At 68.7% G+C, this 114,122-nt stretch carries 113 protein-coding genes and 2 tRNA genes (2 of these 115 running past the window's edge); 75 read left to right on the forward strand and 40 right to left on the reverse strand.

Annotation, left to right across the window (positions count from 1 at the left end):
* The 3 genes from ACFM35_RS04585 to ACFM35_RS04595 all read left to right on the forward strand — a co-directional run.
* A protein-coding gene (locus ACFM35_RS04585; protein WP_378838960.1) for a branched-chain amino acid aminotransferase crosses the window boundary here: on the forward strand, window positions 1–526 show its 3' portion. Its footprint begins 581 nt before the window's first position; only the last 526 of its 1,107 coding nucleotides appear in the window; its start codon lies beyond the left edge, outside the window; the stop codon is at window positions 524–526.
* Window positions 527–627: 101 nt separating this feature from the next.
* Entirely contained in the window at window positions 628–1,392 is a 765-nt protein-coding gene (locus ACFM35_RS04590) for a fumarylacetoacetate hydrolase family protein (protein WP_378838963.1), read from the forward strand.
* The gene (locus ACFM35_RS04595) at window positions 1,389–2,672 is read left to right on the forward strand and encodes an MFS transporter (RefSeq protein ID WP_378838965.1); all 1,284 of its coding nucleotides are present in this window, start codon (window positions 1,389–1,391) and stop codon (window positions 2,670–2,672) included. The genes ACFM35_RS04590 and ACFM35_RS04595 overlap by 4 nt, the downstream gene beginning before the upstream one ends.
* On the opposite strand, the gene ACFM35_RS04600 is transcribed toward ACFM35_RS04595, so the two are convergent.
* Complete coding sequence (locus ACFM35_RS04600; protein ID WP_378838968.1) at window positions 2,673–3,740, reverse strand: aminotransferase class V-fold PLP-dependent enzyme; 1,068 nt, start codon at window positions 3,738–3,740, stop codon at window positions 2,673–2,675.
* 83 nt (window positions 3,741–3,823) lie between these two features.
* Between ACFM35_RS04600 and ACFM35_RS04605 the strand changes: the two genes are divergently transcribed.
* The 4 genes from ACFM35_RS04605 to ACFM35_RS04620 all read left to right on the forward strand — a co-directional run bounded on the left by ACFM35_RS04605 (window position 3,824) and on the right by ACFM35_RS04620 (window position 7,500).
* Window positions 3,824–4,822, forward strand: coding sequence for a LysR family transcriptional regulator (locus tag ACFM35_RS04605; protein ID WP_378838970.1), 999 nt, complete (start codon window positions 3,824–3,826; stop codon window positions 4,820–4,822).
* An 11-nt stretch (window positions 4,823–4,833) separates the two neighbouring features.
* Entirely contained in the window at window positions 4,834–6,348 is a 1,515-nt protein-coding gene (gene gltX, locus ACFM35_RS04610) for a glutamate--tRNA ligase (RefSeq protein WP_378838973.1), read from the forward strand.
* A gap of 130 nt (window positions 6,349–6,478) precedes the next feature.
* A tRNA-Gln gene (locus ACFM35_RS04615) sits at window positions 6,479–6,550 on the forward strand.
* Between the two features lie 89 nt (window positions 6,551–6,639).
* Window positions 6,640–7,500 carry a hypothetical protein gene (locus ACFM35_RS04620; RefSeq protein ID WP_378838976.1) on the forward strand — a complete coding sequence of 287 codons (861 nt, stop codon included), beginning with the start codon at window positions 6,640–6,642 and terminating at the stop codon, window positions 7,498–7,500.
* 16 nt (window positions 7,501–7,516) lie between these two features.
* Here the strand turns inward: ACFM35_RS04620 and ACFM35_RS04625 are convergent, their stop codons facing one another.
* The gene (locus tag ACFM35_RS04625; protein ID WP_378838978.1) at window positions 7,517–8,428 is read right to left on the reverse strand and encodes an aminoglycoside phosphotransferase family protein; all 912 of its coding nucleotides are present in this window, start codon (window positions 8,426–8,428) and stop codon (window positions 7,517–7,519) included.
* Window positions 8,429–8,461: 33 nt separating this feature from the next.
* Here ACFM35_RS04625 and ACFM35_RS04630 point away from each other — a divergent pair, with 33 nt between their 5' ends.
* From ACFM35_RS04630 to ACFM35_RS04650, 5 genes are all read left to right on the forward strand, one after another.
* A complete protein-coding gene (locus ACFM35_RS04630; protein ID WP_378838980.1) occupies window positions 8,462–9,199 on the forward strand; it encodes a hypothetical protein in 738 nt (245 codons plus the stop codon).
* 93 nt (window positions 9,200–9,292) lie between these two features.
* The gene (locus ACFM35_RS04635) at window positions 9,293–10,078 is read left to right on the forward strand and encodes a DeoR/GlpR family DNA-binding transcription regulator (protein WP_378838983.1); all 786 of its coding nucleotides are present in this window, start codon (window positions 9,293–9,295) and stop codon (window positions 10,076–10,078) included.
* Window positions 10,075–11,028 carry a 1-phosphofructokinase gene (gene pfkB, locus ACFM35_RS04640; RefSeq protein WP_378839483.1) on the forward strand — a complete coding sequence of 318 codons (954 nt, stop codon included), beginning with the start codon at window positions 10,075–10,077 and terminating at the stop codon, window positions 11,026–11,028. Before ACFM35_RS04635 ends, pfkB begins: the two co-directional genes overlap by 4 nt.
* A 57-nt stretch (window positions 11,029–11,085) precedes the next feature.
* A complete protein-coding gene (locus ACFM35_RS04645; protein ID WP_378838985.1) occupies window positions 11,086–13,182 on the forward strand; it encodes a PTS fructose transporter subunit IIABC in 2,097 nt (698 codons plus the stop codon).
* 68 nt (window positions 13,183–13,250) lie between these two features.
* Window positions 13,251–13,520 (forward strand): HPr family phosphocarrier protein, encoded by a 270-nt coding sequence (locus ACFM35_RS04650; protein ID WP_378838987.1) that lies wholly within the window; start codon window positions 13,251–13,253, stop codon window positions 13,518–13,520.
* A gap of 85 nt (window positions 13,521–13,605) precedes the next feature.
* On the opposite strand, the gene arfB is transcribed toward ACFM35_RS04650, so the two are convergent.
* Entirely contained in the window at window positions 13,606–14,043 is a 438-nt protein-coding gene (gene arfB, locus ACFM35_RS04655) for an alternative ribosome rescue aminoacyl-tRNA hydrolase ArfB (RefSeq protein ID WP_378838989.1), read from the reverse strand.
* A gap of 114 nt (window positions 14,044–14,157) precedes the next feature.
* Entirely contained in the window at window positions 14,158–14,796 is a 639-nt protein-coding gene (locus tag ACFM35_RS04660; RefSeq protein ID WP_378838991.1) for an MBL fold metallo-hydrolase, read from the reverse strand.
* Window positions 14,797–14,904: 108 nt separating this feature from the next.
* Between ACFM35_RS04660 and ACFM35_RS04665 the strand changes: the two genes are divergently transcribed.
* Window positions 14,905–14,980 (forward strand) — tRNA-Glu (locus ACFM35_RS04665).
* A 90-nt stretch (window positions 14,981–15,070) separates the two neighbouring features.
* Here the strand turns inward: ACFM35_RS04665 and ACFM35_RS04670 are convergent.
* Together ACFM35_RS04670 and ACFM35_RS04675 are read right to left on the reverse strand one after the other, a co-directional pair.
* Window positions 15,071–15,532 (reverse strand): GNAT family N-acetyltransferase, encoded by a 462-nt coding sequence (locus ACFM35_RS04670; protein WP_378838994.1) that lies wholly within the window; start codon window positions 15,530–15,532, stop codon window positions 15,071–15,073.
* Between the two features lie 4 nt (window positions 15,533–15,536).
* Window positions 15,537–15,731, reverse strand: a complete 195-nt coding sequence (locus tag ACFM35_RS04675; RefSeq protein WP_378838996.1) for a hypothetical protein — start codon at window positions 15,729–15,731, stop codon at window positions 15,537–15,539.
* An 89-nt stretch (window positions 15,732–15,820) separates the two neighbouring features.
* Between ACFM35_RS04675 and ACFM35_RS04680 the strand changes: the two genes are divergently transcribed.
* From ACFM35_RS04680 to ACFM35_RS04695, 4 genes are all read left to right on the forward strand, one after another.
* Window positions 15,821–16,219 carry a hypothetical protein gene (locus ACFM35_RS04680; protein ID WP_378838999.1) on the forward strand — a complete coding sequence of 133 codons (399 nt, stop codon included), beginning with the start codon at window positions 15,821–15,823 and terminating at the stop codon, window positions 16,217–16,219.
* A gap of 82 nt (window positions 16,220–16,301) precedes the next feature.
* Window positions 16,302–18,104 carry a glycoside hydrolase family 15 protein gene (locus ACFM35_RS04685; RefSeq protein ID WP_378839002.1) on the forward strand — a complete coding sequence of 601 codons (1,803 nt, stop codon included), beginning with the start codon at window positions 16,302–16,304 and terminating at the stop codon, window positions 18,102–18,104.
* 113 nt (window positions 18,105–18,217) lie between these two features.
* The gene (locus tag ACFM35_RS04690; protein WP_378839004.1) at window positions 18,218–19,426 is read left to right on the forward strand and encodes an NAD(P)/FAD-dependent oxidoreductase; all 1,209 of its coding nucleotides are present in this window, start codon (window positions 18,218–18,220) and stop codon (window positions 19,424–19,426) included.
* Window positions 19,427–19,460: 34 nt separating this feature from the next.
* On the forward strand, window positions 19,461–19,955 hold the full coding sequence (locus ACFM35_RS04695) for a metallophosphoesterase family protein (protein ID WP_378839006.1): 495 nt from the start codon (window positions 19,461–19,463) through the stop codon (window positions 19,953–19,955).
* A 3-nt stretch (window positions 19,956–19,958) separates the two neighbouring features.
* Here the strand turns inward: ACFM35_RS04695 and ACFM35_RS04700 are convergent, their stop codons facing one another.
* From ACFM35_RS04700 to ACFM35_RS04715, 4 genes are all read right to left on the reverse strand, one after another.
* On the reverse strand, window positions 19,959–20,534 hold the full coding sequence (locus ACFM35_RS04700; protein ID WP_378839009.1) for a DUF2238 domain-containing protein: 576 nt from the start codon (window positions 20,532–20,534) through the stop codon (window positions 19,959–19,961).
* Complete coding sequence (locus ACFM35_RS04705) at window positions 20,531–21,370, reverse strand: endonuclease/exonuclease/phosphatase family protein (RefSeq protein WP_378839012.1); 840 nt, start codon at window positions 21,368–21,370, stop codon at window positions 20,531–20,533. Before ACFM35_RS04705 ends, ACFM35_RS04700 begins: the two co-directional genes overlap by 4 nt.
* Window positions 21,367–22,122 (reverse strand): glycosyltransferase family A protein, encoded by a 756-nt coding sequence (locus tag ACFM35_RS04710; protein ID WP_378839014.1) that lies wholly within the window; start codon window positions 22,120–22,122, stop codon window positions 21,367–21,369. Before ACFM35_RS04710 ends, ACFM35_RS04705 begins: the two co-directional genes overlap by 4 nt.
* Window positions 22,123–22,270: 148 nt before the next feature.
* Window positions 22,271–22,774, reverse strand: a complete 504-nt coding sequence (locus ACFM35_RS04715; RefSeq protein ID WP_378839016.1) for a DUF4188 domain-containing protein — start codon at window positions 22,772–22,774, stop codon at window positions 22,271–22,273.
* A 75-nt stretch (window positions 22,775–22,849) separates the two neighbouring features.
* On the opposite strand from ACFM35_RS04715, the gene ACFM35_RS04720 reads away from it, so the two are divergent.
* The gene (locus tag ACFM35_RS04720; protein ID WP_378839019.1) at window positions 22,850–23,491 is read left to right on the forward strand and encodes a MerR family transcriptional regulator; all 642 of its coding nucleotides are present in this window, start codon (window positions 22,850–22,852) and stop codon (window positions 23,489–23,491) included.
* 62 nt (window positions 23,492–23,553) lie between these two features.
* On the opposite strand, the gene ACFM35_RS04725 is transcribed toward ACFM35_RS04720, so the two are convergent.
* Window positions 23,554–27,333, reverse strand: a complete 3,780-nt coding sequence (locus tag ACFM35_RS04725; RefSeq protein ID WP_378839021.1) for a rhamnogalacturonan lyase family protein — start codon at window positions 27,331–27,333, stop codon at window positions 23,554–23,556.
* Between the two features lie 286 nt (window positions 27,334–27,619).
* Here ACFM35_RS04725 and ACFM35_RS04730 point away from each other — a divergent pair, with 286 nt between their 5' ends.
* The 3 genes from ACFM35_RS04730 (at window position 27,620) to ACFM35_RS04740 (ending at window position 30,400) form a co-directional block, all read left to right on the forward strand.
* Entirely contained in the window at window positions 27,620–27,964 is a 345-nt protein-coding gene (locus ACFM35_RS04730; protein WP_378839024.1) for a DUF2200 domain-containing protein, read from the forward strand.
* A gap of 122 nt (window positions 27,965–28,086) precedes the next feature.
* The gene (locus ACFM35_RS04735; protein ID WP_378839026.1) at window positions 28,087–28,656 is read left to right on the forward strand and encodes a PadR family transcriptional regulator; all 570 of its coding nucleotides are present in this window, start codon (window positions 28,087–28,089) and stop codon (window positions 28,654–28,656) included.
* A 37-nt stretch (window positions 28,657–28,693) separates the two neighbouring features.
* Window positions 28,694–30,400, forward strand: coding sequence for an ABC1 kinase family protein (locus ACFM35_RS04740; RefSeq protein WP_378839029.1), 1,707 nt, complete (start codon window positions 28,694–28,696; stop codon window positions 30,398–30,400).
* 81 nt (window positions 30,401–30,481) lie between these two features.
* On the opposite strand, the gene ACFM35_RS04745 is transcribed toward ACFM35_RS04740, so the two are convergent.
* Window positions 30,482–31,474: an aggregation-promoting factor C-terminal-like domain-containing protein gene (locus ACFM35_RS04745; protein WP_378839031.1), complete on the reverse strand. Its 993-nt coding sequence runs from the start codon at window positions 31,472–31,474 to the stop codon at window positions 30,482–30,484.
* A 236-nt stretch (window positions 31,475–31,710) separates the two neighbouring features.
* Between ACFM35_RS04745 and ACFM35_RS04750 the strand changes: the two genes are divergently transcribed.
* Complete coding sequence (locus tag ACFM35_RS04750; RefSeq protein ID WP_378839034.1) at window positions 31,711–32,265, forward strand: NYN domain-containing protein; 555 nt, start codon at window positions 31,711–31,713, stop codon at window positions 32,263–32,265.
* 2 nt (window positions 32,266–32,267) lie between these two features.
* Here the strand turns inward: ACFM35_RS04750 and ACFM35_RS04755 are convergent, their stop codons facing one another.
* On the reverse strand, window positions 32,268–32,633 hold the full coding sequence (locus ACFM35_RS04755; RefSeq protein ID WP_378839036.1) for a DUF2834 domain-containing protein: 366 nt from the start codon (window positions 32,631–32,633) through the stop codon (window positions 32,268–32,270).
* Window positions 32,634–32,736: 103 nt separating this feature from the next.
* Between ACFM35_RS04755 and ACFM35_RS04760 the strand changes: the two genes are divergently transcribed.
* From ACFM35_RS04760 to ACFM35_RS04770, 3 genes are all read left to right on the forward strand, one after another.
* Entirely contained in the window at window positions 32,737–33,189 is a 453-nt protein-coding gene (locus ACFM35_RS04760) for an NUDIX hydrolase (protein WP_378839039.1), read from the forward strand.
* Window positions 33,186–34,604: an amidase gene (locus tag ACFM35_RS04765; RefSeq protein ID WP_378839041.1), complete on the forward strand. Its 1,419-nt coding sequence runs from the start codon at window positions 33,186–33,188 to the stop codon at window positions 34,602–34,604. Before ACFM35_RS04760 ends, ACFM35_RS04765 begins: the two co-directional genes overlap by 4 nt.
* Window positions 34,605–34,678: 74 nt before the next feature.
* The gene (locus ACFM35_RS04770; RefSeq protein WP_378839043.1) at window positions 34,679–35,632 is read left to right on the forward strand and encodes an aldo/keto reductase; all 954 of its coding nucleotides are present in this window, start codon (window positions 34,679–34,681) and stop codon (window positions 35,630–35,632) included.
* Between the two features lie 84 nt (window positions 35,633–35,716).
* Here the strand turns inward: ACFM35_RS04770 and ACFM35_RS04775 are convergent, their stop codons facing one another.
* Together ACFM35_RS04775 and ACFM35_RS04780 are read right to left on the reverse strand one after the other, a co-directional pair.
* Window positions 35,717–36,898 (reverse strand): DUF4349 domain-containing protein, encoded by a 1,182-nt coding sequence (locus ACFM35_RS04775; protein ID WP_378839045.1) that lies wholly within the window; start codon window positions 36,896–36,898, stop codon window positions 35,717–35,719.
* Window positions 36,895–37,458: an RNA polymerase sigma factor gene (locus ACFM35_RS04780; protein WP_378839047.1), complete on the reverse strand. Its 564-nt coding sequence runs from the start codon at window positions 37,456–37,458 to the stop codon at window positions 36,895–36,897. Before ACFM35_RS04780 ends, ACFM35_RS04775 begins: the two co-directional genes overlap by 4 nt.
* A 467-nt stretch (window positions 37,459–37,925) precedes the next feature.
* On the opposite strand from ACFM35_RS04780, the gene ACFM35_RS04785 reads away from it, so the two are divergent.
* A complete protein-coding gene (locus ACFM35_RS04785) occupies window positions 37,926–39,077 on the forward strand; it encodes a hypothetical protein (protein ID WP_378839050.1) in 1,152 nt (383 codons plus the stop codon).
* A 263-nt stretch (window positions 39,078–39,340) separates the two neighbouring features.
* A complete protein-coding gene (locus tag ACFM35_RS04790) occupies window positions 39,341–40,447 on the forward strand; it encodes a TerC family protein (RefSeq protein WP_378839053.1) in 1,107 nt (368 codons plus the stop codon).
* 268 nt (window positions 40,448–40,715) lie between these two features.
* Here the strand turns inward: ACFM35_RS04790 and ACFM35_RS04795 are convergent, their stop codons facing one another.
* A complete protein-coding gene (locus ACFM35_RS04795) occupies window positions 40,716–41,420 on the reverse strand; it encodes a hypothetical protein (protein ID WP_378839055.1) in 705 nt (234 codons plus the stop codon).
* Window positions 41,421–42,061: 641 nt separating this feature from the next.
* On the opposite strand from ACFM35_RS04795, the gene leuC reads away from it, so the two are divergent.
* The 6 genes from leuC (at window position 42,062) to ACFM35_RS04825 (ending at window position 48,507) form a co-directional block, all read left to right on the forward strand.
* Window positions 42,062–43,549 (forward strand): 3-isopropylmalate dehydratase large subunit, encoded by a 1,488-nt coding sequence (gene leuC, locus ACFM35_RS04800; RefSeq protein WP_378839058.1) that lies wholly within the window; start codon window positions 42,062–42,064, stop codon window positions 43,547–43,549.
* Between the two features lie 2 nt (window positions 43,550–43,551).
* Window positions 43,552–44,148 carry a 3-isopropylmalate dehydratase small subunit gene (leuD, locus tag ACFM35_RS04805; protein ID WP_378839061.1) on the forward strand — a complete coding sequence of 199 codons (597 nt, stop codon included), beginning with the start codon at window positions 43,552–43,554 and terminating at the stop codon, window positions 44,146–44,148.
* 72 nt (window positions 44,149–44,220) lie between these two features.
* Window positions 44,221–45,591 (forward strand): UDP-N-acetylglucosamine 1-carboxyvinyltransferase, encoded by a 1,371-nt coding sequence (gene murA / locus ACFM35_RS04810; RefSeq protein ID WP_378839064.1) that lies wholly within the window; start codon window positions 44,221–44,223, stop codon window positions 45,589–45,591.
* Window positions 45,592–45,682: 91 nt separating this feature from the next.
* Window positions 45,683–46,378 (forward strand): lysophospholipid acyltransferase family protein, encoded by a 696-nt coding sequence (locus tag ACFM35_RS04815; RefSeq protein WP_378839067.1) that lies wholly within the window; start codon window positions 45,683–45,685, stop codon window positions 46,376–46,378.
* On the forward strand, window positions 46,368–47,498 hold the full coding sequence (locus tag ACFM35_RS04820) for an NAD(P)H-dependent glycerol-3-phosphate dehydrogenase (RefSeq protein ID WP_378839070.1): 1,131 nt from the start codon (window positions 46,368–46,370) through the stop codon (window positions 47,496–47,498). Before ACFM35_RS04815 ends, ACFM35_RS04820 begins: the two co-directional genes overlap by 11 nt.
* Window positions 47,404–48,507, forward strand: coding sequence for a D-alanine--D-alanine ligase family protein (locus tag ACFM35_RS04825; RefSeq protein ID WP_378839072.1), 1,104 nt, complete (start codon window positions 47,404–47,406; stop codon window positions 48,505–48,507). The genes ACFM35_RS04820 and ACFM35_RS04825 overlap by 95 nt, the downstream gene beginning before the upstream one ends.
* A gap of 17 nt (window positions 48,508–48,524) precedes the next feature.
* Here the strand turns inward: ACFM35_RS04825 and ACFM35_RS04830 are convergent, their stop codons facing one another.
* Complete coding sequence (locus ACFM35_RS04830) at window positions 48,525–48,995, reverse strand: DUF3515 family protein (RefSeq protein WP_378839074.1); 471 nt, start codon at window positions 48,993–48,995, stop codon at window positions 48,525–48,527.
* 22 nt (window positions 48,996–49,017) lie between these two features.
* On the opposite strand from ACFM35_RS04830, the gene thiL reads away from it, so the two are divergent.
* Window positions 49,018–50,022 (forward strand): thiamine-phosphate kinase, encoded by a 1,005-nt coding sequence (gene thiL / locus ACFM35_RS04835; protein WP_378839077.1) that lies wholly within the window; start codon window positions 49,018–49,020, stop codon window positions 50,020–50,022.
* Here thiL and rsmD read toward each other — a convergent pair.
* Window positions 49,992–50,624, reverse strand: a complete 633-nt coding sequence (gene rsmD, locus ACFM35_RS04840; protein ID WP_378839079.1) for a 16S rRNA (guanine(966)-N(2))-methyltransferase RsmD — start codon at window positions 50,622–50,624, stop codon at window positions 49,992–49,994. The genes thiL and rsmD overlap by 31 nt on opposite strands.
* A gap of 88 nt (window positions 50,625–50,712) precedes the next feature.
* Here rsmD and ACFM35_RS04845 point away from each other — a divergent pair, with 88 nt between their 5' ends.
* From ACFM35_RS04845 to mutM, 6 genes are all read left to right on the forward strand, one after another.
* Complete coding sequence (locus tag ACFM35_RS04845; protein WP_378839081.1) at window positions 50,713–52,896, forward strand: ATP-dependent DNA helicase RecG; 2,184 nt, start codon at window positions 50,713–50,715, stop codon at window positions 52,894–52,896.
* A gap of 28 nt (window positions 52,897–52,924) precedes the next feature.
* On the forward strand, window positions 52,925–53,422 hold the full coding sequence (gene coaD, locus ACFM35_RS04850) for a pantetheine-phosphate adenylyltransferase (RefSeq protein ID WP_378839083.1): 498 nt from the start codon (window positions 52,925–52,927) through the stop codon (window positions 53,420–53,422).
* A 122-nt stretch (window positions 53,423–53,544) separates the two neighbouring features.
* Window positions 53,545–54,060 (forward strand): YceD family protein, encoded by a 516-nt coding sequence (locus ACFM35_RS04855; protein ID WP_378839486.1) that lies wholly within the window; start codon window positions 53,545–53,547, stop codon window positions 54,058–54,060.
* Between the two features lie 2 nt (window positions 54,061–54,062).
* The gene (gene rpmF, locus ACFM35_RS04860; RefSeq protein ID WP_045276261.1) at window positions 54,063–54,272 is read left to right on the forward strand and encodes a 50S ribosomal protein L32; all 210 of its coding nucleotides are present in this window, start codon (window positions 54,063–54,065) and stop codon (window positions 54,270–54,272) included.
* Window positions 54,273–54,274: 2 nt separating this feature from the next.
* A complete protein-coding gene (rnc, locus tag ACFM35_RS04865; RefSeq protein ID WP_378839086.1) occupies window positions 54,275–54,985 on the forward strand; it encodes a ribonuclease III in 711 nt (236 codons plus the stop codon).
* Between the two features lie 2 nt (window positions 54,986–54,987).
* A complete protein-coding gene (gene mutM / locus ACFM35_RS04870; RefSeq protein ID WP_378839088.1) occupies window positions 54,988–55,914 on the forward strand; it encodes a bifunctional DNA-formamidopyrimidine glycosylase/DNA-(apurinic or apyrimidinic site) lyase in 927 nt (308 codons plus the stop codon).
* Here mutM and ACFM35_RS04875 read toward each other — a convergent pair.
* The 4 genes from ACFM35_RS04875 to ACFM35_RS04890 form a co-directional block, all read right to left on the reverse strand.
* Complete coding sequence (locus tag ACFM35_RS04875) at window positions 55,909–57,000, reverse strand: GNAT family N-acetyltransferase (RefSeq protein ID WP_378839090.1); 1,092 nt, start codon at window positions 56,998–57,000, stop codon at window positions 55,909–55,911. The two genes, mutM and ACFM35_RS04875, sit on opposite strands and share 6 nt — an antisense overlap.
* Complete coding sequence (locus ACFM35_RS04880) at window positions 56,997–58,079, reverse strand: GNAT family N-acetyltransferase (RefSeq protein WP_378839093.1); 1,083 nt, start codon at window positions 58,077–58,079, stop codon at window positions 56,997–56,999. Before ACFM35_RS04880 ends, ACFM35_RS04875 begins: the two co-directional genes overlap by 4 nt.
* Window positions 58,080–58,101: 22 nt before the next feature.
* Window positions 58,102–58,371, reverse strand: coding sequence for a hypothetical protein (locus ACFM35_RS04885; protein WP_378839095.1), 270 nt, complete (start codon window positions 58,369–58,371; stop codon window positions 58,102–58,104).
* 152 nt (window positions 58,372–58,523) lie between these two features.
* Window positions 58,524–58,655 (reverse strand): hypothetical protein, encoded by a 132-nt coding sequence (locus tag ACFM35_RS04890; RefSeq protein WP_378839098.1) that lies wholly within the window; start codon window positions 58,653–58,655, stop codon window positions 58,524–58,526.
* A gap of 211 nt (window positions 58,656–58,866) precedes the next feature.
* Here ACFM35_RS04890 and smc point away from each other — a divergent pair, with 211 nt between their 5' ends.
* The 3 genes from smc to ACFM35_RS04905 all read left to right on the forward strand — a co-directional run bounded on the left by smc (window position 58,867) and on the right by ACFM35_RS04905 (window position 63,870).
* Entirely contained in the window at window positions 58,867–62,367 is a 3,501-nt protein-coding gene (gene smc / locus ACFM35_RS04895) for a chromosome segregation protein SMC (RefSeq protein WP_378839100.1), read from the forward strand.
* 58 nt (window positions 62,368–62,425) lie between these two features.
* Window positions 62,426–63,298 (forward strand): signal recognition particle-docking protein FtsY, encoded by an 873-nt coding sequence (gene ftsY, locus ACFM35_RS04900; protein ID WP_378839103.1) that lies wholly within the window; start codon window positions 62,426–62,428, stop codon window positions 63,296–63,298.
* A gap of 71 nt (window positions 63,299–63,369) precedes the next feature.
* The gene (locus tag ACFM35_RS04905) at window positions 63,370–63,870 is read left to right on the forward strand and encodes a DUF2004 domain-containing protein (protein ID WP_378839105.1); all 501 of its coding nucleotides are present in this window, start codon (window positions 63,370–63,372) and stop codon (window positions 63,868–63,870) included.
* A gap of 21 nt (window positions 63,871–63,891) precedes the next feature.
* Here ACFM35_RS04905 and lipA read toward each other — a convergent pair whose 3' ends face one another.
* Both lipA and lipB read right to left on the reverse strand, forming a co-directional pair.
* Window positions 63,892–64,923 (reverse strand): lipoyl synthase, encoded by a 1,032-nt coding sequence (gene lipA, locus ACFM35_RS04910; RefSeq protein WP_378839108.1) that lies wholly within the window; start codon window positions 64,921–64,923, stop codon window positions 63,892–63,894.
* Entirely contained in the window at window positions 64,920–65,588 is a 669-nt protein-coding gene (lipB, locus tag ACFM35_RS04915) for a lipoyl(octanoyl) transferase LipB (protein WP_378839489.1), read from the reverse strand. Before lipB ends, lipA begins: the two co-directional genes overlap by 4 nt.
* 80 nt (window positions 65,589–65,668) lie before the next feature.
* On the opposite strand from lipB, the gene ACFM35_RS04920 reads away from it, so the two are divergent.
* Together ACFM35_RS04920 and ffh are read left to right on the forward strand one after the other, a co-directional pair.
* Complete coding sequence (locus ACFM35_RS04920; RefSeq protein ID WP_378839110.1) at window positions 65,669–66,250, forward strand: TetR/AcrR family transcriptional regulator; 582 nt, start codon at window positions 65,669–65,671, stop codon at window positions 66,248–66,250.
* Window positions 66,251–66,279: 29 nt separating this feature from the next.
* Window positions 66,280–67,851 (forward strand): signal recognition particle protein, encoded by a 1,572-nt coding sequence (gene ffh / locus ACFM35_RS04925; RefSeq protein ID WP_378839113.1) that lies wholly within the window; start codon window positions 66,280–66,282, stop codon window positions 67,849–67,851.
* 61 nt (window positions 67,852–67,912) lie between these two features.
* On the opposite strand, the gene ACFM35_RS04930 is transcribed toward ffh, so the two are convergent.
* A complete protein-coding gene (locus ACFM35_RS04930) occupies window positions 67,913–69,076 on the reverse strand; it encodes a glutamate--cysteine ligase (protein ID WP_378839117.1) in 1,164 nt (387 codons plus the stop codon).
* 249 nt (window positions 69,077–69,325) lie between these two features.
* Here ACFM35_RS04930 and rpsP point away from each other — a divergent pair, with 249 nt between their 5' ends.
* From rpsP to pyk, 5 genes are all read left to right on the forward strand, one after another.
* Window positions 69,326–69,745 carry a 30S ribosomal protein S16 gene (rpsP, locus tag ACFM35_RS04935; RefSeq protein ID WP_378839119.1) on the forward strand — a complete coding sequence of 140 codons (420 nt, stop codon included), beginning with the start codon at window positions 69,326–69,328 and terminating at the stop codon, window positions 69,743–69,745.
* A 4-nt stretch (window positions 69,746–69,749) separates the two neighbouring features.
* A complete protein-coding gene (locus tag ACFM35_RS04940; RefSeq protein ID WP_378839121.1) occupies window positions 69,750–69,980 on the forward strand; it encodes an RNA-binding protein in 231 nt (76 codons plus the stop codon).
* Window positions 69,973–70,590 (forward strand): ribosome maturation factor RimM, encoded by a 618-nt coding sequence (rimM, locus tag ACFM35_RS04945; RefSeq protein ID WP_378839123.1) that lies wholly within the window; start codon window positions 69,973–69,975, stop codon window positions 70,588–70,590. Before ACFM35_RS04940 ends, rimM begins: the two co-directional genes overlap by 8 nt.
* Before the next feature lies 1 nt (window position 70,591).
* Entirely contained in the window at window positions 70,592–71,293 is a 702-nt protein-coding gene (gene trmD / locus ACFM35_RS04950) for a tRNA (guanosine(37)-N1)-methyltransferase TrmD (RefSeq protein ID WP_378839125.1), read from the forward strand.
* Between the two features lie 78 nt (window positions 71,294–71,371).
* Complete coding sequence (gene pyk, locus ACFM35_RS04955) at window positions 71,372–72,793, forward strand: pyruvate kinase (protein WP_378839127.1); 1,422 nt, start codon at window positions 71,372–71,374, stop codon at window positions 72,791–72,793.
* Between the two features lie 15 nt (window positions 72,794–72,808).
* On the opposite strand, the gene map is transcribed toward pyk, so the two are convergent.
* Window positions 72,809–73,591, reverse strand: coding sequence for a type I methionyl aminopeptidase (gene map, locus ACFM35_RS04960; protein WP_378839130.1), 783 nt, complete (start codon window positions 73,589–73,591; stop codon window positions 72,809–72,811).
* A gap of 132 nt (window positions 73,592–73,723) precedes the next feature.
* On the opposite strand from map, the gene ACFM35_RS04965 reads away from it, so the two are divergent.
* The 7 genes from ACFM35_RS04965 (at window position 73,724) to ACFM35_RS04995 (ending at window position 78,959) form a co-directional block, all read left to right on the forward strand.
* Window positions 73,724–74,257: an MFS transporter permease gene (locus ACFM35_RS04965; RefSeq protein ID WP_378839132.1), complete on the forward strand. Its 534-nt coding sequence runs from the start codon at window positions 73,724–73,726 to the stop codon at window positions 74,255–74,257.
* A 176-nt stretch (window positions 74,258–74,433) separates the two neighbouring features.
* Window positions 74,434–74,781: a 50S ribosomal protein L19 gene (gene rplS / locus ACFM35_RS04970; protein ID WP_378839135.1), complete on the forward strand. Its 348-nt coding sequence runs from the start codon at window positions 74,434–74,436 to the stop codon at window positions 74,779–74,781.
* A gap of 182 nt (window positions 74,782–74,963) precedes the next feature.
* Window positions 74,964–75,767, forward strand: a complete 804-nt coding sequence (gene lepB, locus ACFM35_RS04975; protein ID WP_378839137.1) for a signal peptidase I — start codon at window positions 74,964–74,966, stop codon at window positions 75,765–75,767.
* A complete protein-coding gene (gene rnhB / locus ACFM35_RS04980; RefSeq protein WP_378839139.1) occupies window positions 75,764–76,423 on the forward strand; it encodes a ribonuclease HII in 660 nt (219 codons plus the stop codon). Before lepB ends, rnhB begins: the two co-directional genes overlap by 4 nt.
* A gap of 24 nt (window positions 76,424–76,447) precedes the next feature.
* Entirely contained in the window at window positions 76,448–76,771 is a 324-nt protein-coding gene (locus tag ACFM35_RS04985; protein ID WP_378839142.1) for a DUF2469 family protein, read from the forward strand.
* Window positions 76,772–76,884: 113 nt separating this feature from the next.
* Window positions 76,885–77,247, forward strand: coding sequence for a YraN family protein (locus tag ACFM35_RS04990; RefSeq protein ID WP_378839144.1), 363 nt, complete (start codon window positions 76,885–76,887; stop codon window positions 77,245–77,247).
* Window positions 77,244–78,959 carry a YifB family Mg chelatase-like AAA ATPase gene (locus ACFM35_RS04995; RefSeq protein WP_378839147.1) on the forward strand — a complete coding sequence of 572 codons (1,716 nt, stop codon included), beginning with the start codon at window positions 77,244–77,246 and terminating at the stop codon, window positions 78,957–78,959. The genes ACFM35_RS04990 and ACFM35_RS04995 overlap by 4 nt, the downstream gene beginning before the upstream one ends.
* Before the next feature lie 826 nt (window positions 78,960–79,785).
* Here ACFM35_RS04995 and ACFM35_RS05000 read toward each other — a convergent pair.
* The 8 genes from ACFM35_RS05000 to ACFM35_RS05035 all read right to left on the reverse strand — a co-directional run bounded on the left by ACFM35_RS05000 (window position 79,786) and on the right by ACFM35_RS05035 (window position 86,259).
* The gene (locus ACFM35_RS05000; RefSeq protein WP_378839150.1) at window positions 79,786–80,046 is read right to left on the reverse strand and encodes a hypothetical protein; all 261 of its coding nucleotides are present in this window, start codon (window positions 80,044–80,046) and stop codon (window positions 79,786–79,788) included.
* Window positions 80,047–80,057: 11 nt separating this feature from the next.
* A complete protein-coding gene (locus ACFM35_RS05005) occupies window positions 80,058–80,666 on the reverse strand; it encodes a hypothetical protein (RefSeq protein ID WP_378839152.1) in 609 nt (202 codons plus the stop codon).
* A gap of 7 nt (window positions 80,667–80,673) precedes the next feature.
* Complete coding sequence (locus ACFM35_RS05010) at window positions 80,674–81,051, reverse strand: hypothetical protein (protein ID WP_378839155.1); 378 nt, start codon at window positions 81,049–81,051, stop codon at window positions 80,674–80,676.
* Complete coding sequence (locus tag ACFM35_RS05015; RefSeq protein ID WP_378839158.1) at window positions 81,044–81,673, reverse strand: hypothetical protein; 630 nt, start codon at window positions 81,671–81,673, stop codon at window positions 81,044–81,046. Before ACFM35_RS05015 ends, ACFM35_RS05010 begins: the two co-directional genes overlap by 8 nt.
* A complete protein-coding gene (locus tag ACFM35_RS05020; RefSeq protein ID WP_378839160.1) occupies window positions 81,670–83,703 on the reverse strand; it encodes a bifunctional DNA primase/polymerase in 2,034 nt (677 codons plus the stop codon). Before ACFM35_RS05020 ends, ACFM35_RS05015 begins: the two co-directional genes overlap by 4 nt.
* The gene (locus ACFM35_RS05025; protein ID WP_378839163.1) at window positions 83,700–84,077 is read right to left on the reverse strand and encodes a hypothetical protein; all 378 of its coding nucleotides are present in this window, start codon (window positions 84,075–84,077) and stop codon (window positions 83,700–83,702) included. The genes ACFM35_RS05020 and ACFM35_RS05025 overlap by 4 nt, the downstream gene beginning before the upstream one ends.
* Window positions 84,074–84,208 carry a hypothetical protein gene (locus ACFM35_RS05030; protein WP_378839166.1) on the reverse strand — a complete coding sequence of 45 codons (135 nt, stop codon included), beginning with the start codon at window positions 84,206–84,208 and terminating at the stop codon, window positions 84,074–84,076. Before ACFM35_RS05030 ends, ACFM35_RS05025 begins: the two co-directional genes overlap by 4 nt.
* A 554-nt stretch (window positions 84,209–84,762) precedes the next feature.
* Window positions 84,763–86,259 carry a recombinase family protein gene (locus ACFM35_RS05035; protein ID WP_378839168.1) on the reverse strand — a complete coding sequence of 499 codons (1,497 nt, stop codon included), beginning with the start codon at window positions 86,257–86,259 and terminating at the stop codon, window positions 84,763–84,765.
* Between the two features lie 123 nt (window positions 86,260–86,382).
* On the opposite strand from ACFM35_RS05035, the gene dprA reads away from it, so the two are divergent.
* Together dprA and ACFM35_RS05045 are read left to right on the forward strand one after the other, a co-directional pair.
* A complete protein-coding gene (gene dprA, locus ACFM35_RS05040; protein ID WP_378839171.1) occupies window positions 86,383–87,594 on the forward strand; it encodes a DNA-processing protein DprA in 1,212 nt (403 codons plus the stop codon).
* 116 nt (window positions 87,595–87,710) lie between these two features.
* Window positions 87,711–88,628, forward strand: coding sequence for a tyrosine-type recombinase/integrase (locus tag ACFM35_RS05045; RefSeq protein WP_378839173.1), 918 nt, complete (start codon window positions 87,711–87,713; stop codon window positions 88,626–88,628).
* 106 nt (window positions 88,629–88,734) lie between these two features.
* Here the strand turns inward: ACFM35_RS05045 and ACFM35_RS05050 are convergent, their stop codons facing one another.
* Complete coding sequence (locus ACFM35_RS05050) at window positions 88,735–89,298, reverse strand: murein hydrolase activator EnvC family protein (protein ID WP_378839175.1); 564 nt, start codon at window positions 89,296–89,298, stop codon at window positions 88,735–88,737.
* A 381-nt stretch (window positions 89,299–89,679) separates the two neighbouring features.
* Between ACFM35_RS05050 and rpsB the strand changes: the two genes are divergently transcribed.
* The 9 genes from rpsB to ACFM35_RS05095 all read left to right on the forward strand — a co-directional run bounded on the left by rpsB (window position 89,680) and on the right by ACFM35_RS05095 (window position 96,441).
* The gene (gene rpsB / locus ACFM35_RS05055) at window positions 89,680–90,615 is read left to right on the forward strand and encodes a 30S ribosomal protein S2 (protein WP_378839178.1); all 936 of its coding nucleotides are present in this window, start codon (window positions 89,680–89,682) and stop codon (window positions 90,613–90,615) included.
* A gap of 52 nt (window positions 90,616–90,667) precedes the next feature.
* Window positions 90,668–91,495: a translation elongation factor Ts gene (gene tsf, locus ACFM35_RS05060; protein WP_378839181.1), complete on the forward strand. Its 828-nt coding sequence runs from the start codon at window positions 90,668–90,670 to the stop codon at window positions 91,493–91,495.
* Between the two features lie 100 nt (window positions 91,496–91,595).
* A complete protein-coding gene (pyrH, locus tag ACFM35_RS05065) occupies window positions 91,596–92,315 on the forward strand; it encodes a UMP kinase (protein ID WP_378839183.1) in 720 nt (239 codons plus the stop codon).
* A 53-nt stretch (window positions 92,316–92,368) separates the two neighbouring features.
* On the forward strand, window positions 92,369–92,923 hold the full coding sequence (gene frr, locus ACFM35_RS05070) for a ribosome recycling factor (protein ID WP_378839186.1): 555 nt from the start codon (window positions 92,369–92,371) through the stop codon (window positions 92,921–92,923).
* A gap of 12 nt (window positions 92,924–92,935) precedes the next feature.
* Window positions 92,936–93,961 (forward strand): phosphatidate cytidylyltransferase, encoded by a 1,026-nt coding sequence (locus tag ACFM35_RS05075; RefSeq protein ID WP_378839188.1) that lies wholly within the window; start codon window positions 92,936–92,938, stop codon window positions 93,959–93,961.
* Window positions 93,961–94,632: a DivIVA domain-containing protein gene (locus ACFM35_RS05080; protein WP_378839191.1), complete on the forward strand. Its 672-nt coding sequence runs from the start codon at window positions 93,961–93,963 to the stop codon at window positions 94,630–94,632. The genes ACFM35_RS05075 and ACFM35_RS05080 overlap by 1 nt, the downstream gene beginning before the upstream one ends.
* A gap of 54 nt (window positions 94,633–94,686) precedes the next feature.
* The gene (locus tag ACFM35_RS05085; RefSeq protein ID WP_378839193.1) at window positions 94,687–95,436 is read left to right on the forward strand and encodes an aggregation-promoting factor C-terminal-like domain-containing protein; all 750 of its coding nucleotides are present in this window, start codon (window positions 94,687–94,689) and stop codon (window positions 95,434–95,436) included.
* Between the two features lie 4 nt (window positions 95,437–95,440).
* The gene (locus tag ACFM35_RS05090) at window positions 95,441–95,725 is read left to right on the forward strand and encodes a hypothetical protein (RefSeq protein WP_378839195.1); all 285 of its coding nucleotides are present in this window, start codon (window positions 95,441–95,443) and stop codon (window positions 95,723–95,725) included.
* Entirely contained in the window at window positions 95,725–96,441 is a 717-nt protein-coding gene (locus tag ACFM35_RS05095; protein ID WP_378839198.1) for an alpha/beta hydrolase, read from the forward strand. Before ACFM35_RS05090 ends, ACFM35_RS05095 begins: the two co-directional genes overlap by 1 nt.
* Here the strand turns inward: ACFM35_RS05095 and ACFM35_RS05100 are convergent.
* A complete protein-coding gene (locus ACFM35_RS05100) occupies window positions 96,438–97,484 on the reverse strand; it encodes an AI-2E family transporter (RefSeq protein ID WP_378839200.1) in 1,047 nt (348 codons plus the stop codon). The two genes, ACFM35_RS05095 and ACFM35_RS05100, sit on opposite strands and share 4 nt — an antisense overlap.
* A 174-nt stretch (window positions 97,485–97,658) precedes the next feature.
* On the opposite strand from ACFM35_RS05100, the gene ACFM35_RS05105 reads away from it, so the two are divergent.
* Both ACFM35_RS05105 and ACFM35_RS05110 read left to right on the forward strand, forming a co-directional pair.
* A complete protein-coding gene (locus tag ACFM35_RS05105; protein WP_378839203.1) occupies window positions 97,659–99,491 on the forward strand; it encodes a DUF8094 domain-containing protein in 1,833 nt (610 codons plus the stop codon).
* A complete protein-coding gene (locus tag ACFM35_RS05110; protein WP_378839206.1) occupies window positions 99,488–100,444 on the forward strand; it encodes a tetratricopeptide repeat protein in 957 nt (318 codons plus the stop codon). Before ACFM35_RS05105 ends, ACFM35_RS05110 begins: the two co-directional genes overlap by 4 nt.
* A gap of 48 nt (window positions 100,445–100,492) precedes the next feature.
* Here ACFM35_RS05110 and glgB read toward each other — a convergent pair whose 3' ends face one another.
* From glgB to glgX, 3 genes are read right to left on the reverse strand one after another with little or no spacing between them, the layout of a single operon-like run.
* Entirely contained in the window at window positions 100,493–102,649 is a 2,157-nt protein-coding gene (gene glgB / locus ACFM35_RS05115; RefSeq protein WP_378839209.1) for a 1,4-alpha-glucan branching protein GlgB, read from the reverse strand.
* Window positions 102,646–104,730, reverse strand: coding sequence for an alpha-1,4-glucan--maltose-1-phosphate maltosyltransferase (locus tag ACFM35_RS05120; RefSeq protein ID WP_378839211.1), 2,085 nt, complete (start codon window positions 104,728–104,730; stop codon window positions 102,646–102,648). Before ACFM35_RS05120 ends, glgB begins: the two co-directional genes overlap by 4 nt.
* A 44-nt stretch (window positions 104,731–104,774) precedes the next feature.
* The gene (gene glgX, locus ACFM35_RS05125; protein ID WP_378839214.1) at window positions 104,775–106,862 is read right to left on the reverse strand and encodes a glycogen debranching protein GlgX; all 2,088 of its coding nucleotides are present in this window, start codon (window positions 106,860–106,862) and stop codon (window positions 104,775–104,777) included.
* A 53-nt stretch (window positions 106,863–106,915) separates the two neighbouring features.
* Between glgX and ACFM35_RS05130 the strand changes: the two genes are divergently transcribed.
* The 3 genes from ACFM35_RS05130 to ligA are packed head-to-tail and all read left to right on the forward strand — an operon-like array spanning window position 106,916 to window position 111,637.
* Entirely contained in the window at window positions 106,916–108,103 is a 1,188-nt protein-coding gene (locus ACFM35_RS05130) for a cysteine desulfurase family protein (protein WP_378839217.1), read from the forward strand.
* A 58-nt stretch (window positions 108,104–108,161) separates the two neighbouring features.
* On the forward strand, window positions 108,162–109,265 hold the full coding sequence (gene mnmA / locus ACFM35_RS05135) for a tRNA 2-thiouridine(34) synthase MnmA (protein ID WP_378839219.1): 1,104 nt from the start codon (window positions 108,162–108,164) through the stop codon (window positions 109,263–109,265).
* A 50-nt stretch (window positions 109,266–109,315) separates the two neighbouring features.
* A complete protein-coding gene (ligA, locus tag ACFM35_RS05140) occupies window positions 109,316–111,637 on the forward strand; it encodes an NAD-dependent DNA ligase LigA (protein WP_378839222.1) in 2,322 nt (773 codons plus the stop codon).
* Between the two features lie 31 nt (window positions 111,638–111,668).
* Here ligA and ACFM35_RS05145 read toward each other — a convergent pair whose 3' ends face one another.
* Window positions 111,669–113,372 carry a long-chain-fatty-acid--CoA ligase gene (locus ACFM35_RS05145; protein WP_378839224.1) on the reverse strand — a complete coding sequence of 568 codons (1,704 nt, stop codon included), beginning with the start codon at window positions 113,370–113,372 and terminating at the stop codon, window positions 111,669–111,671.
* A 67-nt stretch (window positions 113,373–113,439) separates the two neighbouring features.
* Between ACFM35_RS05145 and gatC the strand changes: the two genes are divergently transcribed.
* Complete coding sequence (gatC, locus tag ACFM35_RS05150; RefSeq protein ID WP_378839226.1) at window positions 113,440–113,739, forward strand: Asp-tRNA(Asn)/Glu-tRNA(Gln) amidotransferase subunit GatC; 300 nt, start codon at window positions 113,440–113,442, stop codon at window positions 113,737–113,739.
* Window positions 113,736–114,122, forward strand: the 5' portion of a protein-coding gene (gatA, locus tag ACFM35_RS05155) for an Asp-tRNA(Asn)/Glu-tRNA(Gln) amidotransferase subunit GatA (RefSeq protein WP_378839229.1). It continues 1,122 nt past the right edge of the window; 387 of the gene's 1,509 nt are visible here — the first part of the coding sequence; its start codon is at window positions 113,736–113,738; its stop codon lies off the right edge, out of view. Before gatC ends, gatA begins: the two co-directional genes overlap by 4 nt.

The following is a 114,122-nucleotide window of genomic DNA, read 5'->3' on the forward strand; positions in this document are numbered from 1 at the left end:
CTGGCTGAGCGAGGACTATGCACGCGCCGGCAAGGGCGGGACCGGCGCAGCCAAGACCGGCGGCAACTACGCCGCCTCGCTGTTGCCGCAGTCGGAGGCCTACGAGAACGAGTGCGATCAGGTCGTGTTCCTCGACCAGGACGGCAACGTCGAAGAACTGGGCGGCATGAACGTGGTGTTCGTGTACAAGGACGGCACGATCGTCACGCCGCAGTCCGACAGCATCCTCGAGGGCATCACGCGCGACTCGATCCTGCAGCTGGCGGTCGACCGCGGGCACAAGGTGCAGGGCCGGAACGTCTCGCTGACGGAGTGGCGCGAAGGTGTGGCATCCGGCGACATCGTCGAGGTGTTCGCGTGCGGGACGGCAGCGGTCGTGACACCGATCGGGCTGCTGAAGGGCAAGAACTTCTTCGACGAGCAGCCGACCGGCACACTCGCGCTGTCGTTGCGCGAGGAGCTGACCGACATCCAGTACGGCCGCCGCGAAGACCGTCACGGCTGGCTGACGCGACTGGACGCCTGAGCCGTTCTCCGCGGCAGAGTGGGTGGGGCGAAGGCACCGGTGCACGGCCGGGCGGGCGACGCGACCGGGTGCGGATGCTGCGGCCTGGGTAGGCTGAGCGGGTGAAGATCGCCCGATTCAGCCACCAGGACAGCATCCGCTTCGGCATCGTCGACGACCGCGACCTGGTCGTGCTCGACGGCGATCCGATGTTCGCGGGTTTCGAGACCACGGGCGAGCGCGTGCCCCTCGTCGATGCGGTGCTGCTGGCACCGGTGATCCCACGTTCGAAAGTGATCTGCGTCGGTCGCAACTACCGCGAGCACGCGGCGGAATTCGGCAACGAAGCGCCGACCGAGCCGATGCTGTTCCTCAAGCCGAACACCGCGGTGGTGGGACCGGGCGATGCCATCGTGCGGCCGCCGCAGAGCGAGCGCACCGACTTCGAGGGCGAACTGGCCGTCGTGATCGGCTCGATCGCCAAGAACGTGGCCGTCGAGCGGGCTGCCGAGGTCGTCTTCGGATACACGATCGGGAACGATATCACCGCGCGTGACCTCCAGAAGCGCGACGGCCAGTGGGCCCGAGCGAAGGGATTCGACACCTTCTGCCCCCTGGGACCGGTTATCGAGACCGAGTTCGATGTCGCGTCGGCCACCATCGAGTCGCGCCTCAACGGCGAGGTGCGTCAGCACGCCCCGTTGAGCGACATGGTCCACTCCGTCGCGGACATCATCGCCTACGCCTCGGCCGCCTTCACCCTCCTCCCCGGAGACGTCATCCTCACCGGCACACCGGCCGGGGTCGGACCATTCACCGCGGGCGACACGCTCGAAGTCGAGATCAGCGGACTGGGAGTACTGACCAACACCGCACGCAACGCGTGACCGATGTCGAAGACCCGGCGCCCGCCGAGCTGCAGCGTATTCAGCGGCGCACCGTCGGCGTCCTGAGCGCCGGGCAGGTGCTCGGTGGTCTCGCCTTCGGTGCCACCATCTCGCTCGGCGCGGTCCTCGCCCGCGAGCTCTCCGGACAGGACGCGCTCTCGGGACTCGCCACGGCCGCCATCACGCTCGGAACGGCGATCTTCGCCGTGCCGCTCGCGCGTCTCGCGCGCCTTCACGGACGCCGGCGCGCCCTCACGCTCGGCATGCTCGTCGCCCTGGCCGGCGTCGTGGTCGTCCTCGGTGCGGTGAGCATCGACTCCTTCCCCCTGCTCCTGGTCGGATTCGGGCTCATCGGGTCGGGACAGGCCGCGAACCTGCAGTCGCGCTTCGCCGCTGCCGACCTGGCGACGGATGCCACGCGAGGCCGTGATCTGTCCCTGGTGGTGTGGGCCACCACGGTGGGCGCCGTGCTCGGCCCGAACCTCGTCGGTCCGGGCGAGGTGATCGGCGACGCGCTCGGAATGCCGGCGCTCACGGGCCCCTACGTCTTCACGCTGGTGGCGCAGCTTCTCGGAGTGGCCCTCTATCTGAGCGCCCTCCGACCGGATCCTCTCCTGCTGGCCAGGCGCGTGGCGGCGGTCTCGGCGGCCGCCGGTGCATCCGCGATCGCCCGAGTCGACCAGCCGCTCGTCGCCCGGTACGCCATCATCGCGATCGCCGGCGCCCACGGTGTGATGGTGGCTGTCATGGCGATGACCCCGGTGCACCTGCTGCATCTGATGGGCGGGGCAGGAGACGCGGCATCCGTCACGATCATCGGCTTCACGATCAGCCTCCACATCGCCGGCATGTACGCGCTCTCTCCGGTCTTCGGGCTGCTGGCCGACCGGTTCGGTCGGGTGCGCACCATCCTGCTCGGCCAAGGGCTGCTGCTGGCGTCGCTGCTGACGGCGGCTTTCGGCGAGGCCGACACGACCGCCGTGACGATCGCTCTCGTCCTGCTCGGACTCGGGTGGAGCGCCACCACCGTTGCGGGCTCGGCGCTGTTGACCGAGGCGTCCGGCGAACACCTGCGCACCCGTCGGCAGGGACGCAGCGATCTCACGATGAGCCTCGTCGCGGCGATCGGCGCGGTGCTCGCGGGCCTGGTGCTCGGATGGATCGGCTACGGGGGGCTCGCCCTCCTCGCGCTGATCGTGGTGATCGTGGTCGTGGGCTTCGCTCCGCTCACCCGGGCACGGCCGGTGGCATCCGTAGAGCCGCGTCGGCCGGGACGGTGATCAGCCGATCAGCGCCGTCGCGGCGAGACCTACGTCATCATCGTCGTTGAACACGTGGAATGCGACGCGGGCTCTGCCCGCCCGACCCGAGGCGGACACTCCCGCAGCTCCCAGACGAGCGAGGTCGCACCCGCTCGCATCGGACCACGTCACGATGGCGCTGGGACGTGGGGGAGCGGGGATGCCCATCCGGTCCCGGAACGCCGCGGCCAAGCCGGTGGTGTGCGCGTGGGCCGCTGCGCGGTCCATGTCCGCGAAGAGCGCCAGCGCGGGTTCGGCGCCGACGAACGCCTGCCACGCCGGTGAGACGTCGAAGCGCGAGGCGTCCTCCGCCAGCACCACCTCGTGGCCGTAGCACGACGTCCAGGGATCCGCCCCCGCGTACCAGCCGGCGAAGATCGGCGGAACGAGGTACTGCAGCTGCGCGGAGAGGGTGAGGAAGGCGACACCCCGCGGGGCGCAGAGCCATTTGTACGTGTGGCACACGAGGGCGTCGAACGCCCCCGCGTCCACCGGCAGCCAGCCCACGGCCTGGGTCGCGTCGCAGAAGGTGCGCGCGCCCGCGCGGTGTGCGGCGGCGACGATGGCGTCGGCGTCCGCCACCTCGCCCGTCGCCGACTGCACGATCGAGAACGCGACGAGCCACGTCCGCTCGGTGATCGCGTCGGCGAGTCCCGCCACGGGCGCGATCCGTACACGAATCCCTCGACCGGCGTGCACGAAGGGCAGCATGATCGAGGAGAAATCGCCCGCGGCGCACAGCACCTCGGCGTCGTCCGGCACGGACGCGGCGATCAGGGCGGCCAGGACCGAGGTCTGCGAGCCGACCGCGACCCGGTCGGCGCTCACGCCGACGAGGTCGGCGAAATGCCGACGACTGCTTTCCACCAGCGCGGAGTAGGCGACCGGATCGGGTCGACCTCCCGCCGAGGCATGGGCATCGACGATGATCGCGTCGCGTGACGCCCGCGGCGTGAGACCCACCGTGCAGGCTGCGAGGTAACCGCGGCCGCCCGCGAACTCCGCGCGCGCCGACGCGAGTGAGGCGGGCGAGATCGGAACGGTCACCCGTCCAGGGTGCGGGACGCTCCACGCATTCGTCTACGGCACGCGTGAGATGCGACCCATGCGTGCGCATTATGATTCCGATCGTGGCCGATGCGCGGGATGAGTCTCCGGAGTTCGATGTGCAGACGCTCCGGGTGGTGAAGGCGATCGCCGACGGCGGCTCGATCACCGCCGCCGCAGACCTCCTGGGACTCAGCCAACCGGCAATCAGCCAGCAGATGAAGCGCCTCGAGCAGCGCCTCGGCGTGCCTGTCATCGAGCGCGCCGGTCGTCGGGTGCGACTCACCGAGGCCGGGCGCATACTCGCCCGCCACGCGCCTTCCGTCACGACGGCGTTGGATGCGGCCACGGAGGAGCTCGACGAGCTGCGCGGCCTGCGGGTCGGTCGCGTGCGCCTCGTGGGGTTCCCTTCCGCCTCGCCGTCGCTGGTGCCCCGACTGCTCGCCGACCTCGCGGTGCGCCATCCCGGCGTCGTCCTGACCTACGTGGAGGCCGAGCCGCCCGAGGCGGTCGCGGCGATCCGCGACGACCGTGCCGACGTCGCCTTGACGTTCAGCTACGCCGGCGACCGCGAAGATCCGCACCGCTCGAGCGCGCGAGGACTCGCGGTGCGCACCGTCGGCACCGACGACCTGCTCCTCGTGCTGCCCGCGGCACATCCTGCTGCCTCGCGCCCGCGTCGCGGCGACGTCGCGTCACTCGCCGGGCTCGCAGCGGAGAACTGGATCGCAGGCTGTCCGCGCTGCCGGGGACATCTGCTCGAGCTGTGCGGTCGTCATGGCTTCGAACCTCGGATCACCTTCGAGACCGACAACTTCGTCGCTGTGGAGGGCCTCGTCGCGCAGGGCATCGGCGTCGCCACCCTGCCGCGCATGGCCGTCGAATCGTTCCCACAACTGCCGGGCATCGTGACGCGCCCCCTCCCCGCGGCCGAAGGCCGCACGCTGCACGTCGTCACCGCGCTCGGCGCCGAACGCGTTCCCTCCGTACGCGCCACCCTGAGCGCCCTCACGCGTGTGCTGCCGCCGCCCGCGACGTCCTCGGCGGTCGAGGCCACGGTGGCCGGGGGACGGGCGAACTAAGCTGGTGGGTGATGTCCTCCTCACCCGATCCCCGCACCACCACCGCCACCGGCGCCGACGTGCGCGTGCGCTTCTGCCCCTCACCGACCGGACTGCCCCACGTCGGGCTCATCCGGACGGTGCTGTTCAACTGGGCCTACGCCCGCCACAACGGCGGCACGCTGGTCTTCCGGATCGAAGACACGGATTCGGCGCGCGACAGCGAGGAGAGCTACCAGCAACTCCTCGAGGCGTTGCGGTGGCTGCGCATCGATTGGGACGAAGGGGTGGAGGTCGGCGGTCCGCACGCGCCCTATCGTCAGTCGCAGCGCCACGACATCTACCTCGACGTGCTCGACAAGCTTCGCGCGACCGGTCTCGTCTACGAGTCGTACTCGACCGCCGAGGAGATCGACGCGCGCAATACGGCGAACGGCCGTGCGAAGCAGCTCGGTTACGACAATCACGATCGCGATCTGACCGACGAGCAGAAGGCCGCCTACCGTGCGGAAGGACGAGAGCCCGCCTTCCGCCTGCGCGTTCCCGACCACGACCTCACCTACGACGACCTGATCCGCGGCGAGGTGACGTTCCCGGCCGGTTCGTTCCCCGACTTCGTGCTCGTGCGAGCCGGCGGCGTGCCGCTCTATCCCTTCGTCAACCCGGTCGACGATGCGCTGATGGGAATCACGCATGTCATCCGTGGCGAGGACCTGATGCCGTCGACGGCTCGCCAGTTGGCGCTCTATTCCGCTCTCGTCGAGGCCGGTGTGACGACGTTCATCCCGCGTTTCGCGCACATGCCTCTCGTGCTCGGCGACGTCGGCAACAAGAAGCTCTCCAAGCGCGACCCCCAGGCCGACCTGTTCCTGCAGCGCGAGAGGGGTTTCATCCACGAGGGCCTGCTGAACTACCTCGCTCTCCTGGGGTGGTCGATCGGCCCTGATCGGGACGTCTTCTCGCTCGACGAGCTGGTCGCGGCGTTCGACATCGTGGACGTCAACCCGAACCCGGCGCGGTTCGACCAGAAGAAGGCCGAGGCGATCAACGGAGACCACGTCCGGATGCTGCAGCCCGCCGACTTCGCGGCTCGGCTCGTGCCCTACCTGACCGCGGCGGGTGTCGTGGCCGATCCCCCCACGGCCGACCAGCAGGCCATGCTCACAGCATCCGCGCCCCTCGTGCAGGAGCGGATGCAGCTGCTGGGCGACGCCCCCGCGCTGCTGGGCTTCCTCTTCACGAACGCGATCACGTATGCCGATGATGCGCTGGCGACGCTGCCTGCGAATGCGAACGAGGTCATCGTCGCTTCGGTCGCGGCACTCGAACTGGTGCCGGAGGGGGAGTTCACCGCAGCCGCAGCTCAGGAGGCTCTGGCCGCTGCACTCATCGAAGGGCTCGGACTGAAACCTCGCGTCGCGTACGGTCCGCTGCGCGTCGCGCTGAGCGGCCGCCGGATCTCGCCACCGTTGTTCGAGTCGATGGAACTGCTCGGCAAGCGGGAGAGCATCCGTCGGCTGGGCGCACTCGTGGAACGCGCCTCCTGACTCCGCGTGGGTGTCGCGCTCCGATGCCCGCGTTCGCGGACACCTCCGGATGGTCACGTGGTGCCCGGTTTGGCTCACGCGTCCCCGTCGACTAGAGTTGACCCTCGGCACGGACTTCTGTCCAGCGCCTTGGGGTATGGTGTAATTGGCAACACGGAGGTTTCTGGTACCTTTGTTCTTGGTTCGAGTCCAGGTACCCCAGCAAGTGAAAAACCCCCGCTCAGTGGGGGTTTTTGCTTTTTCCCGATGACTCCGAGGCCCGTGGGCCGAGGGCAGTCCGATAATGGACACATGGATGCTCCACCGTCCGTCGCGACCGAAGCCGACTCGTCGATCGATGAGCTGACGGCCCTTCGGAAGCGGGCGTACGGGCCCGACGCCGACATCCTCCGAGATCCCCGTGCTCTGCGCCGTTTGACGGAGCTCGAAAGCGCCGACCGCCGGACGCGCGCGGTGCCACCCGTCCGTCCTGCTCCCGCGGGGCCCCACCAAACGGCCCCGGCGAACGCGGCAGACCCCGAGGGTGCGCGAGACGAATCCACGGCGCCGTCCGGTCAGGGGCGGTCCGCGGCGGTCGCGGATCGCGCCCGACCGTCGGAACGCGTCGACGATCCCGCTTCCCGCGTGGGAGCTGACCCCTCCCCGTCCGGCACACCGGGTACGCCGTGGCGACGCGTGCGAGGCGGCGTGCTCGCGCTCAGCCGGAAGTGGTGGGCCGTCGCCGCGGCGAGTGTCGTCCTCACCGCCCTCGCGATGTGGGGTCTCCAAGCCGCCACCGACCGGCCGGACGCCCTGCTCGCGCCGATCGCGTCGACGCCGGCCGAGCGCGAGGCGGTCGATGTGCCCGGGTCGCTGGCCGGCTACCGTGTCGACGATGCCGAGCTGCAGCGCTACGAGTCCTATGGTCGACTGCGGGTGTGGAGCGGTGAGAGCGCCGACGGCCGGCGCTGCCTGTTGCTCGAGACCGAGAGGTACGGCGTCTTCAATGCGGGCTGTGTTCCGGTCGGTCTCGACCCGGTCGTCGACTTCACGGTCTACGAGGGGATGCCCGCGGCGCTCCGCGGGGATCTGCCGGTCGGCAGCGTCGTGCGGTTCGTCCTCGTCGGAACGCAGGTGGAGGTGTCGGCCGCCACCGCGACCACGACCGCCTGAGGCTGATGCCCGGCTGTCATCCCACGATCTCCCCGAGGGCTTCGATTCCTGCGGCCAGGTGATCCGGCATGTCGTCGCTGTGTGCGACGAGCAGCAGCGCCATCGCCGCCGCCCATCCCTCAGCGCGGATCCACGTGGCATCGTCGTACACGTCGGCCAGCGCGGACCGGAACAGGGCTCTGCCATCGCTGTCGAACGCGAGCCACGCGGCTGCCAGATCGTAAGCGGGGTCGCCCGCCGTCGCGTCGCCGAAGTCGACCACGCCGACGAGCCGACCGGCGAGCACGACGAGGTTCGCCGCGTGCAGGTCGCCGTGGATCCAGACGGGCGGTCCGCCCCACGGCGGCTGCATGAGCGCATCGGCCCAGCGCGCGGCGGCCGAGGCCAGCAACGTGTCCTCGATCGCGCCGGACCGCCGCAGCATCTCCAGCCGCTGGTCCACCGCCGCCTTCCGTTCGACGAGCGGCACCCCTCTCACCGGATTGTGCGGAGCATCCGCGGGCGCCTCGCGGTGCAGTGCACGCATGACGGAGGCGAGAGTCCGAGCCCATCCGGCTCGCATCGCGCGGGGGACCGTGAGGCCGGAGGAGCCCTCGATCCACGGCACGACCGACCACTGCCACGGGAACGCGCCGCCCGGCGAGCCGACGAGGAGCGGCGCAGGTGTCTGTACACCGACGGTGTTCAGACTCGGGGCCAGGACGCGAAGGGCCTTCTGCTCGTGAGCGATGAGCGGCGCGGCGAGAGCGCGACGGGGGAGGCGCACGGCAAGCTCATCACCCCACCGCCAGATCTCGCAGTCCCAGCCCTCTGCGACCTTGCGGAGCGGATCGGTCGCCGGTTCCCCGAAGCTCCTGGCCTGCTCGGCGAGCAGGGAACGGACCACGTGCTCATCGATCAGCACTTCGGATGCGGGCTTATCGGTCACCCGTAAACCTTCACACGGATCGATAATGGGCGAGTGGATGCGTCACCGATGCCGCCCGCGCTCCTTCGCGAGCTGTCCGATCTGCGTCGCCAGGCCTATGGGCCCGACGACGGCGCCGCGATGGAGCGCGATGCCCTCCGCCGACTCGGAGAACTCGAGGCCATGCTGCATCCGCGTGACGCGTCGGGCGAGACGCGAGCGCTTGCCACCATCAAGCTGCCCCCCGCCCTCGTGCCCCCGCGAGTCGAAGACTTCCTGCCTGCCGCGCCCGGCAGCGGCCCCGCGCCACGCCACCTTCGATCGCCTTCGCGGATCCGCGGGCTGCTGCAGAGCGGCGCCGTCGTCTCGACCATCGCCGTCGTCGTCCTGGCCACCGGCATCGCACTCGTTGCGACCGCTCCGCACGGCGAAGCCCTGCTCGTCGCGACTCCCGCGACGGGACTCGAGCGTCAGCAGCTCGTGGACGCGGTCGATCTGGAGTCATTCGGGCTCATCGGCGCACGCCTGCAGCAGTACGAAGACTTCCGCGGACTTTCCGTGTGGTCCGCGGCGACCGCACGTGGTGTGACCTGCCTGCTGGTGGGCTCGGATGCCGGGCGGCCGATGGGAGCCACCTGTGCGCCGTCACCGCTCAGACCCTCCTACGACTACACGATCTCGGACGACACCCCGCGGGGAGTGTCCGCGGGTCTCCCGCGAGGGAGCGTGATCCGCTTCACCTGGGAAGACCAGACCGTGGGCGTCTGGATCGCCGAGGCGGCCGTCTCGTGAAGACGCGCCCGCAATGTGGATGTCCACGAACTGACCCTTGTGATTATGTTGTTCTGTGTTGTAGTCTGTGGGAATCGGCGAAGGAGCAGAAGTATGTACGCAACGGAGCGGCAGGAGCTCATCGAGCGCATCCTGATCGACGACGGACGCGTGGGTGTGCTCGATCTCGCCCGCCGCTTCGACGTCACCACCGAAACCGTGCGCCGCGACCTCCTCACCATGGAGCAGGGCGGCACACTCCGACGTGTGCACGGTGGCGCGGTCGCCTTGGAGCGGCCGAGCACCACCGAGCCGTCGATCGCCGATCGCAGCCACCGCCGCAGCAGTGCGAAGCAGGCCATCGCCCGCCGCGCGATCGAGGCGATCGGCGAAGGGTTCACCGGTTCGGTGTTCTTCGACGCGGGAACGACGACGGCCGCCGTCGCCGACCAACTGCCGTTGCGACTGGCGGCCGTCCGCGGCGCCGCCGAGGTCGTCACTCACTCGCTGAGCATCGCTCACGCGCTCGCCGACGTGGACTCGGTGTCGCTGTCGATCGTCGGCGGCCGCATCCGCGGCGTGACCGCGGCCGCCGTCGGCGCCGACACCGTGCACGCCATCGAGACGCTGCGACCCGACATCGCCTACGTCGGGGTGAACGGCCTGTCGCACGCGTTCGGGGCGAGCACGCCCGATCCCGAGGAGGCTGCCGTCAAACGCGCGGTCGTCCGCTCGGCCCGCCGCGTCATCGTGGTGGCGGACCAGACCAAATTCGGCCGCGAGCTGCTCGTCAGCTTCGCGGCACTGTCCGCCATGGACGTTCTCGTGACGGATGCCGCGCCCACGGCGCCGCTCGCGTCGGCGCTCAACGATGTAGGAGTCGAGGTGTGGTGCGCGTGATCGTCACCGTGACCGTCAATCCGTCCCTCGACCGGGCGGTACGCCTGGCCGCGCCCATCGAGCCGGGTGAGGTGCAGCGCGGCCTGGACGCCCGTGAGGATGCGGGGGGCAAGGGCGTGAATGTCGCACGAGCTCTGCGCGCCGCGGGGGTGGGCGCCCTGGCCGTCGTCCCCTGCGCGCAGGACGATCCCTACCGGCTGCTCCTGGAGCACGACGGCGTTCCCGTCCTGCGGATCGAGGTGCAGGGGCGCACCCGCGCGAACCTCACCATCGCCGACCCGCAGGGCACCACGACGAAGATCAATATGCCAGGGCCCCAGCTGTCGCAGGCCGAGGCATCCGCCCTCGTCGACGGCGTCGTCGCTGCTGCGGAAGGCGCTGACTGGGTCGTGCTCGCAGGGTCGCTGCCCCCCGGCGTCGGGGACGACTTCTACGCTGAGATCACGGCGGCGGTGCGTGCCCGTTGGGGTGCCGAAAGCCCGAAGATCGCCGTCGACACATCGGGTGCAGCCCTGGCGAGCGTCGTCGCGACCGCGCGTCCCGACCTGATCAAGCCGAACGACGAGGAGCTCGCCGAGCTGGTGGGCGCCGGCGCCTCGTCGGGTGATGATGACGTCATCGCCACCGCCATCGCGCACGCCAAGGACCTCGTGCCGGAGCGCGTGGCGGCAGCGCTCGTCACTCTGGGTGCCGCCGGTGCACTTCTGGTGACGGCCGATGGCGTCCTGAGGGCCTCGGCCCCCAAGATCATCGTGTCCAGCACGGTCGGTGCCGGCGACAGCTCGCTCGCGGGGTATCTGATCGCCGCCGCCGAAGGCCAGAACGACACCGGACGTCTGCGCCGCGCGGTGGCGTACGGTGCCGCCGCCGCATCGCTCCCGGGGACGCAGATCCCCGGTCCTGCCGACATCCCGGACTGGGACATCCCCGTCGACTCCCTCTTGCCCTGACGAACAGCCTCGCTCCACCACACTGCAGTGCCCGAAACGACCACGGAGGTCATCGAAATGTCCCAGACCATCACCCCGGAGCTCGTGTCACTCGACACGGACCTCGGCACTGACAAGGCCGCGGTGATCCGTGCCCTCGCGGCACGTGTCGTCGCGCAGGGCCGCGCCACCGACGCCGACGCGCTCTTCGCCGACGCATGGGCGCGCGAGCAGAAGGATGAAACCGGGCTGCCCGGTGGCATCGCGATCCCGCACGCGAAGAGTGCCGCCGTCACGACCCCGTCGCTCGCGTTCGCCCGTCTGACGCCCGGCGTCGATTTCGGCGCTCCGGACGGCCCGGCCGACCTGGTGTTCCTCATCGCTGCGCCCGAAGGAGCCGCCGAGGCACACCTGGCCGTGCTCTCGAAACTCGCGCGAAGCCTCATGCAGTCCGACTTCACGCAGAGCCTTCGCGCTGCGCTCACCCCGACCGAGGTCGTGGGCATCGTGAACAACGCGATCGGCGAGGGCGATGCCTCCGCCGCCCCCGCACCGGCTGGTTCGACGGCGCCGGCCGCAGCCGCACCAGCCGCGGCAGCCGCCGCCGCCGCGGGCTCTGAGCTCTCGGTCGACGGTCATCCGGCGCGCATCGTGGCGGTCACCGCGTGCGCCACCGGAATCGCGCACACCTTCATGGCAGCAGATGCTCTGACGGCAGCGGGCCAGGACGCGGGAATCGATCTGATCGTCGAGCCGCAGGGTTCCAGCGGCTACCAGGCACTGCCGCAGTCGGTGATCGACAACGCGGACGCCGTCATCTTCGCCGTCGATGTCGACGTGCGCGAACAGCAGCGATTCGCCGGCAAGCCCGTCATCCGGTCGGGTGTCAAGCGCGGCATCGAGCAGCCGAAGCAGATGATCGCCGAGGCCGTCGCCGCTGCGAAGAACCCGAACGCCGCGCGCGTGTCAGGTGACGCCGGCGCCGCCGGCGCGACCACGGCCGCTCCCGTGTCGTTCGGTGCACGCATCCAGCGCATCCTGCTCACGGGCGTCAGCTACATGATCCCGTTCGTCGCCGGCGGCGGCCTGCTGATCGCGATCGGATTCCTCCTCGGCGGATACCTCGTGACGCAGGATGCCGCGACCGTCATCGTGAACAACTCGCTGTGGGATCTGCCTACCGAGAACATCACGTCGGACTTCGGACCGCTGGGTCAGTACCTCGGCTCGGTGTTCTTCATGATCGGTGCCACCTCCATGGGCTTCCTGGTCTCAGCCCTGGCCGGGTACATCGCGTTCGCGATCGCCGACCGACCGGGTATCGCTCCTGGCTTCGTGGCGGGTGCGGTCGCGGTGCTGATGCAGGCCGGCTTCATCGGCGGCATCATCGGCGGTCTGCTCGCCGGTGTCGTGGCCTGGTGGATCGGCCGCCTCAACGCTCCGCGCTGGCTGCGTGGCCTCATGCCGGTCGTCATCATCCCGCTCGTGGCGTCGATCGTCGCATCGGGTCTGATGATCCTGTTCCTCGGTCGTCCGATCGCGACGCTCATGCTGTGGCTCACCGACTGGCTGACCAGCCTCACGGAGTCGGGCGGCGCGGCCATCGGTCTGGGCGTCATCCTCGGTCTGATGATGTGCTTCGACCTCGGTGGTCCGATCAACAAGGTGGCGTACTCGTTCGCCGTCGCCGGGCTCGCTGCCGGGTCGGCCGACAACCCCGCGCCGCTGCTGATCATGGGTGCCGTCATGTGCGCCGGCATGGTTCCACCGCTCGCGATGGCTCTCGCCTCGACGGTCCTCGCCCGCCCGCTCTTCACCGCGGTCGAACGTGAGAACGGCAAGGCGGCCTGGCTGCTGGGTGCGTCCTTCATCTCGGAGGGTGCGATCCCGTTCGCCGCCGCCGACCCGCTGCGCGTCATCCCGTCGACGATGGTCGGTGGTGCGGTCACCGGCGCCCTGTGCATGATCTTCCAGGTGCAGTCGTATGCGCCGCACGGGGGCATCTTCGTCCTGTTCGCCATCAACCCGATCTGGGGCTTCCTCATCGCCCTCATCGCCGGCACGGTCGTCTCGGCTCTGCTGGTCGTCATGGCGAAGCGCTTCATCGCGCCGAAGGAGCTGAAGGCGGCCGAGACGTCGTCGACGTCCGTCGCGCCGGTGGCCGTCACCGCCTGATCGCTGGTGCAGGCACCGCGCATGCGGAATGCTGAAGAATAGTTCCACACACTCACGAAGGAGTACTCATGGCAGAGCGCACGGCTACCATCGCAAGCAGCTCGGGGTTGCATGCCCGTCCGGCGAAGCTGTTCGTCACAGCGGTACAGGAGAAGAAGATCCCCGTGACGATCGCGGCCGAGGGTGGTCCCGACCTCAACGCCGGCAGCATCCTGTCGTTGATGGGACTCGGCGCGGCGAAGGGCACCGTCGTCACTCTGAAGGCGGAGGGCGAAGGCGCCGATCAGGCGCTCGATGAGCTCGTCACCCTCCTCGAGACGGATCTCGACGCCGAGTAATCGCGCACGACACGACAGCGGATGCCGCGGACCCCAGGGTCCGCGGCATCCGCTGTCTCATCGTGCGGAGAACGCCGCGCCTTCCTCAGTCGGTGGGAGGTCGACGCAGGCGCTTGACGTCGGTGCGCTGCTGCTTCGCCTGCAAGCGACGCTCCTTCGCGCCGCGGCTGGGCTTCGTCGCACGACGGTTCGGCGAGGGCGGCCGGAGAGCATCTTCGACCACGGCGACGAGCCTCGCGCGCGCCGCATCCCGGTTGCGGAGCTGCGCGCGGTGCTCGGATGCCGCGATCGTGAGCACTCCTCTCACAAGACGACCTTCCAGCCTGTCCAGAAGTCGCTCACGCTGGATCGGCGACAGAACCGTCGAACCCGACGCGTCCCACAGCAGCTCCACGCGCGAATCCGCCGTATTCACGCCCTGCCCACCCGGACCGGACGACCGCGAGAACCGCCACGTGAGCTCGGACTCGGGGATGGTGATCCCCACGGCGGTCCGGAGCCCGGGGCGGTGAGGAGTGGCCATGCACCCATCTTCGCCTCCGCGCGGCGGCGAGAACAGCGCGAGGGCCGGCTCCGCTGACGAACACGGATGCTGCGATCCCCGCGGATCGCCGCATCCGTCCGTACAGTCGCGTCTCTACAGATCGGTCACATCGTTGGGGTCCAGCGGGAGGAACTCGCCGCCGCCCTGCTCGGTGGCCCACTTCAGCCGCGCACGGTGCATGTCACGTCCGATCACCGACAGAGTCATGTCGTGCGTGCCGAATGCCCGCTTCGGTGCCACGGCGAGCACGAAGTCCATCGCTTCGCCGATCTTCAGCCACGGCGCCCCGATGGGCGCGGCGAGAAGCTGCACTTTGGCGCCCTTGGGAACCGTGTAGGAGTCTCCCGGGTAGTAGAACTCATGGTTGATGAGGACCCCCACGTTGTCGACGACGGGCATGGACTCGTGGATGACCGCGTGCTTCCCGCCGAAGAACTCCAGCGTGAACGGGTCGAGATCGACGGTGTCGCCGGGGTTCACAACGATGACGTCGTACCCCGCGGCCGCGTCGGCGAATCCCTGCGGACCGTAGATGGGCGTCCCCGGCACGGCCTTCAGGATGCGGTCGAGATGCTCTGCCGTCCAGTGGTCGGGGTGTTCGTGTGTGATGACGATGCCGATGGTGTTGCCGATGTCGACCAGCGGAAGGGTGAAGGCTCCCGGATCGATGATCAGTGCCTTGCCGGCTTGCTCGATCGTGAGCGCGGCGTGTTCGTGCTTGGTTACTCGCATGACCCGAGTCAACCCGTCGGCGGATGCCGCGGCAAGCGCCACGCCCATCCTCGTCTCGATTTGTCGACTCCGGGCGCGCCGTGGCATAATCGTAGGGTTGTGCTGATCGGCCCCATCGTATAGAGGCCTAGTACGCCGCCCTCTCACGGCGGTAACGCGGGTTCGAATCCCGCTGGGGTCACCATCGAGAAATGCCCGTCCACCGGACGGGCATTTCCTGTTCCGGCGCGTCGAGTGGCTGAGATCTCGATCGCGGTGGACGAGGTTGCAGCGCTCACCGCAGACGTTTGCGCAGATACACCAGCTCCACCTCGGGCAGCACGATCCGTCCGGTCTCGACGTAGCCTTCTCGGCGATACAGGCGCAGATTCGGCTCGCTGAGAGAACCGGTGAACAGCTCGGCCTCCAAGGCATCCGATCGTGCCTCGACCGCCGCGAGAAGGGCTGTTCCGATACCTCGCCCCTGCATATCGGGGGCGACCGCGAGCCGGCTGATCAGCAGCAGATCGCCATCGGTTCTGGCGCGCACGGATCCGACGATCCTGTTCCTGATCAGCGCCACCAGACCACCACTGGCAGCGAGCTCGCTCTCGAGGTCGCCCAGCGACTGCGTCAGCGCCGGGATGTCCACCGTTCGGTAGAGCTCCGCTTCCTGCACGAACGCGGCGCGCTGCAGAGTGAAGATCTCGCCCGCGTCTCCCGCCGCGATGGGGCGGATGAGGAGGTCGCCCTGCACGCCGTCAGGCTTTCGGCCGTCGGATCAACCACACGATCACCGAGACGAAGATACCCACCGCCATGCCCATGCCGACCCCGAAGCCCACCCCGATCGACGGCACGAGGATACCCAGCAGGACACCGACCAGCAGTCCCGCGACCACCCCGCCGACCACATATCGAGCCATGCCGGCGTCGGAGTTCTTCTGAGTACTCATGGACACACCGTAGCGGTGCGCTCGACGCACGCGTCGGTCGGCTCACCGGGGCCGTCCCCGATGTCGGAGACCCGTGTGATCATCGCAGCATGAGCCGCTTCGCCATCGACGCACCGACCGCGCTGAGACTTCTCGAAGACGGTCGCCAGGTCGCTGCAGATCATTCGCTCGTAGCCCCGTCGCTTCTGCGATCGCACGTGCTGTCTCTGCTGTACCGCGCATCGCGAGCGGGTCAGCAGGAGGAGTCCGAGACACGGAAGGCCCTGGAGGGTCTGGCGGAACTCAAGATCCGTCTCCTGGGTGATCGCGTGTCACGGGCCACCGCCTTTCGACTCGCCGCAGATCTCGGCTGGGACGACACGCCCCTCGCGGAATACCTCGCCGTCGCCTCGCTCCAAGCCGATGCGCTGGTGACCGATGACCCCTCACTCCGCGAGGGAGCACGGGGCCTCGTGCCACTGGCCGACTTCGGTGATCTTTTCGCATGACGCCGGTGGCGGCGCCCGTAGCGCGCCGCCCCCTCGCACGCAAGCCTCAGCGGCGCCGGGACTCTCCTCGTAACGTGGGACCGTGACGGCGGAACGCGAGCAACCGGGCGAAGACCTCAGGTCGTACGCACCCATCGGCGACGGTCGAACCGTCGCCCTGATCGGACTGCGTGGACAGGTCGATTGGATGCCGGTGCCCGACCTGGACTCGCTCCCGATCTTCGCTCGCCTCCTGGACGACGCGGATGGGGGATTCATCGAGCTCGAACCCACGGTCGCCTACACCGTCCGGCGGCGGTACCGGGCGAATACGAACGTGCTCGTGACCACGTTCACCACCGAGACCGGTACGGCGAAGGTGACCGACGCGATGGTGACCGGGGTCGCGGGGCGTCTGCCCTGGGCCGAGCTCGCCAGAAGGGTCGAAGGAATCGAAGGCACCGTTCCGTTCGCGTGGCAGGTGCAGCCCGGCACCGGCCTGCAGACCGCCTCGCCGTGGCTCGACGACACCGAGCGCGGCGTCATCATCCGTTGCGGGCGCACAGCGCTCGCCGTCGTCGGATCGGAGCACGGGCCCGACAAGCCCGACTCACGCGGAACCCGTCTGAGCGGCGCGTTCACGACATCGAAAGGGTCGCGGCACATGCTCGTGGTGGCGGCGACCCACGGCGAGCCACTCCATCTGCCGGAAGCCTCCAACGTCGACCGGGGCATCGATCGCACGATCGCAGGCTGGCGGGCGTGGTCCCGGGAGTTCGACTACGAGGGGCCGTGGGCGCCCGACGTGCGACGCAGCGCGCTGGCGCTGAAGCTTCTCATCTTCAGCCCGAGCGGTGCCATCGCGGCCGCGGCGACGACATCCCTGCCGGAGTCTCCGGGTGGCCGCAAGAACTGGGACTATCGGTACGCGTGGGTGCGCGACCTCGCCTACACGGCCCACGCCCTCGTGTGGTTCGGACTGCGCGAGGAGACCCACGCCGCCATCTCCTGGATGCTGCGCACGATCCGCGAGAACGGTCCCGATCTCAAGGTGTTCTACACGCTGGACGGACGCGTCGACCGTGAGACGCAGGAATACGAAGTCCCCGGGTGGCGAGGAGTCGGCCCGGTCGTGACCGGCAATCCTGCGCACGGTCAGCTGCAGCTCGGTGTCTTCGGCGACCTGTTCGCGATCTGTCGGACATACGTCGACGCCGGGAACATCCTCGACATCGACACCGGCCAGATGCTGTCGACCGTGGCGGACCGCGTCTGCGATCTGTGGCGCCGTCGCGACTCCGGCATGTGGGAGCTGCCCGACGAGCAGCATTACACGTCCTCGAAGATGGGATGCTGGCAGGCTCTGAACGATGCGATCATGCTGCATGAGGCCGGGCAGATTCCGGGCGGCATCGATCGGTGGCGGGTGGAACGCGACCGCATCAAGGACTGGGTCGATGCGGAGTGCTGGTCGGACGACCTCGGTGCGTACGTCATGTATCCGGGCACCGACAGGCTCGACGCATCCGTTCTGCTGCATGCGCCGAGCGGCTTCGACCGTGGAGAGCGCATGAGCGCCACGATCGACGCGATCGCGGAAGATCTCGGTGCCGGCCCGCTGCTGTACCGCTACACGGGGGCAGCCCGCGAAGAGCACACCTTCGTGGCGTGCGCGTTCTGGCGAGCGACCGCGCTGGCCTGCGTCGGCCGCCGGGTCGAGTCGATCGCCCTGATGGACGCTCTCGTCGATCTGGGCAACGACGTCGGAATCTACGCGGAGATGATCGCGGCGGACGACAACGCATTCTGGGGGAATCTGCCGCAGGCACTCAGTCATCTCGCGCTCATCAACACCGCCCTCACGCTCCGTCAGCTGGCCGAACCGGAAGAGATCGACGGACACTGAGCTCCGGTGCGGGCGGACGGCCATAACCCGCGATCGCGGCGGTGGCAAGCCCCCGCCGAGTGCGACGGATCGACGTACGTTTGCCCGACGACGTATCGACAGGGAGATCCACGATGGCGTACAAGACGCACCATTCGGTAGTGGTGATCGGTGGGGGCAACGGGGGAGTCTCGATTGCGGCGCGCCTCCGACGCGAGGGTGTCGAGGACATCGCGATCATCGAGCCGCGCTCGCAGCACTACTACAAGCCGTTGTTCTCGCACGTGGGCGGAGGCACCGCGCGGCGCAGCACAACGGTGCGGTCGCAGGCCTCGGTCACACCGAAGGGCGTCGACTGGGTCCGCGACGCCGTCGTGTCGATCCACCCCGGTGAGAACGCCGTGGTCCTCGGCAAGGGCACGCGCCACACGTACGATCACGTCGTCGTCTGCCCCGGCATCCAGCAGAACTGGGAGGCCGTGCCCGGTCTCGTCGACGCCCTCGCCACTGACGCCGTGGCATCCCACTACGACTTCGATCTCGTGCCGAAGACGTCGCAGCTCCTGCACGACCTCACGCACGGCACGGTCGTCTTCGTCCAGCCTCCGGGACCGTCCTCGTGCGCGGGCGCCGCGCAGAAGCCCATGTACCAGGCGTGCGACTACTGGCGGGCCACGGGCGTGCTGGCGGACATCCGGGTCGTGATGGTCGTGCCCGACCCCTCGATCTTCGGACTCGACCACATCGATCGTGAGCTCGAGCGAGTGATCGCGGAGTACGGGATCGAGGTGCGCACATCCACCGCGCTGCGTGAAGTCGACGGCGGATCGCGTGTGATCACGCTCGGTGCCGTCGACGGCACAGGGGAGAGCGAGCAGCTGCGTTACGACGTGCTCAACGTGGTCCCGCCGCAGTCCGCACCGGACTGGCTGAAGGGGTCCGACCTCGCCGCGGCCGACGACGACGGCGGGTTCGTGGAGGTCGACACGCGCACGCTGAGACACCCTCGATACCCGAACGTGTGGGCGATCGGCGATGCCGCGGCCACCACCAACTCCAAGTCGGGTGGCGCCCTGCGGGACCAGGCGTTCGCCCTGGCGAAGAACCTCACGTCGGTGATGCGAGGCGGCCGTCCCACGGAGCTGTACGACGGCTACTCGGTGTGTCCGTTCACCGTCTCGCGGTCCACGGTCGTGTTCGCGGAGTTCGACGACCAGGGCAATGCCGAACCGACGATCCCGTTCTGGAAGTCCATGTACCGGGAGAATCGCGTCTCGTGGATCTTCGACAGGCACATCCTGCCGTGGGTGTATTGGAATCTGATTCTGAAGGGTCGCGCGTGAGGAGACCCGGACGGGCGCGCGTCATGATGAGCGCATGACGACTCGACTGCTGGTCATCTCGGACACGCACATCCCCGGCCGCGCGAAACGGCTGCCCGACGCCGTCGAGCGTGCCGCCGGCGAGGCCGACCTCGTGATCCACGCCGGAGACTGGGTCGCGGCATCCGTCATCGACGCCCTCGAAGCGCACGCACCCTTACTGGGCGTTCACGGCAACAACGACGGACCCGACGTGCGCGCGCGACTGCCCGAGGTCGCGCGGCGGACTCTCGAAGGAGTGCGCTTCGCCGTCGTGCACGAGACCGGCGATGCGAAACGTCGTGAGGTCAGAATGGATGCCGCGTTCCCTCAGGTCGATGTGCTGGTGTTCGGTCACAGCCACATCCCCTGGGACAGCACGACTCCGCGCGGCCTTCGGCTGTTGAATCCGGGGTCGCCGACGGACCGTCGACGTCAGCCCGCCCACACCATGATGACGGTCGTGGTCGACGACGGCGCGCTGGTCGACGTGCGGCTGCACGAGCTCTGAGCTCTACGCGGCTCGATCGAGCCGCACCGAGGCGAGGGCGCATCCGGCAAGCACAGCGCCGAGTCCTCCGACGGCCATGTCACCGATCGTGTCGGTGTAGGTCACGAAGATCTGATCGCTGATGAACGTGAACCCGAACCACTCGACCATCTCCCAGAGTGCGCTGATGGCCAGACCGATCGCCGGGACGATCACCCAGGGCACGCGTCTGCGGAAGCCGCTCTCCTGCGGCGAGGGAACCACCCCCCATCGACTCAGGAGAAGGTAGAGCATGGCTGACAGCACACCGGTGGCGGTGAAATGGACGATGAGATCCCAGCCGGCGAGCGAGGTGTACAGATCGAGGACGTTGCTCCACGCCGCCACGAGCACGGTGATGCCGAAGAAGATGTCGAACCACGGTCGGACGCCGACGAACCGGGGGACCAGCAGCGCGGGGAGCGCGAAGGCGAGGATTCCGGCATCGGTTGCGGTCCAGCCCACCGCCGCCACGATGATGCCGACGACGCCGAGCACGCGCACCGCGTCGGCGATGTACTCGGCGGCGCCGCGAGGGCGGCGGAGGAAGTTCTCGATCACGCCGGTGTGCCATCCGGTGCCAAGAGCACGACGGCCTGAACGGGGAGATGGTCCGACGGCCACCCGCCGCGGTACCTCCGCGCGTTGATGGCGATGCGGTCCACGACCAGTCCGGTCGACACAGCGATGAAATCGATGCGTCGAGTGCCCACTCTCGGACGTCGATAGGCGGCATACGTCTCCCACTCGGGAGTGAGGCGATCGGCTGCCGTGTCCCATGCGTCTCGCATCACACCGCCGTCCCACAGCGCGCGCACCTCTGACGACGCTGCCGGCGCGTTGAGATCGCCCATCGCGATGACAGGGGTCGATGCCGCGGACACCATACCCCGGAGCTGCTCTGCCGCACGAAGCCGAGACGCGCGCGAGAAGGGATCCCAGTGGGTGTTCAGCGCGGTGAACGTCGCGCCCGATGACCGATCTCGCAGGACCGCGCGCACGATCACGCGGGGGACGGGATTGCCCCACGTGCGCGATCCGGCGACGTCGGGGTGATCCGACAAGGCCTGTTGCGCCCAGTCGAGCAGCTCGAAGCGCTGATGGTCGTAGTAGAGCGGACACCCCTCGCCCGAGCGCTGGGCGCTCCGGCCGTACCCGACCGACCGGAAACCCGAGCCGAGGACGTCCTGCAGGAAGGCCGCCTGGTCGGGCATCGCCTCCTGTACGCCGAGCACGCCGGGTCGCTCGGCATGCAGGAGAGCCTGTACACGCGGGGCACGAGCGGACCACCGATCGGCAGCAGGCCACGACAGCCGACCCATGCGTCGGCGGACGTTGAAGGTCATCACGTGCAGTGCCGGGGGCCCGACGTGCCCGACGAGATCATCTCCGGTCACCGCGCGACCGCCCGGAACGTCCGCGGGCCGATGGTTCGCCGCAGAATGAGCTTCGCCCAGCGCACCGGAGGGAAGTCCTGCGGCCAGTGCACCACGACGGTGCGGAAGCCGTTCGCGACCCGGCGAGCGAAGGCCCGCCGATCGGCGAAGGGGCGCATGGACATGCCGACGGCGGCCCGTGGCAGCAGGCGGATCCGGTACCACTCTCCGAGGTGATACGAGAGGTCCAGATCATCGTGCAGCTCTGTATCGCGGCGATGCACCCGGGAGCGGATGCTGCGCCATGCGGTGCGACGGAAACCCATGTTGGAACCGAACAGGGGGAGGTGGCCGAGCGCGGGGAACATCGCGGCGGCGTATGCACCGAGGTAGACCGCGGCAAGAGGCGCCCGCAGGAGCCGCGGACCATCGACGAAGCGGGCGCCGCCGGTGAACGCGGCCACGTGAGGGTTCCGTTGGAACGCCTCGACCATGACCGCCACCCATGTCGTGCTGGGCAGGCAGTCCGCGTCGAGCCGCAGCACGATGTCGCCGTGCGCGAGGTCGTACCCCTGGGCGCTGGCGGCGGAGATCCCGGGGGTGACGCACTGGACGACGGTGGCGCCCGCCTCGCCGGCGACGCGGGCGGAAGCATCCGAGGAACCGTTGTCGACGATGAGGATCTCGTCCGCACGACGAGTCTGCAGCGCGAGCGCGCGCAGGCAGCGGCGCAGCTGGCGGGCGTCGTCCTTCACCGGAATGACAACGGTCACGGTCGGATGCGGGAGTCCGGGTGCACTGATCATCGCATCGCACCGTCCACCCCCTCACGCTAGCCGCGCCGGTGTCCGCTCACGCGCCGGTTGACATCGAACGGCGAGCCGGATAGCCGACCGCGTGAGGTGTGCATCCGACCGGGGATCACTCCGCTTCGGGAACTGTCGCGATCATGCGGCCGTCGGCGATACGCGCCCGTGCCCGATCATGGTTCCGGGTGATCGGGACCGCTTCCGTGGCGGCCGGCAGGCCCATGGGCTTGGTGGAGACGAAGATGCTCTCCGCACGCTCCACCACGAACGTCTCGTGCCAGATGCCCACCGCCCCGGGTGCCTTGCGCGCGGTCTTGTTGAAGCGTGCCCACGCCGGGCGATGCTCCTGGGAAGGATTGGACGCGTATGCGTAGAGCTTCTCCGCCGACGACCAGTACTGCACGACGTACGGACCGCCGGATCCGAGCAGCAGCGTGTAACCGAGAAACCCCGACCCGGGGTCTGCGCTCAACTCGCGGAGCATTTTCGGCATGGCTGCGAAAACCGGCAGCCAGAGGTCCGGCCGCCACGGTTTGTTGATCTGCATGCCGATGTGGAACACCACCAACTCGCCCTCGTAGCGGTGGGTCATTCTCCCTGCGACGACTCTGCTCATGTCCGGCTCCTGTGGATAGCAATGCTATCCAGTCTGGATAGCGTTACTATCGATTGTCAAGGGGGCGCGATGAGAATGTCTGAGCTCGCAGAGTCGACGGGGGTGTCCGTCGCCTCCATCAAGTACTACCTGCGCGAAGGACTGCTCCCCGAGGGCGCCCGACGCTCAGCGACCCAGGCGGAGTACGACGACGCGCACGTGCGCCGGCTGCGCGTCATCCGTGCGCTCATCGATGCGGGCGTCAGCGTCGCCGAGACGAAACGCGTGATCGCCACCCTCGATGATCCGCCCGCGCGCGGGCACGACCTCCTGGGCGCGGCTCACGCCGCCGTCACACCGCTCGTGGGCGACGGCATCGATGTGAGCGCCGCAGAGAAGCTCGTGACGAGGATCGGCTGGCAGCCGGGCATGTGCGACCCTCGCGTGCTCGGCTCGGTGGCCGCCGCACTGCAGGGTCTCGAGCGCGCCGGTTTCACGCCCCCGGGAGAGGTCATGACGGTGTACCTCGAATCGATACAGCGGATCGCCCGTGCTGAGATCGAGGGTGTCCCGACCGAGTCTCCGGAGGCCGCCGTCAACTACGTCGTCCTCGGCTCCGTCCTCGTCGAGCCTCTGCTGCTGGCACTGCGTCGAGTCGCCGAGCAGATCGCCTCGGCCGAGAGGTTCGGCGACGGCCGACCGACGACGCGGACGGACGGCGACGTCAGCGACCGCTGACCGCGGAGGAAGACAGCGGGCCGCCGCAGAGCGACGACCCGCTGCCCGGGCAGTGGCGGTGCTCAGCGGACGATCACCGTGACCGGCTTCGACGCGGTCTCGCCGTTGCCATTCACGAAGACCGCCGTCAGTGTGTGCGCACCCGCCGCGACCCCCGCCAGGGCGAGCGACGCGCGCTGCGCGGAAGGTGAGGACGCGCGGAGCTCACCGGACCCCACGACGACGCCATCGAGCTCGAACCGGTACGACGTCGCGTTCGTTCCCCACCACAGGTCGGCGGTCGCGCGGAACGAGCCATCGCCGTCCCAATTGTCGTGCGAGACCACAGGCACGGCAGGCGCTGCATGGATGACGGTGACGGTCGTCTTCGTCGTGGCGGTCGCGCCCTTCGTGTTGATCAGCTCGGCCGTGTACACGTAGGTGCCGTCGGGCTTGTCTGCGAAGCTGACGCCGGTCGTCTGTGACATCCCGGTAGTCCCATCGAGCACCCGCGTCGTCACCAGGGCTCCGTTCTCGTACAGCCGGAAGATCGTCCCGGGAGTTCCCCACCACAGATTCATCACCACGTCGTAGTCGCCGTCGTGCAGACCATAGGCTCGCCCACTCGTGTTCGACAGGGTCCCACGTCCGGGCGCCGATGCGGCGCCGCTCGCCGGGACGACGAGCACGGAGGTGGTGGCGGTCGTGACGAGCCCCGCGTGATTCGTCGCGGTCGCCACGACGGACACGTCGCCGGCGAGGCCGAGCGCCGCGAGATCGATCTCCGCATCCGCGGCCACCTCGGCCCCGTCGACGCTGACGGTCAGAGAACGGATGCCGCTCTCCGGGTCATCTGCCCTGATCGCGAGCTGCAGCGGCCGGTCGGCGTTCACCGGGCCTTCGGGCAGCCCGGAGATGATCGGTCCCGACTCGTCGACCGCCGGAGCCGCGACGTAGCTGATCGACGCCGGCGGCGGCACCGCCATCCCGGTCCCGATGAAGAACGAGGGGTTCGGCGGTTGGTTGTACGCGGAGTTCTGTCCGGCAACGCCGACCCGGTACTGAGAATCGTGCATGAGCGTCGGCAGACGACTGTCCGTGGCATCCGTCGTCGTATAGATCCGGATGCCGGTGCCGTCCGCGTGTCGAACGGCGACCTCTTCCCGCCAGTCGCCGAACAGGTCGGCCTGCACGACGGGGTTGCCTTTCGTGGTGTTGTTCGTCGACGTTCCGTCCATTCTGAGCAGCTCGGTCTCCGTTTTTGTCGCGGCATCCCATTTCGAGATCGTCGGCACTCCGGTCGACGTCGCCACGTCATAGTCGTGGTCGGTGATCTCCCGCGACAGGTCGCCGTCCCACCACGTGACGAAGTTCGCCGCGGGGATGTCGGTCGACAGCTGGTCACCCGTGGCCGATTTCAGCGAGCCGACGGGCGAGTTCCAGGCAGCGTCTCCGCCGATGTTCCACGCTTCGGCCCCGGGACTCGTCGGGTCGATGTCCGCCGCCACTCCTCGGCCGGTGTCTTTCGCTGCCGTCGTCGTCCACAGCACGCTCCCCGTCTCGGCGTCGCGGAACGATGCTCCGATCCCACCGTTGCCCGAAACGTCCTCGTGCACTCCGAACACCTCCAGGCCGGCGCGCTGCGGGTCGAAGTCGCCCACGTGCAGTGCGTCGCCGTGGAAGAGGCGCGTGTTGTAGAGCGGCGTCCCGTCGTCGTCGATCGTCATCGCCCCGAAGACGATCTCGTCGAGACCGTCTCGATCCACGTCCGCCGGCACGAACTGGTGGTTCCCCTGTCCCTCGTACTGCGTGCCCGCCTCGTCCGAATCGAAGGTCCATCGCTCCACGAGCTCGCCGCCCACCAGGTCCCAGGCCACGATGACCGTGCGCGTGTAGTAACCGCGGCTCGTCACGAGGGAGGGATGCTCCCCGTCCAGGTAGGCGACGCCGGCCAGGAAGCGATCGACGCGGTTGCCGTACGTGTCTCCCCACGAGCCGACGTCGCCTCGACCGGGTGCGTAGTCGACGGTGTCGATCGCGGCCCCGGAGCGCCCGTCGAACACCGTGAGGTATTCCGGACCGCTCAGAATGTAGCCGCCGGAGTTACGGTGGTCCGCCGTCGGGTCTCCGATGACGGCGCCGGTACCGTCGACGGTGCCGTCCGCGGTCTTGAAGGCCACCTCAGCAGCACCGTCGGAGTCGAAGTCGAACACCTCGAGCTGCGTGTAGTGAGCACCCGCTCGGATGTTCACGCCGAGGTCGACGCGCCACAGGCTCGTGCCGTCGAACTCGACCGCCTCCGCGTAGACGTTGCCGGTGTACCCGCTCTGCGAGTTGTCCTTCGAGAGGGAGGGGCTCCACAGGAACACCAGTTCGTACTGACCGTCGCCGTCGACATCACCCACCGTTCCATCACCGGGGGAGTAGGTCACCACCTTCCCGTCCGGGAGCGTCGCATCGGCGGGTTTGCTCAGCGGGATGTCGAGATATTGCTGATCCCAGACGCCGAACTCGTCGGTCACCGAGATCTCGCGGTCACCGTCGGTCGTGGTGACCAGATACCGGGAATCCGTGTCACCGTCCGCGTCGACGAAGTTCGTGGTCTGGGTGATCGGCGCCGTGGTGATCTTCACACCGTCCCGATAGACGTCGAAGGCGAGTGCGCGATCATCCAACCCGAGCAGCCTCCACCCCAGGTAGACACCCTCTGCGGTCTGCACGGCGACGGGAGCGCGGTCGAGGTATTCGACCTGGCGGACGAGAGTCGTCGCCACCTCCGTGGCGTGCGCGGTCGGCTCCGAGGATCCGCCCGCGTTCTGCGCGACGATCTTGTAGAGATAGGGCCGCGTTGTCAGCACATCGGAATCGGTGAAGGTCGGTGCATCGACGGTCGCCACGAGTGCGAAGGGGATGTCCGCACGCGTGGACCGCAGGACCTGCCACTGCGTCGCGTCCTGGGCGTCATCCCAGCGGATGGTCGCACTGTGGCGATCGATCGAGGTCGTCTGCACACCCGTGGGGGCTGCGGGGGGCGCCACGGACGTGTCGACGACGGAGACGGTGACCTGTTCGCCCGCGCGCGAGACCCGTTCGCCCTTCACCGTGGCGACGGAGTAGGTATAGGAGGCGCCGAGTTCCACGCCGTCATCGACGAACGTCGGCGTCCCCGCAGCAGCGACGCGTGCGATCTCGGCAGGCTCGCCGCCGGAGGCGGCTCGGAGGATCGCGTAGGAGGAGGCACCGGCGACGGCCTCCCAGGAGAGATCGACCGTTTCTGCGGCGGCGTCGACGGTCGCGACGAGGGCGGCGGGTGCCGCGAGCGGCGTCTGGACCCTGACCCCGTTGATGCGGCCGTCGCCACCGGTCACCCGGATGTTGAGCTGGCCGTCCGAGACGGACACGGCGGGGAACGCCTGCTCGTGGATCTGGCCGCTCGTCGTGCGCGGCCCGCTGAACGGCGTGCCTTCGATGTCGAAGTTGGTCCCGTTGCCCGCGATCAGGTCTCCGGCCCAGGTCGTCACTTCGTAGGTCCCGTTCGGCACGTCGGCCGCGAACACTTGGCCGTTGCCGATCGTGAAGTCGCGGAGCATGGCGTCATCGCCACCGCGATCACGGAAACCGTTCGCCGCGGGAGCGGTGGTGAACCCGTACCCTCGCTCCACGGAGTACGTGGTGCCGGGGTGAACTCCCGACCAGCCGGACGCCACCGGCGTCGACGGTCCGCCGAAGTCGAAGGCGAGATCGACGTCGTCCGCCGCGTGCGCGGGAGACGAGGAGCCGGCGGCGGATGCCGCGATCAGCGCCGCGACGATCGCCGAGGTGACGAGGGGTCTCGTCCGATGGGAACGACCAGTAGAGCGCACGGAATCTCCTTCGATATGTGACGCGACCCGCTTCCGACATCTTCGCCGGCCAGGAAAGCGTTTCCCGATAAAACGCTTTCTCATCCTCACCCGACCAAGGGCCCACGTCAAGGAGGCTTCGGGTGAAGCCTGTCCGTCCGCAGGAGCGCACGACACATCGCCGGGCGCACGACATCGGTGCGCGACCATCGCGTGCGCCGGCACGGACCCGCGCGCTCGGCGGTGGGCGGTGCCCGCGCGGCACCGGGGCCTGCCGTATCAGGGTCACGGTCGCTACGCTGACAGCGTGCACAGGATCTTCGCCACTCCCTTCGCCGCGGTCTACCCGCACTACGTGGCGAAAGTGGAGCGCAAAGGCCGAACCCAGGAGGAGCTCGACGAGGTGATCGAGTGGCTCACCGGGTTCGACGGCGAGGCCCTCCGGACGCACCTCGACGAGGAGACGACCTTCGAGCAGTTCTTCGCCACCGCGCGCGTGAACCCGAAGGCTGCGCAGATCACCGGCGTGATCTGCGGTATCCGCGTCGAGCAGATCGAGGACCCGCTGATGCAGAACATCCGTTACCTCGACAAGCTGGTCGACGAACTGGCCAGAGGCAAGGCCATGGACAAGGTCCTCCGCGCGAGCTGACTCGGCCGAAGGCCACTCGCGCACGTCCGAAGAAGAGCTCTTCAGCGACCCGATCCGCCCGTCAACGATATATCGTTGTATATCGCTGAACCTTCCGACGGTCCAGCCCAAAGGAGACGATCATGAGCGGTTCATTCATGGGAGACGCGTTCGCCGGACGCGGCAAGGGCAACAGCCAGAGCTGGCCGATGGGCGGCATCTGGGAGGCCATGGAGCAGTTGCGCGGCCAGTTCGAGCAGAAGGCCGGCACCCGCGTCGGGCGCGGAGACGTGCGCGCATCGGTGCTCGCGCTCCTCGCCGAGAAGCCGATGCACGGCTACCAGATCATCCAGCAGATCGAAGAGCGCAGCGCCGGAGCATGGAAGCCCAGTCCCGGATCGGTGTACCCCACCCTGCAGCTCCTCGCCGATGAGGGCCTCATCAGTGCGCAGGAGTCCGACGGTCGAAAGACCTACTCGCTGACCGAGGCGGGGCGAGCCGTCTACGAGGCTTCCGCGGACCGCTCCGTTCCGTGGGAGACCACGGGCCACCGCGACAGCACGCGCGCGGGCGCGCTCCCGAAGGCGGGCATCGACCTGGCTCAGGCCGTCGCCCAGGTGGGCCGGTCGGGTAGCCCGGCGCAGGTGAAGCAGGCGGTCGACGTTCTGGACGAAGCGCGACGTAAGCTCTTCTCCATCCTCGCCCAGGACTGACCGAGTGCCCGCAGCACGTCGGCATCAAGGAGAATCGATGACCGACGTCGGTGACATGCGCGCCCGGTACCGCCGAATCACGCGATTCGCGGCGCGCTATCTGGTCCAGGCGTGGTGGTTCGAACTGTTTCTGCCCCGCCTGGGCCTGTCCTGGGTCTCGGCGCGCCACCGCACCCGCCGCCTGCAGAGGATCGCCCAGCGCTTCCACGTGCTCGCCGTCGATCTCGGCGGACTCATGATCAAGGTCGGTCAGTTCATGTCGTCGCGCCTCGACGTCCTGCCCCCGGAGATCACCAAGGAGCTCGAAGGACTGCAGGACGAAGTGCCGCCCGTGCCGTTCGCGGGCATCCGCCTGCTGGCGGAAGCGGAGCTGGGCGTGCCACTGGAACGTGCGTACGCCTTCATCGACCCCACACCGCTCGCGGCCGCGTCGCTCGGACAGGCCCATCGTGGGCTCCTCGCCGATGCGGATGCGGCCGCGACGGGGATGACGGAGATCGTCGTCAAGATCCAGCGGCCGGGGATCGACCAGATCGTGGACGTCGACCTGCGGGCGCTGCGTCGCGTGGCCGGGTGGCTCAGCCGGGTGCGTCTCGTATCCGACCGTGTCGACATGCCCACCCTCGTCGAGGAGTTCGCGGCGACGAGCCTGGAGGAGATCGACTACCTGCACGAGGCGGCGAATGCCGAGAGGTTCGCCGCGGACTTCGCCGACGATCCGCGCGTGGGCGTTCCCGACGTCGTCTGGGAGCGGACCACTCGCCGCGTCTTGACGCTGCAAGATGTCACGGCCATCAAGATCAGCGACGTCGACGGTCTCCGCGCGGCCGGTATCGACCCGTCCGAGGTGGCTGCGGAGTTCGCCGCGGTGATGTTCGACCAGCTGTTCGCCGATGGCTTCTTCCACGCAGACCCGCATCCGGGCAACATCTTCGTGACCCCGCGCGCGAACGCAGCCGAGGGCACGGATGCCGCGGGCCGGTCATGGACGTTCACCTTCATCGACTTCGGCATGATGGGCGAAGTCCCCGAGAGCCTCCGACGAGGCCTGCGACGCCTCATCATCGCCGCCGCCTCCCGCGACGGCAAGGGACTCGTCGACGGCATCCGCGATGTCGGAGTGCTGCTGCCCTCGGCCGACACAGCCGAGCTCGAACGCGCGATGACCGCGCTGTTCGCGCGATTCGGAGGAATGGGCTTCGCCGAGCTGCAGCAGGTGGACGAACGGGAGTTCCGCGCATTCGCGACCGAGTTCGGCGACGTCGTGCGCTCCCTGCCGTTCCAGCTGCCGGAGAACTTCCTGCTCATCATCCGCGCGATGTCCTTGGTGTCCGGCAACTGCAGCGCCCTCGACCCGGCCTTCAACATCTGGGATGCCATCGAGCCGTACGCCAACCGCCTCATCCGCGAGGAGACCGGCAACGTCGTCCAGGGCTTCGTGAAGGAGGCACGTTCTGCAGCGGGTATCGTCGCTCGCCTGCCGCGGCGTATCGACGATCTCGCGACCCGATTCGAAGATGGTCGTATCGCCGTGCAGGCACCTCGGCTCGAACGCCGCTTGGCAGGCCTCGAGCGCACCGGACGTCGCGTCATCTCGGCCGTGCTCTTCGCCGCGCTCTTCCTCGGCGGCATCCTGCTGCGCGTCGACGACGTGGTCTTCGGCACCGTCCTGATGTCGGTGTCGGCGCTTCCCCTGCTGCACGCTCTGCTGGCGGGCGCCGTGGGCCGACGCGGCGCAGGCTGAACGGCGGAACGCGAACGAAGAAAGAGGCGGGTGACCGGATGCCGCAGCATCCGTCACCCGCCTCTGTACGTCAGGGAGAGATCAGTACCAGCCGACCGACTCCGAGTGGGACCACGCTCCGCACGGAGTGCCGTAGCGCCCCGAGATGTAGCCGAAGCCCCAGGCGATCTGCGTCGCTGCGCTCGTCTGCCAGTCGGCGCCGGCCGACGCCATCTTGCTGCCGGGCAGCGCCTGCGGGATGCCGTAGGCGCCGCTGGGGTTGGCTGCACGCGTGTTCCAGCCGGACTCGCGGTTCCACAACGAGACGAGGCAGGAGAACTGGTCGTCGCCCCAGCCGTAGCCGCCGAGCATGCCCCGCGCGATCGACTGCGCCTCGCCGGCGCTGGTGTTGGCGGACGCGTAGCTCGGAGCAGGCGCGGCCGGAGCGGCGCTCGACGGGGATGACGATGCGGGAGCGGATGCTGCGGCCTCGGCCGCGGCAGCCTCTTCGGCAGCCCGGGCGGCGGCGGCCGCGGCAGCTGCGGCCTCTTCGGCCTCGCGCTGGGCCTTCGCCGCGGCTTCCTGCTCGGCCTTCAGCTGCACCGCGGCGTCGAGGCGTCCGCGAAGGTCAGCGGCGCGCGTCGCGACGGGGGCGACGAGCTCGCTCAGGTCCTCGGTCAACTGCGGCACGAGGGGCGTGGGCACGCCGCGCGCGGCCGCAAGGCGTGCGACGGCGGCGGCGAGCTCGGACGTGTCGACGGATGCGTCGGCGACACCGATATCGAGCCCGGATGCGGCGATGTCGGACGTGACGGACGCGGCGCCGGTGAGGGCGTCGTCCGCGGCGGCGAGGGTCTGACGGGCCTTGACTGACACCGCGTCGGTGCCGCCGCCTGTTCCGGGCACGACGGGCTGCGCGACCGTGTACGAAGCGAGCGCGAAGTATGAGATCGAATCCGACGCGGACGGCTGCGAGGCGGATGCCGTCGCCGTGACGCCGGCCGTCGCGAGGATGCTCACCGCCAGTCCGGCGGCGATGGTCGCAGTGCGACGGCGGGTGCGGCGGGCAGGAGGAGCAGACGTGCTGGAGCGCATGAAACCGGGTTCCGTATGAGTGGCGGCGTCATCGGGCTGACGCGGCGCATCCGCTCGTGCGGACGCAAGTGGCCGAGTATTCACACCTTGTCTGAGTGATTCCCGTGTGTAGCCTGAACGGCGCGGTGCGGCGGGGGCCGGCGGAAAGGCCAGATCAGAGGGCTGACCGCATCACCGATCCGCCGTTCCGCGACCGTAGACTCGCAGCACCGACCGGCGTGAGCAAGGAGCACAGGGTGAATGAACGGGTGACCTGGGTCCTGGTCGACGGGGAGAACATCGATGCCACGCTGGGCTCCTCCATCCTCGGCCGACGGCCTCAGCCCGAGGAGCGACCACGATGGGATCGCGTCAGCGCGTTCGCCGCACGGACGTGGAATCAGCGTGCGCAGGGCCTCTTCTTCCTCAATGCCTCAGCGGGAATCCCGATGACCTTCGTGCAGGCGCTGAAGGCCATGGACTACCGCGTCATCCCGCTTTCCGGAGCCCCCGATGAGAAGGTCGTGGACATCGCGATCCAGCGCACGCTGCAGGCGCTGGTGGAGCGGGACGACGACGTCATGCTCGTCAGCCACGACGGAGACTTCCTCGATGATCTCGCCGTGCTGGCCGATCACGAGCGCCGAGTCGGACTCCTCGCCTTCCAGGAGTTCCGGAACATCGGGTTCTCCACGGTGCCCGGCATCCAGATGTTCGATCTCGAGTTCGATGCGCGTGTCTTCGATGCGCCTCTGCCTCGTGTGCGGGTCATTCCCATCCACGAGTTCGATCCGAACGCCTTCCTGCTCTGAGATCACGCTCCGTCGCGAGTGGGCACGGTCGCGACGCCGCGACGACGGCGCTCGAGAGCGCGCTCGCGCATCGCGAGGAACAGCGGGAATGTGAACGCGAACGCCGTCACGGCGGACAGCACGATGTACAGCCACGCACGCTTCATACCGAGCCTGCGTGCCTCGACCACGATCAGCACGCTGCCCGCCACGGCGACCACGAGCAGGTCGACACCGATCGACGAAACGGCAGGACCGCTGCCGAACACGTCGGAGAGGTAGTTGCGCGCCTCCACGACGCTCCACACGTTCAGCACGAACGTCCCCACGAGCCCGATGATCGCGAGCACCAGGTAGGCCACGGCCAGCGGTGTCCATGTCGTCTTCACCGGGTCTCCTCGCTCCGACCGCCGCGCACGCAGCGATCACGTGCATCGTATCCGCGTGCACGGAGACCGCGGCTGCCGGACGGGCCTGGGATAGCATCGCGGCGTGCCCCCTACCGTCCGCCACACCGCCCGCATCATCGTGCTCGATGAAGACGATGCCGTGCTGCTGATGAAGACCCACTGGGACCACCGCATCCTTCCCGAACGGTGGTTGACTCCCGGCGGGGGCGTCGACCCGGGGGAGGACGTGCACACCGCCGCGGTGCGCGAACTCCACGAAGAGACGGGCCTGCGCGTCGAGTCGCTGGGGGAGCCGATCTGGCACGAGCGGCGGGCGCTTCCCGCCGGTCACGAATACGACGAGACGGATGCCACGTACTTCCTGCTGCGTGTGCCGCGATTCGAGCCGCTGTCAGAGCATTGGACCGATTCCGAGCTGGACGATATCGTCGACGTTCGCTGGTTCAGCGCGACCGAGCTCGCCGCGTCCGAGGATGACTTCGACCCGGAGGACGTGAGACGGATCCTGTCGCACCTGCCGGGTCGCGCTCCGTGAACGCGGCCCCGCACGACGTCGATCCGACGGAGTGGACGGCCGCAGACCTGGTCGCTGCGGTCTCCGGGCGCAAGATCTCCGCCGTCGAGGTCGTGGAGGCCCATCTCCGGCTGATCGACCGTGTCAATCCTGACCTGAATGCGCTCACCGTCGTGTTCTCCGAGCGGGCCCGCGCCGAGGCATCCGCCCTCGATGACGCGATCGCTTCGGGCGTGCCCGCAGGACCACTCGCGGGCGTGCCCTTCTCGGTGAAGGAGAACATCGACCTGACCTGGTCGGCGACGACCAACGGATGGCGCGCACTCGCCGACGCGGTGCCCTCGCGTGACGCCACGATCGTGAGACGCATGCGGGCTGCGGGAGCCGTGCCGATCGGCAGGGGCAACATGCCGGACTTCGGCATGCGCTGGGACACCGACAACGATCTCTTCGGCCGGACGATGAATCCCTGGGACCGAGGGCGGAGTCCCGGCGGGTCGAGCGGCGGCGACGCCGTCGCCGTGGCCACGGGCATGAGTGCCGTGGGACTGGGCAACGACTTCGGCGGCTCACTGCGCCTCCCCGCCTACGCGGTCGGCATCTGCGGTCTGCGGCCGTCGAGAGGCCGGGTTCCCCGTGCGGCGGTCGCGGGGCATCCGGTCGCCCTCACGCTGCAGCAGTTCTCGGTGAACGGCCCGCTCGCGCGCACCATCGACGATCTCGCCCGCGTATTCGACATCATCCGAGGGGTCGACCTCGACGACCCCGTGTCGGCCGCCGTGGTCGGGCTGCGCGCCGATCGGGTGCCACGCCGCGCAGGGGTGCTCCGTGCCGACACCGACATGGCGCCCGACGTGGCTGCGGGACTGTCGCGCGCCGCCGCGTCGCTGCGCTCCGCCGGGTGGGACGTGATCGACGTCGACGCTCCTCGCCTCGAAGACGCCGCCGCGATCTGGCGCCGGCTCGCGTGCACCGACATGCTCATCTCCCTCGATCCCGAAGTTCTGGGATTGCCGCTCGGCAGGTCTGCGACGTCGTTCCTCCGCGTGAGCACCGCGGCCGCCCAGCCCTACGAGACCGCCCATGACTACGCCTCGGCATGGGCGGAGGTCGCGGCCATCGCTTCGGAGTGGGCTCGACTGCAGCGAGATGTGCCCGTCCTCCTAGGTCCGGTCTCGACAGCACGAATGGGTCCGCCCGACTACGACCTCGGCGGTCCCCACGAGGCGACGCGCGCCTGGCACGACATCCGTCTCACGGTCGCGGTGAACCTGCTCGGGCTGCCCGCTGTGGCTCTGCCGACGGGCCAGGGTGGTGACGGCATGCCGACCGGCGTACAGCTGATCGGGCCCATGCACGGGGAAGAGGTCGTCTTCGCAGCCGCGCGCGACCTCGAGGCGGGAGTCGGTCGCGGGGCTCGGCCGACGCTCGGCTGACGGCGCCGCGGCTGACGGCGCCGCGGCGAGCGACGGCCGGGGAATAACTGCATCGCCCCCCGGTTATCGGCTTCATGACCCGTATCGGAAACAGCTCCCTCGACGTCCTTCCCCTGTCGCTCGGCGGCAACGTGTTCGGCTGGACAGCCGACCGCGAAGCCAGCTTCGAGATCCTCGATGCGTTCGTGGCCGGCGGCGGCGACTTCATCGACACCGCGGACGTTTACAGCGCGTGGGTCCCCGGGAACTCCGGGGGTGACAGCGAGCTCATCATCGGCGAATGGCTCGCGTCACGCCGACCCGAGGGTGTGGTCGTCGCAACGAAGGTGAGCCAGCATCCCGACTTCCCCGGGCTGTCTGCCAAGAACATCCGCGCCGCGGCGGAGGCTTCCCTCCGTCGTCTGGGTGTCGACACCATCGACCTCTACTACGCACACTTCGACGACCAGGACGTCCCGCTCGAGGAGACCGTCGCGGCCTTCGGCGAGCTCGTCGCAGACGGCCTCGTGCGCTACACGGCCGTGTCGAACTACACACCCGACCGCATCCGTCAGTGGGTCGACCTGGCGCAGGCTGCCGGCTCCGCCCTCCCGGTCGCCATCCAGCCGCACTACAACCTCGTGCACCGCAACGAGGTCGAGGAGGGCATCATCCCGGTCGCCGAGCAGTTCGGGATGAGCTTGGTGCCGTATTACGCGCTGGCGAGCGGATTCCTGACCGGCAAGTACCGTTCGACGGATGCTGCGGGCCAGGGTTCGCCCCGTGCCGAGGGCGCTGCGAAGTACGCCACGCCCGCGGGCCTCGCGATCGTCGACAAGCTCGCCGAGATCGGCGACGCGCACGGGGTCTCGATCGCCGCCACGGCTCTTGCATGGCTGCGGGCTCAGCCGACGGTCGCGGCCCCCATCGCGAGCGCGTCACGGGTCGAGCAGGTCGCGGATCTCCTCGACGGAGCCCGCGTGGAACTCACCGCCGACGAGGTCCGGGCACTCGATCTCGTGTCCACCTGGGATCCCGCCCGCGCCTGAGACGTCCTCGGGCGGTCCACGGAGGGCCGCGTCGACGACGCGGCCCTCCGTCTCTTGCAGGGCGTTCGACGACTCGCTGTCAGGTCAGTCGTCGGACGGTGGCGTCGCGACGCGTGCGCGTCGACCGCGCACCGCTCGGGTGATCGCCCAGACGACGCCGCCGATGATGGCGATCACGACGAGCCAGGGAAGCAGGAAGCCGAGCGCCACCACGATGCCGTTCAGTGTCGCCACCAGCCCGTTCCACCCTGCGGCCAGCCCATCGCCGAAGCCCGCCGGATCAGCGGTCACCGCTTCCGTCGCGGGGACGACCGTGACCGTCAAGGTCGACATCTCGACCTGGCCCTGGAGGTAGTCGAGCTGCTGCTGGTACGACTCCAGAGTGGCCTGCCGCTCGGCGAGGGCGCCCTCCGCGGCGATCAGATCGCCCACGCTCGTCGCCTGAGCCATCAGGTCGGTGAGACGGGCGACAGACGCTTCACCCGAGGCGATGCGTGCCCGCAGGTCGATGCTCTGGTCGGTCACGTCCTGGCGGCTGATCGACGACGCCGTCACCTCGCCGGAATCGCCCAACGTGTCGATCAGGGCCGGCAGCTCATCCGACGGCACGCGGACCGAGATCCATCCGCCGTCGGTGGGGGCGGGTACCGGCAGCATGTCGTAGGACGCTCCACCGGAGCCGTCGATCGGCGTGACGACTCCCGATCGACCGATCGTCATCGACTCGACGAAACCGCCCGATGCGACGGCTGCGTCACCGATCTGGCGGATCGCCACGCGGATGTCGTCGACCGCCACCGTCGCCGAACCGGTCGCGATGATCTGCCGCGTCTGATCGCCGTCGGCCGCGGGCAGACTGGCGGACTCACCGCCCGCCAGGTCCGACACCGAGGACCCGGCATCCGTCCCCGACTCAGCCCGCCCCGAAACCTCGTCCTGCCCGACGGCCGGCGCGGCCACCGACGACGCCGCGCCTGATGAGCCCGACACGGCAGTGAGCACCATCGGCGAGATCACCGCCGCCACGATGACGACGGCTGCGGCTGCGCCCACGCCGGTCCACGCGCGGCGGCGTCGACGATGACGACGCGCGGCGTCTTCGGTTGCGCTCGCCCGATCGCGGGCGATGTCGGCGAACAGCGCGGACTCCATCTCGTCGATGCGTGCGGCGCTCAGGACCGGTAGATGGGGAGTGGCCGAGGCATCCGCCCCTCGTCCCGGCCGGCCGGCCTGGGGTTCACCGTTCTCGGGATCGGACGTGTTCATGAGCTCTCCGTTTCGCTGACGACGGTCCGCAGCTGGGTGCGGATGCGGGAGAGACGATTGCGCACCACGCCATGGGTGACGCCGAGGTGGTCGGCAGCGGCTTGATAGCCGAACCCCTCGGTGGCGCACAGCCGGAAGATGTCACGATCGAGGTCGCTCAGGCCGCGTACCTCCCGCAGGATGCGTTCGGCTAGTTCGCCGTCTATGACCTGCTGCGCGACGTCCACGGTGTCCGGCACGGTGTCGTCGACGGCCGTCGTCGTGTGACGACGTTCGCGCTGCTGCCGCCGGATGCGGTTGGCGCACTGGAAGCGGCAGATGGTGATCAGCCATGGCAGCGCGGACTCGCCGGCCAATTCCATGCCGGGCAGCTTCCGCCACGCCGCCAGGAACGTCTCCTGCGTGACATCCTGCGCGTCCGCGTCGTTGCCGACGAGTCCGTGCGCGAGCCAGTACACCGGACGCACGTAGGCGCGGTACAACGCGCGGAAAGCGTGCTCGCTGCCTCCGGCCGCTTGGGCCATCAGCAACGCGTCGCCACGCTCCTCGTGTACCGGCATCTCCGTCCCTCCATCGACGACCCGAGCGGAACCATTCTCGCGATTCGTCTCTCACCCGGTAAGTGTCGACCGACGACGGATCGTCTCAGTCGGCGGGCAATCCGTTCGACGGCGCACTCCGAATATCGCGTATGACCGCCAAACCCGAGGCGTCCGCGCGTCCCTCCGCGTCGAAGAAGTCCCCCTCCCGCGCGCCCAGCGGCGCGACCTCGTCTGTAGACGGGGCTCCGGCGCCCGCGCAGGGATCCAGCCGGAAACCGCCCCGGAAGACCGCCGCGAATCAGCGCGACGCGAAGAAGCCGGCTCCGTCGCGTCCGGGCGCGGCGGCCCGCGTGGCGAGCCCGACTCCGGCGACGTCGCCGTCGTCGTCGTCGTCGAAACCTACGGCCAAGCCGACATCGAAGTCGGGTTCCAAGAAGCCGCCGCAGAAGCCCCGCGCATCCTCGAAGAAGCCCGCTCGGCCCCGCGTGGCCGCGGCTCAGAAGATCGACGCGACGCCGGTGCATCCGGCGCAGGATTCGCCGATCGAGCAGTCGCAGGTCGACGCGTCAGTGGTCGACGTGTCGTCCACCGTGCACGCGCCGGACCCGACGGCATCCACCGACGTTCCAGACCGCCGCGAGGGCCCTGCGCGGGCGGCTGCGTCCCCACCACAGGTCGCCGCACTTCCGCCGATCACGTGGTGGCCGGTGGATTCTCCCCGCGCCGAACCCGAGCGACCGACGACTGAGCATTCGGGTGCGTTCAAGGCGAAGAAGCCGACGGATGCCGCAACCCCGTCGAAGACCTGGCCCCGACAGAACGAGTTCGGCACCCGGCCGTCACGTGTTAAGAAGTGGCTGCCGGCGATCATCATCGCGCCCATCGTCACGGTCGCCGCGGTCGTGCTGACGATCAACGGCGCGAACGTGCCGCCGCAGCAGGCGCTGTCCGACGGCGGGTCGTCCGTGTCGGCGGGGGCGTCCGGCGATGCGGGCGCGGCGGCAGCGCAGTCATGGATCTATGACAACGTCTCGGCGAGTGAACGGGTGATCACTGATCCGTCGACCCCGGTCGCGAATTGGAGGGCCGTCGATTTCGTCGTCGCCACCGAAGAGATGCGCACGACGGGTGTGCCCGCCATCTCGCAGGCGATCCAGAACTCCTCCGTGGTCGCGGCGTTCGGGGAAGGCGCGCAGCGCGTCGAGATCCGCAGGGTGTCCCCGGAAGGCGCTGTGGTCGCGGCGGCGACGGCTGCCCGCGCGACCGCCACACGCGCGGAGTACGGCGCGGAGGTCTCGCGCAACCCCGGCCTCGCCGTCTCCGACATCGACCGCGTGCTGCTGTCCGCGGGTCGCGTCGACAGCCGGATCGCCCTGATCCTCGGATCGCTGGCCGCGGGGGGCGAGGTCCTCGTCGACGGCTTCCCGGTCATCGACGGCGAAGAGGGGTCCATCGTCAGGCAGGTCGCTCTGGCCTCGGTCGGCGGCGCTCCACTTGTGGAAGCGGGCCAGTACACCGCGGCGGGAACGTCCGTGATCGACAGTCTCACGGGCGCGTTCGCCCCTTCCGAGGTGCTCGTAGACGGCGGAAACATCGTTCTGCGATATTCGCTGACCGTCGACCCGCTCGGCGACTGACCATCGATCTCCTGCTCGTCGAGGCGCCCACCGGGTCCGTGCCGCGGGGCTCGCTATCGAACAATCGCGTGACGGAATCGGTCGCGACCGCGACGGATGGCGAGCGCGCGGTATCCTGAGGGCCGCGAGGGGGAGTATCCCGTCCTTGCGCGTCCGTCATCACGGACTCCGTCGTCGGGGTCCCGGGCGCGCACCGCGGCATCGCGACTCGGATGCTGCGGGGGAGAGACTCTCGATCTGCTGTGCACCCCGGAAAGGCCCGTATGGACCTCGAATTGCCCCTGTGGTTTGAGATCGGCTCGCTTGTCGTGCTGGTTCTCATTCTGGCCGCTGATCTCCTGATGATCCTGAAGCGACCGCACATCCCGTCGACGAGGGAATCCACGCTGTGGGTGGTGTTCTACGTCACGCTGGCGCTGATCTTCGCCGGGCTGATGTGGATCTTCGCGGGCGGCGAGTTCGCCGGGCAGTTCGTGGCCGGGTGGCTGACCGAGTACAGCCTGTCCATCGACAACCTGTTCGTCTTCGTCCTCATCATGGGACAATTCGCCGTACCGCGCCGCTACCAGCAGGAAGTGCTGATGGTGGGCATCATCATCGCCCTGATCCTGCGCGGCGCGTTCATCCTCGTGGGCTCCGCGGTCATCGAGAACTTCAGCCCGATCTTCTACATCTTCGGCGCGTTCCTGGTGTGGACGGCCTACCGGCAGGCGTTCCCCGGGGGAGACCACGACGACGAGGTGAAGCGCGAGAACTTCATCGTCCGCCTCATCCGGCGCACCGTCGACATCAGCGATCACTACGACGGCGCGAAGATCCGGACCGTGGTGAACGGCAAGAAGATGTTCACTCCGATGATCATCGTGTTCGTGGCGATCGGTGTGACCGACCTGCTCTTCGCGATCGACTCGATTCCGGCCATCTTCGGCATCACCACGAGCCCGTTCATCGTCTTCACGGCGAACATCTTCGCCCTCATGGGTCTGCGTCAGCTGTACTTCCTTCTGGGCGACCTCCTCGATCGCCTCCGCTACCTGCACTACGGCATCGCGTTCATCTTGGCGTTCATCGGTCTGAAGCTGATCTTCCACGCGATGCACGTCAATGAGCTGCCGTTCATCAACAACGGCGAGCACATCGAGTGGGCACCCGAGATCTCGACCTGGATGTCGCTGGGAGTTATCATCGCCTCCATGGCCGTCGCGACGATCGCGAGCCTCATCGCGTCCAAGCGCGACGCCGACAAGGCTCCGGCCGCGGAACCGCCGGTGGCCCCGGCGACACCGGTGGATGCCGCGTCCTCGGTGGCGGACGAGAAAGGCACCCCGACCACCGTCGACCACCCCGACCCGTCCGGTCCGCGCGGCTGATCCCGCGCCGACCGGGGCGCCTCGCGCGCGGTCGACCTCGGCGAACGGTCGCGACGTGCCGTGTCGCGCCCCGGCAGTCCGCCACCTACGGCATGTCGCGCCCGTTCGCGCCGAGGACCGGTCGCTCGACCGCGCGAGAGGTCGTTCAGCGACTCGGCACCGGAAGCCTCGCGAACGGTCGCGACGCGCCGTGTCCTGCCCCCGCGGTCCGCGACCTACGGCGTGTCGCGCCCGTTCGAGTGCCCAGGACGGGGTCCGCCTCCTCGGATCACCCCGTCCACCCGCGCACACGCAGCGCACGACGTGCGCGCGACGCGAGATCAGCATCGGGGAGGAATCGCGACGCGCGGATCAACAGCCAACCAGCCTCCGCGAGATCGTTGTAGCGCTCGAGATCGTGCGCCCACTGCCAGGCATCCGTGCGGTGCTGATCCCCCTCGTATTCGACGACCACCCGCCACGAACGGAACACGAGGTCGCCGTGCACGATTCGCCGCGGCAGGACGATCTCGCCGTTGACCTCCGGTTCCGGCAACCCGGCCCGGACGATCGCCAGTCGTGCCCGACTCTCCCGTGGCGACCGCGAGCCCACCCTGATCAGCGGCATCGCTTCGTGGAGCGCAGCACTTCCGCGACGGCCGGCGTGCTCGTGAACCGCCTGCGCCAATTCCGAGCACGTGGAGATCGACACCGGTGGACCCACCAGCGCGTCCCCGATGATCACCAACTCGTCGACGGTGAGCACCGTCGACAGATCAGCCCATGTGCGGGCGGGAGATGTTGCACGGAGTGTGCGGATCGTCTCCGTCGGCGGATTGCGTGTCGTGGTGTGGCCGACCACGCCCCGACCGCGAGGGGCGCGAGCGTCCACGGCCGTCACGTGCATCCGTTCGTCCTCCCGGTGGTGCTGCGGAAGTGGCATCAGCCAGAGACGCGCGGCCGTCACGTGTGAGAAGACGACGGTCTCCGGCATCCGCGTCGCATAAGCCGCGCAGCGGGGCTGCCATCCGTCGTCGGCGATCGCGAGGCGAACGCCGCGGAAGGGGCTGATCAGGTCGCCGCGCCGCAGTCGAGACGCTGGTACGCCGCACCGCAGCGCCTCTGCGACCGAAAAGGCTCGACCGAGCTGCTCCGAGGGAAGAGGTCGGGGTCGCGGCATCGGGCGAGTCTGTTCGACTCTCCGGCCCCACACTCATGCCGTGTCGAGGATGGGGACACGGCATCCATCGCGCTGGTTGGGGAGGAAGTGGCACAGTGCCCGGATGCTGCGGCCTTGCCCGTGCTCACGCCGACGTTCGCGCACCCCGGCCCGCCGCGAACGGTCGCGACACGCCGCAACCCGCCCGCAGCCCCCGCCGCACACGGCGCGTCGCGCCCGTTCGCCGGCGGGCCGGCGGGCGGGCGTCCGGAGGGCGCGGCGCGGAGCGTCGCCGCGAACGGTCGCGGGCACGTGGTCGCGGCGCCGATGCCGAGGCGTGCCCGGCGGCGGTGGTAGCCTCTGTGGGTGCGGATCGCTCGACTCCTTAGCGGCCGCGACGAGTCCTAGTTCCAGGCCTCCCTCGTCGCGGAGTTTTCTCGCGGGCTTGATCCCACCAGAGGAGAGCATCCAGAACAATGAGCACACCCATTCCCGAAGCATCCGTCATTCCGGACCGCCCGCTGACGTTGGCGGAGAAGGTCTGGAACGACCATCTGGTCGTGAAAGGCAGCGGCGACGAGCCCGATCTGATCTACATCGACCTGCATCTCGTGCACGAGGTCACGAGCCCTCAGGCCTTCGACGGTCTCCGCGCGGAAGGGCGACCGGTGCGCCGTCTCGACCTCACCATCGCGACCGAGGATCACAACACCCCGACGCTCGAGATCGACAAGCCGATCGCTGACCTCACCAGCCGTACGCAGATCGAGACGCTTCGCCGCAATGCAGCGGAGTTCGGCGTGCGCCTGCACTCCCTCGGCGACAAGGAGCAGGGCATCGTGCACGTCGTGGGACCGCAGCTCGGTCTCACGATGCCGGGAGTGACCGTCGTGTGCGGCGATTCGCACACCTCCACCCACGGCGCGTTCGGGGCCATGGCGTTCGGCATCGGGACGAGCGAGGTAGAGCACGTGCTGGCGACGCAGACGCTGCCGCTGAAAGCGTTCAAGACCATGGCGATCACGGTCGAGGGCGACCTCAAGCCCGGGGTCACCGCCAAGGACGTGATCCTCGCCGTCATCGCGAAGATCGGGACCAACGGCGGCCAGGGCTATGTGCTCGAATTCCGTGGGAGTGCCATCCGCTCGCTCTCCATGGAGGGCCGCATGACGATGTGCAACATGTCGATCGAAGCGGGCGCCCGTGCGGGGATGGTTGCGCCCGACGACATCACTTTCGAGTACGTCAAGGGCAAGCCGCACGCGCCGCAGGGTCAGGACTGGGACGACGCCGTCGCCTACTGGCGCACTCTTCCGAGCGACGAGGGCGCCGTCTACGACGCCGAGGTCTTCCTCGACGCCGCCGAACTCGAGCCTTTCGTGACCTGGGGCACGAACCCCGGCCAGGGCGTGTCGCTGAGCGACGTCGTGCCCACACCGGCTGATTTCGACGACCCCAACGATCGTGCGGCAGCCGAACGGGCGATCGAGTACATGGATCTCGTCCCCGGCACGCCGCTCAAAGACGTCGCCGTGGACGCGGTGTTCATGGGCTCGTGCACGAACAGTCGCATCGAAGATCTCCGCGCATTCGCGTCGATCGTCGAGGGGCGCACCAAGGCCGAGGGCGTGCGCGTCATGGTCGTGCCCGGATCCGCGCGCGTGAAGCTCGAAGCCGAGGCCGAGGGCCTCGACAAGATCTTCCTCGACTTCGGCGCTGAGTGGAGATTCGCCGGGTGCTCGATGTGCCTGGGCATGAACCCCGATCAGCTGGCGCCGGGCGAGCGATGCGCATCCACGAGCAACCGCAATTTCGAGGGCCGGCAGGGCAAAGGCGGTCGCACCCACCTGGTGTCACCGCTGGTGGCCGCCGCGACCGCGATCCGCGGGACGCTCTCGAGTCCGAGCGACCTCGAGGAGTCCGCCCCGGCGGGGCTCCCGTCCGATGCGAAGGCGGAGGTCTGATCGTGGAGAAGTTCACCACGCACACGGGCATCGCCGCGCCGCTGAAGCGCTCAGCCGTCGACACCGACCAGATCATCCCCGCCGTCTTCCTCAAGCGCGTCACCAAGACCGGCTTCGAAGACGCCCTGTTCGCGAACTGGCGGCAGGACCCGGAGTTCGTGATCAACCGGCCGGAGTTCCAGGGCGCGAGCGTTCTCGTCGCCGGGCCGGATTTCGGTACGGGCTCCAGCCGCGAGCACGCCGTGTGGGCGTTGCGCGACTTCGGCTTCCGCGTCGTCCTGAGCCCGAAGTTCGCGGACATCTTCCGCGGCAACGCCGGCAAGCAGGGCCTCGTCACCGGAACGATCGCCGAAGACGATGTGGAACGGATCTGGGCGGCGATCGACGCGCAGCCGGGCATCCGCATGACGGTGGATCTGGGGGAGCGCCGCGCCGTGATCGGCGACCTCGAGGTGCCTTTCGACATCGATGATTACACTAGGTGGCGGCTCCTCGAAGGACTCGATGACATCGGGTTGACACTGCGCAACGCAGACAAGATCGCGCAGTTCGAGGCCCGCCGCGAGGCGTGGCGGCCGCGGACGCTTCCTGTTCCGTAGCCTGATCCGACGGTCCCACGAGGACCGTCGACCATCAGCACTGCCCTCGAGACACACAAGTGAGGTCGACCTATGAAGACGCTTCTCAGCGATGGATCCACCCCCCAGGCGGGGTCGAGAGAAGTAGCAGGTGAGACTCTCGCCATCCGCGGAGGACGACCCCTGAGCGGGGTCGTCGACGTGAAGGGTGCGAAGAACCTCGTCACGAAAGCCATGGTGGCGGCGCTACTCGGGGAGACCCCGAGCGTCCTTCGCGACGTCCCTGACATCAGCGACGTGAAGGTCGTGCGCTCGCTGCTCGAGGTGCACGGTGTGACGGTCAAAGACGGCGACGAAGAGGGCACCCTGATCCTCGACCCCGCGGGCGCGGTGTCGGCGCACTTCGAGGAGATCGATGCGCATGCCGGAGCGTCCCGCATTCCGATTCTGTTCTGCGGCCCGCTCCTGCACCTTCTCGGCGAGGCGCTGATCCCCGATCTCGGCGGCTGCCGCATCGGTGACCGGCCCATCAACTTCCACATGGATGCACTGCGGGCATTCGGGGCGGTCGTGGACAAGAGCTACGAAGGCATTCGGATCACGGCGCCGAACGGCCTGCACGGCGCCGACATCGAACTGCCCTATCCGAGCGTCGGGGCCACGGAGCAGGTTCTGCTCACGGCCGTGAAGGCGCGCGGCGTGACCGAGCTCCGCAATGCCGCTATCGAGCCCGAGATCATGGACCTGATCGCCGTTCTGCAGAAGATGGGCGCGATCATCTCCTACGAGCCGAACCGCGTCATCCTGATCGAGGGCGTCGACTCCCTGCGCGGCTACGACCACCGGGCGATCTTCGACCGCAACGAAGCCGCCTCGTGGGCCTGCGCGGCTCTGGCGACCGACGGCGACATCTTCGTACGGGGCGCGAAGCAGCAGGAGATGCTCACGTTCCTCAATGTGTTCCGCAAAGCGGGCGGCTGGTTCGACGTCCGCGAGGACGGCATCCAGTTCCGACGCGACGGCGCGCTCAAGCCGGTCGTGGTCGAGACCGATGTCCACCCTGGATTCATGACCGACTGGCAGCAGCCCTTGATCGTCGCGCTCACGCAGGCACCGGGCGAGTCTGTGGTACACGAGACCGTCTACGAGAACCGCCTCGGCTTCACCGAGGCACTCGTCCAGATGGGCGCCGACATCGTGGTGCACCCGCAGGGGATCGATTCCGCCGGACGCCGTGTCCCACGCAGGGCGCTCGAACAGGCCGCCGTCATCAATGGGCCCACCCCCCTGCATGGTGCCGACGTCGAGGTGCCCGACCTGCGCGGCGGATACAGCTACGTCATCGCCGCTCTCGCCGCCGAGGGGGAATCGATCGTCCGCAACGTCGGCATCATCCGCCGTGGGTACGAGAAGTTCTTCGCAAAGCTCGACGCCCTCGGCGCCGACTTCGACGTCATCGGCTGACACCGCGGTGGATCGCACGTCACAGGCTGACCCGCCACACGGCGGTCCCCGAGAACCTCGCCCGTTCGTCTTCTGGTTCCTGGCATCGATCGTGGTTCCGCTCGCCAGCATCCTCATGAAGATCCGCGTGCGTCCCGGGGATTCGATGCCTCGCAACGGCGCCTACGTCCTCGCTCCGAACCACTACACCGAGATCGACCCGATTGCGGTCGCCATCGCCATCTGGCGTCTCGGTCGGCCGCCCCGCTTCCTCGCCAAGGAGAGCCTCTTCCACGTGCCGGTGCTCGGATGGGCGCTGCGCGTGACGGGCATGGTGCCGGTGGCGCGAACGTCCTCGAGCGCGTCCGCCCGCAAGACACTCGACGCGTCCGAGACGCTCGTCCGCCATGGTCGAGGTGTGGTCGTCTACCCCGAGGGCACGCTCACGCGTGACCCCGGTATGTGGCCGATGCGCGGCAAGACCGGTGCGGTCCGTCTTGCTCTGGAAGCCGACATCCCTCTGATCCCGATGGCCCACTGGGGAGCGCAGAACGTGATGGCGCGCTACGGCAAGAAGGTGAGCTTCTGGCCGCCGCGCAAGCTCGTCACCGTGGCGATCGGGGCCCCGGTCGACCTGTCCGACCTGAAGGGGCAGCACGCCAAGCCCGCCGCGTTGGCCGAGGCGACCGACCGTCTCATGAGCGCCATCACGCTGCTGCTCGAAGATCTGCGTGACGAGAAGGCACCGGCCGAGCGCTGGAACCCGTCGGCGCACGGCCAGAGGGAGACGGGGCGCCTTGAGCCGTAAGTCCGATGCCGCGCTGCCACGGGTGACCGTCCTCGGCGCCGGCAGCTGGGGTACCACGTTCGGAAAGGTGCTGGCCGACGGCGGCGCCCACGTGACGATGTGGGCACGCCGGCCGGAGCTCGCGACCGAGATCAACGAGGCGAAGCGCAACAGCGAGTACCTGCCCGGCATCAACCTGCCCCGCGAGATGTCAGCCACCCACCACCTCTCGGCGGCGCTGGACGGCGCCGACCAGGTCTATCTGTCCATCCCCAGCCAGGCACTGCGTCAGAATCTCAAGGCGGTCCGGCCCCTGGTGTCGTCATCGGACTCGCCGATCGTGTCGCTGATGAAGGGCGTGGAACGCCGTAGCGGCCTGCGCATGAGCCAGGTGATCGAGCAGGAACTGGATTGCGACCCCGACCGGATCGCCGTGGCATCCGGTCCCAACCTCGCTCTCGAGATCGCGCGGGAGCAGCCGACCGCAGCCGTCATCTCCTCAACGAGCCAGGAGACGGCCGACGCGGTCGCCCGCCGCGCGCGCAATCACTACTTCCGCACCTTCGTCAACACCGACGTCATCGGCACTGAGTTCGGCGGCGTGCTGAAGAACCTCATCGCCGTCGCGATCGGCATCGTCGACGGCGTCGGGTACGGCGAGAACACGAAGGCGTCGATCATCACCCGCGGCCTCGTCGAGATGACGGACTTCGCTGTCGCTCAGGGCGCGCAGGCCGAGACGCTGCAGGGTCTGGCGGGACTGGGCGACCTGATCGCGACGTGCCAGTCGCCGCTGAGCCGCAACAACACGGCGGGCCGTCTGCTCGGCCAGGGTTACAGCTTCCAGGATGTCGTCAAGCAGATGAACCAGACCGCGGAAGGCCTCGCCTCCGTGGCACCCATCCTGCAGCTCGCCCGCGAGAGCGGGGTCGCGATGCCGATCGTCGAGCAGGTCAAGCGTGTGCTCGACGGCCAGATGAATCCGCGGGAGATCGCCCCGCACCTGACGACAGACGATGATCGGCCGAAAGGCGAGAGGACTCAGAATGGACAAGCCGGCGGTGGTGGTGCTCTTTGGAGGTCGCTCCAGCGAACACTCGATCAGTTCCGCCACGGCGGGGGGAGTGCTGCGCGCGATTGATCGCGAGCGGTTCCGCGTCATCCCCGTCGGCATCACCCGGGAGGGGGCCTTCGTCCTCGAGGAGGACGACCCCGACAAGTTCACTCTCGACCCCGCCCACATGCCCGAAGTCGCCGACAACGGCACGCGGATCCTGTGGCCGGAGGCGGCCGGCGAGCACGGTCTGCGCGTACGGCAGGTGGACGGCGCCATCGACGATCTCGGCGACGTCGACGTCGTTCTGCCGATCCTGCACGGACCGCACGGTGAGGACGGCACGATCCAGGGCTTCTTCGACACGCTCGAGCTGCCCTACGCCGGCGGTGGTGTCCTCGATTCCGCGCTGTGCATGGACAAGCACTTCATGAAGATCGCGCTGCAGGCCGCCGGCGTCCCGGTCGCTCCGTGGGTGACGGTCCGCAAGCGCGAATGGTCGGGAGATCCGGATGCCACGGCCGACGTCGCCCGTCGTGCCGCCGCGTTCTCGTTCCCGTGGTTCGTCAAGCCCGCGCGGGCGGGTTCGAGCGTCGGCGTCTCGAAGGTCCATGGTCCCGAGGAACTCGCGGCGGCTCTGGAGATCGCGTTCGCCGAAGACGACAAGGTGCTCGTGGAGGAGGGCCTGCGCGGGCGTGAGATCGAGGTGGGTGTGCTCGAGGGCCGAGGCGGGGCTTCCGACCGCGCCTCGCTGCCCGGAGAGATCGTCCTGACCACGCGCGAGTTCTACGACTTCGAGGGCAAATACCTCGGCGGCGACGGTGTCGACGTCGTCTGCCCGGCGGAGCTCGCGGAGTCGGAAATCGATGCGCTCCAGCGGATGGCGCTCGAGGCGTTCGAGGCGGTCGCCGGCCAGGGGCTCGCGCGCGTGGACTTCTTCCTGAGCGAAGACGGCCCCGTCGTCAACGAGCTGAACACGATGCCCGGGTTCACGCCGATCTCGATGTTCCCGAAGTGCTGGATCGCGAGCGGGCTGACCTACTCGGCGCTGATCTCAGAGCTCGTCGACACCGCACGGGAGCGCGGCGCGGCCTGACGGGCTCCGACCGGCGCTCAGCTGGTCGGGCGGGCCGTGCATACGCTGCCGTCTGTGGGCAGTGTCGACACGGCGCTGCTGAGTTCGGACAGGGTGTCCGCACCGCCGACGACGTCGTAGTCGAGGTAGACCTCGACCGCCGGCGATCGACCGAACGTCGTGAACCGGTACTTCGGGGCATCCGCGTCGTCGATCAGCCAGTCCACGCCGCCGACCGTCTGGCACGGCAGCGTCGAGGGGCCGGGAGCCGCGAGCCCGCAGGTCAGGATGACGGCGGCCGGATCACCCCATGCGCCCGTGGCCTGGGCGTCCGTCCACCGACGGGCTTCTCCGCCGACGGTGGCCGGAAGCCGCACGGAGACGTCTGCGCATGCAGGGTCGTTCGCCGACGCGGCGGGTTGCAGCGACACCGTCGCGGCGCAGCTCGAGACCGAGAGCGAGGCGAGGAGCACGAGCGCTGCGGCAAGGGGACGGACGAAGCGGCGCACCACTCCAGGCTACCGTGGGGCTATGAGCACGAGGACCGGGCGGACGGGCGATCCCGTCGTCGGCGAGCTCACCGAGGGCGCGGTCCTGCGCGCGATCCTGAACGTGTTCGGTCCCTCGGACGCGGAGGTCGGCCCGGGAGACGACGCCGCCGTGATCGCCGCGCCCGATGCCCGCGTGGTGGCGACAACCGACACCCTCGTCCACGGCCCCGACTTCCGGCTCGCCTGGTCGAGCGCGTTCGATCTCGGCTGGAAATCCGCCGCCGTCAATCTGGCCGACATCGCCGCGATGGGCGCGAGGCCGACCGCTCTGCTGGTGGCGCTGGCGATGCCCGAGACCACGCGACTCTCCTTCGTCACCGGTCTGGCCGAGGGCCTGCGTGCCGCGTGCGAGGCGCTGGCACCCGGATGCCGCGTCGAAGGGGGCGACCTCACCGTTTCGCACACCCTCACCGTCGCGGTCACTGCTCTCGGAAGTCTCGACGGGATCATGCCCGTCCGCCGGAGCGGAGCACGAGTGGGCGATGTCGTGGCCGTCGCCGGCGACATCGGTCGCGCGGGACGCGGCCTCGCGCTGCTGTTCGGCAGGTTCCGGGATGCCTCGTCCCAGCCGGTGCCTGTCGATGTCGGTGCCCTCGACGCCGAGCAGCGGGCCGACCTGGCCGCTCAGCTGCGTCCGACGCCGCCTCTCCGCCTCGGGCCGGTGGCCGCTCGCGCGGGCGCGACCGCCATGATGGACGTGTCCGACGGGCTGCTGCTGGACGCGACACGGATGGCCGAGGCATCCGGAGTCACCCTGGATCTGATGAGCGACGCCCTGGGTCCCGACATCGACGTCGCTCTCTCCGGGGGAGAGGACCATGCGCTGCTGACGACGTTCCCCGCGCACGCACCCCTGCCCGCCGGCTTCCGAGTTATCGGCGCGGTCCGCGCGACCGCGACGACACCCGTCCTGGTGGACGGTGCGCCCTGGGCCGGGCGGGACGGGTGGGACCCCTATCGCGACTGGGACTCGTCGTCGGGCTGACTCCGGTCGAGCGGAACCGTGGCGCCCTCGCGCCGCTCCGATTCCGACGGGTGGACCCACCACAGTGTGGTGTCCCCGTACCGCTTGTGCCGCGCGTGCGTCAGGCTCTCCGGCAGCGAGGGCGAACCCGATCGGGTCGCGCGCTCGACGATGACGGTCGCAGCGGGCGTCAGCGAAGGGCCGAGCAGGCCGAGCGCGTCCCTCAGTGCCGCGTCGTCCAGGTCGTACGGAGGATCGAGGAAGACGATGTCGAAGGGTCCGCGCGGGATCGCCAGGTACGCCGCGACCGCCGCCCTGTGCACGCGGACGATCCCTGTTCGACCGACGGACTTCGCGACCTTGTCGGCGTTGCGCTGCGCGACGGTGGCGGCGTGCGGGGACTTCTCGACGAGATCCACGGATGCCGCGCCGCGGCTCAACGCTTCCAGCCCGAGCGCTCCCGTGCCTGCGTACAGGTCGAGCACCGCGGCCGAGCGCAGCGCCTCCGCAGACTCGAGCGCCCCGAACAGCGATTCGCGCACACGATCGCTGGTGGGGCGGGTGCCGGCGTCCGGGACTTCCAGCGGGATGGAGCCCGCGCGGCCGGCGATGATGCGAGTCACCCGTTCACGATAACCGAAGCGGTCGTCGCGGGACCCGGCCGGGCCATGACCGGACACCGCCGTCGGCGGGTCTGCCTAGACTCGGAGGATGCCGGGTTTCACTCTGGAGTCGCGTCTGGACGGCGTCGTGGGCGGCAAGACCGCGGCCCCGCTCCAGCGTGCCTTCGGCATGCATACGGTGGGTGATCTTCTCGCGCACTACCCGCGGCGCTACGTCCTGCGCGGGGAGCTCACCCCGATCAGCTCGCTCCCCGTCGGTGAGACGGTCACGATCGTCGCGGAGGTCACCCGCGCCTCCGAGCGACGGATGCAGAACCGCAAGGGTTCGCTCATGGAGGTGGCGATCAGCGACGGCAACGGTGAACTCACGCTCACCTTCTTCGGTCAGGCCTGGCGCCTGCGTGAGCTGGCTCCGGGGAGACGCGGCATCTTCTCGGGCAGGGTGGGGGAGTACCGCGGGAACAAGCAGCTCGCGCACCCCGACTACGAGCTGTTCGAGGACGAAGCCGAAGCGCGGATGAACGCCGAAGCGTACGCCCGCCTGCCCATCCCGATCTACCCGGCGACCGGTGCGCTGCCGAGTTGGCAGATCTCCAAGATCGTGCGGCACGTCCTGGACGGTCTCGGTCCGGTGCCCGACCCCCTTCCCGAAGCCTTTCGCGTGCAGCGCGGTCTTCTCGACGCGCGCACTGCCATCGAGCGCATCCACCGTCCCGATTTCGAGGACCAGATCGCGCCTGCGCGCGCCACGCTCCGCATGCACGAGGCCCTCGTTCTGCAGGTCGCCCTGCTCCAGCAGAGGCAGTTCGTGCGGGCGCTGTCGGCGACCGCGCGGCCCGCGCACGCCGGCGGGCTGCTCGAGCGGTTCGATGCCGGTCTTCTCTTCGATCGCACCGACGACCAGATCGGCGTCGGCGCGCAGGTCGCCCACGATCTCGTCGGCGATTGGCCGATGAACCGGCTGGTGCAGGGCGAGGTCGGTTCCGGGAAGACGCTGGTGGCACTGCGCGCGATGTTGCAGGTGGCCGAGTCGGGCGGTCAGTCCGCCCTCATCGCGCCGACCGAGGTGCTCGCCGGCCAGCACGTGCGGTCGATCGCCCGGATGCTGGGGCCCCGTCTGGCGCCGGAGGTCATGCCGATCCTCCTGACGGGGCAGATGCCCGCGGCGGAGCGGCGAAAGGCGGCGCTCCGCGCGGCATCCGGCCAAGCACTCATCGTCATCGGTACGCACGCTCTGCTCAGCGAGACGACGACGTTCGCCGATCTCGGCCTGGTCGTGGTGGACGAGCAGCATCGCTTCGGAGTGGAACAGCGCGAACTGCTTCGCGCGAAGGGGATGGCGCCGCACGCTCTCGTCCTCACCGCCACACCGATTCCGCGGACTGTCGCGATGACCGTTTTCGGTGACCTCGACGTGTCGACCATCCGCACGCTCCCGGCGGGGCGTGCAGGCATTCAGACCTTCGTCGCCCCCCTCGCCGAGAAGCCCGCGTGGTTCGGGCGCGTGTGGGAGCGCATCGCCGAAGAAGTAGGCAAAGGCCACCAGGCCTTCGTCGTGTGCGCGGCGATCGACGCCGATGCCGGCGGCAAGGACGGGCCCGTCACCGACGACGCCGTCGGGCCGCTCCCGGCGCCGGTCGACGGTGAGACGCCCGTGACGCGATGGGGGGTCGTCCAGGCGGCGGACTCCCTCTCGCGGCATCCGGCCTTCACCGACATCCGTGTCGAGATCCTCCACGGCCGCATGCCGTCCGACGAGAAGGACGCCGTCATGCAGGCGTTCGCCCGCGGCGAGATCGACGTGCTCGTGGCCACCACGGTCGTCGAGGTCGGCGTGGATGTGCCCAACGCATCGACCATGGCCATCCTGGAAGCGGACCGATTCGGCGTGTCTCAGCTCCATCAGCTGCGCGGTCGCGTGGGCCGCGGGGGAGTGCCGGGGCTCTGTCTGCTCGTGACCGAAGCCGCCGCGGGAACGCCCGCCCGCGCTCGCGTCGATGCCGTCGCCTCGACGACGGACGGCTTCGAGCTGGCAGAAGTCGATCTCGAGCTGCGCGGCGAGGGAGATGTCCTGGGTGACGCGCAGTCCGGCGCCCGTTCCTCCCTGCGTCTTCTGCGGGTGGTCAAGGACGCCGATCTCATCGCCGAGGCGCGCGCCGAAGCCGAGACCGTGCTCGCCGAGGACCCCGCCCTGACGCGGCATCCGGGACTCGCGGAAGCGATCGAACGACGCGTGGGTATGGAGGAGCGCGCGGCGCTCGCGAAGAATTGACGTCAGGCGGCATCTGTAGGCTGTCGGCATGAACAGCCGGATCGCCGTCGTACCGGGATCCTTCGATCCCCCCACGCTGGGCCACCTCGATGTCATCCGTCGAGCCGCCGGCCTGTACGACCAACTGCATGTCCTGGTGGTCCACAATCCCGGCAAGGAGGCCATGTTGCCCATCGCGCAGCGCCTCGCTCTGCTGCAGCAGTCCATCGAGGAGGACGGCATCGACGGCGATGTGGTGATCGCGTCGTGGAGCATGGGCCTTCTCGTCGACTACGCCACCGACGTGGACGCGGGCGTCCTCGTCAAAGGCATCCGCTCCCAGGTCGACGTCGCGTACGAGACCCCCATGGCGATCGTGAACCGTCATCTCGCGCATGTCGAGACCGTCTTCCTGCTTCCCGACCCCTCTCATGCCCTCGTGTCCAGCTCCCTCGTCCGCCAGGTCGCGTCGCTGGGCGGCGATGTCTCACCGTTCGTGCCGCCTGCGGTGGCACGCTTCCTGGACACCGGCGCCCCCAGGGACTGATCGGGCTGCGCCACGCTCGGGTCCCGTTCAGCGCATCGCCGGTACGATTGACCCTCGTGAGAAAGCAGAGACCAGGTCCGTTCGCATTGCAGGTGCGCGACATCGTCCACCTTCCCGGCGAGATGCGGGAGTTCACGCTCGATGTGCCGTCGCCCGAGAAGCTCGGAGAGGGTCTCGTGTCCGTCCCTGAGGGGGCCGAGATCGCGATCGACGCCCGGGCGGAGTCGGTCCACGAGGGCATCCTCGTCTCGGGGATGGCCTCGACGAACTACACCGGCGTCTGCGGTCGTTGCCTGAACGATGTCGACGCGCCCGTCGAAGTCGAGTTTCAGGAGCTTTTCGCGTATCCTGAGAAGGAGACAACTGACTTCGAGGTTCAAGACGACCACGTGGATCTTGAAACTCTGGTCAGAGATGCGATCGTCCTATCGCTTCCGTTTCAGCCGATATGCCAGCCGGATTGCCCCGGCCTTGATCCGGTCACGGGTGAGCGCCTGGCCGTCGGCACCGAAAAACCGCAGCGCGAGAACATCGATTCTCGCTGGGCTGCGCTCCAGGACTACACACCAGACCACGACGACGTCGGACCGCGCCTCACGGCGGATCGCGTTCGCGTCGAGAACACAGAAGAGAGCTAGCCATGGCAGGTAACCCCCCGAAGCGGAAGGTCTCCCGCTCGAACACCCGATCGCGTCGCGCGCAGTGGAAGGCAGAACCCACCACGCTCGTCAAGACCGTCGAGAACGGCAAGACCGTCTACAGCCGCCCGCACCAGGCGAAGGTCGTCACCGACTCGCAGGGCACCGAGCTGTTCCTCGAGTACAAAGGCCGCAAGGTCGCCGACGTCTGATCGTGAGTGACGCCGCATCGCTGCACGCGGTGCTCACCGACAAGCTCGGGGTCGACATCGACCCCGAGCTTTTGTCGCTGGCGCTGACTCACCGCTCCTACGCCTACGAGCACGGCCAGTCCCCGCACAACGAGCGCCTGGAGTTCCTCGGCGACTCGGTGCTCGGCCAGGCGGTGACCGTGCGTCTGTTCACCGCGCATCCCGAGCTCGAAGAGGGCGCGCTCGCCAAGCGGCGGGCCAGTGTCGTCTCGACGGTGGCCCTCGCCGAGATCGCCCGTGGGATCGGCCTGGGACAGTTCATCCTCCTCGGTCGCGGTGAGGACCAGACCGGCGGGCGCGACAAGGACTCGATCCTCGCCGACACCATGGAGGCGATCATCGGTGCGACCTTCCTGTCCACGGGACCGGATGCGGCGACTGCACTCGTTCTGCGACTCGTGGAGCCGCTCCTGGCCAATCCCGAGCGCTACGGTGCGGCCATGGACCCGAAGACGAGCCTGCAGGAACTCGCCGCCCACTCGGGGGAGCACCCTCCGACGTACACCGTCACCTCCTCCGGCCCCGACCACGACCGCAGGTTCACGGCGACCGTGAACGTCGGCGCGACCTCGGCCCAGGGGTCGGGTTCGAGCAAGAAGCAGGCGGAGATGGCCGCGGCCCTGACGGCGTGGTACGAGTTGACCTCGGTGTCGACCGCCCTCCCGGCTGACTGATCATGCCCGAGCTCCCCGAGGTGGAGGTCGTCCGCGCCGGCCTCGCACCGGCGGTCACCGGCGCGGTCATCACGGGCGTCGCCGTGCGGGACGAGCGGGCGCTCACGCGGCACGCGGGGAGTGGTCTGCATTTCGAGGGTCTGCTCACGGACCGCCGCATCGTGGGGGCCGCTCGCCGAGGCAAGTTCCTGTGGCTGCCGCTCCACGATGCCGTCGGAGCGCGGCCCTCTGCCATCGTCGCGCATCTCGGCATGAGCGGGCAGATGCTTCTCCGGGAAGCAGACGCCGCCGTCGAGAGGCACGAACGCGTGCGAGTGAATATCGAGCACCCCGATCACGGGGAGCTCGCGATCGTCTTCGCCGACCAGCGCACCTTCGGTTCGCTGGCCGTGGACGAACTCGTCCCCACCGCTGACGGCGCGCCCGGCGGCCGGGGTACCGACGTGGCCGCTGTTCCGACACAGGTCGCTCACATCGCCCGCGACCCCCTCGATCCCGCTTTCGACGACGCGCGGCTGCGCAGCGCGATGGCCAAGAAGGGCTCGGCCGTCAAGCGGGTCCTCCTCGACCAGACGACGCTCAGCGGTGTCGGCAACATCTATGCGGACGAGGCGCTGTGGGCCGCACGCATACATCCCGGAACACCGGCTGCCGCCCTCTCCACCCGCGCCGTCAACAGGCTGTTGAGCGAAGTCCGCGGTGTGCTCGAGCGAGCGCTCGCTGAAGGCGGCACGAGTTTCGACGCGCAGTACGTCAACGTCAACGGCCAGGCGGGCTACTTCGCCCGCTCCCTCCATGCCTACGGCCGCACGGGTGCACCCTGCGACCGATGCGGTCGGCCGATCGTGCGTGTGTCGTTCATGAACCGGTCCAGCCATTACTGCGCCTGGTGTCAACGGATGCCGCGGGTCGCGGCATCCGCTCTATGACAGCACCTTCTTCCAGGCGCCCGCATACGAGGCCGGTACGAAGCCGATGGCCTCGTTGATGTCGAGCATCGGGCGGTTCTCCTCGGCATTGAAGGTGGAGACCCGTGGAGATTCGGGCACCAGGTCGTGCCAGCGCAGCAGATTCGCGCACTTCACGATCGTGCCGAGGCGGTGGCCGCGATGCTCCTTCACCACCAGGGTTCCCCATTGGTGCGTGGTGCCGGAATGGTCGGCGCCGATCATCAGCTCATTGAACGCCACGATGCGACCGGTCGGAGCGTGTGACACGGCGGCGACCGACATCGTGTTCCCGGCGGCGAGCAGCCTCCCGTCACGGCGGGCGACACGCGCGGCATCCCACGTCTCCTCCTCCCACACCATCCCGCCGCTGGGGACGTCGGTCGCCATGCGTGAGAGCGTGTAGGCGAAGCCATCGGCGTACTCGGGCGGTGTCGGTGCGGCCCACGTCAGCAGACGATAGTCCGGACCGGCGAAGGCGATGGCTTCCTGCAGAGCGTCCGCGACCGATGTCAGATCTCCGTGCAGATCGAGGGTCGAATTGCGTTCGACCTGCTCGAAGGCGAACCCGTGGGCCGATAGGAACAGCGCGTGAGGATCGTCGGAAGGGATCGCGCCGTACCCGGTCGGCGGAGTGAGCGTTTCGCCCACGGCGTCGCGACGGTGCAGAGTCCAGGTCTGGATCACCGACCGCTGGTGCTCGCGCGCCGCCTTCTCGACCACGTCGAGGAGCGTGTTCCACACATCTTCGCCGCGCAGCGCCGGCTCGACCATGAGCTCGAATTCGAGCGTCGATGCACCCGGCTCGTTCGGCAGGACCAGAGTGGCGATCCCCGCCACCGACCGGTCGTGCTCGACGATGAACCCCAGACGGGTGTGGTCCGTCTGGTCCTGCCAACCGGGCAGGACCTCTTTGACCGTCTGATCGAAGAACGGGTGACCCGCGTCGTGGCGGTTGACGGCGTTGCCGAGCCGCACGAGCTCGTCCATGTCACCGCGCCGGGGGTCGTCGCCGGACCTCGGCACCACCAGAGGGCGGACCGTGAGCGTCGGTGGGGTCCGGCTCATGTGAGCACCTTCTTCCACGCGCCTTCGTAGGCGATCGGCGCGAAGCCGATCGCCTCGTTGATGTCGAGCATCGGACGGTTCTCCTCGGCGTTGTAGGTGAGCACCCGGGGCGAGAGCGGCGCGATGTGCCGCCACTCCAGCAGACCGGCGCACTTCACCCGCATCCCGAGCCGGTGGCCCCGGTGCTCCTTGAGGACCAGCGTGTCCTCCTGGTGAGTGGCTTCGGTGCGGTCGTTCCCGATGACGAGCTCGTTGAAGGCGCACAGCTCCCCGCTGTCGATGTGCTGAGCTGCGGTGACCAGAAGGGCTCGTCCCGCGTCGAGATAGGGCCTCTCATGGCGGGCGAGACGCGCCGCGTCCCAGACCTCCTCGTCGAATTCGATCTCGGCCGACGGGGCATCGGTCACCATGCGCGACTTCATCCACGCGTATCCCGCCACGAACTCCGGCGGTGTCGGCAGCTGCCAGCTCACCACGCGGTAGGCGGCGGATGCCTCGGCGGCGGTCTCGAGCAGGTGTTCGAGCCTCGGCGCGGCGTCGGCGAGCACGAGGGCGCTGTTGCGCTCGACCTGCTCCAGCGTGTACCCGTGGCGGCGGGCGAAGCGCGCGGCGTGGTCGTCGGGGATACTGCCGAAACCGGTCGGCGCCATGATGCGCGGCCCTTCTCCGGCAGGATGTGCGGTCCATGCCTGCAGCACCGTGCGCCCGTGCGCCCGTGCGGTCTGCTCGATGAGCTCCAGGACGGCGCTGCCGACGCCTCGACCCCAGATGGCGGGCAACAAGTCGATGTACCAGAAGGCGAGGATCGAACCGTCCTCGTTCGGGATGTCGACGCCGGCGCGGCCGACGGCCACGCCGTCGAGGAGCACCAGCCACAACGAGCGCTGCTGATACTCGTCGGGCTGGAACACCGCGAGAAGTTCCCGGGGTGTGATGCTCTCGTCGGCGTGACCGTTGACCTCGGCGAGCACGGCGTTTCGAACCTGGACCATGGCGACGAAATCGGCCGCGTCAGGCGAGTCGATCGTCGGCACGATGGAGACGGGCCGGATCTCCAGGCCCTGCGGTGCGTGTGTCATCTCTTTCTCCGTTCGGTCGGTCTCAGCGCCAGGCCCGTGAGGACTGCAGCATCTGGACGTGCGCCGCTTCGCGTTCGTGAATGTCGAGGATCGCCCGATGAGCAGCGCTCCTGGCTCGTTCGAGGCGTTCGGCTGATGCGACGCGGCGGCGCTCGGCGCGCAGCAGCAGCCACAGGCCGAGGCGCAGCTCGAGGCGATCGCCGAGACGCTGCGGCGTGCCCTCGGCGGGCAGTCGTATGTCGATGTGTTGTTCGTACCGCTCTGCGGCACGCACAACCGTGGAGGTATGCATGGTTCTTCTCGTTCCGGGAAGGAGGGAGGGTGGTGGCCTGTGCGGCCGGAGTGCCGAAGCCGCGCTCGGGTCAGAAGACCGGACGAGCGCGTCGGCGGGAGGCAGACGGGGGACGGAGTCCGCACACAGGGCGGAGTCCTCCTGAGCAGCTGCTACGCGGTGGCAGGCGTGGCTGCGCGCGCGCCCAAAGAGCGGGTCACCCCGCCGACGAGTCCGTTGACGGACGCGTAGGCGATCGGCGCGACGACGGGACGGGTGTCCGCGGTGCCGGTGATGGTGTGCATGAGAATCATGTGGGGTGACCTCCTTTCGACTTCTGACGCGAACAGTGACGCTAGCGCGCCGACGGTGTGTCCGTCAAGCGTTCTCCCAGAATCGCCGGTCGCCCGGGCGTGTCGGGTCCGAGCGACCGCGCCTTCCGGCTCGCCTACACAGCGCTCGCCACCTCGTCGGGTAGCGTTGCGGGCGTATCGATCGGGGCAGAAGGGCGCAACCATGCACCTGAAGAGCGTGACGCTCAAAGGGTTCAAATCCTTCGCGCAGCCGACGACGTTCGCTCTTGAGCCCGGGGTCACGGCCATCGTCGGCCCCAATGGGTCGGGCAAATCGAACGTGGTGGACGCACTCGCCTGGGTGATGGGCGAACAAGGCGCCAAGACCCTGCGCGGCGGGAAGATGGAAGACGTCATCTTCGCCGGCACCGCGACGCGCGGGCCGCTGGGGCGTGCCGAAGTGCAGCTCACGATCGACAACAGCGATGGCGCGTTGCCCATCGACTACGCCGAGGTCACGATCAGCCGCACGCTGTTCCGCAACGGCGCGAGCGAATACGCGATCAATGGAGAGACCTGTCGGCTCCTGGACCTGCAGGAGCTGTTGAGCGACTCCGGTCTTGGCCGCGAGATGCACGTCATCGTCGGGCAGGGACGACTCGACGGCGTTCTCCAGGCGACTCCCGAGGACCGCCGCGGCTTCATCGAGGAAGCGGCGGGCATTCTCAAACACCGTCGCCGGAAGGAGAAGACGCTCCGCAAGCTCGAGGCGATGGAGACCAACCTCACGCGGCTGAGCGATCTCGCGGGAGAGCTGCGCAGGCAGCTCAAACCGCTGGGCAAGCAGGCCGAGATCTCCCGCGAGGCTGCGGGGATCGCGGCTGTCGTGCGCGATGCGAAGGCACGCCTGTATGCCGATGAGCTGATCGATCTCCGGGCGCAGCTCGACGGCCACGCTCGCAGCGAGCAGGAACGCCACGCCGAGCGGATCGTCCTCCAGGACCGTGCGGACACACTGCGACGGCGCATCGCCGACCTGGAGGCCGATCAGCGGTCCGACGCCGTCGATGCTGCGCGCAGCACCGCATTCGCGCTCGAGCGCGTGCAGGAGCGTCTTCGCGGTCTCTACACCCTCGCCGGACAGCGGCTGGCGCTCCTGGGCGCCGACGATGACGTGGCCCCCGACCCGCACTCGGTGTCTTCTTCCGCGATCGACGACGCGCGCGGCGAGATCGGCGCGATCGCGGCGGGGCTGGACGAGGCACAGGACAAAGCGGCCGCCGCCACGCGCGAGGTCGTCCGCGCACGAGCCGAACTCGATGCACTCGACACCGACATCGCCGCGCAGAGCGCTCTGGTGTCGGCCCACGATATGACCATCACGGCGTTGCGGGGACGAGCCGAGGCGGCGGCATCCGCTCTCGGGGCCGTCCGCACCGCGGTCGATCGTCAGCAGCGGGCGCTGGATGCCGCCACCGCTCGTCGCGCCGAGACCGAAGAGATCCTGGCGGGTCTCGATCCGCAGGTCGTCCCCGAAACCTCTTCGGCCGAGCATGCCGCCGAGTACGACCGCGCGCAGAAGGCCGCAACGGAGGCCGAGGCCGATGTCGCCGCTCTGCGCGATCGCCTGCACGGGGCGGAGCGCGAGAGTGAAGCACTGACCGCACAGACGCGTGCCCTCGGTCGTGCCCTGGACGTGCGCAACGGTGCCACCGAGTTGGTGGAACGCGGGGGAGCGGGCATTGCGGGAGTGGTGGGCGACGCGATTCAGGTGACGCCCGGCTACGAGGCGGCCATCGCCGCGGTTCTCGGCCCGCTGGCCGAAGCAGTGCTGATGGATCATCGTTCCGACGCCCTCAACCTCGCCGACGCCGTCCGCGGGGGCGATGTCGGCGTCGTCGACCTCGTGATCGCGGATGCGACGGGCTCGTCCGGCACCCTGCCCGTGGTCGACGGTCTCCGACCGGCAAGCGATGTCGTGACCGGCCCGGCAGGTGTGGTCGCGCTGCTGTCATCCGTGCTGATCGCGGAAGATCTGGCCGCCGTGCGTGATGCGGGCGAGGCGCTCTTCGCCCGCGATCGCGCGGTCACAGCCGTCACCCGCGCCGGCGAAGTCGTCACCGCCTACACGCTCCGTGCCGGTTCGGGTTCCACCCGATCGCGCCTCGAACTCGCCGCGGAACGCGACGCCGCCCGCGATCGGCTGGCCGAGATCACCGTCATCGTCGACAGTCTGCGCGAGTCCCTCGCTGAGCGGGTGGAGGCGCTCGGGACGGCTCGGCGTCGCACGACCTCGGCGCTCGACACGCTGCGCGCCCACGATGCGGCGTCGGCCGCGCATACCGAGAAGCTCAACCGGGCCACGGTCCGGCACGAGGCGGCCGTCGCGGAATGCGAGCGTCTGGCGCTCGGACTCCGCCAGGCCGAGGGAGCCGTCCGCGATGCCGAAGAGGCGGCTCACGTTGCCGAAGAGCGTCTGCTGCGCGCGCGTGAGGAGCCCCGACCCCTGTTTGATGCATCTGCGCGAGACGGCGCGCTGGAGGCGTTGGAGGCTGCGCGCGATGCCGAAATGCGGGCGCGCCTCGACGTCGAGACCCTGCGCGAGCGGGTTCGAGCGGGTGAGGCGCGGGTCATCGCGCTCGAGCGGCAACGCGAACGGGAGCGCGCCGCGGCCGAGGATGCCGCCCGGCGAGCGGTGATCCGCCGACGACACCGCGCGCAGGCCGCCGATGTGGCAGGTCAGCTGCCCGCGCTCATGGATTCGGTGGATCGCTCGGTGAGTCAGGCGCGCGTCGAACTCGTCACGGCGGAGTCGGCTCGCACGGCGATGAACGCCGAGCTCGCCGATCTTCGGCGCGAGGAGAACGCGGTTCGCGAACGCCTCGGGAAGCTCACCGACTCCGTCCACGGCCTCGAGCTGCAGATCCACGAGAAGCGGCTGCACGTGACGAGCCTGCTCGAGCGTGTCGCCTCCGAGCTCAGCCTGGACGAGAATATTCTCGTCTCGGAATATGCTCCTGCGTCTGCCGATGGCACGGCGGAAGAACCCCACATCCCGTTCGATCGCGCCGCCGAGCGACGACGACTGCAGGATGCCGAGAGGAAGCTCGGACAGCTCGGCCGTGTGAATCCGCTGGCGCTCGAAGAGTTCGCCGCGCTCGAGCAGCGGCATGCCTTCCTCACCGACCAACTCGCCGATCTCGCACGGACCCGTGCCGATCTCCTCACCATCATCGACGAGCTCGACGAACGCATGCAGACGATCTTCCTCGCGGCGTTCGAGGACACTCGCGTGGCCTTCGGCGAGGTGTTCCCCGTGCTCTTCCCCGGTGGCACGGGCAGCATCTCGCTGACATCTCCGGACCAGCCGCTCACCACCGGCATCGAAGTCATGGTGCGACCCGTCGGCAAGAAGATCGAGCGGCTCTCGTTGCTCTCGGGTGGCGAGCGATCTCTGGCCGCGGTGGCGCTGCTGACCGCGATCTTCAAGGCTCGACCCAGCCCGTTCTACATCCTGGACGAGGTCGAAGCGGCGCTCGACGACGCCAACCTCGGCCGTTTGCTGGGCGTGTTCGAGCAGTTGCGCGAGAACTCCCAGCTCATCGTCATCACCCACCAGAAGCGCACGATGGAGATCGCCGATGCGCTGTACGGGGTGTCGATGCGCCAGGACGGAGTCTCGGCGGTGGTCGGCCAACGGGTCGTCCGTCGAGAAGCGAGCTGACGCCGACGAAGCGTGCGGAGCCCGCGGGCGTCTCGCGCGCCGCCGGTAGGCTGACGGCATGGCAGAAAGCTCCTGGTCGCTCGGACGAGCGCTGCGCAACGTCTTCGTCAAGCCGACGATCGACGAGACCACGTGGGATGACCTCGAAACCGCTCTCATCGTCGCCGACTTCGGCCCTGACATCACCGAGCGCATCGTCGACGAGCTCCGTCAGAAGGTCGACCGATACCGGACGACCGACCCGCGGGACCTTCAGCGCATGCTCAAGGAGACCCTCGAAGAACACTTCGCCAAATTCGACACGACCCTCCGTCTCTCCGAGCGGCCGGCGGTCGTGCTCGTGGTGGGCGTGAACGGCGTCGGCAAAACCACAACGATCGGCAAGTTCGCCAAGTTCCTGCAGCGATACGGACGCTCCGTCGTGGTCGGCGCCGCCGACACATTCCGTGCGGCGGCGGTCGATCAGCTGGCCACATGGGCGGAGCGCGGGGGAGCGGCGATCGTGCGCCCGCAGCAGGCCGGTCAGGATCCGGCATCCGTTGCCTTCCAGACCATCGAATACGCGAAGAAGACCGGCACCGAGATCGTGCTGATCGACACGGCGGGACGACTGCACACCAAAGGCGGTCTGATGGACGAGCTGACGAAGATCCGCCGCGTGGTCGAGAAGCAGGCGCCGATCAGCGAGGTCCTTCTCGTGCTGGATGCCACGACGGGACAGAACGGGGTGATGCAGGCGCAGGCGTTCCTGGAGCATGCGGGTGTCACCGGGCTGGTCCTGACGAAGCTGGACGGTTCGGCTCGTGGGGGCTTCGTGCTCGCTGTGCAGGAGAAGACCGGCATCCCGGTCAAGCTGCTGGGTCAGGGCGAGGGAATCGGCGACCTCACGGGCTTCACCCCACACGTCTTCGCGGCGTCGCTCGTCGACTGATCCGCACGCGGATCCGCGGACACGCGCACGCGGACTTCCGCCGCGAGCCGCACGCTGGTTTCATGGGAGGCATGGCGATCGAGCACGACTACTTCGGACTCCTCGAGTCCGGACCCGACGGATCGATCTTCTGGTCGGAGAACATCGAGTTCGGCGACCAGTCGGTCACCGTCGACCTGACCGCGCCCGATCAGGACGACGTGTCGCAGGCTGCACTCGATGTCGCCGCCGCAATGGTCTCCTCGCTCGAGGAAATCGACATGACCGCGCGCAATGCGATGGTCAACGAGCTCGACGATCGAACCAGCGAGGTCACGGAATACCTGCTGCAGCAGCAGGCGACCTTCGGCGATGACCTCGAAGCCCTTCTCGTCGACATTTCGGGCGACACCCACATCGACATCATCCGGTCGCTGCAGCTGATGAGCATGACGATCCTCGCCGACGAGCACGGCGGCACCGATCCGTTCGCCGTCCTCGAGTACGCTCTGGACCCGGATGCCACCGACGACGTGCTGCTCGTCAATCTCGCGTCCGACGGCGCCGTGCAATCGGTCACCAGCGCGGACTGACGCTCCGCTCCGCGCCGAACCTCAGACCGCCTGAGCGAAACCCGCCTCGACGTGGACGTCGGCGGCGATATGCGCCAGATGCGGCGGGATGTCACGGCCTTTCGAGATCATCGACTGCGCCCACAGCCGTCCGGCACGGTACGACGAGCGCACCAGTGGCCCGGCGAGCACGCCGAGGAAGCCGATGCGCTCCGCCTCCTCCTTGAACTCGACGAACTCCTGCGGCTTCACCCACCGTGCGACGGGCAGATGCCGCGGTGTCGGACGCAGATACTGCGTGATCGTGATGATGTCGGTGCCGGCGTCGTGCAGATCCTGCAGCGCCTGAACGACCTCGGCCGGCTCCTCGCCCATTCCGAGGATGAGGTTCGACTTGGTGATGAGGCCGGCATCCCGCGCCTGCGTCAGAACATCGAGCGAGCGCTCGTACCGGAACGCCGGGCGGATGCGCTTGAAGATGCGGGGCACCGTCTCGACGTTGTGCGCGAACACCTCGGGACGCGAGGCGAAGACCTCGCCGAGGAGGTCGCGGTTGCCCGAGAAGTCTGTGGCGAGGATCTCCACGCCCGTCCCCGGATTGTCGGCGTGGATGCGTCGCACGGTCTCGGCGTGCAGCCACGCCCCCTCGTCGGGTAGGTCATCTCGGGCCACTCCCGTCACCGTGGCGTAGCGCAGACGCATGCGGGTGACGCTCTCCGCGACGCGACGGGGCTCATCGGTGTCGTAGTCAGCCGGTTTCCCGGTGTCGATCTGACAGAAGTCGCACCGGCGTGTGCACTGCGACCCGCCGATGAGGAACGTGGCCTCGCGATCCTCCCAGCACTCGAAGATGTTCGGGCATCCCGCCTCCTGACAGACGGTGTGCAGTCCCTCCTCTTTCACGAGGTTGTGCAGTTCCCTGTACTCGGGGCCGAGCTTGGCTCGTGTCTTGATCCACTCCGGCTTGCGCTCGATCGGGGTCTCCGCGTTGCGGATCTCCAGGCGCAGCAGCTTGCGGCCGTCGGGAGCCGCGTTCTGTCCGGCCGCCCCCGCCGACGTGCCGCACGCGCTCACGCGGCGACCCCGGCGTACTCGGCTTCGAAGACGCGAGTGATCGTGTCGACGATGTCTGCAGGAGCGGTGTCGACGCCGACGATCTCCGAGACCGTCGTGACCCCGGCATCCGTGATTCCGCACGGGATGATGCCGCGGAACCCCGACAGACTGTTGTCGCAGTTGACGGCGAACCCGTGCATCGTGACACCCTTCTCCACCCGCACGCCGATCGCGGCGACCTTGTCCTCCGAAAGCGGGCGGCGGACCCAGACACCGCTTCGACCCTCAACCTGGTATCCGTCCACGCCGTGTTCCCGGAGTGCCGCGATGAGTAGTCGCTCCAGTTGCCGCACGTGAGCCACGACGTCCATCGGCTCGGGAAGGCGGACGATGGGGTACCCGACGAGCTGGCCCGGTCCGTGCCAGGTGATCTTGCCGCCGCGATCGACATCGACCACGGGCGTCCCGTCGGTCGGGCGCTCGTGCGGCTCGGTGCGCTTGCCCGCGGTGTAGACCGCTTCGTGCTCGAGGACGATCAGTGTGTCGGGCCTCGTGCCCGAGACGACACCGGCGTGCACCTCTCGCTGGAGGGCCCATCCTTCGAGGTAGGGCACATACGCCGGTGCGAGACCGGCGGTGACGATGTCGAGCATGGGTCTCCCGGGTCGAGCCGATTGTTGGATCGCGTTCAACAATACGCCGCCGGTGCCCCCACCGCGTTCCGCACTGCGTCATGCCTGTGGCGCGTCTTACGCTGGTGGCCATGACCTCCCCGTCGCGCAGCGGCCGGCCGCGCGCATCATCGCGCGAGACGCTGGCCGAGGCTGCCTGCGAGCTCTTCCTCGAGCAGGGGTACGAGTCGACATCGGTGCTCGACATCACCACGCGCGCGGGCGTCAGCCGGTCGAGCTTCTTCAACTACTTCGCATCCAAAGCCGACATCCTCTGGGCGACGTTCGACGAGCGCCTGGAGGCGGTTCTGACCGCTCTCGCAGACACCGCTGATCCTCGGGGCGTCCTGGTCGCGCTCGCGGCCGACTTCGAGCCGGACACCCTGGCCCTCGGCATCACCCAGGCGACGGCGATGGGCATCTCCGACGAACTGGAGCGGGAACGGGCGGTTCGGCAAGGACGCCTGGCTCAGTCGATCGCCGCGAGACTGCGCGCCGGGGGCGCGGACGGCCTTGTTGCGGACGTGGGCGGCGCGTCGCTGAGCGGCGCCCTCTTCGCCGCCATCTGGCGATGGGCCCAGGACGGCGCGGGCCGTACGGATCTCCGGCCGATCGTCGAGCGCGCCCTCCGAGCCGTCGCGGCGACGTCGCCCGAGCTCCGCGCACCGGGATGACTCGCATGCTCGCGTAAACTGGACGGATCATGGCGACTTTCGGCACCCTCTCCGACCGGCTTACCGAGACCTTCCGCAACCTTCGCAAGAAGGGGCAGCTCACCCCGGCGGATGTCGACGGCACCGTTCGCGAGATCCGGCGCGCGCTGCTCGACGCCGATGTGGCGCTCACCGTGGTGAAGGACTTCACGGCCAAAGTGCGCGAACGTGCGCTCGGAGACGAGGTCAATCGAGCGCTGAATCCGGCGCAGCAGGTCGTCCAGATCGTGAACGAGGAGTTGGTCGCGATCCTCGGCGGTCAGCAGCGGCGCCTGCAGTTCGCCAAGACCGCGCCGACGGTGATCATGCTCGCCGGCCTCCAGGGGTCGGGCAAGACCACGTTCGCCGGCAAGCTCGCCAAGCTCCTCGAGAAGGAGGGGCACACTCCCCTTCTGGTCGCCGCCGATCTGCAGCGGCCGAACGCCGTCAATCAGCTCCAGGTCGTCGCCGGCCAGGCAGGCGCGGCGGTGTACGCGCCGCAACCCGGCAACGGCGTCGGCGACCCCGTGCAGGTGGCGCGCGACGGCGTCGAGGTCGCTCGTCGCCAGCAGCACGACGTCGTCATCATCGATACGGCGGGACGACTCGGCGTCGACGCCGAGCTCATGAAGCAGGCTTCCGACATCCGCAGGGCCGTCGACCCCGACGAGGTGCTCTTCGTCATCGACGCGATGAGCGGACAGGATGCCGTCAACACCGCGAAGGCCTTCCAGGAGGGTGTCGACTTCACGGGCGTCGTGCTCTCCAAGCTCGACGGCGATTCGAAGGGTGGCGCGGCGCTGTCGGTCACCTCGCTCACCGGTCGCCCCATCATCTACGCGTCCACCGGCGAAGGCCTCGACGACCTCGAGCCCTTCCACCCCGACCGCATGGCGTCGCGCATCCTCGACCTCGGCGACATCCTGACCCTGATCGAACAGGCGCAGTCCGCCTTCGACGAGGCGGAGGCGCTCAAGGTCGCGGAGAAGTTCGCGACCGACAGCTTCACCCTCGAGGACTTCCTCGAGCAGATGCAGCAGATGAAGAAGATGGGCTCGATGAAGAAGATGCTCGGGATGCTCCCGGGCATGGGCCAGATGAAGCAGCAGCTCGATGACTTCGACGAGAAGGAGATCGACCGCACCGAGGCGATCATCCGCTCGATGACGCTCGGCGAGCGCCGTAATCCGAAGATCCTGAACGGCTCCCGCCGCCTGCGCATCGCTCGCGGTTCGGGGATGACCGTCACCGACGTGAACGCCCTCGTCGGGCGGTTCGACCAAGCGGCGAAGATGATGAAGACGGTCGCCCGAGGCGGTGTGCCCAACATCCCCGGCATGGGACCCGTCCCCGGAGCCAAGCCCGGCGCGTCCGCCAAGCGGGGCAAGCAGGTCAAGTCGAAAGGCTCCCGATCAGGCAATCCCGCGCGCCGGGCGGCAGAGAACGCCGGTATCGCGGCGACGACCCCCGCCGCGCCGACGGGTTCGGGTTTCGGTCTGGGCGGCGCGGGGCTGGCTGCAGGCAAGGGTGCGCCGAGCGAGGCCGACCTCGCCGAGCTGCAGAAGCTCCTCGGCAAGGGTTGACGCTCGACTGCAGAGCACACCGTAGGCCGATGTCCGGCGACGCAGGTGCTCAGTTGTACCGTCAGTGGCCGAGGGCGGCCAGATGTTCCCTCAGCGTCGGCCCGGCCCGGAACTCCCGGATGAGGTGCTGCACGACCTCTCGAAGATCGCCGTCCGCGGCATCCGCCACCAGCACTTGACGTGTCGAGCTCGCGCCCTGCGTGAGGATGGATTCGAGGCCGGCGAACTCGCGCGCGCATTTCAGCTCGACGGCGGTCTCGGCGAGGCGGTCCATGGTTTCGCGAAGATGCTGCTGCACGCCGGCCTCCGTGCCGTCCCGACTGACGATCACGCGCGCGTCGAGTCCGTATCTGGCCGCACGCCACTTGTTCTCACGGACGAACCACGGCTGGATCGTCGGCAGCTCCCGCCCGGCATCCAGCTCACGGGAGAAATGCTCGACGAGAACCTGCACGAGCGCCGCCACCGCGGCGAGCTCGGGGAGCGTGGACATCCCGTCGCACGCACGGACCTCGATCGTGCCCCACCGCGGCGCCGGACGGATGTCCCACCGCACTTCGGAGGAATCGGCCATCACCCCGGTGCGGGCCATGTCGTCGAGGTAACCCTCGAACTGGGCCCAGTTCTCGAGCGGCCACGGCAGGCCGGCGGTGGGCAGCTGCTGGAAGACCAGGGATCGGTTGGAGGCGTAGCCGGTGCGCTCGCCCGCCCAGAACGGGCTCGACGCCGACAGAGCCTGCAGGTGCGGAAGGTAGACCGACAGCGCGTTGATGATCGGGAACACCTTGTCGACGTCGTCGACGCCGACGTGCACGTGTATTCCCCAGATCATCATGTTGCGACCCCACCACTGGGTGCGCTCGATCAGGGTGTGGTAGCGCGTCTTGTCGGTGACGGTCTGCTCGTACCACTGCGCGAACGGGTGGCTGCCGGCGCACAGCAACTCGATCCCCATCGGGTCGGTGATCGTGCGCACCGAGGCGATGGCGTCCGCGATGTCGTCGACGGCGGCGGCGACCGTGTCGCCGATCCCGCTCGTGACCTCGACGGTGTTCGTGAGGAGCTCTCCCGTGACGGTGTACCGCTCCAGCTGCGTGCTCTCCTCCAGCGCGTCGATGACGTCCGGACCCCTGGGCACGAGATCTCCGGTCTCACCGTCGGCAAGCATGATCTCCCACTCGATACCCACAGAGGACCGGGCGGATGTCGCAAAGGGCACCGTCATCCGCACATTGTGACACGCAGATGCCGCCCGGTCGCGTATCCGCGCGCGGGCCGGGTGTTCGCGGAGGGTCCTGCGATCTGGCGGGCCGGGTGTTCGCGGGGGGTCCTGCGATCTGGCAGAATAGAGGGTCGGACGTGGTGCTCGACCCTCTATCCAGCGCCGCTGTCCTCCTTTCGAGCTTCCGCCGGGTGTGCACCCCACTCTCCAGGCGATCAGTTCCTTCCGCACAACACACCATTCAGGAGAATTGTGGCTGTCAAGATTCGTCTCAAGCGCCTCGGCAAGATCCGCGCCCCCTACTACCGCATCGTCGTCGCCGACTCGCGCACCAAGCGCGACGGTCGTGTCATCGAGGAGATCGGCAAGTACCACCCGACCGAGGAGCCCTCGTTCATCGAGGTCGACTCGGAGCGCGCCCAGTACTGGCTCTCCGTCGGCGCTCAGCCGACCGAGCAGGTCGCTGCGCTGCTCAAGCTCACGGGCGACTGGGGCAAGTTCCAGGGCGACCCCGACGCCGTGTCCACCGTCAAGGTGGCGGCCCCGAAGGCCCCGTTCGAGGTCGATGCCTCGAAGAAGTCGGTCATCCAGCCCAAGGCTGAGAAGAAGACCGCCCCCGTCGAGGAGTCCGCAGACGCCACGACGAGCGACTCCGCCGCCAACGCGGAGTAGTCCGTTGCTCTCCGCCGCGCTCGAGCACATCGTCAAGGGGATCGTCGATCACCCCGAAGATGTGACCATCCGATCCTCCACTTCGCCCCGAGGCGACGTGCTGGAGGTTCGCGTGCACCCCGACGACCGGGGACGCGTCATCGGGCGCGGCGGACGCACGGCCAAAGCTCTTCGCACCCTCATCGCGGCCCTGGCCGACGGGCGGCGTGTCCGCGTCGACGTCACAGATGACTGACGTGGCCGCCAAGAACCAGCTGCGCGTCGGACGCCTCGTCAAGGCCCACGGCCTGAAGGGCGCCTTCAAGCTGGAGCTGTACACAGACGACCCTGACGGTCGTTTCACACCCGGGTCCGTCTTCACCCTGCAGGTTCCCGATTCCTCTCCCTGGCATGGCAAGACGCTGACGGTCCGCGAATTCCGCTGGATGAACTCGCACGCCGTCGCGTTCTTCGAGGGCATCGACGACCGTGATGCCGCCGAAGAGCTCATCAAGGCGATCCTGTGGATCGACGAGGACACCTCCGCCCCCGCGGAAGACGACGCGTGGTACGACCACCAGCTGGTCGGACTCGACGTCGTGCGCGACGGCGAGGTCATCGGCAAGCTGATCCGGATCGATCACCTGCCCGCGCAGGACCTGCTGACCGTTCGCGTCGCCGGGGACCGCGAGGTGCTGGTTCCCTTCGTCAAGGCGATCGTCCCTGTCGTCGACGTCGCGGGCGGCAAGGTGGTGGTCACGCCCCCCGCCGGCCTGTTCGAAGACCTCCCGGACAGCGACGACGAGGGCGCCTCGTCCGACCCGCGGCCCGTGGCCGTCGCCGAGGACGCGCCGCCGGAGAACTGACGTGCGCATCGACGTCGTCTCGATCTTCCCGTCGTTCTTCGACGTGCTCGAAGTCTCCCTGCTCGGCAAGGCCCGTGGCGCCGGTCTGCTCGATGTCCGCGTGCACGATCTGCGCGACTGGGCGTACGACCGCCATCGCACCGTCGATGACACGCCGTACGGGGGCGGCGCCGGAATGGTGATGAAGCCTGCCCCGTGGGGCGAGGCACTCCAGTCGATAGCCACGGATGCCGCGGCATCCGGCACCGGCACGCCGACCTTCATCTTCCCGTCACCGGCCGGAGCGCTGTTCACCCAGGGCACCGCGCGCGAGCTCTCCGAGCGATCGCACCTCGTGATCGGATGCGGAAGATACGAAGGCATCGACGAGCGGGTCTTCGACTACGCCGCGACCCTCGGCGACGTGCGACTCATCAGCCTGGGCGACTATGTCCTCAACGGCGGAGAGGTCGCCGCAATGGCCATGATCGAGGCGGTCGGCCGGTTGATCCCCGGTGTTGTCGGCAACCCGCAGAGCCTCGTCGAGGAGTCGCACGAGGACGGTCTGCTGGAATATCCGTCGTACACCAAGCCCGCGTCGTGGGAGGGGCGCGACGTCCCCCCCGTGCTCCTGAGCGGCAATCATGGCGCGATCGCCGCCTGGCGTCGCGATCAGCAGATGGAGCGCACGCGGTCGAGACGACCCGATCTGCTGGACACATGAGCGTTACCTGCGGGCAACCATCGCGACGCCCTCGGCGGGCAGACTGAACTGGTCGACCCGCGACGAGAGGACTTCCTGATGCGCCGTGCCAAGATCGTCGCGACCCTGGGCCCGGCGACGTCTTCCTACGAGTCGATCGAGGCCCTCGTGCGCGCGGGGATGGACATCGCCCGCCTGAATCGCAGTCATGGCGACTATGCCGATCACGAGCAGTGGTACGCGAACGTCCGCCGGGCGAGTGAGAGCACCGGACGAGCGGTGGGCGTGCTCGTCGATCTGCAGGGGCCGAAGATCCGTCTGGCCCGCTTCGCCGACGGGCCCCACAGGTTGGAACCCGGCGACGTCTTCACGATCACGACCGAGGACGTCGTGGGCACGAAGGACATCTGCGGCACGACCTTCCCCCAGCTGGCGGCGGACGTCGCGGTCGGCGACGCCATCCTCGTCGACGATGGAAAAGTGCGCCTGCGTGTGGTGGACACCGACGGCGTGCGCGTGCGGACCGAGGTGGTCGTCGGCGGTCTGGTCTCCAACAACAAGGGGTTGAACCTCCCGGGCGTGGCCATCAGTGCGGCGGCGCTCAGCGCGAAGGACGAGGAAGATCTTCGCTGGGCACTGCGCCTGGGCGCCGACATCATCGCCCTCTCGTTCGTCCGCAGCGCCAAGGATGTTCACCGCGCGCGCGTGATCATGGCCGAGGAAGCTCGCCATGTGCCGGTGATCGCCAAGATCGAGAAACCCGAAGCGGTCGAGCACCTGCAGGAGATCATCGACGCCTTCGACGGGGTCATGGTGGCCCGAGGCGACCTCGGCGTGGAGCTGCCGCTGGAAGCGGTCCCGATCGTGCAGAAGCACGCGATCGAGCTCGCGCGTCGATGGGCCAAGCCGGTCATCGTCGCGACGCAGATGCTCGAGTCGATGATCGTGAACCCGGTGCCCACGCGCGCCGAGACATCCGACGTCGCGAACGCGGTCATCGACGGAGCGGATGCCGTCATGCTCTCCGGCGAGACGAGCGTCGGCGAGCATCCCGTGACGGTGGTGGAGACCATGGCACGCATCGTGCGCTCGACGGAGGAGCACGGTCTCGAGCGCATCCCGAAACTCGGCACGAGACCCCGTACGCAGGGCGGGGCGCTGACCCTCGCGGCAGCCACGATCGCCGACTTCGTCGGCGCCAAATACGTCTGCGTGTTCAGCCAGTCCGGCGATTCCGCTCGGCGAATGGCCCGTCTGCGTCACGCGGTTCCGATCATCGCGTTCACGGATCTGCCCGTCACCCGATCCCAGCTCGCGCTGACGTGGGGGGTGGAGGCGTTCCTGGTGCCGCGGGCGGGCAACACCGACGATCTGATGGCTCTGGTGGACGACACACTGCTGGCCACCGGTCACGTGCAGCCGGGCGACAAGGTGATCGTGACCGCAGGGGCGCCTCCCGGGATCGCCGGATCGACCAACAACGTGCGCGTGCACACGATCGGCGCCGAGGTCGGCGCCTGAACCGCCGTCGCCCGGTCAGTCGACGCCGAGGAAGGACCGATCCGTCAAGATGATCGGTCCGTCGTCGGTGATGGCGATGGTGTGCTCGGAATGCGCGCCGCGGGAGCCGTCGGCGCTGCGGAGCGTCCAGCCATCGGGGTCGGTGACGAGTTCATCCGTGGTGGCCAGGAACCACGGCTCCAGTGCCATGACGAGGCCGCCCCGGAGCGGGTACCCGCGGCCGGGTTTGCCGTCGTTGGGGACGTGCGGGTCGCCGTGCATGACTCGTCCCACCCCGTGCCCGCCGAAGTCGGTGTTGATCTCGTAACCGGCTCCGTGCGCGATCTGCGCGATCGCGGAGGAGATGTCGCCGATCCTGTTGCCCACGGTGGCCGCCGTGATCGCGGCGGCGAGGGCGCGCTCGGTCGTGTCGATGAGGGCGAGGTCCTCGTCTCGAGGCGTGCCGACGACGAACGACACGGCGGAGTCTGCGACCCACCCGTCGACCGATGCGGCGAAATCGAGCGAAACCAGATCGCCGTCGCGCAGCGTGTAATCGTGGGGGAGCCCGTGCAGCACGGCGTCGTTGATGGAGGTGCAGAGCACCTTGCCGAAGGGGCTCGCTCCGAACGAGGGGTGGTAGTCGATGTAGCAGGATTCCGCGCCGGCGCGGCGGATGAGTTCGTGCGCGCGACGGTCGATCGCCAGCAGGTTCATCCCGACCTTCGTCTCGGCGCGGAGCGTCGCCAGCGTCTCGGCGACGAACCGACCCGCTGGTCGCATGGCGTCGATCTCGGCGGGTGTGCGCAGCTCGATCATGGGGTTCCTTCCCTTCTCTCCCATTCTGTCGGATGCGTCGGCGCCGGGTTCACTCGCGAGGCCCTGTGAATAGCCCCCGGGTCCTCTGCGACGGCTCCCTTGCGGACGGCGCGGCGGCGTACCATCGGGGCTATGTGGGTACGACGTGTCTTCTATGGATGGCTCTTCCCTGCGGCTTTCGTGCTTCCCCTGTGGCTCTTCGTGGGCTGGGGGATCTTCCAAGCCGGGGGATGGGCCTTCCTCTGGGTCCTGTTCGTCGCCATTCCCTCGGTGTTCGTCGGTCAGCTGGCCCTCACGCTCCTGGTGCGCGCTCGGGGAACGGTGCGCGCACAGCGGGCGGTCTCATGGTGGGATGTGCTCGGCTTCACGGTGTGGCACGCGCTGACGATCTCTCTGGGCTTCTTCACCCAGAGCTGGTGGGCGCCCGTGATGGTGGCGACGGTGATCGTCGGACTCGCGCTGTTCTGGATGGAGCTCTGGCAGCTGTGGCGCGAAGCGCGGGGATCGGCGGCGCTCGTGCTCAAGACGAACGAGGGGCTGGCCTACCTGCCCCCCACTCGCGAGGAGCGGGTCCGTGCGAAGGCGGACGAGCACGCGGAGGTGTTCGTGATCAGCGAAGGCGGCGGGCCGCAGACGGGCTACCCCCATCCGGGCAACGGGCGCTGACACGTCTGCGCGCCGCGTTTTGGCGCGGCATCCGATCCGTGGCAGAATGGCTGATTGTGCCTGACTCGGCTCTGCCTCAGGGGAGTCCACCGTTCGACTTGTCGGCGGCGCCTGCACACCTCAACCTCAACAACTCTTCGCGGTCGACCTGTGGCGGCCGCAGGAAGTGATCGACCATGCACATCCTCGACTCCGTCGACGCGGCATCGCTGCGTACCGACATCCCCGAGTTCGCCCCCGGCGACACCGTCAAGGTGCACGTCAACATCACGGAGGGCACCCGCTCCCGTATCCAGGTCTTCCAGGGCATCGTGATCGGCCGCTCGGGCGACAGCGTTCGTGAGACGTTCACGGTTCGCAAGATCAGCTTCCAGGTGGGCGTCGAGCGCACCTTCCCGGTGCACAGCCCCGTGATCGACCACATCGAGGTCGTCACCCGTGGCGACGTCCGTCGGGCGAAGCTCTACTACCTCCGCGCCCTGCGTGGCAAGAAGGCCAAGATCAAGGAGAAGCGCGACCGCTGAGTCGGCTTACGCCGACGCGGAGCATCCGCTCTCTGAAAAGCCCTGCGACCTCGGTCGCGGGGCTTTTCCCGTTGCCGGGCGCTCCTGCGCTGCGCATCGACGCGGCGCGCGTCACGGTGACACGAGTGTGGGATCCTTTATCGTGGCACTCCCGACGGGCGGCGGGCCACGTGAAGGAACTGATGACGACCGACCAGACGCCACTCGCGTCGCCCACTCCCGCGGATTCCGATCGACGCGTGCGGACCGGCTCCCGCAAGCGCGGATGGGCGTCGTTCCTGCGGGACGTGCTCGTCATCGTCCTGATCGCGATCGTCGTGTCGTTCCTCGTGAAGACGTTCCTCGTACGTTCGTTCTACATCCCCTCGGGATCGATGGAGAACACGCTGCAGGTCAAGGACCGCATCCTCGTCGACGAGATCACGCCGCGGTTCGGTGAGTACGGCCGTGGGGACATCGTGGTCTTCCGCGACCCGGGAGGATGGCTGCCTCCGGCCCCGCCGTCCGATCAGCCACCCGTCGTGCAGGGCATCGACTGGGTACTCTCCCTCGTGGGCCTGTCGACCTCCGACAGCGACGATCACCTCATCAAGCGCATCATCGGCACCCCGGGCGACCACGTCGTCTGCTGCAACCCGATCGGTCAGATCACGGTCAACGGCGTTCCGATCGACGAATCGTCGTACCTCAAGGTGAACACGGGAGACCCCGCGTCGGCCATCCCGTTCGACGTGACGGTGCCGAGCGGCTCGCTGTGGGTGCTCGGCGACAACCGCAACCAGTCGAAGGACTCGCGATACAACACCGAGGAGCCGGGTCGCGGCTTCGTCCCGATCGAGAACGTCGTCGGCCGGGCCTTCCTCATCACCTGGCCGTTCGACAGGTTCGGGATGCTCGACTTCCACCACGAGGTCTTCGCGGGGGTGCCGACGGCGGACGCCGTGCCCGCTGCCAAAGACGCGACGCGGGCGTCGGCCGGTCCGTGACCGTCATCGAGCCACGGCTGACCATGGAGCGTCGCATCCTGCGCGATCGGCCGATGATCATCGCGTGCGACGAGGTCGGCCGCGGAGCGCTGGCGGGGCCGGTCGCCGTCGGGGCCGTGATCGTCGACGCGCCCCGCGCGCGGAAACGAGTGCCCACGGGCCTGCGTGACTCGAAGCTCGTTCCCGAGGCTCGCCGGGCGGATGTCGCCGAGCGGGCTGCGTCGTGGGTGAACGCGAGCGCGGTCGGGTGGGCGAGCTCGGCGGAGATCGACGACGTCGGCATCATGCGTGCACTCGGCAATGCCGCGCTCAGGGCGATCTCAGAGCTCCGGGGCGTCCTCGCCGTGCCCGTCGACGCACTGATCCTCCTGGACGGCAACTACGACTACATCACCCCGGCCGGCTCCACCGGCCTGGCCGTCCAACCGGTGATCAAAGCCGATCGCGACTGCGCGAGTGCGGCCGCGGCATCCGTCATCGCGAAAGTCGCGCGAGACGCGCTCATGACAGGTCTGCATGTCGATGAGCCCGTCTACAACTGGGCTCGCAACAAGGGGTACGCGAGCGCCGATCACCGCCAGGCCATCCGCGCGCACGGCCTGAGTCCGCACCACCGCGCGTCCTGGGCGATCACGGATGCGCCGACGCTCTTCTGATCCCGCCTCTAGGATGGAACCACCATGGACGACGAGGTATTCGAAGACTACGACCGTGAGCTCGAGCTCGCCCTCTACCGCGAGTACCGCGATGTCGTCTCGCAGTTCCAGTACGTGATCGAGACCGAGCGTCGTTTCTACCTCGCGAACGAAGTGAATGTCGTCCGCAAGGACACCGAGCATGACTTCTACTTCGAACTCTCCATGACCGACGTCTGGGTCTGGGACATCTACCGCGCCGACCGGTTCGTGAAGTCGGTCAGGGTGCTGACCTTCAAGGATGTGAACGTCGAAGAGCTCACGCGACGTGACTTCCACCTGCCGGAAGAACTGTCGCTCGATTCCTGACTGGTCTCAGTCCGCTCGCTCACAGGCGGGACGGAACGAGATCTTCCCGCATCCATCCCCGATCGGATCGATCGGCCCCGCGGTGGCCCGTGCCGCCTTGCGACGATGCCGGTATGGCAGACAAGGACGAGCTGGGGCGTGCGGGGGAGGACCGCGCCGCCCGCTACCTGGAGACCCTCGGCTTCACCGTGCTCGATCGCAACTGGCGCGCGAGCGACGGCGAGATCGACATCGTCGCAGGCAGTACGGACGTTCTCGCCGTCGTCGAGGTCAAGACGCGCCGGAGCGAAGGGTTCGGCCACCCGTTCGAGGCGATCGACGCGCGCAAGCGCCGCCGGCTGCGGCGCTTGGCGTTCGCCTGGCTCGCCGCTCACCCCGAGGCCGCCCAGCACCGATGTCTGCGTATCGACGCGATCGGCGTGACCGGCCCGGAACCGGCCGATGCCCGGATCGAGTACATCAAGGACATCGCGTGACCGTCGCGCGCACGTGGGCCGTGGCGCTCACGGGACTCGACGGCGAGATGGTGGACGTCGAGGCCGATCTGTCGCAGCAGCTTCCGGACTTCAAGATCATCGGGCTGGCCGATCGGGCCCTCGGCGAGGCCGTCCAGCGCGTCCACAACGCCTGCGCCAACAGCGACCTGCCACTGCCTCGTCGGCGACTGACCGTCAACCTCTCACCCGCGAGCCTGCCCAAACAGGGTTCGGGATTCGACGTCGCCATCGCGGTGGCCGCGCTGGCGACAGAAGTGCCGATGGATGCCGCGTCCGTCGCGTCGACCGTCCACATCGGCGAGCTCAGTCTCGACGGGCGCCTGCGACCTGTGCCCGGTGTGCTGCCGGCCGTGGCCGCGGCCGTGCGCGCGGGGTTCACCCGCATCATCGTGCCGTGGGCCAATCGCCGGGAGGCGGCACTGGTCTCGGGAGCGGACGTCCTCGGCGCCGTCGGCCTCATCGACGTCGCTCGTCGCCACGGCGCCGACCTCGAGGCGCGGGAGCTCGCACCCGTGCAGGCACCGACGCTGGAGATGCTCGAGCCTCCGCAGCTCGAGCTCGCCGATGTCATCGGACAGCGCGACGCCGTCGAAGCCCTCGTGGTGGCCGCGGCGGGCGGTCATCACCTCCTGATGAGCGGGCCACCGGGCGCCGGGAAGACCATGCTGGCCCGCCGCCTCCCCGGGATCCTCCCGACACTTGACGACGAGGCCGCTCTCTCGGCCGCATCGATCCGATCGTTGTCCGGCGAGCCGATCGTCGGCCTGTCGCGCATTCCGCCGTTCGAGGCACCCCACCACAGCGCCAGCGCGGCTGCGCTCGTCGGCGGTGGCAGCAGGGTGATCCGCCCCGGCGCGATCGCCCGGGCGAGCGAGGGCGTGCTCTTCCTCGACGAAGCGGGGGAGTTCGCCTCGCACGCGCTCGATGCCCTTCGGCAGCCGCTCGAGACGGGGACGATCGTCATCCACCGGGCGGGTGTGAGCGCGGCATTCCCCGCCGCATTCCAGCTCGTCCTCGCCACGAACCCCTGTCCGTGCGGCAACTACGGCGTCCCCGGCGGCGCGTGCGTGTGCCCGGCGCAGGCGATCCGGCGCTACCACGCGAGGCTCTCGGGCCCGCTGATCGATCGCATCGACATCGAGCTCTCGCTCACGCGCGTGTCGACGACACACGCGGGGGCGCTCGGCGTGGGTACCTCGACCGTGCAGGCGCGCGCCCGCGTCGTCGCGGCCCGTGAGCTCGCCCGCGAACGGCTTCGCGGTACCGGGTGGCACCTCAACGCCCAGGTATCCGGAACCTGGCTGCGACAGGGTCCCCGGGCGCTCGCGCCGGTGGTCCGCCGACCTCTCGACGCCGCGCTGCACCGAGGCTCGCTCACTCTCCGCGGTTACGACCGTGTGCTGCGCGTCAAGTGGATGTCGCTAGGACGTAACTACCCGAACGGCTTGATCGCGCCATCACTAATGACGGTGATGAGCCAAGGCACCGCGGCCAATGACAGCATCACCAGGAAAAGAAAGCCAAGCCCGAGGGCGTACCTGAGGCCCGCCCGGCCGCCCTGCTGTCGTTGCATCTCGCGCGCCGAGCCAATGGTCAACAGCGTCATCACGACTGCCAGGACCGCGAGCGTAACGCCGACGATGACCATGGTTGCCCGAAAGCTCGAGTTCTCGCCGGTCGGGTCGAGATAGCCTGCGGCGCCCGCGTACAGCAGCACAATGAACGCCACGACTCCAGTACCTGACGCCTGCACGGCTATGTCACGCCAGAATTTCTCATCCCGGACCCAATTGAACGGCCAGAATGGCGAGCGCTTGGGCTGTTCGCGTTCCTCGGTGTTGCTCATGCGCCGAGCCTAGAGCCGCACCAATCCGCAGTGCGGACACGCCCACCGCTCTCGACCTTGCTCCGACACCTCGGGCTCAAGCCGCTCGAGGCACACCGGACAGTGGGGCGCCGCATCGCTGAACTCGTCGCCGGGCTTAGGCATCTCACCAGCATGCCCTAGACGCGGCGAGAGGCCCCCGAGGTTTCCACACCCTCGAGGGCCTCTCTCATCGGCCCGTAGGCCGGTACACACGGCCGGGTGGCATCACTCACTTGCCCCGGCCGGGGTCTATCCGACTTCGCGACGGTGCATCGCTCGGTGCTCGTGAGCGATGGTGAGCGCTCGCTCGTGGTCCTGCAGGGGCCCGAGCACCGCACCACAGGTGCACACGACGAGCGTGCCCGTAGCTGCCGACCTGTCGGTGCGGGTCGAGTGACCGTCAAGCGCTTGTGTCACGGTCGTCGCCTACGCATCGGCGGGCGCGTCGGCCCACACGAGTCGATAGTCGGCAAGGACACCGAGACCGACGCAGTGAGGCACTCGCGTGCTGCCCTGCTGAGTCCACCCGTGGGTGTGGCGCTTGCCGCAATGCGGGCACTCGACGGTCACCACGTAGCGATGCCCTTGGCCGCCAATCTCGCGCACCCTCGTGGCATCGACTACCGGCGCCTTGAGCAGCTTGCTACCCATCAGGCGTCACCCCCGAGCAGGTATCGCGCCTGTGCGGCGCTGACGTCCTCGGCGGGGTCGTACTCGGGTGCCTCGCTCCGATAGCCGAGGATGTCGGCCGCCTGTCGCTCACTCGGGGTGAGGCTCTCGAGTTCTTCCTCGAGTTCATCCTCGACCTCTGCCTGACGGGCGCGCAGGTCGGCGAGTTCCTGCTCGAGGGCTGCCTGTGCCTTGCGGCGCTCGAGAACGGCGGCGGCGGTCAGCTTGGTGGTTTTCGTCATGGTCGTGCCTTTCAGTCGTTGTCGGTGATTGGTCGGCGTATCTCGCCGGTGATGGGATCGAACCTTGCGATGACGCCGACAGGGCGTGGTCGACGTCGCCGCACGGGGACAGCGGGCTCAGACTCCGGGCCAGGCGACGCCACGACGGCCGTGCGCGCCCTAACAGCGCGACTGCCTCGCCGTGCCGCCTGGCGCGGCTGGATGGCCTCAGCGCTCGCCTGCTCGTGCTCGACGCGCTCTCGCTCGGCCTCGAGCGCCCGAGCTTTCTCAGCCTCGGCGGCAGCCTTGAGCACGGGCTTGAGCAAGTAGGCCACCCAGTCCGCACCCTCGGCGGCGGTCTTGGGCTCGTGCCCGTGCCGCTTGACCCACTTGGCGAGGCGTCGGTCATACTCCACACCCACCCCGGCGAGGTTCCGCCGACGAGCGACATACGCCCGATACCGCCCGATGGCGTCGGCCTCGTCGGCCGCGGTGAGGTTTTCGCGGGTGAGGTCGGCGCGGATGGTGGCGAGCGCTGCAGCGTCCCACCCTGCAACCTCGGCGATCATCGCGTCGAGTTCTTCAGCCCCAGCTATCTCGGTGGGCGTGCGCCGGTCGATGACGCCGTGGGAGCCCCGCACGACGCGCCTAACCATCAGACTCGCCACCCTCGTCGGGCGTGCCGCTCGGAATGTTGACCCCGAGCAGGCGTGCCCGCTGTGCCTCGGCAGCGAGCAGCAGCCGTAACAGTGCCGTGCGCTCGCTCTGAGATTGCGCAATGCGCAGGTCTTCATGGGCGATGCGGACGATGTTGTCGATGCGATCCTCAACGGCCGCTCGCACCTCGTCGCCGGTTTCCTCGATCATCTGCGCGTATCCCGCTCGGGCGTACTCGACGGCCTCGGTGACGGTGATGTTGAGGCGGCGGGCGACGTCGGTGAACGGCCACCCTTGGCGGCGCATCGACAGCGCCTCGTACACCGTGCGGGTGCGGTCGATCCGCTCGAGGTCTTTGGACTTAGCCACGAGTCACCTCGGTGTTCTTGTGTCGGCGCACGTCGCTGACACCCTCGCCGATGGCGTCAGTGAGTCGAGCGAGCGCCTCGTCGACCACCACTGTCGCAACCGACCCGGTCGGGGCGATGATGCCGTCGTTGCGCTCGATGAGGGTGATGGCGTCGAGCGCCCCGGCGAGCTTGATGTTGGCGTTGACGATGGAACGCCGATGCGAGGTGACCGCACCGATGGCGCTCTCGGCCTCGGCGACGGCGAGCTTGTGCCACTCGCTGGCGTGCACGTCGATGGTGCCTCGAAACACCGTCGCGAAATGCAGCAGCGCGCGCTCTGCCGCGACCACCGCGAGCTTGGCATCCTCGAGGTCATCCTCGGCCGTGCGGATAGCCCTACGCAGTCCCTTGGGCACCTTGCCGTTGGCGATCTGTTCCTCGGTGGCGGCGAGTTCGGCCCGCTCGGTGGCGAGGCGCACCTCCTCATCGAGCGAGACCGCCGACCGGCGAGCATCGCGCAGGGCACCGTGGGCGGCGATGGTGTCGCCCCACGCCTTGGCGATGGCGGGCACCGGGATGAGTTCGGGGTTGGGCGCGGTGAGGAAAATGCCGGACTCGCGCTCGTTGACAGTGATGGTCATGATGACGTGCTCTCTTTCTGATTGGTGGTGCGGTTGTTTTCGGGGTCGATGGGGAAAGAGGAACTCAGGTGCTCGCGGGCGGCCTTGAGTGCCGCGTCGGCGCGGTCTTTCGCCCACCCCTTGCCGGTCTCGGCCTTAACGGCGTCGATGACGCCCAAGCGCGAGGTCGGCAGCGGGTCGAGGCTCAGCACGAACTCGAGGTCGGCACGGGCGCGGTCGTCGAGGCGTCGCTCGTCGCTCTTGCCGGGCCAGAACTCCCACGTCATCGCGCCGCCTCGGCTGTCGAGTCGGAACACGGCAGCGGTGTCGCCCTCGGTTGCCGCTCGCACGCCGCCGTGTCGGTCCTTGAGGATCTTGAGAGCAGCAGCGCCGCCGACCCCCGGGCGGAATGCCTCGACGATGTTGATGCCGTAATACGCGCCATCCATTGCTCTTTTCTTGGCGCCTGTGCCCGAGGCATAGCCCGTCGTGAGAGCGGTCTTGGCGAGGTGGTCGAGGACGAGCACCGCGGCACCTGCGTCGGCGAGCGGAGTGAACACCGCGCGGTGTACGCGGGTGTAGTCGCCGTCGTCGTTGGACTTGGCACCGTGCATCGACATCACCTCGCCGACGCTGTCGATGACGGCGAGGGTGGGTGGCGTGGCGGCGGCGCTCCTGATGGCTGCCGCGAGCACGTCGCGACTGTCGGGCACCGCGAGGCGGAACCGCTCGGGGTTGCCGAGCACATCGTCGGCGACGCCTGCCTCGCGCAGGCGGCCGAGTATTGAGGCGGCGCCGTTGTGGTCGACATCGACCCACACGATGCTGCCGCCGCGCTGCAGCTCGTCGGTCGCCATCGCGGTCGCGGTGAGCCCCTTGCCCGCCTCAGGCTCGCCCACGATGCCGTTGACGGTCCCTCGGTACAGCATCCGGCTGCCATCGGCGCGGACACCTCCCGCATCGGGCGCGGGTGGCGTCATGTCGCCGCCGAGCGCCTCGCTGACGTTGACCCAAGGCGATACCTCGGCCTGGGTGGCACGCTGTCGCTCGGCCGGTGACAGCAACCCCTTGGCGGACTCTCGAGGTAGGGGGAGTGTCGACACCTCGGGCGCGACGATGAGGTCGGGCGTGGGGCGGGCCTTGTCGCCGATGGTGGCGAGCGCCGCTTTCCACTTGGCCTCGGGGTCGAAACCCCCGTCGCGGGGGGCGTGCTCGATAAATGCCTCGTAAGCCTGCTCGTGGGTGAGTGTGTTCCACTCGGCGTTGGCAAGCTCGACGAGGTTGCAAGCGACCTTGTGCGTCGTGGCATCCCAGGGCTCGCCACGGTAGCTCGCCGGGTCCGGGGTTGCGCCGTCCCGCATTGCGTCGAGCCGGTCAAGCTCTGCAGTGAGGGCGGTGTGCAGGTAGCCGCCACGACGACCGTGGTCGAGCTTGGTCGGCACCGGCCGGTGCTCGGTCGCAGGGGCGACGTAGCGAGCCACCGTGAGCGCCTCGAGCCACTTGCGGGGGAGCAGTGGCAACTCGTCGACGTGCGGCGGCAGGTCGGTCACGCGGCCGCTCGGGTCGTACCAGCGATACTCGGCACCGTTGTCAGGGTGCACCGAGGGCGCGACGACGCTGTAGCGGTGGTCGTGGTGGATGACCTCGACGTCGGACCTGCTGCCGAGGTCGCTGACGAGCTTGCCGTCGAACCCCTCGGGCAAGCGAAAGAATCGCTGACGGGTGGGGGAGTCGTCGCCGCGTGCCGTGCTCGAGTAGGTCGCAGGCAGCGCACCGAGCTTGCGCTCACGCTTGGCGAGCGTCAGGTCGCCTCGCTTGCCACCGTGGTCGGCCCCGTCGACGTCGAGAGCGATGGTGCCGTCGTGCCTGATGGCGACGTTGCGAGAGCGCCGCGAGTCCACGAGAGCCTTGGCGCTGTCAGCGGTGACGGTGCCCTTTTTGCCGGTTGTGCCGGGCTCGGGGTAGGCCTTACCTGCGACAGGGACGGGAAACCACCCGAGCTTGAGGTAGCGCTTGGCTGTCGAGCCGTAGGGCGCTGAGGGGTCGCTCACTGGCCCGCCCTACGCTTGGCAGCCTCAAGGGCGGCAAGGGCGACGTCGCGACGCTGACGGATGATGGCGTCGCGGATGCGCTGCTCGTATGTCCAAGGGGTCTCGCGGGGCTCGGCGTCGATGGCCTCGAGGTACGGCTCGAGTTCTTCCATCGAGGGCATGACCGTGCGAGGGGTCGACTTGACGACGTACCCGGCAGCCTCGCGCTCAGCGCGACGCTTGGCAGCAGAGGCGATGCCAGCCTTGCGGGCGATGGCGCTACGTTCCTCGGCGCTGAGCTTGGCCGACCGGGCAAGCCCACCCACCGCCCCGCGGAGGCGCTGCTGCTCAAGCTCGTCAGGCGTGAGCTTGGCGCCCTTGCGGCGGCGGGTCACTTGGCACCCCGCAACAGCGTGGCGACGGTCGCAACCTGCGACTCGGTGAGCCGAGGCGATGTCTGAGCGGCGGTCTTGACGACGGCGCGGGCCTCAGGGGGTAGAGCCAGGTATTCGACGGCGGTAGCCATTTCGATCACTTTTCGTTGGATATGAAAAGTGACCGAGGCACTCGCCGGCCTAGCGATTCCTCGTCCCACTGTCTGAACCCGCCGATAGTGCTGGCGGGGCCGTGCGGTGAACTTGACCGAGGCGAACCTCGGGGCCTGGCTCAGACGCTAATTCACAATGGCGCGCAACGGCAAGCTCTGGGCAACTTGCGGCGTGTCGCGTACAGCCTTGCGCCCGGTCAGGTCGGCACGGGCGGGGTGATTGTCGGGGCGGCCCTTGTGCCTGCTGGGGTCGCAGGCGGGGACACTGTCGGGGTCGGCTTAGTCGAGCGAAAAAGCTACCCACCCTGCGCGTGTGGGGGTTAGGCGTGCCCTCAAACCTCGTTCTAGGTCTGAGGTCATGTCCCCATGTCCCCACCTAAAGGTGTGGGGACACGGGACAAGAACTATGCAATGTCCCGGGGCATGTGTCCCGTGTCCCGGGACACGATAAGAGCCTCATTTTTCAGGCCCTTAGCGTCGCTCGAGGTACGCCCGTTGGATGCATGGCGGTCGCTGTACCCCGAGGGTGTACCTCAGGCGGGTGTCGCGAGGATGGTGCGCGCCGTGTGCGCCATCCGTCCCGCGGCATCCCGCGGTGGCCTCGAGCCCTTGCCCGGGCTGGCCAGCTCGATGCTCGACCACAACGCCTTGACCACCGCGCGCTGCTCGTCGAGGCTCGAGGCATCCCACAGCTCGGCGACCTCGTCGGCCTCGAGCCACGGCCCGAGCACGTCACTCGTGCCTGCCTCGGCCATGCGTCCCTCGAGGGTGGCGATGCGGTGCCGCACGTCGCGCAGGGCAGCCTCAGCCTTGGCCATCGAGGTCAGCCCCGAGGCCACCATCGACAGCACGTTGCTCTCGCCCTGCTGAGCTGCCAGTAGCTCGGCGCGCATGCCCTGCACGTCGGGCGCGGCGCTCTCTTGCATAGCTGCCTTGAGGCGCCCGGCCTCGTCGGGGTCGGTGAGGCGCTCGATGACCCGGCCCACGATATACAGGTCAGCGTCATCAGCCTTGCGTGCGAGGTGGTTAGCGGCGGTGCACTTGTACACCCGCGCCCCCTTGGGTGTTGCGCCGATCTTCATGGGCGCGCCGCATATCCCGCACGAGGCGATGCCTGACAGTAGCCACCGTCGTGTGGCACCCGGCGACGAGCGGCGTGCCGGGTCGCGCAGGATGGCGCACGCGGCGAGCCAGGTCTCTAGCGGCACGAGCGGTTCCCACGACCCAGGCGTCACATCGTCGAGCCCGAGGTAGTGCCCCGTCGACGCGGTGCCCGAGGCCCGAGGTGGTGCGACCTGCGCGGCATATCGAGGGTTGCTGAGCAGGCCTCGCACGGCGCTCGGCGTCCAAGGCCCGCCCTGGGTAGTGGTGAGCCCGCTGTCGTTCCATGCCCGTGCGATAGCTCGGATGGATGACCCGGCGAGCAGCAGCTCGAAACCGCGGCGCACAGCGCTCGCCTCGGGCTCATAGGGCTCATGACCGTACGCGGGGTACTCGAGGCCATCGGCACCGAGGCGGGTGGCGCGCGTGCTCTTAGCGCCCGCCGCGAGGGTGGTGTAGCCGAACGCTCGTCGACCGCCCGGGGGAACGCCGAGCTTGCGCCCGTGCTCGTTGGCCCGGAGCTGCCGCTCGCTCTTGCGTCGCACCTCGAATCGAGCGAGCCCCGCCGAGAGCGTGGCTCGGAACTCGCCGTCAGCGGTCGTGAGGTCTAGCTCGCCGTCGACGGTCGCGATGCGCACACCCAGGTCGAGCAGGGTGACGAGGTCTCGGAGTCCGCGCAGCAGGCGGTCTTGGTCGACTGCCACAACGACATCGATGCGGCCGGTCTTGGCATCGTTGACGAGGCGGTGCCACGCGGTGCCGACGCCTCGTGGCTTACTCGCCGACACGTCGTTGTCGATGTACTCCTCGACGACGTCCCAGCCTCGCGCGTCGGCGAGCCCGCGGGTGCGCTCACGTTGCCGGTCGATGCCCTCTTGCCTGTTGTCGCGGTCAAGGGACTGCCGCATGTATACGCCTGCACGGGTCATTCCCCAAGTATGTCCTGATTGTATCCAGCGCGTGGCGTGGTCGCTCGCGGACCTGGCCGGCAGGGATGCGCCGAGCGTCCACGACGTCGGTCGCGCGCTGTACCTGAAGAAGGGCATCGCCTCGTGAACGCACTTGACCTGCGACCTGACACCGCGAGATCCGCGCTCAGCGGTCTCGTCAGGCGACGGGGAAGCGACGACGACGTCGTCGAGCGCTACGCCCGCGCGCTCTGGAGCACGCTGACCGAGCCCGGCGACGGCATCGCCGCGCACGTGATCGCCCACGAGGGCGCAGCGCACGGCATCCGCCTTCTCGAGGGGTGGTGCGCGGGGGTGCAGGCGGCCGTACCGGGCGTGTCCGACGCCGACTTCGTCGCCGGCTGCAAGCGGTGGGCGCCTCGCCTCGCGGCCGCCCCGATCTCTGTCATGGCACCAGCCGCGCGCGCCGCGGGCGTGCAGATGATCGTGCCCGCCGATCCGTCATGGCCGCACTCGCTCGACGACCTCGGGATGCACGCTCCGCTGTGCCTGTGGGTCCGTGGCGACGTCGACGCGCTGAATCGTCTGCAGCCGTCCGTGGCCCTGGTGGGTGCGCGCGCCGCCACCGGCTACGGGGAGCTCGTTGCGGCGGACCTCGCGTCCGACCTCGCCGGGAGCGGGGTGCCGATCGTCTCCGGGGCCGCGTACGGCATCGACGGTGCCGCCCATCGCGCGGCGCTCGCCGTCGGCGGCCTGACCGTCGCACTCTTGGCCGGAGGCGTTGACCGCGCCTATCCCGCCGGTCATGCAGACCTCCTCCGACGGATCGCCGACAGCGGCGCCGTGGTGAGCGAAGTCCCGTCCGGCGCTGCTCCGACGAAATGGCGGTTCCTGCAGCGCAACAGGTTGATCGCCGCCCTGAGCGACGCCACCGTCGTGGTCGAGGCGGGATGGCGCAGCGGTTCGCTCAACACCGCCGGTCACGCCGCCGCGCTGTCCCGCCCGTTGGGAGCCGTTCCGGGACCGATCACCAGTGCAGCTTCTGCCGGCTGCCACCGTCTCCTGCGGGAGTACGACGCGCGCTGCGTGACGAGCGCAGCGGACGTCCGCGAGCTGATCGGGCGAGGAGGGCTCGACACGCGGCAACCGGTCGGCCCGTTCCCGACTCGCGGCGGATCGGCCACGGACGACCGCTCCCGCGTGCGTGACGCTCTCAGCACGCGCACGTGGCGCGGCACCGACGACATCGCTCAGCGCAGCGGCATGAGCCGCGACGATGTGGAGATGATCCTGGGCTTCCTCCGTCTCGACGGGGAGGTGCGTTCGAGTCCCGACGGCTGGCGCCGGGCGACGTGAGCGCCTGCTGATGAGGTCGGGAGCCGGATGCCGGTCGGGAGGATTGAGCTCGGGGGCTCCGATTCCCGCCGCGTGGCGGCGGAGGCGGGCGGGCGGGGGCGCGGCATGCTGGTGACGTGCGTATCGATGACGCGGTGCTGGCCTGGCGGAGCCACCTCGCCGACGTGCGTCGACTCTCGGCCGCCACGGTGCGCGCATACGGCGCCGACCTCGCCGACCTGTCCGAGACCATCGGCATCATCCCCCTCGAGGAGGTCGACCTGGAGCACCTCCGCCAGTGGCTCTGGGCGGGCACGAGCGCGGGGCGCGCCCGGTCCACACTCGCGCGCCGGGCGGCGGCCGCGCGGGCGTTCTTCGGCTGGGCAGCCGAAAGCGGGCTCGTCGCAACCGATCCGAGTCTGCGGCTGATCGCGCCCAAGCGCGGCCTGACCCTCCCCAGGATCGCGACCGCGGATGCCATGACCCAGGTGCTCTCGGGCGCTGCCGCCGCAGCGGCCGGCGGAGACCCGGTCGCCCTTCGAGATCATGCTGTCCTCGAGCTTCTCTACGGATCGGCGGTCCGCGTCTCGGAGCTGTGCGGGTTGGATGTCGGCGATCTCGACACGGCACGGTCCACTGCCCGGGTGATGGGCAAGGGGTCGCGGGAGCGGGTGGTGCCGTACGGCGTTCCCGCGGCGCGCGCCGTCGAAGCGTATGCGGCCCACGCGCGGCCGGTACTGCTGGCCCGCCGTCGAGAGGCCGCCACCTCTGTCGGCGAGCACGCGCTCTTCCTGGGCGTCCGGGGCGCGCGACTGGGCGCGCGATCCGTGTACGACCTCGTCGCGCGCACGATCGGACCGACGGTCGGTTCCGGTGCGGTCGGTCCGCACGCACTGCGGCATTCCGCCGCCACCCACATGCTCGACGGCGGCGCGGACCTCCGCGCCGTGCAGGAGATGCTCGGGCACGCGAGCCTCGGAACGACCCAGATCTACACGCACGTGTCGAGCGAGAGGCTCGCGGCGGTGTACCGATCGGCCCACCCGCGGGCCTGATCCCGCCGGGCCGAGCGGCGCCTGTCACCCGACCGCGGCGCCGCACCGGCGTTGTCCGACCGCGGGCCGACCCGCGCCCGGGTCGCTGCGCGTGCAACGCGACGTGTCAGCAGCAGGGGAGCAGCACGGCGCGCGGCACCCCGCCGAGCAGAACGAGCGGATTGATGTAGCGACCGTCGAGTCGGACACCGAGATGCAGCGCACCGGCGGGCGTATGACCGCCCGCCGCCAGCGTCGCGACCTCCTGTCCCCTGTCGACCGCCGTGCCCGCGACGAGCTCGGATGCCACGGGTTCCAGCGTGGTCACGAGTCCCGCTCCGTGGTCGATCGTCACGATCCCGCGGCCCGCGATCGCCCCCGAGAACGCGATGACCCCGCTGTCCGGCGCGCGCACCGCGACGCCCGAGCCGCCTAAGAGATCGATTCCACGATGTCCCGGGCCGTACGCGTGCGCAGGCGCGGCATACGGTCTTTCGATCCGCGCACCGGCGATCGGCCACACCCACCGCGCAGCGTCCGGCGCAGAGGCGGAAGCGCCGACCATGCCGACGTCGACCGAGACCACGGCGTTCGCCGGCCCCGCCACGCCCACCGCCCCCGCGGCACAGATGACCGACAGAACCGCGGCATGCCACCCGGTCGCCGATCGGCACGCGCGAAGACGAAGCATCCGTCCAGGATCGTCCGCCCGGCCATCGCGTGGGAGCGGCGCAGGCCCCAGGCGTGGGAAGTCCGTGCTCCTCGCGGTCCGCCGCCCGCGGGGGAGGAAGGGACGCGCGCCCTCGACCCGAGCGCGATGCCGCGACGGCGTCGGCGCCCTGGTAGACTGAGACAGCACCTCGCTTGTCGGGGTGACTACGCGTGCCTTCAGCACCCGCACCCGTTCCGGCTCTCCGAGTCCGATCCGGGTCAGCGTGCGGCATCCACTCCCATCGGTCTGCTCGAGAAATTGGGCGAGCGGGAGTTCGTCAGGCACCAGGATCGCCGGTCATTCGATACGGCGGAAGAAACCGCAAAAGGCGTGCGTGCGCGCCAGAACAGGAGTACGGCCATGGCCGTCGTCACCATTCGCCAGCTGCTCGACAGCGGCGTCCACTTCGGACACCAGACCCGTCGGTGGAATCCGAAGGTCAAGCGCTTCATCCTCACCGAGCGCAGTGGCATCCACATCATCGACCTGCAGCAGTCGTTGGGTTACATCGACAGCGCTTACGAGTTCGTCAAGGAGACGGTCGCCCACGGCGGCACGATCCTCTTCGTCGGCACGAAGAAGCAGGCTCAGGAAGTCATCGCCGAGCAGGCGACGCGTGTGGGCCAGCCGTACGTGAACCAGCGTTGGCTCGGCGGTCTGCTGACCAACTTCCAGACGGTCTCCAAGCGCCTGGCGCGCATGAAGGAGCTCGAGGAGCTGGACTACGAAGACACCGCATCCAGCGGCTTCACCAAGAAGGAGATGCTCATCAAGAAGCGCGAGCTGGACAAGCTCCACAAGTCGCTCGGTGGCATCCGCAACCTCACGAAGACCCCGTCGGCCATCTGGGTCGTCGACGCCAAGCGCGAGCACCTCGCCATCAACGAGTCGCGCAAACTCGGCATCCCCGTGATCGGCATCCTCGACACGAACGCCGACCCCGACGAGTTCCAGTACCCGATCCCGGGCAACGACGACGCGATCCGCTCCGTGGGCCTGCTCACGCGCATCATCGCCGACGCCGCAGCCGAGGGACTCATCCAGCGCCACCAGCCGACCGACGAGGCGGCCGAGTCCGAGCCCCTCGCCGACTGGGAGCGCGCACTGCTCGAGCAGAACACGGAAGAGCAGGGCTCCGCCGAGACCGAGAAGGTCGCCGACGAGGGCATCGCCGCCGCGGACGCCGCGGATGCCGTCGACGTCGAGGCCGAGACGATCGCCGCCACGGAGTCCGAGGCAGATGTCGCCGGCGCCGAGGCACACGACGAAGCAGTGGCCGTCGAGACCGCCAACTGACCATCCTCATCACCCGCTGATCACCCGTATCACCAGCAAGGAGCCACCACCCATGGCCAACTTCACCATCGCCGACATCAAAGCGCTGCGCGAGCAGCTCGGCACCGGAATGGTCGACACCAAGAAGGCGCTCGAGGAGGCTGACGGCGACGTCGAGAAGGCTGTCGAGATCCTGCGACTCAAGGGCGCGAAGGGCAACGCGAAGCGTGCCGATCGTTCCACGAGCGAGGGCCTCATCGCCGCTCGTGAGGGCGACGGCAAGGTCACGATCATCGAGCTCGCGTGCGAGACCGATTTCGTCGCGAAGAACGACCGCTTCATCGCACTGGCCGATAAGGTCGCGGATGCCGCGGCCGCTGTCTCGGCCGACTCGGTGGAAGCGGCACTTGCCGCCCCCGCCGGCAACGGCACCGTCGAGCAGCTCATCTCGGACGAAGCAGCGATCATCGGCGAGAAGGTCGAGCTGCGTCGCGTGCGCACCCTCACGGGTGAGCACTTCGAGGTGTACCTCCACAAGACGAGCAAGGACCTCCCGCCCCAGGTCGGAGTCGTGCTCGCCTACACCGGAGCCGACGCCGAGACGGCACGAAGCATCGCGCAGCACATCTCGTTCGCCAACCCGTCCTACCTGACGCGCGATGAGGTTCCCGAGGCGGACGTCGATCGTGAGCGCGAGATCGTCACGGAGATCTCACGCAACGAGGGCAAGCCCGAAGCGGCGCTGCCGAAGATCGTCGAAGGCCGCGTGAACGCGTTCTTCAAGCAGGTGTCGCTCCTGGACCAGGACTACGCAAAGGACAACAAGCAGTCCGTGGCGCAGGTCGCCAAGGCCGCAGGCATCACCCTGACCGGGTTCGCCCGCTTCAAGGTCGGCGCCTGACTCAGGCGATGAGGCCCGCATCGGTGACGGTGCGGGCCTTTTCCGTGCGCGGGCCACGCCCGCCTTCGATAGCTTTGTATCAGCGATGAGAGGACACCTCGTGACCAATGGATCGAGTGGGCGCCGACGCGTGCTCCTGAAACTGTCCGGAGAAGCATTCGGCGGGGGCCAGCTCGGGGTCAACCCCGACGTCGTGGGCCAGATGGCGAGGGAGATCGCCGCGGCGGTGGACCAGGTCGAGATCGCCGTGGTCGTGGGCGGCGGCAATTTCTTCCGCGGTGCCGAACTCAGTCAACGGGGAATGGACCGCGGCCGCGCCGACTACATGGGCATGCTCGGTACGGTGATGAACGCGCTGGCCCTCCAGGACTTCCTCGAGCAGGCGGGCGCGGCCACACGCGTGCAGTCGGCCATCGCCATGACGCAGGTCGCCGAGCCCTACATCCCGCGTCGCGCGGAGCGCCACATGGAGAAGGGTCGCGTCGTGATCTTCGGCGCCGGCGCCGGTCTGCCGTATTTCTCCACCGACACGGTCGCCGCTCAGCGCGCACTGGAGATCGGTGCATCCGAGGTGCTGGTCGCCAAGAACGGGGTCGACGGGGTCTACACCGCCGACCCGAACAAGGACGCCTCGGCCACGCGCATCGATCGCATCACCTACATCGACGCACTGCAGCGCGGATTGAAAGTCGTCGACTCCACATCGTTCAGCCTCTGCATGGACAACGGCATGGACATGCGCGTCTTCGGCATGGAGCCGGCGGGCAACGTGACACGGGCTCTTCTGGGCGAATCCATCGGCACGCTCGTCACGGTGTGACGGACGGTCGCCGACTAGACTGAACGCTGCAGGATCTACCGAATGGAGTCACCGTGATCGCCGATGTCCTGGCTGATGCCGGAACGCGCATGGACCGTGCCGTCGAGGCTGCGAAAGAGGATTTCGCGACCGTTCGCACGGGCCGGGCCAACCCTCAGCTCTTCCAGAAGATCCTGGTCGACTACTACGGCACGCCCACGCCGCTCGCGCAGCTCGCGTCGCTGAACAACCCGGAAGCCCGGACCATCGTGGTGACGCCGTACGACAAGTCGGCGCTGAAGGCCATCGAGCAGGCGATCCGCGACACCCCCAATCTCGGCGCGAACCCCACGAACGACGGCTCGCTCGTCCGGGTGACCCTGCCGGAGCTCACGCAGGAGCGCCGCAAGGAGTTCGTCAAGATCGTCCGCGGCAAGGGCGAAGACGCCAAGGTGCACGTCCGCGGCATCCGTCGCAAGTCGAAGGACGATCTCGACGCGCTCAAGAGCGATGTGGGTGAGGATGAGCTCGGCCGTGCCGAGAAGGAGCTCGACGCTCTCACCCGTGTGCACGTCGACGCCATCGACGAGGCGCTCAAGCGTAAAGAGACCGAACTCCTCGAAGTCTGAGGCCGCGGGCTCATGACCGACGCATCCGGCGGTCCGCCGGTCGGGGATCGTCCCGGCGAGGGCGAGGCCGGGCCTCCGCCTCCGCCTCCGGGAGACCCATCCCAGGCGTTCCAAACGCATGTGCGGGCCGCGCGCGCCGAGTTCGAGAACCAGGTGGCGCACGCCCGCGCCGAGTTCGACCAGGCGAACGAGCGACTGAAAGAACGCACGGGCCGCGATCTGGTCGTCGCCATCCTGATCGCGCTCGGCATCGGTGCCGCCCTGCTGGCGTCGCTGATCTTCTTCAAGTGGGTGTTCGTCGTCTTCGCGCTGGGAGCCAGCACGCTCGCGCTGTTCGAGATCACCCGCGCCATGCAGGCAGCGGGCCGCCGTGTCGATCTGGTGCCGCAGCTCATCGCCGGCACCCTGCTCGTCCTCGGCGGTGTCTTCCTCGAGCTCTGGCTGCTGTGGGTGGCGATCTTCGCCGCGGTCGCGTTCGTCATCGTCTGGCGGATGGTCGGGCAGATGTTCGACGGCGACGGTCGCACCTACGGCGAGGTGCTGCGGGATGTGCTGACAGCGGGTTTCATCCAGCTGTACGTCCCGTTCTTCGCCAGCCTGTGCGTGCTGCTGGTCCGACAGGAGGGCGGGGAATGGTGGGTTCTCGCGTTCATCATCGTGACCGTCGCATCCGACACCGGCGCCTACGCCACCGGACTCTCCTTCGGCAAGCATCCGATGGCCCCCCGCATCAGTCCCAAGAAGACGTGGGAAGGGTTCGCGGGAGCGGCTGCCGCGTCCCTCGTCGCCGGCGTCCTCCTGGCATTGTTCATGCTGGGGCTGCCCTGGTGGACGGGCCTCGTGTTCGGCGCCGTCATCCTGGCGACGGCCACCGCAGGAGACCTCGGAGAGTCGATGGTCAAGCGCGACCTCGGCATCAAGGACATGAGCTCCTGGCTGCCCGGCCACGGGGGAGTCCTCGATCGTCTCGACTCGATCCTTCCCTCGACCGTGGGCGCCCTCGCCCTGTACTACCTGCTCACCCCTCTGGCGGCCTGATGACCATCGACGAACAAGACGACCGCGACGACGCCGTCGCCGCGCAGGACCCCCAGTACGCGCTGTTCGCGGTGACATCCGGGCGCACGAAGGGCTATGAACGACGCGCCGTGGACGCCTTCATGGCACAAGCGCGCGCGGCATTCGAATCGGAGGAGCACGCGGATCGTGCACCTGAGCAGGGTGGTACGGATGCTGCGACCACCGGCGCCGACGAAAACTCGGGGACCACGACGCTGTTCCGTGCCGAGCTCGTGCGCCGGGTGGCGTTCCCGCTCGTGCGACACGGCTACGCGATTGCGGCGGTGGATGCCGCCCTGTCGCGCATCGAGGACGCTTTCGCCGCTCTCGAACGCGAACGCGTCGTGACCGCGGTCGGCCCGGCCGAGTGGGTGGGTGCGACGCGGGCCACGGCTCAGGTCGTACTGGACCGCCTCAGCCGCCCACGGGGGCAGCGGTTCGAGAAAGTCGGTGTGATGCGCTACGGGTACCGCGTCGACGAGGTCGACCTCGTCGCCGACAAGATCGCGCGCTACCTCGCAGCGGGGGAGACGGTGACGGTCGAGCAGGTCCGGGCGGTGGCGTTCCGCATGCAGCGCGGCGGGTATCGCGAAGCCCAGGTCGATGCCGTGCTGGATTCGGTCGTCGAAGTGATGCTCGCCGTCGCCTGAGCGCACCGCGAGCGGATGGCGTGCCCGCGGGCGCCCCGGTAGACTCGGGCCACTGTGACCCCCGGCGATGAGATGACACCCGGCCCGTCGCGCGCCGTGCGCCGGGCCGCGGATGCTCCGCCCCTGCGCAGCGAGGTCGGACGGACTCGGCCGCGGTGGTCTCGCAGCCGCGGTGTGCTGAGTGTGTTCGCCGCGATGGCCGCTGTCGGCTTCGTGGCTGCGTACGTCGGACCCATCGGGGTCTCCCTCTCGAAGGCCGAAGCCGTCGAACCGCCCGCGACGCTGTACTCGATCACCCTCGGCGACGCGCAGTCGCTGCGGGTCAGCGGCACCGCCGCAGAGGCAGACGGACCCGAGCTGGCGCGGGGCAACTACGAGGTGTACGTCACACCGACACCGACCCCGACCCCTACGCCCACGAAGAAGGCGACCGGCACGTCGTCGTCCGAGTCCGAGTCCGAGCCGGAGTCGAGCTGGACACCGCCGTTCGCGTCACCGGACCCCGGGAGCGCGCAGTCGATAGCCTTCGACATGGTGATGGCCCGCGGATGGAGCAACGACGACTTCTCCTGCCTCGTCGCGCTCTGGAACCGGGAATCCGGATGGCGCGTCAACGCCTACAACGCCGGCAGCGGAGCGTATGGAATTCCGCAGGCGCTTCCCGGCAACAAAATGGCCAGCGCGGGCGCGGACTGGGAAACCAGCGCCGCGACGCAGATCGCCTGGGGCCTGGGCTACATCGGCGGTCGCTACGGCACGCCGTGCGGGGCGTGGGCGCACTCGAACAGCTCCGGCTGGTACTGAGCTCGTGCCGCGGTCGAACCGCCGTCATCCGTCTCCCGAGGACGATGACGCTCTGACGAGGATGATCGCGGGGTGGAAGCGCACCGAGGTACGCCGTGGTGTCGAGTGGGTGGTGCAGCCCGTGGCCGCATCACGGGCGCAGAAGTCCTACGTCTGCCCCGGTTGTGGACGCAACGTCGAATCGGGCGCGGCGCACGTCGTCGCGTGGCGTGCGGACGGTGTGCTCGGCGACACGGCAGACCTGGCCGCACGGCGCCACTGGCACACGCACTGTTGGAGGATTGCCTGATGGAGATACGTGGACCCCGACTGCTTCCCGCCCACCGGGAGGACATCGAGCTCACCACCGTGGACGGGCTGACCCTCGTCGGCGAGCTGGCGACCCCGCGGGACGTCGAGCCGGTGGCGACCCTGGTCACCCTGCACCCCCTTCCGACCGCAGGTGGTTTCATGGACTCGCACATCCTGCGGAAGGCTGCCGCACGTCTTCCGGCACAGGCCGAGGTGGCGGTCCTCCGATTCAACACACGCGGCACCGTCTCACCGCGAGGGACGAGCGAGGGCTCGTTCGACGGCGGTCGCGCCGAGGCGTTCGACCTGGCCGCGGCGATGGACTTCGTCCGCGAGCGCTCGCTCCCGCATCCGTGGCTCGTCGGATGGTCCTTCGGCACGGAGATCGCCCTCAAGTACGGGCGCGATCACGATGCGGAGGGGGTGATCCTGCTCTCGCCGCCGCTCCACCGCGCGACTCCGGAGGAGGTGGCGGCGTGGGCCGGGGATCCCCGTCCCCTCATCGCGTTGATCCCCGAGTTCGACGACTATCTCCGGCCGGCGGAGGCCGTCGCCCGCTTCTCGACCGTTCCCGGCGCCGTGCTCATTCCCATCGAGGGCGGACGACACCTCTGGGTGGGGGAGACGCAGACGCGGCGGGTGCTGACCGAGATCGTCGCTGCGGTCAACCCCGACGCCCTGCCGCTGGCCACCGAATGGGCGGACGAGGCCTAACGCTCGTTCATCCGCGGGATGACGACCTGACGGTAGATGATCAGGATGCTGGCCGCCACCGGGATCGCGATCAGTGCGCCGAGCAGACCCAGCAGCGAACCGCCCGCCAGCGCCGCGATCACCACCACAGCGCCCGGCACGGAGACGGCCCGGTTCATGATGCGCGGCGAGATCACATACGCCTCGATCTGCATGTAGATGAGGTAGTAGATCGCCGCGATGAGGGCTGTCGTGGGCGAGCCGAGTCCGAGACACGTCAGGACGATCAGCGCCGAACCGGTCAGGGTGCCGACCAGCGGGATGAGGGAGAAGAAGAACGCCACGACGGCGAGCACGGCCGGGAACGGCGCCCCGATGATCGTGAGGAAGATCGCGCTCAAGATGCCGTTGATGACACCCATGCTCACCTGGCCCATGACGTAGTAGCCCACGGAATCGGTGATCTGCTCGGACAGGTCGATGAAGCGCGAGCGCTTCGACGCGGGCACGAGCTGGTAGATGGCGGCCTTCAGGTTCGGAGTGGAGGCGGTGAAGTAGATCGTGAGGATGACGACGATGAACGTGCCGGTGAACCCCGCGAGGATGGATGCGCCGACCGCGATGATGCCGCCGCCGATCGAACCGTAGTCGAGGGTGGCGACCCAGTTCTGCAGATACTTCGTGACCTCATCGAGGTTCAGGTTCGGGAAGGTCGCAGTGAGCCAGTTCTCGACGTCCTTGAGGAAGGTCCCCGACTGGGCGATGTCGGTGATGGTGCCGACCAACTGGGTGATCTGCGACGCGATGATCGGCACGACCATCAGCACGATGCCCGCCAGAACGAGGAGCACCGCGAGCAGGGTGATCAACACCGCCGCCCATCGGGGGAGCTTGCGACGCTCGAGGAACGACACCACCGGTTCGAGGCCGAGGGACAGGAACAGAGCTGTGCCCACGTAGAGGAGAATCGTCGACAGAGTCTGGATGCTGCCGATCAGCAGGAGTCCCACGCCCACGCCCAGTGTGGCGACGAGCGCCACACGGAACGGATTTTGAATCTTCACGATGCTCCAGACTTTTCCGGCGAGGTCCCGACGGGTGTGTGGCAAGGATACTGACAATGCACTCGCAGACCGTTTCCGCGGTGCTCTCTGGGGACTTTCAGGAGATCTTGGCTAGTCTGTAACGTCGAGTCAAAGGTCTGTCGTCACATCGGCGGGCCCCGAGGAGTGTATTTCGTGCGTTTCGTGTGGGCGGTCGTGGCATTCGTTCTCGCCGCGGTGATGATCGGTGCCGGCATCGCCCAGCGCACCATCTTCCAGGGGCCGAAGACCGAGACCGCAGCGATCTCCGTGACTCAGGACGCGCCGTACACCCTGATCGACGGGGCCGTACTCAACGCCCTCCCCGGTGCCCAGACGCTGCGCGCCGCAAGGTCCGGGGCGGTGTTCGCTTCGTACGGTCGAACGGCCGACGTGAAAGCCTGGCTCGCGGACGTCCCCCACAACGAGGTGAGCCTCGCGTCGGACGGGACGATCACGACCTCGCCCATCGAGCCCGATGCGGACTCCACGGCAGCCCCCGAGCCCGCAGACGGCACGGAGGCGGGCGACACCACGACTGCCGAGGCCACGGCCGTACCGCAGAGTCCTATCGGCTCGGACCTCTGGTTGGACGAATTCCAGCAGGAGGACGAGCTCGTGGCGCCCCTTCAGCTGCCCGACACCATGAGCGTGCTCATCGCCAGTGACGGCACCGCGCCCGCACCCGCAGACATCTCGATCTCGTGGCCGGTGGCCCGCAGCACGCCGTGGGCGGGCCCGCTCATCGTCGGCGGTGCCATCCTCATGGCGATCGGCGTCTTCCTCTACGTCCTGGGAATCCGCCACGCGCGGCGTTCGCGCGGTCCTCGTCGCAAGGGCCTCCCGGTGGCGGTGACCGAGCCGATCGACCTCGCTGTGGAAGGCGCCCAGAAGGGCGTGATCAGTTCCGGCTCCACCCGTCGCAGCCTTTCGCGAGGCAGACGTGCCTTCGCCGTCGTGCCAGCGATCGGCGTGTCCGCACTGCTCTTCGCCGGGTGCACCGCGGATTCATGGCCGTCCCTGGCAGGCAGCCCGACGCCGAGCCCCTCGGCCACCGTCATCGTGCCCGAGGGCCAGCAGGCGCCCGCCGTCACGGAGGCCCAGGCCGAGCGGATCCTCACGCGCATCGCGGACACGGTCGCCGATGCCGACGCGAACCGCGACCCTGCACTCGCCGCCACACGACTGGACGGCGCGCCGCTCGCAGAGCGCTCCACCAACTACACCCTCGGTGCGGCCGTACCCGACTATGCCGCCATGCCGGCGATCCAGACCTCACCGCTGAAGATCGTGCTGCCGCAGGCTTTCGATTCGTGGCCTCGCACCGTCATGACGGTCGTCGACGACCAGGACGACAAAGTCTCGAGCATCATGCTGATGACGCAGCAGGACGCCTGGTCTCCCTACAAGCTGTCGTACCTCGCGAACCTCGAAGCCGCCACCGAGATGCCCGACCTCGCGGCGTCCTACGTCGGCGCCACACAAGTGGCCCCCGACTCCCCGTTCCTGGTCATGACCCCCGACGAGCTGGCAACCGCGTACGCGGACATCCTCACCAACGGTGACCAGAGCACGTACTTCGCACAGTTCGACACCGACGGCGACCAGTTCCGCGTGAGTGTGGCCGCCGACCGGCAGCGGCGGCTGGACGAGTTCAATCAGACCGCAGCGTCGACCGGCTCCCTCACGTTCTCGACAACGCCGGGTGCGGAGAGCCCGCTCGCTCTGGCGACGCTCGAGAGCGGCGCGATCGTGGCCGTGAACCTGAACGAGACGGACACGGTCAAGCCGACGAACGCTGAGGCCGTCATCAAGTTGACCAACAACGCCACGGTCAAGGCCCTCGCCGGCGCGGAGCAGTCCTCGACGGGCTTCACGACCACGTACAGTGATCAGCTGTTCTTCTATGTGCCCTCGCAGGGCTCGACCGAGAAGATCCGCTTGCTCGGGTACTCCTCGAACATCCTCGACGCGAAAGTGATTCCGTGACCGATCCCGCACCCGGTGCCGTCCTGCGCGGCGCCGTCGACCTGTCCTCGCTGCGCAACCGGCCGGCCGCGCCGGTGTCGGCACCCCCCTCAGCCGACGGTGGCGCCGGCGCCGCGTCATCCGTCCCGTCGCTCGTCATCGATGTGACGGACGCGACGTTCCCGCAGGTGCTCGAGCTCTCGCGGACCGTTCCCGTCGTCGTCGACCTGTGGGCCGAATGGTGCGGGCCGTGCAAGCAGCTGAGCCCCCTCCTCGAGAAAGTCGTCCGCGAGCTCGCAGGCAGGGTCGTCCTCGCCAAGGTCGACGTCGACGCGAACCCGCAGCTCGCGCAGGCGTTCCGCGCCCAGTCGATCCCCATGGTCGTAGCCCTCCTCGCAGGGCAGCCGGTGCCGATGTTCACCGGAGCAGTCCCCGAGCAGCAGGTGCGCGACGTGTTCACGCAGCTGCTGCAGCTCGCGCAGCAGAACGGCGTCACCGGCTCTGTGGACGTCGATGCGGATGACTCGGCACGTGCCGACGAGACCCCGGCGGAGCCCGAGCTCCCTCCGTTGCACGCGGCCGCGTTCGCGGCGATCGAGGCCGGCGACTACGCCGCGGCGGCCACCGCCTACGAGCAGGCATTGACGGAGAACCCGCGCGATGAGGATGCGCGTGCGGGGCTGGGTCAGGTGCGGTTGCTCGACCGGGTCCAGCACCTCGACCTGCAGGCCGTCCGGTCGGCAGCCGCGGCGAACCCGCTCGACATCCCCGCCCAGCTCGACGCGGCCGACCTCGATCTCGCGGGCGGGCACATCGAGGATGCCTTCGGTCGACTGCTCGAGCTGTTCGGCTCGCTTGCCGCCGACGAGCGGTCGCCGGTGCGCGATCGACTGCTCGAGCTGTTCGGACTCGTCGGCGATGCGGATCCCCGCGTGCTCGTCGCCCGTCGCCGGCTCACGTCGCTGCTGTTCTGACGGGCTGGGGTCGAGCCCGGACAGGGCCCGACCCACACGCGCGAATCGCTACGCGCCGGCCTCGTGGCTCAGCCAGATCACGCCGAGCGGAGGCAGCACCATCCGGGCAAAACCGCCGTCGCCGGCGTGAACGGTACCGAGGTTGCCGACGCCTGAGCCTCCGTACTCCTGCACGTCGCTGTTGAGGATCTCCCGCCACACCCCGGCCTCGGGCAGTTCGACTTCGTAGTCGTGCACGGGCACGCCCGAGAAGTTGCAGATCACTGCCACGACGTTGCCGTGCCAGTCCCGACGTGAGAATGCGCTGACGTTCGGATTCCAGGTGGGCGCGCCCAGGCGTGCGAATGCATCACCGTCGCTGTCCCGCGCCCACATGGCCGAATGGTCGCGATACGCGCGGTTCAGGGTGCCCACGAAGGACTGCAACTCGGCGTGCGCGGGCTGATCGAGCATCCACCAGTCGAGGCCCCGGGACTCGGACCACTCCGACATCTGACCGAACTCCTGTCCCATGAACAGCAGCTGCTTGCCGGGGTGACCCCACATGTAGGCGAGGAAGGCGCGCATGTTCGCGAGCTTCTGCCAGTGGTCGCCGGGCATGCGGGTGAACAGGCTGCCCTTGCCGTGCACGACCTCGTCATGGCTGATGGGGAGCACGAAGTTCTCACTGAACGCGTACACGAACGAGAACGACAGCTCACCCTCGTGGTGCGAGCGGTACATGGGGTCGCGGGCGAAGTACTGCAAGGAGTCGTTCATCCACCCCATGTTCCACTTGAACCCGAAGCCCAGCCCGCCCTGGCTGGTGGGCGCCGTCACACCGGGGAAGCTCGTCGATTCCTCGGCGATCATCGCGATGCCGGGATAGCGCTTGTACGCGGTGGCGTTGACCTCCTGCAGGAAACGCAGTGCTTCCAGGTTCTCGCGGCCGCCGAACTCATTCGGGGCCCATTCGCCCTCCTCGCGCGAGTAGTCGAGGTACAGCATCGAGGCCACGGCATCCACCCGCAGGCCGTCGACGTGGAACTCCTCGAACCAGAACAGCGCGTTCGCGACGAGGAAGTTGCGCACCTCATTGCGCCCGTAGTCGAAGATCAGCGTGCCCCAGTCCTTGTGCTCGCCGCGGCGAGGATCGGGATGCTCGTACAGCGCCTCGCCGTCGAATTGGGCGAGGGCGAAGGCGTCGCGGGGGAAATGGCCGGGTACCCAGTCCATGATCACGCCGATGTCGGCCTGATGGAGCCGGTCGATGAGGTATCGCAGATCGTCCGGGTGGCCGAACCGACTCGTCGCGGCGTAGTAGCCCGTCACCTGGTATCCCCAGGATCCGCCGAACGGATGCTCGGCGAGAGGGAGGAACTCGATGTGCGTGAAGCCCTGCGCGGTCACGTACTCGATCAGCTGATCAGCCGCGTCGCGGTAGGTCAGCCCGGGACGCCACGATGCGAAGTGCAGTTCGTAGACCGACATGGGCTGCGAGATCGGTGTGGAGACGGCCCGCCGATCCATCCAGGCGCGGTCCTCCCATTCGTAGTGGGACTCCGTCACGACCGATGCCGTCGCCGGCGGGACCTCCGCCTGACGAGCCATGGGGTCGGCCTTGAGGATCCACCCGCCGTTCCGCGTCAGCAGCTCGAACTTGTAGGAGGCACCGGCGCCGACGCCGGGGATGAACAGCTCCCACACCCCGGACCCGCCCATGGAGCGCATCGAGTGCGCCTGCCCGTCCCACTCGTTGAACGAGCCCACGACGCGCACCGCCCGGGCATTCGGCGCCCAGACCGTGAAGGCCGTGCCGAGCGACCCGTCGTGATCGCGCACATGCGCACCGAGGACCGTCCACAGCTCCTCGTGACGACCCTCGCGGATGAGGTGGAGGTCGAGCTCTCCCAGCGTGGGTCCGTGACGATACGGGTCGTCGACGCTGAAGGACGGGGCATCCGCGTACGTGGTCTCGATGACGTACCGACCCGGGTCACCGGAGTGCGCACCTTCCCAGATACCCCCTCGGAGGTGATCGAGACCGACGCGGGTACCGTCGTCGAACACGGCGGTCACCGTGTCGGCGAGTGGACGACGAGCGCGGACGACCCAGGGAGCGCCCGTGTCATCACCGCTCCCACGGTGGAGTCCGAGTACGCCGTGCGGATCGTGATACGAACCCGTCGCGATCGTGTCGAGGGTGCGGTCGTCGATCGTGGTCATCGTGTTTCCCTGACGTGAAGGATGTGGACGGGTTCGGTGAAAGCGTCGAGTCGCACGAAGTTGTGATCGGACCAGGTCCACACAGCACCGGTCACGAGGTCCTCGACATCGAACGGCGTCCCGGGGGCGACGCCCCAGACGCGCGTGTCGAGGTGGACCATCGTCTGACGGACCGAGTGAGCGTCGACGTTCGCGATCACGATGATCGTGTCCGATGTCCCGTCGGGGGAGAGCGCGGCATCGAGATGCTTGGAGAACACGAGGATCGCGTCGTCGTCGCTCCAGTGCACGTCGATGTTGCGCAGCTGCCGGAGCGCGGGATGCGCGCGTCGGATCTCATTGAGTCGACGGAGGTAGGGAGCCAGCGAGTCGCCCCGCTCTTCGGCGCCCTCCCAGTCCCGCACCTTGTATTCATACTTCTCGTTATCGAGATTCTCCTCGGAGCCCGGTCGGGCCACACTCTCGTACAGTTCGTATCCGGCGTACACACCGTAGGTCGGGGCGCCGGTGGCGGCGAGCGCGGCCCTCACCTTGTAGCCGGGGCGCCCTCCGTACTGCAGGTACTCCGTGAGGATGTCGGGAGTGTTCACGAAGAGGTTCGGGCGCAGGAAGTCAGCGGTGTCGGTGGCGAGACCCGTCAGGAACTCCTCGAGCTCCTCCTTCGTGTTGCGCCACGTGAAGTAGGTGTAGCTCTGCTGAAAGCCCGCCTTCGCAAGACCCTGCATGACAGCGGGCCGCGAGAAGGCCTCGGCGAGGAAGACGATGTCGGGTCGTTCCGCGTTCACCGTGCGGATGAGCCACTCCCAGAACTGCAGCGGCTTGGTGTGGGGATTGTCGACGCGGAAGATCGTCACGCCCTGGGCGATCCAGTGCCTGACCACCCGCAGCGCCTCGGCGTAGATTCCTGCCGGATCATTGTCGAAGTTGATCGGATAGATGTCCTGGTACTTCTTCGGCGGGTTCTCCGCGAAGGCGATCGTGCCGTCCGGAAGGGTCGTGAACCACTCCGGATGCTCTGATACCCACGGGTGATCCGGCGCGGCCTGCATCGCGAAGTCGAGGGCGATCTCGAGGCCCTCCGCGCGAGCGGCGCGCACGAAGGCACGGAAGTCGGCGATCGACCCGAGATCGGGATGGACGACGTCATGACCGCCCGCGGCGGAGCCGATGGCCCACGGCGAACCCGGATCGCCGTCCTTCGGATCGAGGCTGTTGTTCGGACCCTTGCGGTTGATCGTGCCGATGGGGTGGATCGGGGGCAGATACAGAACATCGAACCCCATCGCCGCGACCGCCGGCAGTCGCTTGGCAGCCGTGCGGAACGTCCCGGTCTTGATGGAGCCGTCCTTCTGCCGCTTCGCGCCCTCCGAGCGGGGGAAGAACTCGTACCACGCTCCCACGCCGGCGCGCTCCCGCTCGACGAGGAGTTCGTACGTCGGACCGACAGTGTGCAGGTTCGTCACCGGCCGTACGGCGAAGAACTCGGCCAGCACCGGATCCCCGACGATCACGAGGGCGGATTCGTCGCTGATCGCCGTGTCGCGCAGCGCGGCGGCAGCGCCCTGGAGCGCGCGGCGTTCGGCGGCATCCCGATCCTTCTCCTGGGCGGCGCGGCTCAGAAGCAGAGCGCCCATCTCCCGCATGAGCGGAGCATCGACGCCCGCCGCGATCTTGAGCTGGGCCGCGTGCTGCCACGTCGCGAATTCGTCGCCGAAGGCCTCGAAACGGAAGGACCAGATGCCCTCTTCGAGCGGCGCGATACTCGTGCGCCACCGGTCGAAGCCGTCGCCGAGCGGTGTCAGGCGATGCAGCGATTCGTCGCCGCCGGGGGCGAAGAGCCGCACGTGGACGCCGATGCTGTCGTGCCCCTCGCGGAACGCCGTCACCTGGAACGGGATCACCTCACCGGAATAGGCCGACGGCCGGAACAGGCCGTCCGGTACCGAGGGCGACGGCTGGAACAGCGGAATGCGCCCCGTGATCGTTTCCTGCTCGGGCTTCCCGGGCTGTGCAGCGCGGAGGGGGATGGGGGATGCGGCGCGCCAGGGGCGCGCAATCGCGGTTCGCGTCGTCGTGGCCACGTGTCGAACCTACCCCGCGCACCTGCCCGCCGCGTGCCGACCCGTCACTCCGCGCGAAACAGATGCATGGAAGTGCCGACGAGTTCGACCACATCACCGGGAGACAGCGTGGCCCGCTCCTGCAGGGGTGCCTCCTCGGCGCTCGACCAGAGCGAGACATAGTGCCTCACGCCCTCGATGACGGGAAGGACGACGGAGGTCGGGTGCTCGTTGCCGTGCACCATCAGCAGGATGCGGTTGAGCTTCTCGTGCTCCGGAGTGGATGTGGCGACGTACTGCAGTGTGCGGTGCTCGGGGCTGGTCCAGTTCTCGCCCGACATCGTGTTCCCGTTGCGGTCGTACCAGTCCATGACCGAGGAGTTGGGCACCCGCAGCTCCTCGTGGGCGAACCGGCTGGGGCGCAGCGCGGGGTTGGCCTGGCGCGCACGGATCAGCTGTGCGACGTGCGCACGGAGATTCTCCTGCCAGGGCGCGTGGTCCCAGGTCAGCCAGGTCAGGGCGGAGTCGTGGCAGTAGGTGTTGTTGTTCCCGCGCTGCGTGCGGGCGAACTCGTCGCCGGCGGTGATCATGGGGATGCCCGCCGACAGCAGCAGCGTGCCCATCAGATTGCGCATCGCCTTGCGTCGTGTGGCGAGGATGGCGGGGTCGTCGGTGGGGCCCTCGGCGCCGTGGTTGAACGAGCGGTTGGTGTCGGCGCCGTCCCTGTTGTGCTCGCCGTTGCCCATGTTGTGCTTGACGTCGTAGCTGACGAGGTCGCGCAGGGTGAACCCGTCGTGGGCTGTCACGAAGTTGATGCTGGCGAGCGGTCCTCGCTCGGCGCTGAAGGTGTTGGCCGAGCCCGCCAGACGATTGGCGAAGCCACCGATGCCGACGGGTGAGGTGGAGGCGCGACGGGCGTAGTCCACGTCGCTCAACCAGAAGTTGCGGACACGATCGCGGTAGCGGTCGTTCCATTCGTGCCAGCCGTCGCCGAAGTTGCCGGTCTGCCAGCCCCCCATCCCGACGTCCCAGGGCTCGGCGATCATCTTGACGCCGGCCAGCGCCGGGTCGTCGATGACGGCGGTGAGCAGGGGGTGCTCGGGATCGAAGGTGTGCTGGGCGTCGCGACCGAGAGTGGCGGCGAGATCGAAGCGGAACCCGTCGATCTGCACCTCGTTCGCCCAATAGCGCAGCGAATCGAGCACGACGCGGGCTGCGGCATCCGTCGACGTGTTGAGCGAATTGCCGCACCCGGTGACGTCGATGTACGCGCCGTCTTCCTGCTGCCGGTAGTAGTTGCGATTGTCGATACCCCGGAAGCTCGTGCGCGGTCCGCCCAGACCCTCTTCGGCGGTGTGGTTGTAGACGACGTCGAGGATCACCTCGAGCCCTGCTTCGTGCAGCAGCTTGACCATCCCCTTGAACTCGCGCAACACCGCTTCGGGCCCTTCACGGCGGTTCGCGGCGCTGGCGTAACCGGCGTGCGGGGTGAAGAAGTTCAGCGTGTTGTAGCCCCAGTAGTTCGTGAGACCGAGCTGCAGCAGGCGCGGCTCGGACGCGAAGGCGTGCACGGGGAGCAACTGCACCGAGGTGACGCCGAGGGTCAGCAGGTGATCGACCATCGCCGGGTGGGCGAGACCCGCGTACGTGCCGTGCAGCGCGGGCGGGATCAGCGGGTGGCGCTTGGTCATCCCCTTGACATGACCTTCGTAGATCACCGTCCGGTCGAGGGCCACCGCGGGCTTGGACACTCCGCCCCAGTCGAACGCACCGTTCACGACGACGGAACGCCAGTCCTCGTATCCCGCGCTGACGAGACCCCGCGCATACGGCTCGATCAGGAGGGTCCGCGGGTTGAAGGTGCTGCCGGTCGTGTGGTCGCCCTCGACCCGCACGGCGTAGCGGGCACCGGGGCGCAGGAGAGGCGTGGTCACGCTCCAGACACCGTCGCCGACGGGGGCGAGCGGGGCGGAATCCGTGATCCAGTCGAGATCGGTGTCGTCGAAGATCACCAGCTCGACACTCGTCGCGTGACCCGACCACAAGCGCAGCGTTCCTTCGCCGTCGTGCAACGTCACCCCGAGCCCGTCGAGATGCGGACTCAGCAACCCGGGATCGGGGGCGGCGACGGTGGCGGGTCGGGCGCTGGGCATGCGCTCTAGAGTAGTGAGCACAGGAGTCGATCTCGTTACGGAGGGCCCGTCCCATGCGCGCCTATCTGGACCATGCGGCAACCACCCCACTGCGTGCCGAGGCGCGTGACGCCTGGCTCGCAGCGACCGAGACGGTCGGGAACGCCTCGTCGATCCACGGCGGCGGACAGGATGCCCGCCGCCTCTTGGAGGAATCCCGGGAGCGTCTCGCCGTCGTGCTCGACTGCGATCCGGTCGAACTCGTCTTCACCTCCGGCGGGACGGAGTCGGTCAACCTCGGCCTGAAGGGCCTCTGGTGGTCGCGACCCGCAGACCGTGACACGGTGGTGCTGCCTGACGGCGAGCACCACGCCACGCTCGACTCGGTCGACTGGCTCAGGGCCCACGAGCATGCTCGGGTGAGGCCGGTCGCCCTCGACGCGCAGGCCCGCATCGATCCTGCGCGCTTCGCCGGAGCCTGCGCCGCGCCGGGGGTGGCGCTCGCGACGGCATTGGCCGCCAACAACGAGGCGGGAACCATCAACGATGCGCGCGCGCTCGCCGACGGCGCGTCGATCGCCGGGGTCCCCCTGCATCTCGACGCGATCGCCGTGCTCGGTCATGCTCCGCTCTCCTTCCGCCGGTGGCGGGCGGATGCCGCGAGCGCGACGGGCCTCGTCGCCCTCAGCGTGTCGGGGCACAAAGTCGGCGCCCCCGTCGGCATCGGCGCGCTCGTCGTCGCGCGCTCGGTCACGCCGGCGGCGCTCCTGCACGGCGGAGGGCAGCAGCGCGGCCTGCGCTCGGGAACCCAGGACGTCGCGGGGGCGGCGGCTTTCGCCGTCGCCGCTGAGCTCGCGGAGGCCGAGCGCGAGGCCGAAGCCGAGCGCCTCGGTGGACTGCGGCGATCGTTGTGGCGCGGCATCCGCTCGATCGTCCCCGCCGCCGAGCTCCTGGGCGACCCCGTCGACCGGCTGCCGGGCAGTGTTCACGTCCTCTTCCCGGACGCGGCAGGCGATGCGCTGCTGTTCCTGATGGATCGGGCCGGCGTCGCGGTCTCGACCGGGTCGGCGTGTCAGGCCGGTGTGCCCGAGCCCTCTCACGTCGTCGTGGCCATGGGGCGCGGTGAGGCGGCCGCGCGTTCCGTCCTGCGCGTGACCCTGGGGCGCACGAGCACCGCAGCAGACGTCGAGGCGTTCCTCGCCGCCCTTCCCGACGCCCACGCCCGCGCCAGCGGCGCCTCGGCACGCGCCGCCGCACGCTGATCGTGTCCGGCCCTCCCGGGGCCGAGGCCGCACGGAGAGCCGCGCGTAGACTGGTGGCATGCGTGTTCTGGCGGCCATGAGCGGGGGAGTGGACTCCGCGGTGGCAGCTGCGCGCGCCGTCGACGCGGGTCACGACGTCGTGGGAGTGCATCTCGCGCTGTCCCGCGCGGGGGGCACCCTGCGCACCGGCAGCCGCGGCTGCTGCACGATCGAAGACGCGATGGACGCGCGCCGTGCGTCCGACCTGCTCGGCATCCCGTTCTACGTGTGGGACTTCTCCGAGCGCTTCCGTGAAGACGTCATCGAGGACTTCGTCTCGGAGTACCGTGCGGGCCGTACGCCGAACCCGTGCATGCGGTGCAACGAGAAGATCAAATTCGCCGCCCTTCTGGAGCGTGCGCTCGAGCTGGGCTTCGACGCCGTGTGCACCGGGCACTATGCGACGCTGGTGCACGGAGCGGACGGCCTGGAGCTGCATCGCGCGTCGGATGCGGCGAAGGACCAGTCCTACGTCCTCGGCGTGCTGACCGCCGAGCAGCTGGCGCACACCTACTTCCCGCTCGGTTCGACGCCCTCCAAGGCGCTGGTCCGCGCGGAGGCCGAAGCGCGGGGGCTCACGGTGGCGCAGAAGCCCGACAGCCATGACATCTGCTTCATCCCCGACGGTGACACCCGCGGGTGGCTGGCCGACAAGGTGGGCACGTCGACGGGCGATGTGGTCGATCGCGACGGAACAGTGGTCGGAACCCATGAAGGCGCGCACGCCTTCACCGTCGGGCAGCGCCGCGGCCTGTCGCTCGGCGTCCCCGCGGCAGACGGCAAACCGAGGTTCGTCCTGGAGGTGCGGCCCATCTCCAACACCGTGGTGGTCGGCCCCAAGGCGGCGCTGGCCATCGCGCAGATCTCCGGCGACCGCTACAGCTGGGCGGGCGCCGCCCCGCAGGACCGGGAATTCCGATGCCACGTGCAGATCCGGGCGCACTCCGACCCCGAGCCGGCGGCCGCCGTGTGGGATGCCGCGTCGGATGCGCTCGTCGTGACACCCAACCGGCCTCTGGACGGCGTCGCGCCGGGCCAGACCGCGGTGCTCTACAGCGGCACTCGGGTGCTCGGGCAGTTCACGATCGACCGCACGGTGTCGGCGGTCCCCGCGGGCGTATGAACCGCGACCGTCGACGGTGCCATGTCGGGACCCGCTTCTAGAATGACCGGGTGACACAAGCGCAACCCGGTCTCGAGCAGGCACGCGAAGAAGCGGTGGAACTGACGGAGCGCATCCTGGGCGCTCGCGACGCGTACTACGGGCGAGACACCGAGATCGTCGACGATGCGACGTACGACGGATGGATGCACCGGCTCGACGAGATCGAACGCCTCCATCCCGAGCTCCAGGGACACGATTCACCCACCCAGACGGTCGGTGCCGCCGAGAACACGCAGTTCGCACCGGTGGAGCATGCCGAGCGCATGCTCAGCCTCGACAACGTGTTCTCCCCGGACGAGCTCCGGGACTGGTGCGTCAAGGCCGAGGAATCGGCCGGTCGCCGCGTGCGGTGGCTGACCGAGCTGAAGATCGACGGCCTCGCCATCAGCCTGCGCTACGAGAACGGCGTCCTCACGTCTGCCGCGACACGCGGCGACGGGCGAGTGGGTGAAGATGTCACGGTCAACGCCGTTCGCGTTCCGGGCATCCCGCAGCGGTTGTCGGGCGCGGGCCACCCCGCGATGGTCGAAGTGCGGGGCGAGGTCTTCATCCCGGTCGCCGCCTTCGCGCAGCTCAACTCACTGCAGGCGGACATGCGCGACCGGGCCGTCGACGAGACACGGTCACGATCGCGCAGGTTCGACGAGGAGAAGGCTCGCATCAGTGCGGAGCGCCGGTTCCCGTCCTTCGCCAATCCGCGTAACGCGGCGAGCGGAGGTCTGCGTCAGCAGCTCGAGAAGAAGGAGGGTCTCGAGCACGAGGCCGGACAGGCCCGTCTCGACTCATTGAGGCTCTTCGTCCACGGCATCGGTGCGTGGGAGCGCCCGCCGGTCTCCTCGCAGAGCGAGGTCTACGCGCTGCTGGCCGACTGGGGCCTTCCCACGAGTCCGTATTCCCGCACCTCGGACTCGATCGACGGCGTCCTCGCGTTCGTCGAGCATTACGGCGAGCACCGACACGACGTCGAGCACGAGATCGACGGCATCGTCGTCAAAGTCGATGAACTCGCCCTGCACGACGAGCTGGGGGCCACCAGCCGGGCACCGCGATGGGCGATCGCCTACAAGTACCCGCCCGAGCAGGTCAATACGAAGCTCCTCGACATCGTGGTCTCAGTCGGTCGCACCGGTCGCGCCACGCCGTTCGCGGTCATGGCACCCGCCCGGGTCGCCGGTTCGGTCGTGCGGCAGGCGACGCTGCACAACCAGGACGTCGTCCGCGCCAAGGGCGTGCTGATCGGCGACACCGTGGTGCTCCGGAAGGCAGGCGACGTCATCCCCGAAGTACTCGGGCCCGTGGTCGAACTGCGCGATGGCACGGAACGGGAGTTCGTCATGCCGACGGTGTGCCCGGAGTGCGGGACCACGCTCGCACCGGCCAAAGCGGGCGACATCGACATGCGCTGTCCCAACACGCGCGCGTGCCCCGCCCAGGTGCGCGGACGGGTGGAACACATCGGTTCGCGCGGCGGCCTCGACATCGAGGCTCTGGGGGAGGTCACCGCCGCGGCCCTCACACAGCCGACCAGCCCCGCCGTTCCGCCGCTGGAGACCGAGGCGGGGTTGTTCGAGCTCACAATGGAACAGCTCGTCCCGATCGAGGTGGTGGTGCGGGATGCCGAGACCGGCGAACCCCGAATCGACGAGAACACGGGCGAGCCGGTACGGCGGGCGCCGTTCCGGCGCAACGCTTCCGCCGTCGAGAAGAAGGGGGGCCTCGTCGGCCCGCAACCCTCGGTGCAGGCCGTGCGCCTCCTGGAAGAGCTGGAGAAGGCCAAGACCAAGGATCTGTGGCGATTCTTGGTCTCTCTCAACGTGCGTCACGTCGGTCCCGTCGCTGCGCGCGCCCTGGCGCAATGGTTCGGTTCAGTGGCCGCCGTGCAGGAAGCGTCGCGAGACGAACTGGCGGCGGTCGAAGGCGTGGGCGGAATCATCGCCGACTCGCTCGCCGAGTGGTTCGCCGTGGACTGGCATCGCGAGATCGTGGATCGGTGGCGCGCGGCGGGCGCGCAGCTCGCCACGCCCGGCCATCCGGGTCCGGGCGCGGCGGCGGCGAGCGGTGGAGTGCTCGAAGGGGTGACCGTCGTGGCCACCGGCTCACTCGAGGGTTACAGCCGGGAGGGAGCGCTGGAGGCGATCATCGCCGCCGGAGGGAAGGCGGCGTCGAGCGTCTCCAAGAAGACCGACTTCGTCGCTGCGGGTCCCGGTGCCGGCTCGAAGCTCAGCAAGGCGGAGGAGCTCGGCGTGCGTATCCTCGATGCGGCCCAGTTCAAGATCCTCGTCGAGCAGGGACCGTCCGCCCTCGACGTCCTTGACCCCGACGCCGGCTGAACGGCGACGTGCCGCCTCAGCGACATCCGCCCTACGAACCCGTCGTGAGCCTCAACAACGACTCGCGCACCTGTCGGCGCAACACCTTGCCGATGAGTGAGACCGGCAGTTCGTCCACCAGGAAGATCCGTCGCGGGACCTTGTAGGGCGTCAAGATGCTCCGTGCGAATTCGCGCATGGCCTCCACGTCGATCTCGGCCCCCGGCTCGACCACGACGGCAGCGACGACCTCCTCGCCCGAGTGATCGCTCGGCACTCCCACGACGGCGGCGTCCTTGACACCGGGGTACTGCCGCAGAGCGATCTCGACCTCGGTGGGCGCGACGTTGAATCCGCCGGTGATGATGAGCTCTTTGATGCGATCGACCACGCGCACGAATCCGGCCTCATCGATCGTGACGATGTCGCCCGTGCGGAACCAGCCGTCGACCATCACCTTCTGGGTCTCTTCCGGTTTGCCGTAGTACCCGGAGAAGACCTGCGGTCCGCGCACGATGAGCTCTCCGCGCTCGCCCGCGGGAACATCCCGGGTCGGATCGTCGGGATCGACGACGCGGCACTCGGTGCCGGGCAGCGGCAGTCCGACCGTGCCCGGCACGCGGTTGTCCGCGACCGGGTTCGCCATCAGCACGGGGGAGCATTCGCTCAACCCGTACCCTTCGACCAAGTAGCCACCGGTTGCGGCCTCGAAGGGCACCACGAGCTCGTGCGGCAACGCCATCGCGCCCGAGATCGCGACATCCGTCCCGCGCAGTGACACCCCCTGCTCTTGAGCGGCGCGGAGCAGACGATCGGCGATCGGCGGCACGAGGGGGAGGAAGGTCGCCGGGTGCTTCTTGGTGACGGCCAGCACCATGTCGGGATCGAACTTCGGGAACAGCACGAGGCGTGCGCCCATCGACATGGCGAAGGTCAGGCAGAGCGTCAGCCCATAGGCGTGGAACATCGGCAGCACGGCGTAGACGACGCAGCCGTTGCCGCGCACGATCGAGGGCACCCACGCGCGCGACTGCGCTGCATTCGAGAGCAGGTTTCGATGGGTGAGCGCAGCGCCTTTCGGCGTTCCGGTCGTGCCGCTCGTGTACTGGATGATCGCCAGATCCGAGGTGGCGGGCCGGGGGTGGCTCTGCGGCAGAGGAGTGCCGCGCTCCAGGCGTTCCCAGGCGATCGCGCCGCTGACAGGGGCGTGGAGAGCCTGTCGAGACGCGCGCGCCTTCGCGACGGGCAGCCGCAATGCCAGGCGCGTCGAGAACGGCATGGCGCGTGTCACGTCGACCGAGATGAGCGTCGCGACGGCGACATCGGCGGGGAAATCCTGCACCGAGGGGACCACCTTGCTCCACACGATCGCAACGTTGGCGCCGTGGTCTTCGAACTGCTTGCGCAACTCACGGGGGGTGTAGAGCGGATTGTGCTCGATCGCGATCGCCCCCAGACGCAGGATCGCATAGAAGGCGACGATGTGCTGCGGGCAGTTCGGCAGGACGATGGCGACCGGATCACCCGCCGTCACCCCCAGCGCCTTGAGTCCCGCCGCGGCCGTGTCGATCGCGTGCTTCAGCTCTCGGTAGGACGTCTCGCGCCCGAAGAACTGGAGGGCCGTCGCATCGGGATAGTCCCGCGCCGACGCCTCGACGATGTCGACCAGCGAGCCGCTGACAGGGTCGAGATCCTCTGGGACACCGTCGGCGTAGCTGCGGATCCAGGGGCGAGGGGGATCGTACGTCGTCGTCACGGCTTCAGCCTATGCCCGGCGAACGACCCCCCCGGGGCGCCACCCGCAGCCCGCCTAGAATGGGGGGGTGTCTGAAATCACTCCCGAACTCGTGCGCCATCTCGGTGTCCTCGCCCGGATAGACCTGAGCGATGAGGAGGTCGGGCGTCTCACCGGCCAACTCGACGTCATCGTCGACAACATCGCGAAGGTGTCGCGCGTGGCCACCGACGACATCGCCGCCACCAGTCACCCGGTGCCGTTGCAGAACGTGTTCCGCGACGACGTGGTGGGCGAGACCCTGACGCAGGCGCAGGCGCTGCAGAATGCGCCGGATGCTGCGAACGGCCGTTTTCGCGTGACGGCGATCCTGGGGGAGGAGCAGTGAGCGACATCATCCGACTCTCCGCCGCCGACCTCGCCGGAAAGCTCGCCGCGGGCGAGATCTCGAGCGTGGAGGCGACCCGGGCGCACCTCGACCGTATCGACGCCGTGGACGGCGACGTGCACGCTTTCCTCCACGTCAACGCCGCCGCCGTCGACGCGGCGGCGGCGGTCGACCGTCGACGCAGCTCGGGCGAGGCTCTCGGTCCGCTCGCCGGTGTCCCGCTGGCGATCAAGGATGTGCTGGTCACGACCGACATGCCGTCCACGAGCGGTTCGAAGATCCTCGAGGGTTACCTGTCTCCGTTCGATGCCACCGTCGTGGCGCGGGCGCGCGCCGCAGGGCTCGTGCCGCTGGGCAAGACCAACATGGACGAATTCGCGATG

This window comes from Microbacterium songi (assembly GCF_042747925.1).
Taxonomy (GTDB): Bacteria; Actinomycetota; Actinomycetes; order Actinomycetales; family Microbacteriaceae; genus Microbacterium.

Coding starts and splice junctions, on each gene's coding strand:
- pyk (WP_378839127.1), top strand. CDS start 71,372: ATGCGCCGTGCCAAGATCGTCGCGACCCTGGGCCCGGCGACGTCTTCC.
- map (WP_378839130.1), bottom strand. CDS start 73,591: ATGATCGAGCTGCGCACACCCGCCGAGATCGACGCCATGCGACCAGCG.
- ACFM35_RS05000 (WP_378839150.1), bottom strand. CDS start 80,046: ATGACGAAAACCACCAAGCTGACCGCCGCCGCCGTTCTCGAGCGCCGC.
- ACFM35_RS05075 (WP_378839188.1), top strand. CDS start 92,936: ATGACCGACGCATCCGGCGGTCCGCCGGTCGGGGATCGTCCCGGCGAG.
- ACFM35_RS04825 (WP_378839072.1), top strand. CDS start 47,404: ATGGACAAGCCGGCGGTGGTGGTGCTCTTTGGAGGTCGCTCCAGCGAA.
- ACFM35_RS04930 (WP_378839117.1), bottom strand. CDS start 69,076: ATGACGGTGCCCTTTGCGACATCCGCCCGGTCCTCTGTGGGTATCGAG.
- ACFM35_RS04855 (WP_378839486.1), top strand. CDS start 53,545: ATGCGGGAGTTCACGCTCGATGTGCCGTCGCCCGAGAAGCTCGGAGAG.
- ACFM35_RS05050 (WP_378839175.1), bottom strand. CDS start 89,298: ATGCTTCGTCTTCGCGCGTGCCGATCGGCGACCGGGTGGCATGCCGCG.
- ACFM35_RS04885 (WP_378839095.1), bottom strand. CDS start 58,371: ATGCATACCTCCACGGTTGTGCGTGCCGCAGAGCGGTACGAACAACAC.
- ACFM35_RS05030 (WP_378839166.1), bottom strand. CDS start 84,208: ATGGCTACCGCCGTCGAATACCTGGCTCTACCCCCTGAGGCCCGCGCC.
- glgX (WP_378839214.1), bottom strand. CDS start 106,862: ATGCCCAGCGCCCGACCCGCCACCGTCGCCGCCCCCGATCCCGGGTTG.
- ACFM35_RS04635 (WP_378838983.1), top strand. CDS start 9,293: ATGTACGCAACGGAGCGGCAGGAGCTCATCGAGCGCATCCTGATCGAC.
- ACFM35_RS04680 (WP_378838999.1), top strand. CDS start 15,821: ATGAGCCGCTTCGCCATCGACGCACCGACCGCGCTGAGACTTCTCGAA.
- rplS (WP_378839135.1), top strand. CDS start 74,434: ATGCACATCCTCGACTCCGTCGACGCGGCATCGCTGCGTACCGACATC.
- ACFM35_RS04790 (WP_378839053.1), top strand. CDS start 39,341: ATGGACCTCGAATTGCCCCTGTGGTTTGAGATCGGCTCGCTTGTCGTG.
- ACFM35_RS05080 (WP_378839191.1), top strand. CDS start 93,961: ATGACCATCGACGAACAAGACGACCGCGACGACGCCGTCGCCGCGCAG.
- murA (WP_378839064.1), top strand. CDS start 44,221: ATGAAGACGCTTCTCAGCGATGGATCCACCCCCCAGGCGGGGTCGAGA.
- ACFM35_RS04920 (WP_378839110.1), top strand. CDS start 65,669: ATGACCTCCCCGTCGCGCAGCGGCCGGCCGCGCGCATCATCGCGCGAG.
- ACFM35_RS04795 (WP_378839055.1), bottom strand. CDS start 41,420: ATGCCGGAGACCGTCGTCTTCTCACACGTGACGGCCGCGCGTCTCTGG.
- ACFM35_RS05035 (WP_378839168.1), bottom strand. CDS start 86,259: ATGACCCGTGCAGGCGTATACATGCGGCAGTCCCTTGACCGCGACAAC.
- glgB (WP_378839209.1), bottom strand. CDS start 102,649: ATGACCACGATCGACGACCGCACCCTCGACACGATCGCGACGGGTTCG.
- ACFM35_RS04845 (WP_378839081.1), top strand. CDS start 50,713: ATGCCGGGTTTCACTCTGGAGTCGCGTCTGGACGGCGTCGTGGGCGGC.
- ACFM35_RS04675 (WP_378838996.1), bottom strand. CDS start 15,731: ATGAGTACTCAGAAGAACTCCGACGCCGGCATGGCTCGATATGTGGTC.
- ACFM35_RS04880 (WP_378839093.1), bottom strand. CDS start 58,079: ATGACACACGCACCGCAGGGCCTGGAGATCCGGCCCGTCTCCATCGTG.
- ACFM35_RS04965 (WP_378839132.1), top strand. CDS start 73,724: ATGTGGGTACGACGTGTCTTCTATGGATGGCTCTTCCCTGCGGCTTTC.
- leuC (WP_378839058.1), top strand. CDS start 42,062: ATGAGCACACCCATTCCCGAAGCATCCGTCATTCCGGACCGCCCGCTG.
- arfB (WP_378838989.1), bottom strand. CDS start 14,043: ATGGCCACTCCTCACCGCCCCGGGCTCCGGACCGCCGTGGGGATCACC.
- ACFM35_RS04780 (WP_378839047.1), bottom strand. CDS start 37,458: ATGCCGGTACACGAGGAGCGTGGCGACGCGTTGCTGATGGCCCAAGCG.
- tsf (WP_378839181.1), top strand. CDS start 90,668: ATGGCCAACTTCACCATCGCCGACATCAAAGCGCTGCGCGAGCAGCTC.
- ACFM35_RS04745 (WP_378839031.1), bottom strand. CDS start 31,474: ATGCGCTCCAGCACGTCTGCTCCTCCTGCCCGCCGCACCCGCCGTCGC.
- ACFM35_RS04890 (WP_378839098.1), bottom strand. CDS start 58,655: ATGCACACCATCACCGGCACCGCGGACACCCGTCCCGTCGTCGCGCCG.
- lepB (WP_378839137.1), top strand. CDS start 74,964: ATGACGACCGACCAGACGCCACTCGCGTCGCCCACTCCCGCGGATTCC.
- ACFM35_RS04715 (WP_378839016.1), bottom strand. CDS start 22,774: ATGAGCAGAGTCGTCGCAGGGAGAATGACCCACCGCTACGAGGGCGAG.
- mnmA (WP_378839219.1), top strand. CDS start 108,162: ATGCGTGTTCTGGCGGCCATGAGCGGGGGAGTGGACTCCGCGGTGGCA.
- ACFM35_RS04645 (WP_378838985.1), top strand. CDS start 11,086: ATGTCCCAGACCATCACCCCGGAGCTCGTGTCACTCGACACGGACCTC.
- rpmF (WP_045276261.1), top strand. CDS start 54,063: ATGGCAGGTAACCCCCCGAAGCGGAAGGTCTCCCGCTCGAACACCCGA.
- ACFM35_RS04905 (WP_378839105.1), top strand. CDS start 63,370: ATGGCGATCGAGCACGACTACTTCGGACTCCTCGAGTCCGGACCCGAC.
- ACFM35_RS04695 (WP_378839006.1), top strand. CDS start 19,461: ATGACGACTCGACTGCTGGTCATCTCGGACACGCACATCCCCGGCCGC.
- coaD (WP_378839083.1), top strand. CDS start 52,925: ATGAACAGCCGGATCGCCGTCGTACCGGGATCCTTCGATCCCCCCACG.
- ACFM35_RS04875 (WP_378839090.1), bottom strand. CDS start 57,000: ATGAGCCGGACCCCACCGACGCTCACGGTCCGCCCTCTGGTGGTGCCG.
- ACFM35_RS04620 (WP_378838976.1), top strand. CDS start 6,640: ATGGATGCTCCACCGTCCGTCGCGACCGAAGCCGACTCGTCGATCGAT.
- thiL (WP_378839077.1), top strand. CDS start 49,018: ATGAGCACGAGGACCGGGCGGACGGGCGATCCCGTCGTCGGCGAGCTC.
- ACFM35_RS04990 (WP_378839144.1), top strand. CDS start 76,885: ATGGCAGACAAGGACGAGCTGGGGCGTGCGGGGGAGGACCGCGCCGCC.
- ACFM35_RS04720 (WP_378839019.1), top strand. CDS start 22,850: ATGTCTGAGCTCGCAGAGTCGACGGGGGTGTCCGTCGCCTCCATCAAG.
- ACFM35_RS04770 (WP_378839043.1), top strand. CDS start 34,679: ATGACCCGTATCGGAAACAGCTCCCTCGACGTCCTTCCCCTGTCGCTC.
- ACFM35_RS05130 (WP_378839217.1), top strand. CDS start 106,916: ATGCGCGCCTATCTGGACCATGCGGCAACCACCCCACTGCGTGCCGAG.
- rpsB (WP_378839178.1), top strand. CDS start 89,680: ATGGCCGTCGTCACCATTCGCCAGCTGCTCGACAGCGGCGTCCACTTC.
- ACFM35_RS04740 (WP_378839029.1), top strand. CDS start 28,694: ATGACCGACGTCGGTGACATGCGCGCCCGGTACCGCCGAATCACGCGA.
- ACFM35_RS04650 (WP_378838987.1), top strand. CDS start 13,251: ATGGCAGAGCGCACGGCTACCATCGCAAGCAGCTCGGGGTTGCATGCC.
- rimM (WP_378839123.1), top strand. CDS start 69,973: ATGACTGACGTGGCCGCCAAGAACCAGCTGCGCGTCGGACGCCTCGTC.
- ftsY (WP_378839103.1), top strand. CDS start 62,426: ATGGCAGAAAGCTCCTGGTCGCTCGGACGAGCGCTGCGCAACGTCTTC.
- ACFM35_RS04660 (WP_378838991.1), bottom strand. CDS start 14,796: ATGCGAGTAACCAAGCACGAACACGCCGCGCTCACGATCGAGCAAGCC.
- ACFM35_RS04775 (WP_378839045.1), bottom strand. CDS start 36,898: ATGAACACGTCCGATCCCGAGAACGGTGAACCCCAGGCCGGCCGGCCG.
- ACFM35_RS05095 (WP_378839198.1), top strand. CDS start 95,725: ATGGAGATACGTGGACCCCGACTGCTTCCCGCCCACCGGGAGGACATC.
- ACFM35_RS05015 (WP_378839158.1), bottom strand. CDS start 81,673: ATGACCATCACTGTCAACGAGCGCGAGTCCGGCATTTTCCTCACCGCG.
- ffh (WP_378839113.1), top strand. CDS start 66,280: ATGGCGACTTTCGGCACCCTCTCCGACCGGCTTACCGAGACCTTCCGC.
- mutM (WP_378839088.1), top strand. CDS start 54,988: ATGCCCGAGCTCCCCGAGGTGGAGGTCGTCCGCGCCGGCCTCGCACCG.
- smc (WP_378839100.1), top strand. CDS start 58,867: ATGCACCTGAAGAGCGTGACGCTCAAAGGGTTCAAATCCTTCGCGCAG.
- ACFM35_RS04985 (WP_378839142.1), top strand. CDS start 76,448: ATGGACGACGAGGTATTCGAAGACTACGACCGTGAGCTCGAGCTCGCC.
- ACFM35_RS04735 (WP_378839026.1), top strand. CDS start 28,087: ATGAGCGGTTCATTCATGGGAGACGCGTTCGCCGGACGCGGCAAGGGC.
- ACFM35_RS04690 (WP_378839004.1), top strand. CDS start 18,218: ATGGCGTACAAGACGCACCATTCGGTAGTGGTGATCGGTGGGGGCAAC.
- gltX (WP_378838973.1), top strand. CDS start 4,834: ATGTCCTCCTCACCCGATCCCCGCACCACCACCGCCACCGGCGCCGAC.